Origin of the sequence: Devosia riboflavina, assembly GCF_000743575.1 — a bacterium.
GTDB classification, from domain to species: Bacteria; Pseudomonadota; Alphaproteobacteria; order Rhizobiales; family Devosiaceae; genus Devosia; species Devosia riboflavina.
Genome location: NZ_JQGC01000006.1, coordinates 1 through 106,812, shown reverse-complemented (window position 1 = coordinate 106,812; position 106,812 = coordinate 1). Strand labels below are relative to the sequence as shown.

Genomic DNA, 106,812 nt, shown 5'->3' with positions numbered 1-106,812 from the left:
AGCATTTCACCGATAATGGCATGAGGCTCGGCGTCCACGCTGACTTCCATGCCGAAGCGGAACCGCTTCTCGGTCGTGCCGTCGCGCAGCGTGTCGCACTTGTCCATCTGGCCTTCTAGGTTAGCCGCGATGAAGTTGGCGTCGGTGATGTTCTGCGGGCCATAGACCCACTGGCCGCCGAAGTAGAGCCCCTTGGCGAGTGTGTAGATGCCGACCATTGGATTGTCGTGCTGGCTATCCCCGCGAGGATCGCTGAGCGGGATGCCATGAACCTCAGCTAAATACTCCGGGAAGCCCGAAAAAAGCTCGCGGTTCACCAATGCCGTCGCGACGAAGTAAGCCACGCCACGACCCACCATATCTGACGTGTAGGGCCGGTTCGGATCGGCGCCGAACTGCGCCAGCATCAGCGGGTCGGCGGCAGTCTGATTGCCGTTGTAGAAATTGACCCATAGGTGATCGACGCCATTCACTCGATATTCGAGAACGGCATATCCGAGACTTCCCGTCGGCATCCCGGCCAAAGTGACGCGCTCGCCGTTGACGAAGAAGCCCGATAGTCCACGAACAGGCAGGTCCGAAACCGACACGACCTTGGAGAAATAGGCATTCGGAGTCTCCCCAGAATTGCCCCAAGTGCCGGCGTATTTCAGATGCCCACCAGTGGCGTAGAAGCCCATGATGAAGGAAAGCGGGATATCGCCGCCGGTCTGGATCGACCCACGGACGCCAGGGACTTTCTGCTTCTGGTCCTGCTGGAACATCGACTGGATAAGCGTCGATGCGAGGCTGAGAACCAGCCCAATGATGATCTGAAAAATGAAGCCCATGGCTTAAGTCGTGCCCTTCACTTCACCCCACCAAAGCTCCCAATTCCCGGCGGTTCCGGCGTATTGGCCGAACCGATCGCCGGAGCGGAGCCGGTAGGTTTCGTCGCTCTTCTTCGCCGAGTTCGTTCGGGTCATCTCTTGGGTGTGCGAGCGCACGTTGATCGTACGAATGCTTTCGCCTCCCGGACCCGCGACCGTCTCCGGCGCAGTGTTGACCTGGCCGACGAAGCGGCTCCGAGGGTTGGCAACCAGCAGCATGGAATCTGGATCGAGATAGCCGCGGAAGATCTGCACCCGAGCAACCCGAAGCGCAGTCTCATCGGCGCGCGCTAAAAGCTTCACAATTGGATGGATCGGATTCAGCCGAACCTGAATGGTATCGACCTCAAGACCGACCTTCAGCGGGATAGCGTCGATGGCCTGGATCGGCGCGTTGTCGCCATAGAAAGTGTAGTTTTCGACCGTTCCCGCGCCGTTGGTGACAACGTTGACCGCGACGTCTTCGCCGACGTTGGTGAAACCGTAGCGGGTGACAGTCTCGCCCGCTGTCAGGGTGAAAAGCACGAAGTCGCGCGGAACTATAGCCGAGCGATTTCGCACAGCGCCCTGTGTCGCGGCGTCCAAAACTCTGACCATGAAGTGCTATCCTGCTGCCAGGGTTTGACGGACACGGAAGCTGATGCGGGTCCGGTTCGCTGAGTGAAACTGCTGGGTCAGTGTGTTGGGGATGAGCTTCACCTTGGCCGCTGGTCTTTTGAAGCTGGCGGCGAGGCCCTCAACGATGCCCGACCGAAGGTGCGGCCTCACTTCCACCAGGCCAGTGGTACCCGAACCGTTGGCAGTGATGTCCCCAACCAGGCGATGCAGCGCGCGACGTGCCGGCGTTCCATATTCCACCATGAACATGTCACCGGCGGAGAGGACATAGTTGGGCGGCAAGTCGGTGAACGACAGTTCCTTCCTGTTCGTGGCGATGAAGCCGATTTCAGGATTGGACGCCCCATAGATGACGCCGCCAGGATCAGTCGCCGGCCACCAGCCAAGCGGGTTAGCCAGGAAGAATGTTTGGATTGCTCCATCAAGAGCGTCAAACTTTGCGACCAGCCCGCGCGCCTTCGTGTGAAGCAAAGGTCGAAGGGAAACGTCGCCCTCCCAAAGAGCCGGGGCAAGGTCTGCTGCCAGCCCCTCCCCCGATCCCAAGCCGCTAAATTCCTGCTGTCGGACAAGCTCCCATGTGACGGACTGAACCGGCAGAAGGTCGCCAAGGTCTGCCTGAGGAATCGGGAAGGTGATTGCCGTCATCCGTTGACCACCATCGTGTTGTTCTTCAGCTCGTTGACGCGGCGCGGCAAGGTCTTCCGGTCATAGCGCTCTAGCGCATCAGAGATGGCCGTTGTCATTTGGGCTTGGTTTAGGCCGCTACCGTCGATTTGGATGGCACCTGCCATCAACGTGATGCTGCTCGTTGCGGTCGTGGGCGGAGCGGAGATGCCCGCGACATCGGGAATGCGGGGCACGATCGTGCCGCTCTGGCCGGGAACGAAGAGTTCCGGGCGCTTCTCACCCACAACATAGGCTTTGCCAGCCTGAACAGGGCCGCCGCCTGCGCGGAAACCACCGAAGAGTGCCGCCAGCGGATTTCCACCGCCGCCAAAGCCACTGAAGAGGCCATTCAAACCCATATTCAGCAGATTGCGCCCGAGATCTTTCAGCACGTTCCCGAAGATTTCCCCGGCGTCTTTTCCTTCGAGGAAGCCGTCGATGATGGTGTCGAGGGCCTCTCGTCCGGCATTGGCAAGGTCTTCTGCCGACTGGCGGGCCTTATCCTGAGCTTCGGCAAGACGGGCAGCTTCGGCAGTTGCTCGAGCATATCCGGATGAAAGCTCTTCGATCTGCTGGCGCCGCGGCTCATCGAGAGCCAAGCCTTGCTCTTTTGCCGCGTTCTCAAGCTCGATCTGAGCCCGCAACTTTTCGACCGCGAAGCCATAGTCGTTCACAAGCGGGTTGAGTTGGGCCTGCAGAGCGGTCTCGCGGGTCAGGGCGTCAATGCGTTCCTGCTGAGCTGCGACTGCCGCAGCATACTGATCGCGCTTCGATCCGCCGCCGCCACCTACACCGGCTGGCGCCTTATAGTCGCTCAGGCTCACCGGCTGGACAGTAGGGCTGGCACCAAAAGATTGAAGCTCGGAGAATTTTGGCGCCGCGCCAATTTCGTCCATCCGGGTAGCGGAAATAGCCGCCGCTCGCAGGGCGTAGATTTGCTGGATCGTCGCGCCGATCTTCGACAGCAAGGGAGCGAAGTCCGGATTGGCATCACCGAGGGCCTCAATGGCTTCGGCGGCGAGCCGGGCAGACCCCTTCCCCTCCAACACCTGCTGGAAGAGATCTTGCGCTGCCGCATCGATCTCACCCATTTTGCCGACGGTGTTGTCAGCGAAACTCGCCAAGGTCTGCTCCGCCTCCCCCAAGGCGATATCTGTATCGGAAACGGTCGGACCGAACTTGTCGAAGCTCGCGGTCAACTCGTCTATGATGGCGCGGGCTTCCGAGCCCTCGCGCGTCAGCGCACGAAGCGCCTCAACACCGCGCCTGATGTCCGCAAAAATCGGCAGGTTCTGTGCCGAGATGCCAACCTGATCAATGAAACTGCTAACGCTGTCCTTGTTATCAACGGCAGTGTTTCCGAGGGCATCTATAATGTTGGCAAGGTCCGTCAGGCCCGCACCAATGCGCACCGACGCCCCAGTAGCCTCATCAAGCTTTCCTGCCGTGTCGATCAGCACGTTCTGCAGGCGAACGAAGCCTTGGGAGATCGTAACTTCAGCCCCGGCCACCTGCTCCTGCAGAATGACGGAACCAGCTTGGAAGGCGCGGAAGAATGCCTCGCTGCTGACTTTGCCATCGATGACCAACTTGCGCAGCGCGGCGACAGAGCCGTTGGCTTCCTTCAGGCCGGCGGCAGCGGCGCGAAGGATGGACGGCGCACCTTCCACGACAGAGTTGAATTCTTCAGCCCGGACAATGCCGGAACCCATGGCCTGACTAAGCTGGATCAGCGCGCCTCGGGCTTCATCGGAAGTCGTGCCCTGCACGCGGAGCGCAAGAGCCACATTATCCGTGAAGCTCAACAGCTCGTCGGTCGTGACGCCGAGTTCCTTCTGGGCGAGACCGAGGCGGCTGAATAGCGTTGTCAGCGTCTCCACTGGCGCCATGTTTCGCTGCGCCGACTGGAACAGCGACTGATAGACGCGATCGAGTTCTTCGCCAGCGAGGCCAACGACCTTCAGCGAGTTTTCGATGCGCGTGCTCGCATCAACAAGCTGCTGTGCGCCGCGCAGGGCAGCCGCCGTAGCGAACGCTGAAGCGACACCTCGTTGCAGTCCCGACCAGCCGGCATTGAGCTTCTGAATCGCAGTTGCCTGCCGCTGCTCGATCTTGCGCATCGTGTTGTTGGTGATGCCCAAGGCCTTCTGCATCGTGCGATCGAACTTGGTGATCGAAGCCTCGAGGCTCACGACCAAGCGCTCTATTTCAGTCGCCATGCTAGTGAACCTCGAACGTCACAATGCCAGCCGGCACCAGGTGCAGACCGGCCAGCAGATAGGTTTGGGTCGACAGGACGCCGCCTCGCGAGAAACCGTAGGCCTCGATATCGGCGATAAGCTCCGCCTTTTCCTCAGGCGTCAGCTTGCCCTTTTGGGCAGGAGTATTGGCCTGAACATAGCCATCCCATGCGGAGAAAAATTCCCACAGGGAGGCGCGCTTAACCGCTTCGGCGGTCCACCCCATGGCCGCTCCCAAACCGAGGATCAGGCCCCAGCGGAATCGTCCGTTGGGGAGACCGTCGAGCCGCTGCCCGTCGCCTCCCCCACCGTTTTTTTTGGATCGTCCGGCGCCCCCTGCACGCCGGCAGCGAGGACAGCAAATGCCAGCGGCACGCTTTCCATTGGGGGACGGCTCTCGACATAGTCGCGCACAAGGCTCAGGGCCTTAGCCGGCTCAATGCCGCCACCGATCAGACCGAGCCTGATGATGTGCGATATTTCTTGAACTTTCCAATGCTTGCCGCCGAGCTTGTCGAGCAGGAAAAATGGACCGCAATCCGTGGCATCCTGAAGCATGATCAGTTCGCCATTGGCCAGGCGAAACGTGTATGCCCCATCGGCCCAATCCAACGGGCCGATCGTCTGCGAGACACCCATCAGGCAGTCGGCGCCGATGTGCGGGTCATCTTGCCGTCCGACTGCATCGAGACGTTGTTCGTCACGGTGCGGCCGTCAGGAGCGCCGATTTCCAGCGTTTCGACCTGCATGTAGCCGGTATAGGTGTAGGTGGTGCTGGGAAATTCCAGCTCGACCTTGACGGGAACGCTGTCAACGCTTTCCCAAGCATCAAGCCATTGCTCGACGCTTTCAGCGGCAAGCACGCCCTCGCCGGAGACCGCCATGCTGAGCGAGACCGCATCGCGGCCAAGCCAGTTGACGGCATCAGGCTCGTCGCAATCGCCAAGGTTGATTTCTTCGAGACCCTTGGTGAGGGTCAGCGACTTGGAAGTGAAACCGCAAAGGGCCGCGTAGACGATGGGATCGGCGCTATTGCCGAGCATCACACGAACCTTGCCGCCTTTGATCCTGCTGGGCGGGGCCATGGCATTCTCCGATGTTGAGGGGTTATTTGACTTCGACCAGGGCCGTGAACTGGATCACGGCATGGTTGGTGATACCGTCGCTGTCGCGAAGGATGCGGGTAAGCTCGTGACGGATGGACACGAGCGCGTTGACCGACAGATTAAGCTCGACGCCGTGCAGCGCCTTGCGAACTTCCCCTGCAATCTGGCTTGCTTGGACTGAGCTATACGCAAGGCCGGAGCCCCAAGACCAACCATCGATCTGGAATGTGACTTCCAAGCCTTCGATGCAGTCCGCATCGTCGCTGATCGCTGTTGCGAGCCCAAGGCTGATGTACGGGCTGGTGACGTCGGCCACCAGTTGCCCGCCGACCTGCCTCTCGGGAACGCGATCATAAATCTTGGTCCCGACGATTGCTGTAAGTGCCGGCACCTGACGAAGCTTATTCAGCGCCGCCAGCCGGAGTTCATAGATTGGTTCCACACTCAGCCCCCGGTTGCGATCCGCTTAGCGGCCTTATTGACGGACCGCGTAATCCTGCCGCGAGCTCGCCGCCGATTGGCGCGATAAGAGACAAAAAAGAAGGGCCTTGCGGCCGTGCCTGGGTGCTGCGTTCCCGCGAAGCGACCGCCATTGATATGCGGAGCGGTACCAAACTCTTCCCAGCGCGCCATAAACGCGTCATCGCCGCCGGCGTAAATCGTGATCCTCAGGTTTCCCTCAGGGCCAGTCACGGCACCGATCGCCATCGTGCCGCCTGGCGCATCGCCCCAAGCCCAGCCTATGGATTCCCTTACCCGATCACTTTGGGTCAGCGATTTTGCGAGCGTTACGATCTCGTTCGCGCCGACCTCCATGGCCGCACGAATTTCCTGCTCGACCACCGAGGGGAAACGTTGAAGCTTCTTCCGGAGGCTATCGAGGCCTTGCACCTTGGCCATCTCAGGATGGCGCTCCTTCGGTGGCCAGGAATTCCAGCCACTGATTTTTGCCGTCGGGGTCAGCCGGCGGCGAAACCACGGCAAAGATGCGGGCTTCATTGCGAGCGTCGACGAGTTGCCACGCCACGGTGATCTCTCGCGTGTTGGTTGTGTTGCGCACCGTGACGACGAACGGCTGAGTGCCACCGAGGCGGGCCGCATCGACGCCTTCCCCACCGGTGCGCGGCTTCATCCCGGCCGCAGCCGTGAAGACGGTTTCGAACTCGCCGGCACCCGGCATACCGGGGCCGCCCATGCCGTCGTCACCATCACCGCGCTGCTGGAAATGCAGGCGCTCGCGCAAGCCGCCAGCTCGACGGAAACTCTCAGCCATATGTCTTGGCCTTTCGCTTGGTGATTCTGACTGCCTTGGATGCGCCCACGGCGGCATTTGCGCAGACAGTCGTCACGAGCTTCTCGTCGCCATCGCGGTATGCGATCGTGGTTTGGCGCGTCGGCTTAAAGTCGAAGTCAGCAGTGAAGCGGACCCAAGGCATCGCTACAGCGTGACGTTGGGGTCAGCGAAATCCAGCTGCAGGTTCGACGTGGTGAGCGCGATACCGATACGGATTGGATCATCGCCGGTCGTGACATCGGCGCGCGGGCAGATCGCGCCGGGCGTCCCGGAAAGGTAATAATCTGTGCCGGCGGTCAGCACGGCGCCGACGTTGACGACAGCGCCGTTGAGCGCCAGCACCACCGGCTGATCGGCAGCGGCACCGTTGAGCGCCAGGCCGCCGATGGAGCGGATCTCAGCCGTAGCGCTGTCGTTATCGGCGAGCCCTGCCTTCTTCGTGACAGAAGCCTGATAGCAAGCCTGCCCAGCCGTCAGAACGGCAGCGGCAATAAGGCTCTTAGTCGGTCCAGAGACCAGTTTCACATTGGCAGCGGAAATGGAAATGTCGGCCATGCTGGCCTCCCTTGGTTTTCGAGGTTTGGCTAAAGGACCATCCGCCGGAAGGGCGAGATGAGCGCATTCACGGCAAACGGCAGTTCGGCGACCGAACCAGGTACCGACGCCTCACGGTTGTTGAACCATTCGGCCACGAGCAGGAGGATGGCGACCTTAAGAGCGCCAGGGACTGTGCTGTTATCGTCCTCGTCGGCGGGATAGCCCGCGACAAAAGTGACGGAGATTGCGTCCCGCTCATAAAGACTGGAGGGAAATACATAGGCATTGCGGAAGCGCGCAAACGAGTTGCCGGCGCTGTCCACCTCGAGCAGATATTCGTCATCATCAATGGTCGCGGTCTGCCCGTCGGCATTCCGCCAAGTGATGCTCGCGATCGAGGTCACCGGCGCCAAGGGCAGCGGCAACTCGCGGCAGAACTTGCTGAAATCCATGCGCCAGGTCTGCTCGACCAAGCACCGACCGAGGATGCCACTCCAGCCGTCCAGATAGGACACAGCAGCCGCGATGAAGGCACTGATAATCCCGTCCTCGTCATCCCAGTCAACCCTGAGGTGCGCCTTGGCCTCTTCGAGGGTAACGGGAAAGCTTTCCGGCGCTTGGATGAGGACAGGCCTATTCATTTTCATGAGCCCTGCACCTTCACCAGAACCGGGTAGAGGTCGCATTCAATCTTGGAGCCGTCAGCATTTACTAGTGCCAGCAAACCCTGGTCATCCACGGACATCGAGCGGATCGCCGGGCCGGGATCGCCCTTCACGGACGGGCCGGGATCGCCCTTGATGCTCTGCCCCGGCTTGCCTTCCTTGCCGCGCATCGCAATGACCTGCCAGCCGTCGCCAGGGCACGGGCCCGGATCTGCCTTGCGGGAGATGAATGCGCTGCCGTTGAGCGCGACAATGTTGAGGCGGCCATATTCCGCGTCAGGACTGAAGGTGCCGCGGACCTCAATCTGCTCGGCGGGCTTGCCGTCTTCGCCTCGTGCCGCAAGGCAAATCCAGTCCGCATGGGGCGGCGCTTTGCCGGTGTCTCGATTGGCCTGATAGGTCACGCCCTCATGCGTGACGACATCGCCTTCGCGGTGAACCGTATCGATCCAAGCCTTGACGATGGGCAGCTTACCGTCACGCCCATCCTTGCCATTCGCGCCATCGCGGCCAGGAGCTCCATCAATGCCATCCCGGCCCGGAAGTCCGTCGGCGCCTCGTTCACCTGGCGCGCCATCGGCGCCATCACGACCGTTGGCCCCATCAGCGCCAGGTTCACCCTTTTCGCCACGCTCGCCATCCTTGCCATCGCGAGGACGAGGAATCGCGTCGATTGCCCGCTGCACAAGATCGGCGATCGACGCCTTTTCGACCTCAGACTTCACCATTTCAGCCAGTTCGTCCGCGTCGACGCTCTTACCATCGACGCCATCACGCCCCGACTGGCCGACCTCACCATCTCGGCCGGGCGCGCCATCGGCGCCCCGTTCACCTTGCGCACCATCAGCGCCATCTCGGCCATCTTTGCCGTCCGCCCCCTTTTCGCCAGGCGCACCATCCTTGCCGTCGGCGCCATCACGACCGACAACCACGCCGACATCATCTGTCGTGCCGTCCGTGAATGTTGCGACGAGGTGCCCATCCGACTTGATGATCAGCTTGGCAATGCCGCGGCCCTGGGCACCAGGCATACCGTCGGCGCCCCGTTCGCCAGCGATGCCGTCGACGCCATCACGACCCGGAGCACCATCGGCGCCGTTCTGCGGCAGAGGGATATCGGCCACAGCCTTGGCGACCATGTTGGCGATCGTCGCCTCAGCCGCTTCTGCTCGCTGCTCGGCATCTGCCAAGCGCTCCATGAGCGGCGCCATTGCCTTGTCGATGTACTGACGCGCACCGTCGACTAATGCCGCGGCGAGCTTTTCGTGATCAAGCGGCTTCAATGGCGGTCTCCCAGCCTCGTTTGATCGCCGCAATGGCGTCTTCGGTATCATCGCGCTCAAGGGGCGCCGGCAAAGCCTCAAGAACGCGGTCGGGAATGGCTGCGATGGCCTCGCGCTGTGCAACCTCGACAGCCTCAACACGCTCCACGATCGGCTCGACGGCCGTGCGCGTTGCTTCGCCAAACAACCTGGCTTGCTCTTCAACAGTCGGTGCAGGCTCAGCATTCAGTGTCTGCTGCTGCAGCTCCGCAGCCATGGCCAGCGGGATATCCTGCATCTGGACATAGAGGTCGTCGCCACCTTCCTTCTTGCCCAGTCCAATCTTCGCGCGCGCCTCGTTGCGGGTCATAACCTTGCCGGCGCCAGTCGTGAGCGCGTCGATCATTTCCTTGAATGAGGAGCGCAGCAGCGCATCGGTATCAAATTCCAGATACTCGTCGGGCATGCCCTTGAGCTTGAAAAGCAGGCCGAAGGCTTCCTCGATATGGTTGAGCGCGAAACCAAGGCCGGTCGACTTCCATGCCGACATCAAAGACTCGGTCGATGCAAATGGTGTCCCGCCGATGCCGAGGATCTGAAGCGGCATCCGAAAAGCCAGGGCGATGTTCTGATCGCTGAGCTTGAGCATATCGGCCAGCTTGGAATCGTTGGCGCTCTGCCCGATCGCCTTGGCCTTGAGGCCGTTGGTCAAGATCGGCGTGCCGCCAGCCTTCTCGCCCTTGGTCTGCAAGTCCCATAGCTCGCGCAGCTCAATGGTCTGCTCTTTCGTGAGCTTCGCGTCGGTCTCGAGCATGATCGAGGGACGCGCCTGGTTGAGATAAAACGCAACCTGTTGGCTCATTGCCGCGCCGGCCAATGCCTGATCGACGGCAACAGCCAGAATGGGACTTACGCCCTTCAGTGGGTGCTTAGGCGTCCGAAGCCTGACATGCAGAACGTCGCGGGCCGGGACCGGATAGGAAAGATCAAACCGCGCGTCGACAACCTCATTGCCGGACAAGCCATAATAGATAGATCCATCGTCGCCGACATATGGCCGGCCGAAACGCATCCGATGAATTTCAGCGACTTCCTGACGATCGTTCCGGGGCGCATAGGCAAAAGCCTCGCCATCCCGGTAGAGACGATCTGTCAGGTTCATCAGGAAGTCCGACATCGATTCGTAATCGTTCGGGCGCTTCAGGATGCGTGCAAGTGCGGACGTGGTAACGAGCTCTCGGCCGCCATCCGGCAACATCTTCCAATGGCCACCGGGGCACATGGCGACCGTCTGCGAATAAGCCGAGACACAAGCCTCAACCATGGCGCCGGATTCGCCGTATGGGCCGGGAGAATGCCCAGCCTGCCACCAGTTCATCAGCCGGCCAGCGGACGCGGAAAGCCAGCCGTTATCGGCCTGATACGGGCCAGGACGGTATTCGCCCTCGGCTGCTTTCTGCTTGCCGCCGAAAATCCGGCTGATCCAGTTGGCCATTACCGGCGACCCTTGCCCTGACGGGTCTGGTAACCAGGATTTCGAGCAGGAGCTGGCCGCTGGGCAGGCTGCATATCTTCCGTGACCACTGCAGACGTTTCCGTCGCGGCAGGCGTTGAAGGCTTCGGCTCGTCGGTCGGCTTTGCGCCACCAGCAGCGCCATTGCCGTCATGGTCGCCTTTGCCGCCAAAGAGCTGCTTGCCGCTCTCATCGAGGTCAACGCCGCGAGACCGCGGCACGCCCGGAGAGCGCATCGCGACCTTCACACCGGACGAATGGGTCAGAACGCCATCCTGATCGGCACATTCTGCGGGATCGGCGGCATTGCCGTCTTCGAGGACAAACCAGGTTGCGCGCATGTGCTCGCCTCCGAATTGAGGGGAAGGGTGAGGCGGCCAGAAGCCGCCCCGCTATGATCAGCGGCCGTCGTCGACAGTGATGATGAACTTGCCGGACTTGCCGTTGCCACCCTGGGCAATGGCGACCTTCACGCGATCGCGGCTGAGCGCGATGCGATCGTTCACGGCAGTGCCGCCCGAAGCATAGACGGCGGCCACGCCGGCAACAGAGTGGGTGGCGGCGCGCGGACGCTTCACGACGGAAGCATTCTGATCCGTCAGCGCCAGAATGGATTCCCCGGTTGCTTCGGACGTGATGGTAAAGTCGACGCCATCGGCATAGGGGATGGAGCCGTCCTTCACGTATTCGATGCTCTCGATATAGCCCGAGAGATAGGGGCTGTATGCCGTTGCGGTCGCGGTGCCGGTGACAGCAGTCACCTCAAACTTACGAATGGCCATGGGATAGTCCTTTCTGGTCCGAAGACCCTAGCCGTCGATGGTGATGTGGAAGGTGCCGGAGGTCTCGTCTCCGCCGGCAGCGACAACGAATTTCACGCGGTCCTGAGACAGCGTGATCTTTCCGTTCACGGCTTCGCCAAGTGCCGCATAAAGGGAGGCGGCTCCGGCAGTTGAATGGAGTGCTCCGCGCGGGTAGCGCGTGGCGGAGGCGTTGACGTTTTCCTCGGCCCAAAGTGTCTCGCCGCTGGCTTCGGCGGTAACCGTGAAGTCGACGCCGTCAGTGAAGTCGTCCTTCACATACCGGAAGGAAATGAGCTTGCCGGATAGAACCGGGCTGAAGACTTCCGCGTCACCATCGCCATCGACGGTCACGGGAACAACGAAGCGGCGAAGTGCCATGGTGTTTCTCCCGCAGACTTATCTGCACATGTGGAAAAGGCGCCGGGCCCGAACGGTCCAGCGCCTCGATTTGTCAGCCCGGCGGGCTCAGTAGCTGGTGCCGTCGATCCAGCTCACCATGCCGTCGCGAGCCATCTTCCAAGACACGTCCATGATCATGCGCAGAGCCGAGGAATCGGTCTGCCAGAGCGAACGCACCGGAGCGGCAGCGGTCGGGCCAGTGGCCACGATTTCAGCAGGCGACGTGTCTTCCATATGGATTGTGGCCTGGTTGCTGATCTCGAACTCCGGCATATCGCCAAGCGCAGTGGCGAAGTCGGTGTTGCGGATGGCGATCAGGCGACCGTCGGGCACGTTGGTCGATTCCAGGATCGTTACGCGGCTGGCCAGGTTCGAGAACCATTCCGGGTTGTTTTCCGGGCCGTCCATCATGGAGATGTTCAGACCCTGCTTCGGGTTCATCATCACGGTAATGCCGCTGGCAGCATTGGCGTTGATGAACGGCGTGAGCAGCGCCTTGAAGTCTTCCTTTACGGCGGTGTGATCGCCGCCGCCGTAACCGGAAGCAGTCGCCGACACGCCATAGAGAAGACCTGCGGGACGCACGGTGTCGCCGGCAGTTGCGTCGAGCAGGATCGAGTCCAGGGTGACGGCCGTGTCTTCCACGATTGCGCGGCGTAGAACGCCCTCAAGCTGCGGCGTCGATCGCTTGGCAGCTTCCCGGGTGAACGGGATGATCACGCCCATCTTGCGAGCGGTGAACGTCGGGGCAGCGACAGTGATACGGCCGACGCGGATCGGAGAACCTTCAGCGAAGAAGGAGCCGTTGGCGCCGGAACCGGTGCGCTGCGGCAGGTAGGCAGTGCCGGCGGCGTCGAACGAGACACCATAACCGCGATCGCGAAGCGCTGGGTAAACCGACGGGCCGCGAAGGGCTTCGAGGAAATCGGCCCAGGTGCTTTCGACCAACTGCGAAACAAAGCCGGAAGTGGTGGTCGTGGCGATCGGAGCTGCGGCGCGGGTGACGATGGCATGGGTGGCTTCGTCGTGGCCGGGATAACGCTCTTCGAGCACCTTCTCGACCTGCGCTCCAGTGTGGAGAGCAACGCCATGCACGACTGCACGCCGGACCATCAGGTCCAGACCGTTCAGCTTCTCGGCCTTGAAGCCCAGGGGCTGACGGTTGACGTTGGTTTTGACGACTGCCTTGGCAGCAGTGCCTTCGGAGCGCTTCAGGACGGTAAGATCCTTTTCCAGCGTTTCAATGCTGTCATTGGCAGCATCGATCGCGTCATGATCGAGATCGTCGGCGCCGAGCAGCGTGTCGAGTTCCTTACGTTTGGCGGCGAGAGCATCGGTCTTTTCATCGATGCGCTGAGCGAGAGTTTTCATGGTCGTTGACCTTTCGGTTGAGGGAGGAGGAACGACGGTCTGCGACCGGTTCCGGGAGGAGGTTTCGGCGTGCTTGCCGGTTGCAGACACATCCCGCCGCCTCGTTTCGGCTTGCTCGCCAAAGGCCAGGGACATGGTTTCGCTCGACAGCCCCATCGACTTGGCCAAAGCCAAGGCCGAAGGATTTGCCGGGACGGATACGAGTGAACATTCGAGCAACTGCTGGCGGATGAACCGCGAGCCGCCCCAAGGATCTTTCGGGTCGATGGCTTCCCATTCGATCGGAGCGAAGCCGACCGAGACGGCGCGCAGAACGCCCTGCTCGACCAAGCCGATCAACTCATCGATGCGGGCACTGGTGCCGCGCGCAGCGAGCTTCAGCCGTCCGACGAGCTTCTTACCCTCGACGCGAACATTCTCCCACGTCCCGATAGGGAAGCTGGAAGCGTGGCCGAAGAGTGCAATCGGGTTACCCTTGAAGTTCTGGAGATCCCAACCATCGGGCTCGACGATATCGCCGTAGCGGTCGACCGTGGCATCAGACAGAACGAATTCGAGGCCCTCGCCCTTACTGGCGAGAACCTTATGAATGACCTTGGTCATGTGGATTGCTCCTGTTCAGCCGAGCATGGCGGCAATATCTGTGACCGGCGTCTCGCCGAGCTCATTGTCGGCGGCGCCTGCGGCCATAGCGCTGGTCACAAGGCCGTCAATGCGCCCCCTGCTCCGGTCCTTATCGAAGGCTCTGTTCGCCTGACCGTCGCTGACAACATGCGCGTTTGCCGCGCAGGACGTCGTTACCGGGGAGTCCTCAATCGTGATCGTCTTGTTCAGGATGCGGTCTTCGAACCGCTCGATGCTCCGAGGCATCGTCAGTTGTTTTTCCTCGAACCGAACCAACTTGCCTTGAGCATGGCTGACTAGTTTCAGCCCCTCGCCTTCTGGCTTGTCAGGCCCTTCGAACCTCCAGACCGGGAAACCGATCTGCTCGCAGGCTGCGATGAAGTCCGCGATGTGTGCCGGGTCGAATGCCAGAAAATCGACTTCGTGCTCGGCGCAAATCGCCGCAACTTGTTGTGCGATGAAGGTCTTGTCGATCACTGCGCCGTCCACGGCTGTGATGAGCTTGGCTTCCACCCATTCTACATACGGCGCCTGATCAGCGAGCGAGCGCTCTTTCAAGCGATCTCGCACCGTCCAGTACCAAGTCTTCTCCCAGAGATGGCCCTTGGGATCGAGCCACGCGCCTGTCAGCGCGGTCAAATCGTTCTTCTTCGACAAGTCCAGCGATAGCCAGCACTTGCAGCCCTTCAGCCTGTCGGGATCGACCTCTCCGAGCACCGCCATCCAGGCATCTTCGGCGATCCAGAATTCACTGGCGCCAACCGGGATGCCGAAATACAGCCTCTTGGTCGACAGCGCGGTCGAGAGCATTTGCTTGGCCGTATTGACCATGCCGTCGACGTTCTCTCGAGGGAACGTGATGCCCAGTGCTGGCAGCGACTTCGTCCAGACCTCCGGCGTCTCAAAGATGTTTTCGTGGTCCTTGGCATCGACCCGCGCGATGAACGCAAAGGCCTCATCGTCGTAGAATTTGCCGGTGACCACCTTCTGGTAGAAAGCCGAATAGTTCGAGCCGACGATCTGGTCGACCGCAGGCGTATTCGTGCCCAGCAGCATCAGTGCATCGCCTGGCATCTTGGCGATTGCGGCCTTCCAAAGCTCAATCGACGAATTCGATTTGAACTCGTGGATTTCGTCGGCAGCGACCAATACTGGTTTAGGACCAGAGACCGCCTCGCCGTTTGCCAGGGCCTGAAACAGTGCACCCGTCTCCGGAAATTCGATCTTCCACGCGTTGTCGCCTTCGCCGCGAATGACCACGTCGCCATTGTTGGCCAACGTGTCGCTTTCGTCGACTTCATCACCAGGTGCCGGAGGAATCGGGCCACGGCACATAGCGACGGCGTCCTTGAACAGGACGTTTGCCGTGTTCTTGTCCTGGCCAATTGCGAACGCCTTGGCACGAGGGATGCCATAGAACCCGGTCATATACAGGCCCATGGCCGCCATAAATGGCGACTTTGCCTGTCCCTTCCCGGTTTCTAGCCAGGCCGATCGGAAACGCATTCTCCCAGAAGACTTGCGCCAGCCGAAAAGAGAACCGGCGACAAACACATGCCAAGGCAAAAGCTCAAAGGGCTGACCGACCTTGGCGCCCTCGCTGATCGTCAACATCGCCGGGAAGAAATCGATCGCGTGCTGCGCTCGATCTGGCTCCCATCGAAGCCCGCGATCAGGCCCATGTTTCAGGTCGTCGAGATGCCGCTTGCATGCAGCGATCTCAAACTCGCCCGGCAAGCTGCCATCAGGCCGCCGACCTTTCGCGACTGCCTCAGCATAGGCAGTGGTAGGATCAGGCTTGCTTCGGCGTCCGGTACTTGTCGGCTGCCCTTGGCGCTTTCTTGCCATGCTGCACCTTGGTCGCTGCCGCGCGCCTACGTGGCGAAAGACCGAATTCCTGTTCGAGCACCGCGGCGTCGGACGCGGCCTCGCGCATCACAGTGAAATGCGGCGACGTCCGCGCGATCGCTTTGCTGTTCCCGCGCCTTGGCTTCGTGACAGCACCATGCTCGGCAACCTCGCGAACCGCGCGGTCGTAGAGCACGTATGCGATGACCAGGCGCTGAAGCGCATGGGCGTTGCCGGCGGCCATCAACTGGCGCTCGCGAAGCTCAGTGGTGATGATGCGCCAGTGCTCGCGAGCCCCGGCCACTTCCAGCACATCCGAGAAGAGCGATTCCCAATCTGGTTCCGGTGCGATTTCGCCGGTGCCGTCGATGCTCACAACGTTCATGACACATCACCCCCTACGGGGGTGGCCCCAACTTTTATGTTTCAAACTGCTCGCAGTGCGTACGAAGGGTGTCCACCGGTCCGTGGCCGAAGGCCTCCAGACTTTCCATCCACCCCCCCGGTGTCCGGTCAGGCCCGGTTCCAGGGGTGTGATGCGTCGAGGGGGCGACCGTCGGCCGCCACGCCTTTGACGAATCCTGACTTCTCGATGCTCTGCTTCACGCTCGAATGGCAGCGCCAGCGTGGATCGTCGCATAGGCTTTGAAATGGTCCAGTGAAGAACGTCGCGGGGTTGAGCTTCGTCTTCGGGTCTACGTGGTCGCAGACCGTGGCCGCTGTCACCCTGCCATGTCGTTGACAGTTCTCGCAGAGCGGCTGTTCCGAAAGCTGAAGTGCACGCACTCGTCGCCATCTCGCCGTCTTGTAGAGCTTTCGGTACTGCTCGGCCTCTGGGCTGCGAGCATCCCACTTGCTTTGCCGGGGCTTGAGGATGGTAAGCTTGGTCATTCAGTTCGCTGGCGTAGAGCGGATCACCAGCAACGGCAGGCCATCTGGATATTCCCGCTGCATCTCCGCCATGCCGAAGCACAACACGACGAGCATCCCGACCAAGACGACCACTCCGAGGGCGCCGCGAGCGATGCGCTTCACCTGATCCATCATGCTCTCCGATGTCTGTATTGGGGCGCCTGCTTGTCGAGATGGCCATGGCTATCTGGAGAAACAGGCCGAGCGCCGCAGCGCCCGACCGAGGGGACTCTTCTAAATGGTTAGACCGAGCAGCGGCCCGGATCTTCATGGCGATAGGCCAGCGAGATCGGAGCGAAAGAAGCAATGCTGCACAGGGCCGGAGCGGCTTCGCCCTGGTCGCCGCCAAGACTGGTCGGATCGAGGCGAACATCGGCAACGACGACCGGGCAATCTTCGCCGTCGGGAATGCCGATGGCATAGTCAACAGTGGCGGGCTGGGAGAGATCGAGGACACAGACGTCATCAAACGGCGCCGCAGTGGCAGGAACCATAGAAGCCATGGAGCCGACCAGACAGAGCGCCGCGATCGCAATGAACTTGCGGATCATGGGCAGGCCTTTCGATGGAGGGGTATCTGCGAGCAACAAAAAAGCCGCCTCGTTTCCGGGCGGCTCATTCTTCAGACGGTAGTCTGAAAATCGCATTACGTGCATTTAGGGTGATTTGTGCAGGCCCGTCAATAGCCCACGTCAACGTGTAGTGACTGAGCTCACAGCCGGTGCCGCACCAACCAGCCTCGCGATGTTCCCTTGGAAGATAACGAGGGCACCAATCACCGTCAGTGACAGCAGCAGCGCACCGACAATAAAGCCTTTACTGGGCAGGTGATTGACACGCTCAACCAACTTGGCCATGTCAACTTCCACCGCGTGGGTCGACTTGTTCGCCGCACTTAATCCAGTCTTCACCTCGGAAGTTAGGGCGCCGATATCGCTAATGGCCCGTTCTGTTTTGGTTTCTAGCCCTCGAACATCCATTCGTAGGTCGATGACCTGAGCAACAATCTGCATCTGGTCGTAAGCACCAGCAGAAGGCCGTCCCTCACGGCTGGGATTTGCTTCCTGACCACCGCCGGAGCGGCTGCGAGATTCAGCCATTCGAACTGCTCTTCAAAACAATCCAGTCCCAAATATTGCGCTCATGCCAACCGTAATAGCTGGTCACGAGACTAATCATAACGCGCCCATAAGCACCACCGCTTGCGCCCAAGTAATCACTCGCGCCTTGTGGTGTGAAGTTGCCGGCCACAAGCCATTGGCCTGGAGCAACCTTGAGCGACTGCCCATTTGCAAATCTCGTGCTCACAGCGGATTCTAAATCGGGGCGGCTTTCCCCAAGCACCAAGAAGACGGCCATATCGCTCAGCGGTTCACTTTTGATCGGATACTACTCACAACGCACAATATGGGAAGCGTGTTCATAATTTCCTATGAAACCTGGCTAAGCTGCATTGGCATTAGGATGCTTCTTCACTGGTCTTGCGATCATCCCCAGATGATGCCCCACAGCGTTTAGCGCCAAGCGCAGATCGCCGATCATATGCGGCATCCCCTGATCCCTGCATAGCAGATAGTCCAGCGCGGCCCACATGTTGGCGCCGCGGTTCTCATGGAAGCCTTGCTCGGTTTGGATCGCCGCTTCTATTCCTTCCCACTTCGCAACTGCTCGTTGGCACCAAGTATCGTACCCTGCCCCATCCGGGCCGCTGGCGCCGCCGCTGCCGGTCGAAAGCGCATCCGGCGATTTCACAGCCCGCTTGAAGTTCTGCTGGGCTTCCAGATAGGCCACAGCCGCATCGTATTGGGCCTCGCTGATGCCGTCGGTTGATTTGCGAATACCGGCCAGGCAGAGGCGTCCGACATACGTCGATGCCTTCTGATCGCGGGCTTCAATCTCGGTAAGGCCGAAGACGCGCATGCGCAGCGCTATAGCCTCGGCGTTTTCATGGTAGGCACTGGCGGCGCGGCTAATCGCTCCGGACTTGGTACGACGGACATTCGATTTACGGGGACGGCCCTTAGCCATTCTGCTGCCTCTTGTTGGATGGGATGATGGGTTCAAGGCCTTCTGCGATCCGCAGTTGGTCGACGAAGGCCAGAAAGTCGGGACGGGAGAGAACGACGCCTTTGACCCGCTTGCTGGTGATGGGCTTCAGCTTGAACTGGTTCTTACCGAGGAGGAGCTCGTATCCTCGCTTTTGGAGCCAGGGTTGAAGACTGAATGGATCGGCCGTGTCGCCTTGTCGGAAGCGGCGCGGGCCACCGTTGGCATCAAGCCATTCTTGGGGGCTCATGCGGCGCCCTTCTCTGCTGGTTCTGGCCAGCGGCTGCGAGTGAGCAGCTTGCCCTGCCTTACGACCCGCTCAACGCCCTTCTCCCCGGCAGTCCGGCGTGCCCATCCAAGCCACTCGTTCCATTCAGGCGTTCCAGGGCGGATGACGAAATAGCCGTCGGTATCGATCTCTGGAGCATCGATGTATTCCGCCCAAAGCTGCTTGCGCAGATAGACCACCAATGCTGGTACCCGGCGTTTGCGGCGAACGAGGCCGATGAGAACCGCTTCGGCTAGTGTCGTCGCTGCTGTGCGGTCGGTTTTGGAAAGCTTGCTCCATGCGCCCTCGGCGTTGTCACGTCGACCACGATGTTCCTTCGGCCAGACATTCAAAATATCGGCGAAGCCATGCCCCCCGTTTTCGGGGGGTTGGGGGGAATTACCGGTTCCATTACTGGTTCTATTACTGGTTAGTGTCTCAGAGCTGTGAGACATGGAAACTGCCGAATTTGAGACATGGATCTCATCATTTTTGAGACATGGATCGGCGTTTTCATCCATGTCCAATCCTGCGACATGGACCGCAACATCTAGTGGTTCGAACCCCTTTTCGAACGCAAGTCGATAGCGGGTCGCCAGTCGGCGCTTCGTCTCAGGATCAATGCGTAGCTCACGCCGGATGATGCCGGCCTGCTCAAGCTCAGACAGGATGCGATTGACCGAGGCTCTGCTCACCTCTGCCATTTCGGCCAAATAGTCTTGCGTCGGAAAACACCCCTGAATGGGGTTATGGCAGTCGCTCAGGTGCCAAAGCACGATCTTTGCGATCGGCCTCAGCCCTTTCAGCTTCACGGCCCAGTTGGTCGCCTCATGGCTCATGAGCGCGATCCAACGATCTCGAGAGCAGCAGCGCTGCTATATCGGCCAACCTCAACCAGAACGCGATGATCTTCGCGCTGTTGCGGCGTCAGATGGCGCAGGTGAGGTTTGGTTTTGCTGGTGAGTTCCATATGATGCGCAATGACGCGGACGCTACCTGGCGTCGACCCGCAACGGGCTGCAATCGACATTGCCGTTTCACCCGCGGCATAGCCTTCCCTGATCGCTTCACGAATCGCTTCAGCTCTCTTGGCGCGCTCTGACTTCGGAGGCTCGCTCCCCTTGACCAAGAAGCGCCCGTCTGGGCCTCTGAGGCTATGTCGATAGTTAGGCCTGCCAGACACAGCTTTCTGCGGCCTAGGCGGCATTTCCAGCAGTCTGTCCTCGACATCAAACTTCCGAAGGACATGAAGCACAGTCGTATGGTCGCGACCGAACCGACGGCCGATTGCAGCGCGCGAAAGCTTGGTGTGACGGAAGATCAGCAGGACAGCCTCATGACGCGCCGCGACGATATGGCGAAAACGGCAAGACCCGAGGATATCGCGCTGCATTACGCCGTGCTTCATCGCCACAAGAGCGAGAATGCTTCGCCAAGACGGATAGGTTTGAAGGTCAACAGCCCTGTGCATCGGCAGGAACAGTTCTTCAGGGAGCCAGCGCATATTCATGGCCGCACCTCGGCATAGTGCTCGTGCTGGGATTGGAGGACGGAGGTCATGCTGCTACCTCATCGAACTTGGTCGATTCATTGCCCCACGACGTCCAGCCGGGGCGAGTTTCGCGCGAGAAGAGATCAGCACGCCTGCCTGGGCCGAATAGCTTTTCAGCCATGGCATAGGCTTCGTCTGGCTTGCGGGAGTGTTCGCGGCGCGGCGCCTCGAGGACGTTGCGAACATCTCGGGCATGGGTCTTTGGCTCGCCGTTCTTCCCGATGAGGAAGATCTCGGAGCACGAGCGCAGCACATAGCCGGTGCCCATCGCGAGCTTGCCGGAAGTGCCGCGTTTAACCCAAGGGCCAGCGGTCACATACCTGAACCCCCAAGCGTCCATCACCTCGATCGCGTCGGGGAGCATGGGATAGGTGGCCCAGAGCCACAGCCAGCAGTCGCCTGCCGCCAGATGCCCAACGGGCAAACGCTTGATGTCAGGCGTCGGCATGCAGTCATACTGTGCCTTGGCGTTTTTGGCGTTTCCGCCCTCCGACCAGTTGTCGAAGGACCACGGCGGATCGGCCATCACGACATCGAAAGAGAACATCGGCATTGCGCCGAAAGGCCAGGCAGTCATTCCCCTGCCCTCTTCTTCCCAGTGGATAGGAATGGATGGGTCATGCTGCTGCCTCTTGAGATTGAGCCAGGGCGTCCACCATCGCGATACGAGTGCCGAGCACACGCATGACATTGACGGCCATGGAATTGCCGAGGGCTTTGTATCGAGGACCATCCGCAGCCGGCTTGCCGCGATAAGGGATGGCAGTGAAATCGTCGGGGAAGCCTTGGAGGCGTTCGCACTCGCGGGGCGTTAGGCGGCGCACGCGCCAAGCCTCTGCAACGCATGGCTGGCCTTGGCCCGGCTTCCCGCCGCCTGTGGTCAGTTGTGGCGCGACAGCGCCGTCGCCGCCCTGCAAGCGAAGCTCTCCACGGCTGTTTTCCGCAAAGGCAACAGCTTGCACTTCGGCCCGCGCTTCGACCGTGTAGGCAATGTCGGACTGAACGCCTACGCCATCAGGGCCGCTTGACGGGTTATCGCGTAGAGCGCCGGCCTGAATGCCATAGGCAACCGCGCCAACTCCCAAGCCACCACGTCCGCCGTTAGGCGTCAGGATCGCATTAGCCGTCCCATCCTGGCGAGTTTCCAAGTTTGGACCATCGCCGCGGCCGCGCTCCATGAGGACGATGGGTTCGGCAAATGCAGCCGCGGGTAGTGGGTGCCCGCCACCTGTCGAACTACCTTTTAAGAGCGGACCGGTAGCGTCATCTGGGCCGTGGCCGTTGCCCTCGTAGTCTATGCCCCCGATAAGGCGACTGTTTCCAACGCCCTCTGAAGTTGTGGCGGAAGCTGCTTGCCCCGCTTCTCGGCGCGGCGAAGGATCCCCCCGCATGCTTTGGCCGTCAAATAGTACCGCTGCGGCACGTCGCCAGTCTCCAAGATATCCGATAACGAACACACGGCGTCGACGCTGGGGGACGGCGAAATCGTAGCCATGTGCTCGACAGAACTGAGCGTCCAGCACTCGGTAGGCGAACCCATACCCGAGTTCCCCCAGCCCCCTGAGGAGGGCAGCGAAATCCCGTCCTCCGTTGCTGGACAAAACACCGGGGACATTCTCCCAGACCAGCCAGCGGGGCTGATATCGTGCAGCAATGGCAAGATAGGTGAGCATGAGGTTGCCGCGGGGGTCAGCCAATCCGGCTCGGAGGCCTGCGACCGAGAACGACTGGCAGGGGGTTCCTCCGACAAGAAGGTCAATTGCATGGTCGGACCACTCCTGGAACTTGGTCATGTCGCCGTGATTGGGGACGTGCGGATAGTGGTGAGCCAGCGCGGCACACGGAAACTTCTCGATCTCGGAGAAGAAGGCCGGTTCCCAGCCGAGCACATGCCAGGCCATCGTTGCCGCTTCGATCCCGCTGCACACGCTGCCGTACCGGATGGTCATGCCTGCCCCGCGATAGTATCGAGAGCCTTTTGGATTTCACGGTTGCGGCGCCATTTGGCCAACTCCGCTCGGGCTATCTGGGGCAGATTGGCAGGCCTCGACGATGCCGCCTTCCGCATGAGCTTTTCACGCTGGGAATGACGGGTGACGCCGTGAGCGCGAAGTCCTGATTTCAAGGCTTCTTCGATAGCCAGTTCCTTGCGAAACTGCTGACGGGACTTGGGCATAGAACGGTTCATGTCAGCCTCCGAAGAAGCCGCCGGCGGTCAGGACGAATATGCCCAGAGCCGACATCGTGATCGAAACGGGGAAGCTATGTTCGCCAGTCCGTCGATGACCGTGCAGGAAAGCCGCCATCACGACGCTGATCACGTAGATGGACATGAACGTCCACTGCGGCCATGACCAAACCGACATGTCGAAGTCGAGGTACATCGATCAGAACTCCAGTTCGATCGCCGGCGGAGGAGGCTTAGGACGCCCCAATCCCTTCGGCTTGTTTCCGAGATGGAACTGTCCGCAGTGCGGGCAGCGGTATGCTTGGAGGCCGTGCATCTTCAGGCGGTGCGCTGTTGCCTCGTGATAGGTCGCGTAGGCTTTCTTGCCTTCGCACTGGGTCAGTTGGGGCTTGAGCGCGGTCTTCATTCGAGCGGCCCCTTGGGTTTCTCACGCGGCTCGGTCGGAAGCCGCTCGTGCTTCCGGCTGATGCGGCGAAGCCAGAAAAGCCTCAGCCTGTGCAACAGCAGCACTGCCAGACGGCGTAAGCTGCCGGGCTCGGGTGATTGCGATGTCGTGCTCAAGTGCCCTCTCCTGACGGGCGATTTCGCTTTCGACCGCCTCTTGAAGTTTCACGTAAAGGTCAGCCCAGATCCGCTTGGGCTTGCGATAGCGGAGCGCCCAAAGCAGACGCTCGGGCAGCTTGTATTTCCGGGCGGCGCGCTGCCTTGCGGCTTCGACCGTATCGCCGGGACCGCGATGTTCGCGGCGAACCAGCCAGTCAGCCCAATGGGCGGCCTCATCGACGACGGTGTAGTCAGTCATCGGGGTTTGCTCCGGAAGCAAAGAATGTTTGCGCAAAGGTCAATCCGTTCTCGTTAGCGTCAAAGCCAACGAGAGAGATGGACGACGAAAGGCGTGAACGACGATGGATGAGCGCAGCAGCGAAGAGCTTCACTGGCAGCTGATGCGCGAAGGTATGAGGCCGGCAGCCGTTGGCGCGGCTAAGGCCTCGAATGATTTGGCGAGTGCCCCGGTTTACGGGGAGGAGGATCGCAAGCGGCGACACTCGCCTTCGGGCCGGAGGGACAGCCCGAAACTGAAACCCAGAGTGCGCCCCATCTGGGGGCTGCCTGGCTGGTTCATAATTGATGGCGGGAAAAGCTGACATCAGGTCAGGCCCCCAACAACGCCGAGCACGAAGGCAAATGCAAAGACGAGTGCGAACCCAGCAGAGCAGTTGCGAACAAAGCTATTGGTGTGGCGCGACCTCATATCGCCAGCTCCGCCATCGCTTTGAGGATTTCAGCCTTACGCTTGGGCTCGATGGCGATAAGACGCTGAGCAACCGTCTGCTTGTCCTTCGGGGACAGCACGCGGCCGGCGATGTTCATGCGGATGCAGTCGAGCAGCGGATCGGTGCCCGCGTACTGCATGACCGGATATTCCGTAGACATGCCGCTTCCGCCGATCATGCCGCGGGCGACGTTGTACCTGGCCCAGCCGTCGAGGATTTCATTCCCGATGCGGACGATCGGGTCCGACTTCGCGCCAGCGATGTCGTCATCGATCACAACCAGGTCTTGGCCGAGAACCCCGAAAGCTTCGCTGTATCGATGGCGGCGCACTGGCTCGGGCGGAGTGTGTTCCCACACTACGACGCCGGGCTCGGAGTATTTGGATGCCGGAGCGACAGAGGCCGAAACCTCCGCCGGCTTACCAGGCGCGTCAGCCTCAGCTGCGCGGTCATGTTCATGGGTCGCGGGTACGTCAGGAGCATCTACATTTTCGCCTCCTGGGTTGTGCTGGGTGGCAGCATTGCCGGTTCCATCCAAGCTGTGGTCAGCAGCGTCCAGGGCGACGTGACCAACTTCGTCGCCTGCCTCGTTCGCCGTTTCCGGCTGAATTGGTGCGACCTGACCCTCATGTGGGGCAAGGGAGGTCAGGTCGCTGCCAGCCGCTTTGGTCGGCTGGGGTTTCGGTGTGATGGCCGCGGCCTCGACGATGGCGAGGGCCGGATCAGCGCGCAGAGCGGCCAGAGGATCAGCCTTTGGCTTGGTCGGCGCGGCGCGCAGCTGAGCAGCGATCGAATTCAGGCGCTCGCGCTCACCGTCGTAAACTTCCTCATCCGGCGCAGGGACCATGCCCAGGGCGGACATGTAGAGCTCAAGGATAGCCTCCTGCTCCATGCGCTCGTTAGCGTCCTGTTTGCGGATGCCAACGACACGGCGGAGGATCTTGACGTCGAACCCGTTTCCGCGGGCTTCGCTGTAGATCGATTTTATATCTTCGGCGATTGCCTTCTTCTCTTCCTCGAGACGCTCAATGCGTTCGACGAAGGCGCGGATTTGATCCTGCGCTACGCTGTCCTCGACGGCCATTTACGCCACCTCAGAATTTTTGTGAGCAGTGCTTACATCGCCGTTTTTCACGATGACGATGGTCTGCGCGCGCCCTGCCATGCGACGGACAGCGCCGCGCTCAATGAGCTGCTGCACGACACGATGTGCGCCGCTGCGGCTACTCAGGCCGAGGCCGTGAGAGATTTCCTCGAAGGTCGGCGAATAGCCGCGATCGTCGATAAAGCCTTCGATAAAGGCCAGCGCGTTCGCCTGCTTCTTGCTCAGACCAACGGGGCCAGACGCTTCCACCGCCATGATGATCCTAGCCGTGTATTCGAGATCGTCTTCGATGTGCCGAAGCTCATCCATGAGGATGGCAGCACGATCGGCGATGTCTTCGGGGATATCGGATGGAAGGGTCATGCTGCGGCTCCCTCAATTTTGGATCGAACTGCTCGTCAAAAAGGGCGGGGTTGATTGGGCGCCCGACCCCATCTGGCCACGGCTCGCCATCGGGCCAGTTTTCTGAAAACCACCTCATCGCCCGCTCAAGCACCTCGACAGTTGGGCTGCGCAGGCCACTTGCGAATTCGTCCAGCCGATTGCCCTGCTTGAGGGCCATGGTGGAGACACGCTTGCGTCCGCGACCCGTGAGAAGGCCGTATGCATCTGCGACGGTGACGAGTTGAGTTCTCAGGTCCATGCCCGAATTGTATGCGGCAGTTGTGCCGCATCGTCAAGCACAAAATGCGGCACACGTGCCGCTAGTTTTCATAGAGGGGAGCGGCAAGAATGCCGCACATGACGACAGCCTATGAGCGCATCCGCGCCCGCATTGACGAACTGCACCCCGGAACTAGTGATCGCGCCGCATCTCTGGCTGCCACTGGAGGAAAGAACCCTGACCTCTTGCGAGCCATAAAGCAGGGGCGATCAGCATTCCCTCGAGGAGCAAACCTGCAGGGACTTGCCGACTATCTTCAGCAACCTGTGGAGTGGCTGACGTCAGACGCGGATGAAGTGGCCCAGCAACCAACCGAGCCTTCTGAGATCGTGCCGGCGCATCATCGTCCGCTGCTGCCAATCAAGGTCAACGGCAAGGTCGCAGCCGGCGTATTCAGGGAAGCCAACGAATTCGACCAGTCGGCACCAGAACGCGTCTGGGAGCCGCCTGACGAGAAATTCCCGAACGCCCGCCGTATGGCGTGGGACGTTGATGGAATCTCTATGAATGAGCTTCATCCCCGCCCCATCCTCCCCGGCGACCGCATCATCGGCGTTGCCTATGAGGATGTCGCTCACCAGGTGAGGATCAAGGATGGCTTGGTCGTTGTCGTCGAGCGCACCCGCGATGGAGGCCACACCCGCGAATGGTCAGTGAAGCAGATCGAACTCTATGAGGACAGGATCGAGTTTCACCCGCGCTCGTCGGACAAAAGCCTCATGCCTATCGTAGTGAAGCGCGACACCCAGGCCGACGATGGCGTGAGCGTCGAGATTATTGCTTTGGTAAGATCGGTGAGAAACGACTTACCGCTGTAGGGGGAAGCATGAGGGCACTGGCAACCGGTCTGATCGTAGTGATGGCCTCAGCGGCACCAGCCACCGCGTGGCAAACGCACAAGAGCACGTCTCTCTACACCTCGGACATTGGCGGCTTGGGTAAAGTGACTTTCAGGGCTGACAGCAACCCAGCGTTCGCGGTTCAGATGATTGCTTCCAACGACAGAACGTCTCTAATGATCCCGAGCGGGCAGGCTATTCGATCGATCAAACAGTTCATCGGGGCGAATTCCCTATTCGCTCAGACGCTGACGGTGAGCGAACCGGCCATCGAAGTTACGTTCAACCTTGCCGGATTGGAGACAGCGCTTGCGCCAGTTCGAGAAACGTGCGGCTGGTAGTCGGGACGGCTGATGAACTGGCGAAGATCGCAGCGCTGAGTTGACGACTTTGGACCTGAAATCCGCTTGGTTAAATTAACCGGCCTAGCGTAAATATCGGCAATGGCGATTCAGTATCATCCGGGCCAAGGTGCCGTCGTTATTGTTGACTTCGATCAGGGCTTCCGCACCCCGGAAATGATAAAACGCCGTCCAGCGTTGGTTATCTGTCCGCAGATTGCGACGAGGCCAGGTCTTTGCACGGTAGTTGCCCTCAGCACCACCGCCCCGAACGTGGTCATGCCATATCATGCAGAGATCGCGCTCCCGTTTGCACTGCCCGAGCCGTACGATTCCCCAACCATGTGGATCAAAGGCGATATGGTGAATACCGTCGGCTTTCACCGCATAGACTTGATCCGGCTAGGGAAAGACCGTTCCGGTAATCGGCAGTACCTAAAAGCACCCGTCGGCAAGGAACTTCTGCTGACCGCGCATCATTGTCTGCTCAATAGCCTTGGGCTTTCTTCCTTGACGAAAACCCCATGAAACATTATGTTTCACGCGTCAGCCGCTCTCCGAAAGGATCGGCATTAAGACCCCACCAGGGGCCACCATACACCGGAGTGAAAGCAAACTCTCGTATGGTGCTGTAAAAGGCCTCGCCTCGGCGGGGCCTTTGCTTTTCCGCCCCTTCGATATGGCTGAAGCATCGCGTGCCGGAGCCATACAGGGCCTGTAGAAGCGTCAGGACATTTCAGGCACTTCGCCGTGGGTGGCAAGGATCACCGGATCGTCGAAGTCGCCCGTATCGGCATCGCCGGTTCGTGAGAAGGCGATAACGCCATGGCGGCGCGGCGCGGCGGCCTCTGCCATCCGCAAGCAGTGCCGCTCGTCGGTCGCGATCTTCGGTTCGTCGGCGACGATCTTCTTCCCCATCTTCCGATAGGCCTGCACCACGTAGTGGGTAACTCGGCTGTTGTGGTCTATACGCGCGGTCTGCATCAGTGGCTCCTGGTCTTGTCTGGATCGAATGAACGCAGAGCCTGCTGAATCTGCGGAATGGCTTCGGGGTGGAGCTGGCACATGTGCAACTCGTCAGGATCACGATCTTCGCCAGGCACAGGCGGCCGGTTCATGATCGGGATCACTGTGAATTCTTCGTCGTCTGCGAATGGCCCGAAAGGCTCGATGCGGAAGCGATAGCTCGGGAACTGATCGCCTAAGAATTCGAGCAGCCGCGGCTCCGCCCATTCGACGGCTTTCCCCAGCATCGCCGGCGCTACGACGATGAACTCGCTCACATCATGCTGCGACATGGTCGTTCTCTATAGTCACCCCCACCAGCTCACCGATCAGGCTCTCGCAATGCCCGCAGGCAAAGGGCACCGGGTTGTGCTCTAGCCCCTCAATGAATTCGTCCACTGTCGTCGGCGCCCCTTCCATCCGCGGGATCTGGACGCGCCTTGTCGTGGGCCGCTGACAGTTGGCGCAGAGGCAATGGAGGACGAAAATGCGGGCCGGACGCGTTCCTTCAAACATCGTTTTGTTCCTGTTATGTTCTGGTTTGTATTGATTGCGCAGAGCAGGCGGCGAGTCGAGTCGGAATTTTAAGAGAATTTTCAGATACGGCACACGTGCCGCATTTTCCTGTTGACGCGGCACAAGTGCCGCATCATACTTCTACCCATCAGATCACCGAGGCGAGCGCCTCTAGGGAGATGGAAATGCAGGATTTGGCTGACCACCCGTTCAGTGCCGAGAATGTCGCGAGCGAGAGCGGTGCCCCTGATCGCTCCGAGCGGTCGTGGCTGAAGTTCGCCGACGAGTGCGAGCGCCTGTTCGGCCACTCCCTGGATGGAAACGACCCTGACGGCAAGGGTGATGGTTACTCGATCGACGAGGCGCATGAGCATTGGGAGCGCGGCACGAGCGCGCAGGGCTATGTCACCATGGCAGCCAGCCGCGAGCGCTATCGCATCCCCGCCTAACCCCCTTCCCCAACCTTAGGGACGGCGGGATGAGGACAATGCACCCGCCGATTTATTTCAATGACCACGAACGACTTGAATTTGGGCGACATCATCAGCGCCACCGTTGCCAAGCAGCTCGATGCGTCCTTCGTTGAGAAGGAAGTTGAGACGCGAGTTTCCAAACTCGTGGTCGAAGCCGTCGACCGGGCGCTACGCGGCTATTCCGAAACTGCCAAGCTGATCGAGAAGGCGGTTGAAGAGGCCCTGCGAGTGGAGCGGCTCGATCTTCCCTCGTACGGCACCGTCGTGGCTCACATGGTCAAGGCGCAGATTGAGGCCAATGTCAGCGAGCTTGTGGCAGGACGACTTGCCGAGGACGTCACAGAGCTTCTGAAGCTCGCGCCAAAGGAGATCAAGCTCTCAGAAATTGCCGAGGAGATGCTGAAGCCTCATCGCGATGACGGAAGCTACGGGTCGGTCATCACGGTTATTGTCGAGCAAAACGAATATGGTTCGACCTGGCTTTCGCTTGATGAAGAAACTCATCACGAAGGCGCGCGGGCCGAATACCAGTGCCAACACCGCATCCTGATCAGCAAGGACGGCACGATCAGTGGCGGCACCATCGATAACCGCGATCTCAAGAGCACCAAGCATATCGGCCGCACCTACGGGCTTGGTCAGAAGCTTCGGGCGTATTTCGCATGCGGAACCAAGATCATCCTCGATGAGGACGATGTGGTCACCAGCGTGGGTGACTACTGATGGCCGGCACTCCTGGACTTCGCACCCGCAGCGGCAATCGCCCCGGCTACACGCTCTATGGAAGCAGGAAGAAGCGGGTTGCTCCTCCTTTGACTGCTGAGCAGCAGGCCAGGTTCAACGCCAAGATGGATGCTGCTTGCGCGGCCCTCGAATCCGGCAAAGCAGAAGAGTTCTTCGCGGCTATCCGTGAGGGCAATGCCGCTCTTGATCGCAACGATGATCGCGAAGCCCGTAAAGCCGTCGAAGGCGATACCGACCTCAACCATGACAATCTGGAGGGATGAGATGGCTACGACCGTAGTTTTCGAAGGCCACCCATCAAAGATCGATGGCAATCCGTTCGATGTGGTGACGCCATTCGGAAAGGTGCAGACGATCTCGGTGGGCGACAGCTGCGAGGCTGAAGAGCTCTTCCGGGAGGCCTTGGGCGAAATCCTTGATGGGCCCCTTGATGCCCGACTGATGCAGTCCGTCGCACAAAAAGCGATCGATGCATACGACGCGCTCACGTCTGCCGCCTTCAAAGAGGCGAAGGCAGCTCAGGCTGGTGCAGCATGAACGCCGCAGCCAAGCCCCAGTCCCTCGCCCATGACGCTCTGGCCGTGATTACAGGCTTGGCGATGCTGGCGTTCTTCTATGGCCTGTTGGCTTGTGCTTTCTGGCTTCGCCATGGCTATCCCATCTGGGAGGCCTTCTGATGGGCAAGCGATATATCCAGCACTCCGACATGTGCGGCTGTGAGCGCTGCGCGCTCCAATACGAGCGCGAGCATCCCCAGCCTGTCTATGACGTCGTCGATGATCCTGATGTTCTCGATTGCGGGTGCGATGCCTTCCGTGGCTGCTCCTGCTGGGATTACGACCCCGCCGATGACGAACAGTATGGGGCGGACGAATGAGCACCCATCCCGTCCTAAGGCTCGTCGATTTCCTTGTGAACCGCCCCGGATGGATCTTTTGCGGCATGTACGTCGATCCGCCCCAACCTCCTCCTGGCTTCACCCTTGAAACCAGGCAAGACGGCTTCTTGGGCTTCGTTACCCACTATCGGTTTGTTCCGGAGGTGAAGGCAAATGGCTGAAACCAGCGCTATCGAATGGACGGATTCCACGTTCAACCCGTGGATCGGCTGCACCAAGATTAGCCCGGCTTGCGACCATTGCTATGCCGAGGCGCTGATGGATACGCGCCACCATCGTGTGAAGTGGGGCGGCGATCGTTCGCGGACCAGCGAAAGCAATTGGCAGCAGCCGCGCCGCTGGCAAAAGCAGGCTGAGGCGTTCTTTGCCGAGCACGGTCGGCGCCAGCGCGTGTTCTGCTCCAGCCTCGCCGATGTGTTCGATAATCAGGTGCCTACCGAGTGGCGTGATGACCTTTGGGCGCTTATCCGCGGAACGCCGGCGCTCGACTGGCTGCTGCTCACTAAGCGTCCGCAGAACATCGGCAAGATGCTTCCCAGCTTTTGGGACGACATAAAGTCTTCGGTCTGGCTTGGCACGACAGTCGAGGACCAGCAGCGAGCTGACTACAACATTAAGCACCTTACCCAGCACGATAGTGCCGTTCGGTTCCTTTCGATTGAGCCGATGCTTGGCCCTGTCGAGATGACAAAGCCGAACACGCTTGAAGGGCTGATGAACTGGGGCATGGGAATTGATTGGGTGATTGCTGGCGGCGAAAGCGGCCCGCAGGCACGCCCATCGCATCCCGACTGGTTCCGCAGCCTCCGCGACCAGTGCGCAGCCGCCGGCGTGCCGTTCCTGTTCAAGCAATGGGGCGAATGGGCGCCATCCTCACAGGTGCCCTCCGCTTGGTCGTCAGAAGAGCGCCGGCTAACAGAGGACGGTGACTGGACTGGAACAATGTCTCCAGTTCAGGCTTCGGAACCCAACACGATGAACCGGGTGGGGAAGAAGGCCGCCGGCCGCCGCCTCGATGGTGTCGAACACAATGGCTTTCCGCAGGTGAAGCCATGAAAGCCACCTACCCCATTGGCTCTGGTCGCCCTCTGTTCGATCTCCCTGTCGGAAAAGCCTTCGACATGTTCACTCAGCGTCTTGTCCCTATTCAACCTCCCACGCCTTCTGCTGGGGCTGATCGGAAGGAAGCAGCATGACCGACATCGAGCAGATGAAGGCGGCATCTATCCGCCGCATCAAGGGGCCGACGATCCTTCTCGGGTCGGGCACCTATTACGACTTCGAGGATCCAGAAAGCTCGCAGATCACCATTGAGGACATTGCCTATGGCTTGGCCTATACCGCGCGCTTTGCGGGGCAGACATTTAGCCCGCATCTCAACCGACGTGTGATGTATGTCGTCGCCGAGCATTGTGTCCGGGGAAGCTGGGCGGCCGAAGCAAGTGGCCGACCGGACCTGGCGCTGCAGTTCCTGATGCACGAGACCGGGGAGCCGGTTTGCGGAGACATGACTGGGCCGCTCAAGTCGCTGTGCCCGGAATATAAGACCATCGAGAAGCGCTGCGAGGCCGCAAACGCCGCCCGCTTCGGTATCGTGTTCACCGATCCGACGGAACTGAAGCTCATTGACCTTCGCATGCTGGCCACCGAGCGCCGCGACTTGATGCGCTGGGGCGGCGAGGAATGGGATTGGGTCAAGGGCGCGGAGCCCTACGATTTCAAGATCATCCCTTGGGGTCCAGACGAGGCGGCAGAGCGATTTCTGACGCGCTACTGGGAGTTGACCGCCAATGCGTAAACTGGCCGACCAAGAGCGCCAGCTATTGCGCTTCGTCTCTGAAGCCGGCGGATCATTCTGCCCAGGCTCCGATACCACCGCCCGCATTCCAAGGGACGGCCACAAGTCGCTCAAGCGTATGGCGAAGGACGGCTTCCTCACGATCGAGGACACCGACGACGGCCCTCGCTTTACCCTCACGTCTCAAGGGCAGGAGGAAGCAAATGGCTGACCGTCCGATGCTGTTCTCAGGCCCGATGGTCCGCGCGCTGCTGGCAGGGACGAAAACGCAGACGCGGCGCATCCTGAAGCCTCAGCCGGAGCAATTCCCCATCGATGACAAGGGGACGCTCTGCGAGGTCGGCGTGATCCATGTCGAAGGCGATGCCCTGCCCCGCATCCATCATGGTCGAGTGATCACTGCGCAGAAGCTGAAATGCGCCGTCGGTGATCGGCTTTGGGTCCGCGAGGCACATGCAATCCTTCCCCGCACCGCCTACCGCGGCAGCATCGGTGTTGGAACGATCGCCCAAATGGAGCATCCGACCGACGATTATTCGGCCGCGCTCTTCCGCGAAGGCTTTGACCGATCCGGCCGGCCATTGTGGCGCCCTTCGATACATATGCCCAGATGGGCCTCGCGCCTGACGCTCACCGTCACCGATGTGCGGGTCGAGCGGCTGCAGAGCGTCAGCGAGCAAGATGCGTGGGCCGAAGGCTGCGCAAAGGGCGAGCCAGATGACGTGGGCGGTTTCTTCCCTGCCGAGGAAGCGGACCCCAGCGGCATCGGATATCGCGGCTGGGACAACGCCCGCGATTGGTATGCAGACCTTTGGGACCACATCAACGGCGAAGGAGCATGGGAAGCCAACCCATGGGTTGCCGCTTACACCTTCACCGTCCACCAGGGGAACATCGATGCCCCGGCATAACTTCTCCGCCAAGGTCAAACGGCAGGCGCACGAGCGCTCCGGTGGACACTGCGAGGCCGTTGGCGAGGTCTATGGCCTTCCGCCCGGTCAGCGCTGCAATGCCGCTCTGGCGGGCAAGCGCGTCGAGATAGACCACTATCCAATTCCAGCGACGGACGAAGGCAGCGATGTCCTCGAAAATGCCGTTGCCTGCTGCACCAAATGCCATGGCCATAAGACCGCGACCTATGACGTGCCGATGCAGGCCAAGGGCAAGCGGGTCGCAACGCGCCATCTCGGCATTTCCCAGCCCGGCACACTGCCCGGCGCCCGCATCAAGTATTCCCGAGCTCGAGGCGTTTGGGTTGACCGCGCCACCGGCCAAATCGTGGAGGCTCCCCAGCAATGACAGACCTATCAGACCTTTTCGAGAGAGTGAGGAAGGCAGAGGGACCGGATCGAACCATTGACCTGCTGATCCTTGCACTCGTCGCCCAGGCAGGAGAATGGGGCACCGTGGACATCGAATATGCTCTCCGCGACATCGAGGGCACGACTGCTCCGCCTCACTTTACCGCCGCCATCGACGCCATCACTGCCTTGATCGAGAAGAAGCTTCCGGGGTGCATGAAGCGGGTCTTTGACAACCCAGACGATGGATCGGTGCGCGCTCAGATTGTCGCCATTTCTGGTCCGGCCGCGACAGCAGACCATGACACTTGGCCCCTCGCCCTCTGCCTCGCCCTTCTCCTCTCCCTTCAGGAGTCCTCCAAATGACGATATCGGATGAACGGCTGGGCGAACTTCAGCATATGGTAGGAACGCCGGCAGACGGCCTCTATGTCAGCCTGCCATCCAGCGACATTTCCGCCGTCCTCACCGAACTCCAATCCCTCCGCGCTATCCCTCGGGGTGTGGTGAAGGTGAAGGGGCTGGAGTGGGAACAAGGTGAAGCCTCAAGCATTTTGGGCTTGTTTTCCCTCCATCACTATGAGGCTCCGGCCCCTAAATGGTCGGTTCGCCTCAATGGCACAGCGCTTCAAATTTATGGGGACACTGAGAAGTCCGCGCAGTCTCTTGCCCAAGATTATCACGACGACCGCATTCTCTCCACCATCGAGCAGGAACAAGAACCGGTGGCGTGGCGCTGGAAATGGGGGCCGACCGGAGATTGGTGTCTTGGCCTCAAGCGTCCAGATGTTGAACACCCCGCCAGCCCATACTACGGCAAACTGTCCGCCCTTGATCCCCTTTTCCCCTCCCCTTCAGTCTGTGAGGGGAAGGTGACGGAGGAGATGGTGGAGCGAGCGCTTGCGCGAAAAAGAGGCAAAGACCTCAACACTCTGACAAACAGCGCGGCCATGCGGGAAATCCTCATCGCCGCCCTCTCACAGGAGGGCGTGTAATGGCCACGGAAAACACCGAACCACTCTTCGGGCACAACAACCCTATGCACATCCAGAAAGCAGTGTGGGACGGCCACCGGTCGGTGCGCTTCGCTTCCGGCGAGGGACTGGCAACTGTAGCCTATTCCTACAAGCTCTCTCATGAGGAGATGCATCAGGCAGCCGAGCGCATCGCCATAATCTGGAACCTCATGGAAGGGTTAAGCACGGACGCTTTGCGGGCTGCCTTAGCCGAACGGGAGCCCACCCATGGATAAGCCTGTAGCCAATATGGTGCTGGTGCCAGAAAGCGCGTTGAAATGGCTAATGGGGGAAGGCCCCGACGCCAACGGGCATTGGTTTGGCGATGCGCCTGACGATGCCCCGGCCGCGCGAGCTTTCTGGTGGCGCGTAAAGTTCCGCGAACTGATCTCTGCCGCTCAACCCTCCCTGGAAGGGGAAGTGGGGGAGATGGTGAAATTGCTCGCCCGCCGCAACGGCGAAGAGTTCGATGGTGAGATTCACCTTTCGTCGTTCGAGGGCGTCCGTATTGCCGCCCTCCTCACCTCTCTCTCCGCCGATAATGCACGGCTGAGAGAAGAGCTGGACGCGCAGATAGCTGGGAACCGGCTGACGGCAAAGCAATCGACCGAAACCCTGATCCGCGCAAACACGGCCACCGCCGCCCTACAGGAGGGCGCACAATGATCCGCCAATTCCTCGATCTTTCCAGCACTCATGTCGGCAACGCCACTCACAGATGGCTCTCCGACCAGGCGGCACTGAACTTCGATGCCGGGGGCGCGTACTGGCACGTCGCCCAGCACAATCACGGCTGGTGGTGCCGTGTGCCGGTCGACTATGCCCCTTCGGACTTCCCGCCCGACCTTTTGCTGGTGTGCGACCGAGCGCGCACGCTCGGCGCCGAATACATCCTGTTCGACCACGACGCCGAACAGATACCCGATTTGCCGATTTACGGCTCCTAATGCCCGGTGGCAATATACGCGGACCACCAAGCCCAGGCGCTTATGCCAACCACGAAGGAGGGGCCACTTTGACAGACTACCCACGCGCACCGAACCGGATGACCCCCGAGCAATTCTCGGCCGCGCTCAATCAGAACAAGCTGACGCTGCGCGAGTTCTGCCGCCTAACAGGCACGGGCGTTAAGACGGCCGAGCGCTGGCTGGCAGACGAAAAGGACATCCCCAATTGGGTGCCGGTCACCCTGGCGCTCTTCACCCTGCCGGGCGCACTGCCGATGGCAAGCGCGGTGGCGCAGAAGTTTGCGAAGGAGGAAAGCAATGGCTGAAACCGATGGCGAGGATCACCCGTTCCGACACCTCACTGACGCCGAGGCGGGCGCCGTGCTGGCAGGGCTAGCCCTTCTGGCTGAGGCATCTAGTCTGAGCGGGCCGGTGGCTGCCCTTGCAACCAGTAACGGAGCACACCCCGCACTGACTTCAGCACAGGTTCGCGACCTTGCCGACCGTTTGAGCTGCGACCCTTTCGACAACGAAGGTGTGCTATGACTGCGATCTCGATCGGCAAGACCGATGCCGCCACGTCTATCGCCCTTCCCCTCCGCTTCGCCAACCGCCATGGCCTGATCACTGGCGCCACCGGCACCGGCAAGACGGTGACGCTGCAGCGCATGGCCGAGGAGTTCTCGGCGGCCGGCGTGCCGGTGTTCGCAGCGGACGTTAAAGGCGACCTCTCGGGCATCGCCACGGCCGCCCCGGTCACCTTCTGGGACGTGTTCGGCCGCAAAGGCCACCCGATCCGCGCCAGCGTGCAGGAGATGGGCCCGGTTCTCCTCGCCCGAATGCTCAGCCTCAACGATACCCAGGCGGGAACGCTGGCAATCGCGCTGAAGCGCGCCGAGGATCAATCCGATTTCCTCCTGTCGCTGGACGATCTGCGCTGGCAATTGCAGGACATGCAGGACGACCGCGAAACCGTGTGCCAGGTCTACGGGAACATCACCGCGTCCTCCATCGCCACCATCCAGCGCAATATCCTCACGCTTGAGCAACAGGGCGGCGCGCGGCTCTTCGGCGAGCCGCCGTTTAAGATTTCCGACTTCATTCGAGAGGTCGATGGCAAGGGGGTGGTCAACCTCCTACACGCCGACGACCTCATGGAAGCCCCGAAGCTCTACGGCTCGCTCATCTTCTGGCTGCTGACGGAATTGTTCCGGCGGCTGCCGGAGGCCGGTGACCTCGATAAGCCCAAGCTCGTCTTCTTCTTCGACGAAGCCCATCTACTCTTTAAGGACGCGCCCAAGCACCTGCTCGAGTCCATCGAGCGCATTGTTCGCCTGGTGCGATCGCGCGGCGTTGGCGTCTACTTCGTCACCCAGTCGCCGGCCGACGTGCCGGACAATGTCCTTGCCCAGCTCGGTAACCGCGTCCAGCACGCGCTGCGCGCCTACACGCCGAAGGAGCAGCGTTTTGTAAAGGCGGCGGCCCGTGCGTTCCGCCCGAACAAGGCAATCAATGTGGAAGAGGCCGTGCTGTCCATGGGCGTCGGCGAAGCACTGGTGTCCACGCTTGTGGACGACGGCGTGCCGATGCCGGTTGAGCGCATCAAGGTCGCCAAGCCGAGTGGCCAGCTTGGGCCGCTATCCGACCTTGAGCGCGATGAAGCCATAGCCAATTCGCCTTTCCGCGCCAAGTACCCGTCGGTGACCGAAGGAGCGCGCTACATCTGGGAATTCCAGAACCGCCAGCGTGCGGCGCGTGGCCTCAGCCCCCTCCCCGAGACGGAAGTACGCGAGCGCGCGCCCATGTCGATGGACGATGTGTTGGCGCCGTTGACGACGCTTCAAGCTGCCCGCGGTTCGCACCACCTAAGAACCCTGATGACCGGTCTCGCCTTGATTGCAGCAGCGGGCGCCCTATCACTTATGGCAGGTATCCTATGACGACTGAGCTTGGCCCCTGGCTGCCCATCTTCTACGAGAGTTCGTCGCCTGAACTGTGGCTGGGCTTTGCAATATCGGACTGGGTAGCGATCGGCTCTGGTCTGGCCGGTGCAGTTATCGGCGCGGTAGTCGGCGGCGCGATCTCGGCCAAGCTGCAAAACAATGCCGCTAAGGACGCCGCAAAGCAAGCGGAGGCGGATCGAACCGCTATCGCTCGGGCAAATGCGATCAAACTGATGATGCGTGCTTCAATTATGCTCAATGACGTGAAGTCGACAGTCGATGCGATCCACAATCAGCTCGATAAGGCCAATCAGCACCGGCTTACGGGCGCGCCACTTTGGGCAAGAATTGCTGGCGTCGTTGGCGGGTCCCGGTTGCAGCCGTTAGAGATTGACGAGCTACTCCCATTCATCGATGCCAGGAAATATGACCTGGTGTCGAAGTATGTCGAACTGACAATGCAACACGAAGTGCTCAACGACAGCGTTGACCTATACAACAAGTTGCGGGCCAACCTGAAAGACATGCTTTCAGCGACATCGGCCGACGGCACCTTGCTCTACACGCCGGCCACTCCCGAAACAGAGGCTAAAATTCGGCCGCATACTGTGGAGATGGAAAGCCTTATCCAGCAGATTAAGCCTCGCGCTGAGGCAATGCTGAAGGCGGCAATCGACCTAAATTCCCAGATTGGGCCCGCAGGCCGGGAGATGTTCGGTCCAAGCTTCCCTGGGGTCGACGTCAGCGACGTTGCGGCCCACTAAGACTCCCGCTGGTATCGATCAAGCATAGCCTGCCAGAACACCCAGTACGGGTCTTCACCTTGAGCACGAGCGGTTTCTGCCGCCGCACGTGCCTCGTCAAGCTCGCCGGCTGGAGGCTCAGCAGGCACCTCCACCCAGCGTTTATGACGATGGTGGCCCAGGAGTTGAATGGAGCGCGTTCGATTGGGAAGAATGGAAATCGCTCCGCGCTCGACGAGCTGCTGGACTATGCGATGAACAACGCTCTTGCTCGCATAACCTAGACCAGCACCGATCTCTTCGTAGCTCGGCGCGACACCCGTCTCGAAGATAGTCTCTTGGATGAATGCCAGCACGCGCTGCTGGCCCCTCGTCAAACCCGCCATTGCCCCTACCAAACCGCCAACCCGGCCTGATTTAGGGTAGTCGCAATGCGACCAGCCGCAAAGTCTTTGTGACGCTTGAATGTGGCGAGCGGCCAGTTGCACCGCTGGCAGAGCGCCACTTCCGGCACACCATGATGCTTGGCCATCACCCACGCCACCAGGCTTTTGCGGGCTCGCTCGTATTCGGTGACATCTCCATTCAACCAGGCCGGATGCTGGACGCCCGCATGATCCGTCCAGCCAAGCAGAACCGTGTCCGCACGCTGGATGTCGATACCGCTGGGGCGCCGCCGGCGGCGTACGGCATCGCTGCCGCTGGTCTCCGCCTGCTCGATCCAGTCGCCCCATTCCCGATAATAGCTTGGCCAGGCCGCCTTGCTGGCCTTATGGCCAACGCGGCCCATGCTGTAGCGATAGACCTCATAGGCTTCGACCAGCGCAGCCTTGACGAGCTTAGGTGTCCAAAGAGGCTCTTTCCCGCCGGCACGGTCAGGAAGGTCAGTCACGTCCTCTCGTCGGATCAGCAGAGCCGCAGATTTCATGGCGATTCGTATTTCCTCAAAGGACCTTGGAGAACATATTTAGCGCGAAGGATGAATTATTCGAATTGGTCGGCCGGCACAATTTCGTCATACCGATCCCGGGGCATCGACGCGCACAACATGATGCGCCTGCAGTATTCTTCGGGGGACAAGTCGTGCTGCGCGGCGCGGGCCGCGATATGGGCCCTTTCCCGTTCCCTAAACGGCACCTGAAGGCTGACTTCCCTGCTCTTCAAACCACGGCCGCGGAAGCCCCACTTCGTCCACATGCTGCGCACGGTCTCCGAAGTGGTCCCCTCGCCCAGCACTTCGGCTATGGCCACCGACGAGTACCCTCGGCCGGTGAGAAAGCCGAGCATCCCCGCCCAGGCGTTCGTCCGGGTCTCAGTGTAGGCATTGCCGCCACGATTGCGGCTGGTACGACGAATGCTCAGCATCGGCCGCTTATCTCCTCGGTTCTTCAAAATGGGGCATCCATCTGAGAGATCTCGCGCTTAACCGCGGGATCGATGCCGGCCCCCGGAGCGGGGACGGCCTTTGCCTTTCGCTCGGTGCGGTCGGACTTACCGGTCCACCAAATGAGCTTTGCGTCGTTATCGCGCTCGACGTAGCCGTGCAGCACGAGGGCCTTACCGGCTACGCCGACCGCACGGTCGAACTCTTTCTTCCGGTTCTCGGGCTCGTTATCCGGTGTTGTGAATGGCCACTTACGCCAGAGCCTGTCGAAGAAGGCCTTCGCGCCTATTACGCGCTTACCGCGCGGCACGCCCACCACGCTCATGGGGGCATCTATGCCCTCAATGTCGATCGCGTCGCGCAAGACCCGCAAGAAAATCGTCTGGTTTGCGGACAGCTTGCCCTCGGCGACGAGTCCGTTTTCGTCACCATTCGGGCGATCGACGACGCATGTAGTGATCGGCTTGCCATCAGGCTTTTCGCCAACCGGGACCTGGCGAAGGACGAACCGGTGTGGAGGCCCCTTCTCGCCATCCTTGTTCTTGTCGAGCTGGGCTGTTCGGATAATGCGCTGGTTCTGGTCCCGGATTTCGAGCTCGGTGACGTTGAGGACGTTCGCCACGTCTCCCGTTAAGGAGGTGTGGCCGCGCATCTTGCCTTCGGCGCTCTTGTGAATTGGCACCACAACCGCGCAGTCCAGCTCAACCGAAATCCTCTCAAGTCGGGCCAGCACCTTCGTCATGTCCTGCCCCGCATTTTCATTGGCGCCAGTGATTGCCTTGTTGAAGGTGTCGATGACGACCATCCGGATGGGCAAGTCGTAGTATTCGGCCCAGCGGCGGCCCTCCGCTATGAGCTCGTCGGTATCCTTGTCGTCGACGAAGAGGTTGATGCGTCGCGTCAGAACCTCGAATGGGATATTGCTGCGGTCCTCAATTCCGCGGTCCAGCAACCAGCCATCGATGCGCTTAGCAACGCCCTGCTTGCCCTCGCCAGCTTGGTACAGCACGAGACCCGGAAGCGTCTTCATGCCCCAGAAATCCCAGCCCATTGCGATGTTGCCGCACATCTCCAGAATGAGAAACGTCTTGCCGGATCCTGACGAGCCGGGAACCATAACAACGCCCTGACGGTCGAGGAAATCATCGATAAGGAACTCGTGCTGCAGATCTTTGCGGTGCAGGTCATGGACGCCAACGGCCCCGAACTGTGAGACCGGCCGGCGCGGCCGCCAGACCGGCAATGCGGCAGCCAGCTCCAACAGCTTGACCAATGTCCCGCCCTGCTGCACCCATTCCACCAGGTCGCCCTTGAGCGGGATATTCGGCAGCTCCAAGACCTTCACCGAGCGCGCCACACGGCGGAGCATCGCGGCAACCTTCTCGGCATGGTCCTTGCCCTTGATGCGCGGTCGACCGTCGGAATGGAACAGCGGTTCCCCAGTCTTCTTGTCGGTCATCTGTGCGTCGTTGTCGGGGATGATGACGACGTCAGCGCCGCGGAAAACCGCGACCAGCGACTGATCGAAGTTCTCGCCGCCGCCGCTGTTGCTGGTCGGGTCGATACCAAGCTCTACGCCGCAATCGACCGCTTTCTCGCCTTCGAGGATGAAGATCGTCTTGCCAGCCTCAATCGCCAGTTCGACCTGGCGCCGCCGGTAGAGCCCGTGAGGCACATCCTCGTCGAGCGTCAGCAGCTCTGCCTGAGGGTATCGGGCGTGGAGATCCGTGTCGTATTTAAGGAAATCATCGCCCTTGCGAATGCGCATGAACTTGCCGGCCTTCAGGCCCCAAACCCACGAGCCATCAGGCAGACCTGATGGTCGGCGCTGGCGGAAATCCTTGTCTGGCTTGCCGGTCTTCGGATCTAGCTCCCACGAGCCGTCCGGCATTTTGAACTGGATGCGGCAGTTTTGGTAAATCAGCGTGCCGTCGCCATCCTCATAGTCGTAGGTCTTGAACAGCGTCCACTTGCCCTGGCGCTCGCGTTTTGGCTGTGGCGCCTCGGGTTGCTGCTCTTGCCGTGGTTCCGGTCGTGGCGCAGGGGCGCGCGCAGGCCGCGACGAAGGCGACCCCGGATCGTCTGGCAGGCTTTCGCCGGCCATCTCTGCCACGAGCTTCACGGCGTCGACAAACTCCATGCCCATGTGAAGCCGGAGGAATTGGAAGTGGTCGCCGCTATACCCGTCGCCGCAGACGAAGCACTTGAAGAACCCCTCCTTTTCAAGGGCGTGGAAGGACGGATCGGCCTCACTGTGGAACGGGCAGCAAGCCCACATATCGCCCCTGCCCGGCATCGACTTGGTCGGATCCCAGGCTACGTACTGACCGATCAGTTCGGTGATCGGCACCTTGTCCTTAATGCGCTGCAGGAATGCGTCGGAGAAGCGGTCAGTCATAGGCGTCTTCCAGCAGCGACAGTTGCGCGGACTGGCGGTCCAGTTCGGCAGCGCATCTTGGATTGATCCAGAGAACTTCAGTCCGTGGGCGGGCGCCGTCGGCCAGAGCTTCGCGCTCAACCCGGCGCCAGTCCTGCAGCGCATCGTCGTAGAGAGGCGAAGGGTACCCCGACAGCACGACCATGCCCTTCAACGTGGCAAGAAAGCTCAGCAGGTCTTCGTGATCGGTGACCGATAGCTCGTGCCGATACTGGCGCTTTGGGTCGTAAGGGTTAGCTCTGTTCCGCGTCTCGGGCAGATATGGTGGGTCCACGTAATGCAGCGCATCGAGCCCATCATGCGTCTCCATCACCTGTAGTGCCGGGCGCCGTTCCACGATAACCCCGCGCAAACGGTCGGTCATGGCAGCAAGGGCTTCGGGATAGTTGCGCCAATCGTGCGCTGGTGTCGTTCCCGATCGGTTGGAACTCGACCTAAAGCCCGTGGTTTTGTGCCCGCGCCCTTTGTCGGAGTGAGCGTTAGAGCCGAAACCCATGAAGCTTCTGATGATCAGGCGCCGAGCCTGCTCGACGGGATCGGTCGTCTCGTCCCAGCCAATCTCAAATTCCGCTCGCGCAAAAGGAGTGAGCTCGAGCTTACGCTTGAGCGCGCCGGCAAGGGTGTCGTCCTGCAGCACGCGAAATAGGTTCACGGCGTCATCGTCGAGGTCATTGTAGATCTCGGCATATGAGCGCTGCTTGCGCATGAGGACTGACGCGGCCCCACCATAGGGCTCGACATATACCCTGTGCGCAGGGAAATGACCGATGATCCAGGGCGCGAGCAGCCATTTCCCCCCGTGCCAACGAAGCGTAGGACGAGGAACGGTCATGCCGCGCTATCCTCTTCGGTGGGGCTGTCGTCCATGGGTGCGGGCGGCTGCATAGCCAGGTAGCCCTTGCGCAGCAGCGGCCCAACCAGCGGCCAATCTGCCTGCATGCCGCACAGCAGGTTGCCGACCTGATCGAGGTCGTCGGCGAAGGCCCGCTTGTTCCGGACGTGGACTTTGACTTCGCCCGCTACCTTTGGGTCTGCAAGCATCTCGGCGGGCCAGCGGAAGCGGATGCGCTCGGCCTCGGCACGGATCTTGTGCTCGAGGTCGAAGAGTTGGGACACGCCGAGGCTCATGGCGTCACCTCATAGTCGCCGGGCCGCTCAAGCTTGCGCCGGCTGGGCGGGATCCAGGCCAGTTCGGGCCGTCCGTCATGGTCTTTGACCCAGACCACCCACGAATAGGCCGTCGCAGACGACGGACGCCGCCACTTCTGTGCTTCTTCGTCCCAGTAGAGTTCTGCAGGGTTGCGGACCACCCCTTTGAACATCGGAACGCGTTCTACGAACTGTAGAAATGCTCGAGGCGGTGCCGGACGGAAGAGCTTCAGGTAGCGCCCTTCCCCTTCGATGAACGCCGTGCGGACGAGCATCGCCACGCCCACTCTGGCGCGCAGCAGCGCGCGCAAGATGAATTCCTCGGCGAGCGAGAACGGCGGGTTGGTGATGATCCAGTCGAACTCGCTAGTGTCGTCTGGGAAGAGGAAGTCTGCTTGGGTGCCGTATCCGCGATCGACCAAATCCGACGCCGACACCGACTGAAAGAACTCCGCCAGTGCCCGCGCCATATGCCCTTGACCGCACGCGGGCTCCAGACACGTCAAGCCCTCGACCGGGCCGATATTCTCAATGATCCAGCGGATAAGAGCGCGCGTGGCCCAAAGCGGCGTTGGGAAGTAGTTGAGCTTGTCGCCGTGATCCAGACGCTGCTGCATCACGGCGGAAGAGGTATTCTGGGCCATTAAGAGGTCTTCCCGAGCCGAGCTTTGCGGGCTTGCGCGTCGGACCTCATGCGGGCTTCGACCTCGCCTGCCACTCCATTCGGCAGCACCCGGGCCGCCTGCGCCATGCTCTCGTCTGTCACCTCAACGCCGGGCGCGGTGCGAAACTGCACCAGGTAGGTCGACACGCTAGAGACCTTCGCCCCGAGCTGCTTCGCGATGAGCGACGCAGTAAGGTTCGGGTGCTGCTCGTGGATCTTCTGGACGCGGTATTTCAGCGTGAAGCCATCGATCGGCCCTGGCTTCTTGGGCTGGGCCCGCTGCAGTTTCGATATATCGATCGGTGGCTCTGGGACGACGTCGCCCGCTCGACCCGTCATAACGGGCAGCTTCTGCTTGCGCACGGAAGCCGAGGTGTAGTGGACAGACTTTCCAAGCCGAGCGGCAATCTCCCGTCGTGTAAGCTGCGGATCGGCCGTGTGCAGCGCCAGCACGGCCTTGTCGAAGTCGGTGAGCGCGCCGGATCCCACGGCGCTACTGGTCGTCCCGCCAGTTCGGGTGCCGCCGGCCAAGGCGGCGTCCAAGTTTTTCGTACGCCTACTTTTCTTCGGGGCTACATTTTCTCCTCCCGCGGGTTGCGCTCCGGTATCCCCGGCAGCTCGGATGACGGGGCTTTCACCCGCCGCGGAGCCGGTTTCCCGTTCCTCGCCACTCGGTGCCGTTTCTGGCGAATTGGGTGCGGTCTCTCCCGCCGTCACGTCCATACCCTCAGACGTTGCAGACGGTGCCCGGTCACCGCCAACCCTACTCACTGCCTCGGCTTCCTGAGGTCCGCCGGCCGGTGCCGACGGTTCGGACATCGCAGACCCTGAGGTTGCGTCATCAGCAGCTTTCGCTTGGGATTGATCGGCGGAGGACGAGAGGGCGTCGTCCTCCGCCGTGGCGTCCGCTGGAGGAACGGGCGCCGCCGCAGCCGGTGCATGGGAGGTCGGCTGCGTAATCAAGGTGCCGAGGACGTCAGAGACCTCGCACTGGTAAAAATAGGCGATCATCGACAAGGAGGCCGTCGCCAGGTTGCGGATGTCACGCTGCGTATGCTGGGGGAACAGGGTCATGCTGCGGCCCTCTGGGTCGAGGGCGCCGAGAACAGCCACCCTTGATCGTTGTTGACGACAAGGCGGGGCCTTGGGCGGTAATTGTTCCGGAAGAGCACATAGGCCATGTCGGGGCAGACCGAGTTGCCGATCTTGTGCCGCTGGTCGGTTTCGGTGAGGAAGCCGCCATTGAAGGGGGCGGCCAGGATGTAGCTTTCACGGAAACCCTGCGCCCGAGCGAGTTCGCGGGGCGTCAGCATGCGCATGCCGATGTCGATTACGATCCACGGGCCGACGGTTACGAACTCGCGATCATCCCAGCAGCCGTATTTGCGCAGGAAAGCCGCGACCTTGCGCGCACTATCGAGATGAGCGTCAGTAAGCGGCGCGACCTCCACCTCGGCTTCGACATGACCGAAGCGCGGCTTGACGGTGACGGTTCGAACAGGCGCGTCTGGGGCACCACCAACCTCGTCGGAACCGAAATACGCCGTCATGAAAGGCATAACGACGCCGGTATGCTGACCTTGCGCAGTGGTAGCCGGTGCCGGCTCTTCAACAGACGAGGCGCGACGATCGCTGCCCTTCATCGAAATCATATGCGCGGAAACAACCTGCGTCTTTCCCCCGCCACCAGGCATGATCGCGCCGACCGGCTCTTCCATGTCGCTGCCGACCGAGTTTCCGAACTGGCGACCTAGGTGCGCGGCGATTACCGCCTGTTGAGATCCCGTCGTCGCTGCAGTTGACAGCGGATCGGTAACCTCACGACCGATAGGCGCCCTCGGGCCTCCGTTATGCTGGGCCAGGTAGACGGCCGTCGCGCCAAGCGGCGACGCGCCGCCCGGGCGCTTGATGAAGCTATTGGCCGTGACTGTTGGAACCGCTTCGTCGGCCGCAGTCCCTACACCGCCTGACGTGTGCTTGTTCAGGTAAACGGCCACAACCTGGTTGGTGTCCTTGGTCGACGCTTCGATTGTGTGCGCAGGATCCTCAGCCGACCGGCTCCGACCTCCGTGCTGGCCATGAGAAAGGAATGGAGCGAGTTCCGCTTCCACAACACTCAGACCCGCACCGCCGGCGGTCACGGTGTGGGTTGGTTCGTCGGCCCCAGCAAACGGCTTGCCCGAGTTCCGCATCGTCATCAGATGCGGCGCGACCGTCGCACCGATCAAAGCATGGCGCGGGGCCGTATCGATCGTGCGGATCGGCTCGTTCACATCCGACGAGCGGTCGAGGCCGCCAGCACCGGGGCTGTGGTAGGCGCTGAGGTGGGGAACGACGAGCCCGTGGGCGTCACGCGCAGCGGCGACGGTATTGAACGGCCGGTCTAGCCCGCCCTGCCCGCGGAACCAGTCTCCGCCATGATTGAGGGTAACGATGAACGGCTCTTCCCGCTCCAGCACATAGCGCAGAGTGCCCATGGCGATGCGCGCCTCACTGTTGCGCGCCAGGGGACGGATGATGCGGGTTCCCGTCGCCTTGGTGTAGGCCTTGGCCTCTTCCTTCGTCATCAGGATGGACGGGCAAGGCCTATTGAAATCGAGAATATCGGCAGCCACCGGCCAAGCCTGCATCTCACCGCTGGCCACCTGTTCCGACTTGCGGTCCGCATGGGTTTCGGCCGGCCAGATGATCTGCTCGCCGTCGCAGCGCATCATGATGTAGAGGCGTTTCCGGATCGTGGGGGCGCCGAAGAAGTTCGCGCGCAGCACTCGCCATTCGACCGTGTAGCCCATCTTCTTGAAGCGCTTCACCCAGCGCTTGAACTCTTTGCCCTTGAGGTTCTTGTCGGGCCGGCTCGTCATGTCGAGATCGCACCAATCCTGGAACTCCTCGACGTTCTCCATGTAGATTTCGCGCGGCCGCACTTGGTCGGCCCAGTGCGCCACCACCCAAGCGAGCGAACGCACCGACTTGCTGACAGGAGCGCCGCCCTTGGCCTTGGAGAAGCCGCGGCAGTCGGGAGAAGCCCAGAGAGCGCCGACGGCAATGCCGCCCGTCACAGTCAGCGGATCAGCGGTCCAGATATCGGCCGTGAGATGCATAGTCCGCGGGTGATTGGCGGCGTGCATCGCAATGGCCTTGGGATCATGGTTGATGGCTATGTCGACAGCGCAACGGTGGTCGTCAGGAAGAAGCCCAGCCGCGCGCATGTCGCGCATAGCCATCTCCATACCCTCGCTCGCTCCGCCGCCACCTGCGAAGCAGTCGATGATCAGCTCTTGGTTGACGTCGAAGCCATGCGCCTCGGCGAAAGACAGGAAGGAATTGTGGAGGATGGCGTTCATTTTGCACCTGCCGATGGTGCTTCGCCGCCCTTGGGGCGAGCATATGCGACGCAGGGCGGAGAGGCGAAAATGAAAGCGACAGGATCCGACTTTAGGATCTGCGGATCATGCAGCGTCCTCGGCAAGACCTTCACAGGTACCGTGGCTATCTCGCAGTGGAGCACAAGGCTGTAGAGGTTCATGGCGGCCCTCACCGCCATTCCGGAGCGAACGGAATGTCATCGTCCAGCCCACCTGTGTCGAACGCTGGGCGGTTGCCGGACGGCCGTCCGCCACCGGAGTATCCTCCGGTCAAGCTGCCGCCGTGGTCGCGGTCACGCGTGGAGCCATACTGGCTTTCGTCGCGGCTGCCTTTGCCTTCGCCAGCACTGCCGAGCTTGCGCACCTCGCCATTGAAGTCGGAGACGACGATCTCAGTCGAGTAGCGCTTTACGCCGTCCTTTTCCCACGAGCGCGTCTTGATCGCGCCCTCGACGTAGACCTGGTCACCCTTATTCAGGTAGTGCTCGCAGAAGCGTGCCGTCGACTCTCGGAACACAACGATGTTGTGCCACTCGGTGGTCTCCTTCTCATTCCCGTCGCGGTCCTTCCATTTGTCAGACGTTGCGATCGAGAAGCTGGCGACGGGTTTGCCGGCGCCGGTGTTGCGGATTTCTGGGTCTTTGCCCAGGCGGCCAATAAGAGTGCCGCGATTGAGATCTCCAGCCATGACTATGCTTTCATCTGCGGCAGATAGGCCGCGTTGCGGGCGACAACGTCGCGGATTTCTTGGGGAGTGACCGCGAACACGCGGGCGATTTCGACAGGGCTGTTGCCGGCGCGGATTAGGTCCGCAAGGCGATCCATTTGCGCGAGCGACCAGACGAAATTGAAAAGGTCGTGGCGGTATTGCGGGGGAACTGCGACCTTCATCAGAACACCACGTCGGCGTTGCGGACCTGGCGCTGAACGTCGATCCGGAAACGACCGATCAGCGCCGCCTCGGCGCGGCCGGCGTCCATTTTTCGGGCGAAAAGCGACGAGTGCTGCGGCCAAAGGCGGGTGGCCAGCCTGCGGGCTTCATCCTTGTCAGCGGTCAACCTGTGGTGCTTCTTCCACCTGGCGGGGGCCACCGTATCGAGTTGCATCCCCAGCGCGCCAACAGCGCCGTGAAGCGTTCCAGTGCCAAAGCCAAAGGAGAAAGCCTGCACACCGCCGTCGTCAGGGCGCGAATGGACATCTTCGATGACAGCCTGCGCACCGGCATACGGGCGCAGAATGTCGCCGAGGGAGTGCACGTTGATGTGGTTGCGGGTCCGCTCCTTACCCTTCACCATCTTCTTGACGGCGAAGACCGGCATGTCCACGACCGAGAGCAGGTCGCCGTCATCGGTGAGAAAAGCGATGGCGCCAGTGACGCCGGGGTCCATGCCGATCGTAGTCATGGCTACGCCGCCTCGGCTTCGGATTCGACGGGGGCGAACATGCAGAACTGGCCGGAGGCGTCGGCCCAAATATCCGCGAAGTCCTCGTCGATGCCCTCGTCGATCTTTTCGATCTCACGCTCGAGCTTGCGGCGCTTGAGGAGCGGGTTCAGCACCTTCAGCGGAATGCTGAGGTCGTCCTTCGCTTCCTTCTTGGCGGTCTTGATCTTCTCGGAGATCTTGCCGCACTCGGCCATTGCCGTGGCCATAATGGAGGCCTTCTGCGCTACCAGTGCTTCGATCTCTTCGAGCTTGGCGGCGAGATCGTCGTCGTCATAGGTATTTGGGCGCTGTTCTGACATCGCGCTGCTCCTCAGTAGCCGTGCTGCAGGAAACGGCGCATTGTGGCCGTGTCGGCGGTGCCACCGTCGAAGATGTGCGCCATCAAATACTGGGCGCGGCCACGACGAACGCTGAGGCCCCGAAAGCCCTTTGTCGGGTGGAGCTGACGATCTTCCTGGTGCTCGTTAAAAGACTCGAGGGTCTTTCGGCTCGGCTTGGTGCCGCCTTCAAGAAATTGCCGCTGAAGGGCATTGCGGGGAATGCGGATCAACCCACGCTGGGAAAGCGATTTAAGGGGCATTGGTCACTCCAATAAAAATCCCCGCCGGCGCCATTGCCGACGGGGTCGTCATGCGGCCGCAGCCGCGGGAAAATTCAGAGGGCATGGAAGGCGGTAGCCGTTGTCGTTCGCGGCAACCTGGCGGTCGCGCTGACGCGCCCAGTCCATGTGGCGGCTGTCGACGGCACGGTCGTCATCGTCGAGCGCGTACCACCAGTCCTTGACGGTCCCTGCCCCGACTTCCTTGCCCGACTGGGTGGAGATGAGGTTGGCAAGGATGGCGAGCTGACGGGACAGCTTGAGGCCGGGGGCAACGCGGGCAGCGATTTTCTGGATACGACCGCGGAGTTCGGCGCGGGGCAGTTCTGAGCTGGCTTTGATCTTTTCTGACACTTCAGAACATCCTTCAGGCAAAGAGGAGCCGTCAGCGCACCACGGGGTGCTGCTCGGAGGGCTCGGAGATGATGGAAAGCGTGGTAGTTAGCCGGTCGCCTGAAGCGCCGGCTCTGGTGGTGGACCAAAGATGTCCGGCCGCAATTCATGCCTGGACATGCCGGTCGATGCTTCCACCTTGAGCGCGTCTTCAGCGGATAGACCTTTGCCGGACTGCACCCGGTACGAGACCACCTGCTGAGAGACCTTCAGGATCGCGGCGAGTGCTCGCTGGCTTCCAGCGGCTTCAATCGCTTTTTCGAGTGCTGTTTTTGGTTCCATGCACAAATCAATAACAAATGAATTGGTTGGTTTCAACCATTTTCTTTGTGGGGACGATTTGTGAGCGACAGCCTAGGTTTGCCGCATGAAAAAGTCTCAGAGATCGATAAATCCGAAACGTGTAATCCAGGCCAGAGAAGCAATGGGGCTATCTCAGCAAGAGCTGGCCAAACGTGTAGGAAAGACACAGCAGGCAATTGCCGCGGTTGAGATGGGTGTAACGAAGAACCCCACCTACACGGACGTTCTGGCTAGATCCTTGCAGGTCGATGTTCTCTATCTTTACGACGAACAGGAGATGCCCCGGGCCCCGCGACCTAGAGTCTTTGAGAGCTTCGACCCGGATGCAGTCGATGCAGCCCTGCCCGAGGGAATGACAGTCGGCTCTGAAACGGGCCGCCAAGGCATACCCGAAGGCACTGTCCCTCAGATCGATGTCATTGCTGGAATGGGCGGGGGCGGCCTAACGCTGGTCCACGAAGGAGTGCCCGGCCGCAATGGAATGACCTTCTCAGCCGAAGCGGTAAGCGACTTTTGGCGCTTTCCCCTTGCACTACTCCGGGCCGCAGGCGTTAGCCCTGAGGACTTAGCGATACTTCCGTCTTCGGGCGACAGCATGTCGCCCACCGTTCTGGATGGGGAGTTCGTTGTGGTGAACACGAAGCATCGCCTTCCCTCGCCGGACGGGATCTATGCTCTCACAGACGCCTTTGGCGGGATTGTCATCAAGCGCCTCGAGCTTACGAGCAAGCCTAACGACGAAATCCAGACCGTTCGGATTATTTCGGACAACCCCAAACACGCTCCCCGCGAGTGGAATTTGGACGAGGTCCAAATTATTGGAGCGGTGCTCTGGAGATTTGGAAGAATCAATTGAGCCCTTTGCCAACGAAACTCATCGTTTATGTAGCGTTTGCTCGTGACGAAGAGGGCGAACTTCGGCCCGCATTTGAAGCCCGGGAAGCTCAGTCCGAATCTGGAGCGAAGCAACAGGCAAGGCTACTTTGGGCGAGCGGAAAATATGAAGGCGTGATCGCTTGGTCCCGCGAGGCTGACCTGATCAACGGTGAATTCGGGGAGCCGGTCACGCTATTTTCTGAAGGCGAGATACCGGAGATCGAATGATGCGAGCACATTGGCTGGTATGCTTGGTTATTTTCGCAACCCCGGCCGTTGCAAGTGATGCCGGCTTGTCTTGCCAAGCATTGGTCGATGAGTTCGAAGATCTCCGATCCACGCGCTCGACGGTCCCGGCCTTATTCGACAAGCCGTTTCACTTTGATGAACTGCGCCACGCGACAGTCGGCGAGGCGGTCCTGGAAGACCGGATGGAGCAACCTCAAATAGCGATCAAGAACCACACTGGCTATCTCGACTGCAGGCCAGACGGCTCCTTTGCACTTCTGGATATCTGCGCCAACCTGGTCCCGGAAAGTGACGATAAGTACCTGGTGAGTAGATTTGAGCAGGTCATTGCGACCCTGCTGAACGCTGTTGAGAACAAGCTGAACATCCCAGATGTCGAAGCCGAGCCCTTGTTTGCACAAGCTGCCGCAGACCTGCAGAATGCCCTGGTACGAGGAGACAACATTCCTCACGGCACCTCCGACGACCTCGTTCTTGCCCAAGGCTGGTTCGCCAGGGCCTATACGACGCCGGAATGGGGCGGCATCACTCCACCCCAGTTTTGTTTTCAGCTAGAGTTTTTCGAGGAATAAAGCGCGGCGTAAGCCTCGCGCGGTATATCTACTAGGTATGTACATAGGGGGCCTTACGGCCCCTAAACTATCTCCAGATCCTCAGTGTGACTCGATTTCACCCAGAACTCCCAAGGGGGTTATAGGGGGATTTGCCATGCCTCTGTCAATGGCAAAAAACCAAAAGATTTGTCGCATAACCATCTTTTTTGTTGCTGATCACAAATTGATTGGTTATGCATTGGTTGTCCCGAACCGGAGCAACCGATGCAGCCCCTACCACCATCCTCGGCGGCCCAAGCGTCTTTCCTCAAGGCATTTGAGGAGTGGCACGGCCGCGCCCCTACCGACTTTCCGCTGGCAGCGCCGCCATGTGATGGCGTAGGCGCAGTCGATGAAGATGCGATCTTGGCAAAGCTCTTTTCCGCTGTCGCGTCTCCCGCCCCCTACTTCCCACCAACACATTCGATGGCGGTGCTCACCGCCGCCATCATCGTCCACCAGCGGCGGCTCGACACTGCTTGGAATGCCGCCCGCTCGTCCGCCCCCGGGGTCGTCGCTGATCGCTCGGCGTGGACAGAGCTTCGCCCCTACGAGGCGATGATTGCTGTCATGCACGGCTGGCTCGACGCCCTCTGGACCCGTTTTGTGGGAGAGGTGGCGTGAGCGCTGCTGTCAACCATCACTCGTTCCCTTGCTTGGCTGATTCCGCGTGGACCGGCTTGGGGAGGGGAACCTCTACGACGCGTCTCTCCGCGCAGCTCTGCCGCTCTACGCGGCGCATCTCGCCGCATCACCACTCACCAGCCCCAACCTTCAGGTCGCCAGCACCCGCGTGGTGCTGGTCTCCGGACGGTTGTTCGAAAACGGCGCAACACGCCGCTGCTCGGCGCGACGCTACGCAACGCCTCGCTACGCTCATCTCTGCCACTCACCAGCCACAGCTTGTCTCGTTCCAGACGCTTGACCGCGTCAGGCGCCGGGCAAGCCCCGATCGCCGAGCCGCATCACATCATGGCGCAGCGCCACGCTTCGTAACGCAGCTCTACGCTCCGCTCCGCATCGCAACAGCCAAATAGGAGGTCATCGTGAAAATCTGTCTCGTCACCATTAAGTCCGCCACTCCCTACAGCCAATCGAAGGCGGTCGACCCGGATCAGTTTCCGAAGCTCGAGAAAGAAAGCGCGGACGGTTGGGACAAGCGTCTTTGGCGCGAGAAAGCCACCTACGATAGCAGTGGCATCGTGTGCATCCCCGCGATGGCACTCAAGATGTCCGTGGACGAAGCGGTGAAGCGCCTCAACATCGGCATCCCGGGTCGCGGCAAGTCCACTTACACCAAGTTCTTCACAGCCGGCCAGATATGCGAGGCCGACGTCTCGCTCGGCATCCATAAAGACGATCTTGAACAGATTGATATTTGGGCGAATGCCGACGGCGTTCGCGGGTCGGGAAAGCGCGTCCGTCGCCGCTTCCCGATCATCAAGGAATACGAGGCGGTCGCTCGCTTTGCGATCCTCGACGACATCATCCCCGAAGCGATTTTCGAACAGGCGATCACTGAGGCTGGACGCCTCGTCGGTATTGGCCGCTTCCGCCCGGAGAAGGGCGGCTTCCTCGGCCGCTTCCACGTCACCGGCTTCCAGTGGTCCACGGTCTAGTCCCCGCACCTCGTCGATCCGCCACGCACCACCCCTCAGTGCTGCGCATAGCAACAGCCACCAAAAGGAGACCCCATGACCAGCCCAACCTTCCAGATGTCCGCTGATGCGCGCTTGCTGATGCAGCACATGTCATCGGCGACTGTCGGCCAGACGTTCACCTACAAAGAACTGGGTGCCGTGATTTCTCGTGACGTCGACGGGTCATCAGGCCCCCTGCGAACAGCCCTGCGCCGGCTTCTTCGCGACGAAGGAATGGTGTTCGGCACCCTCATCGGCGAAGGCGTGAAGCGTCTCAACGACGAAGAGATCGTTGCCGAAGGCGGTAATGCCGCTGAGGCAATCCGGCGCAAGGCGAACCGGTCGTTTGAGCGGCAGATGAAGGCGGACTTCTCCCGCTTGCCGCGTCAGACACAGGCGAAGTTTACCGCCCAGGTGTCGGTGATGGCTTCCATAGCGATGATGACGACGGGGAAAGCCCTTGAGCGGGTGGCGGCTGCTGCAAGCCCTGCATTGAAGGAAATGCCAGTCGCCGCGACGCTCGCCATGTTCGTCGGAGCGCCGAAATGAGCACCCTAACCCCGAACCAGAACCGCATCCTCGAAATTCTCGCGCACTCCGCCGATTCCAAGCCGGGCTCGACGACACTGGGCGACCTCCAAATGGACAGCCTCGACATTCTCGATGTGCTTATGGAGATCGAGGTCGAGTTTCAAATCCAGATCCCTGATGACGGCTGGACGGTCGACACCACCATTGAAGCTGTCGTCGAGGACGTCGAGCGCTTGATCGGCGGCAAGTCATGAACCGCCCAATGACGATTATCGCTTGGGGCGCAAGTGCCGGTCTCGCGGCCTTCTTCGTCTACGCCCTTTGGGTGCTGTCGGCTGACGCTCCTCCCTACTACTGGGCGGTGCTGGCTTTCCTCGTCGCCCTCTTTGTCCTCGTTTTGGTGGTTCAGCCATGACGGACGCCACCCCAAGCATCGGAGAGAGCGCCATGTCGAGCGCCACCACCAGCATCGCCGTGCTGGTAGAGACTACCCCTGCCCTGGTGTTCAACGATCCCGCCAAGGCAGACGAGCTGTTTGCTCACATCGAGCAGGAAATCACGACGGCCCCAGTTGACCTGGCAAGTGATAAGGGCCGCAAGGCCGTGGCCTCGCTCGCCTACAAAATCAGCCGGACCAAGACCGCAATCGACGACGCCGGCGCCGAACTGATCCAGGAAGCGAACAAGAAGGTCCAGTCGGTCAATGCTGAACGCCGGAAGTTGCGCAACCGGCTTGATGCCCTTCGGGACAAGGCTCGCAAGCCCCTCGACGACTGGGAGGCCGAGCAAGCCAAGCGGAAGACCCAGTGTCAGGCCATCGTCGACGGCCTGAAGCAAGCCGGCAAGGTAACGATCGAGGACACGACCGAGACCCTGCGGGCCCGCATCAAGCAGGTTCAGAACACCGAGCTCCATCTGGACTACCTCGGCGATTTCTTCGACGTCGCCTCCGACGCACGCGACACCAGCCTTGCCATCCTGAACTCTGCCCTCCAGCGCCAGATCCATCTCGACGAAGAGCGCATCGAACTTGCGCGTCTTAGGGAGGAGGCGGAGCGCCGCAACGCGGCGGAGGCGGCCGAGAGGAAGGCGCGCGAGGACGCGGAACGCAAGGCAGCCTATGTCGATGCCCAGATCAAACACATCGTCAATTGCGGCCTCGGCCTGATAGACGGCCGCCCCTACCCCATAATCATCCTTCGGCGGGAGCTGCAGGAGAAGGTCGTCATCGACGAATCCTTTGGCGATCGCCGCGAGGAAGCCGAGGCCGCTAAGCTGGCCGCCCTGAAATCACTCGATGATGTCGAAGAAAGGCAGCGCGTAGAACAGGTCGCCGCGGAAGAAGCGCGTGCCGCCGAAGCGGAGGCAGACGCCCAGCGGCGTGAGCGCGAAGCCGCTCAGCGCGTCTTGGACGAGGCGGAAGCCCAACGTCTTCGCGAGGAAGAAGAGGCCGATGCTCGCGCGGCCGATCAGCGGCACCGCACCACAATCATGCTCGATGCCGAGGAAGCTGTCATGCGGGCGGCCGGTATCGGCAAGGACAAGGCGTGGAAGATCATCACCGCGATCGCCGCCGGCAGCATCCCCCACACCACCATCAAATTTTGAGGCACCCATGACCGAACTTCGTAAAGTCGAAGACGGCGAGATCATCACGTCGCTAGGCTATTATGACATGTCGAACGACTGGTATCACCGCCAGTGTACCGAAGGCCCATCGCTCTCCAGTACCGGCATCCGTCGGCTGCTCCGCAGCCCGGCAGAATTCTGGAAGCACTCCGAACTCAACCCTAACCGTGCGGAAGAGCCGGAGAAGGAGGCTTATGTTCTCGGCCGCGCTGCGCACCACCTTGCGCTCGGCGAAGCCGACTTCGGCAAGCACTTTGTCGCGCGCCCCGAAACGTTGGGAGGCGAGAAGTGGCACGGCAACCGCACCGTTTGTAAGGACTGGCTGAAAGCTCGCGCCGAGGAAGGCCGCGCCGTCCTCTCACCCACTCAGGTCGAGCAAATCAGGGGGATGGCTGGCGTTCTCGATTGGCAGAAGGGCATGACCAATTGCGGCCTGGCCAATACGCCGCTGGTCGCGCAAGGCGGCGCGCTCTCGGGCGAAATCGAACGCTCGCTGATCTGGGAATATGACGGGGTCTGGCTGAAGGCCCGCCCCGACGCAATCCCCGGCGACAGCAACGACTTTGCCGACCTCAAGACCACCAGCTCCGGCGTCGAAGACCGGGATCTGAGCTGGACCGTGATGGACCGCGGATACTTCGTGCAGGCCGCCCTTGTCGGGATGGGCTCTGCCGCCGTGCTTGGCCGTCACATGGAAGGCTTCCATCTCGTCTTCGTCGATACCGGCAACACGCACGCAGTGTCGATCCGCACCCTGCTCGACGAAGACATCATTCGGGGTGAGCGCGCTGTGTTCACCGCCATTCAGATTTTCAAGCACTGCATGAAGAGCGGCTATTGGCCGGGCCCCACGGCCAGCCAGGCGGATGCCCAGCCCCTCTCCCTTCCCGACACCGGCCGTCAGAACTTCGACAAGCGTCTCGACATGCTCGAAAGGCAGTTTGCATGACCATCGACCTTACCGAGCACCCCACCACCGACCAGGCCGCATTGCCGGCGCCAGCGCAGGCACGCAACACCCTGACGCGCCTTTCATCTGAAGGTGGCGGCATCGTCTTCCACACCGTCGCTGAAGCGCGCGATATCGCCTATCTCATGGCCGGATCGGACAAGGCGGTCCGCAAGCACCTGCGCAACAACCCTGGCGCATGCTTCGGCATCGTTATCCAAGCCGTCGAGTGGGGCATGTCGCCCTATGCCGTGGCCAACAAGAGCTATGAGGTCAACGACCAGCTCGCCTATGAAAGCCAGTTGATTCAAGCCGTCATCCTCCGCCGTGCGCCGATCAAGGGGCGCATCCGGTACCGGTTTGAAGGCGAAGGCAACGACCGCCTCTGCATCGCATCGGCGACCACCCTGGAAGGTGAAGAGGTCGAATACAAGTCGCCGAAGTTTTCGGTCATCACGCCGAAGAACTCGCCGCTGTGGAAGAACGATCCGGACCAGCAGTTTTGCTATTACTCCGGTCGGGCCCTTTGCCGCCGGCATTTCCCGGACGTCCTCCTCGGCATCTACGACATCGACGAGATGGAGGGGGCGCAGCAGATGCGCGACGTCACGCCTCCCGCTGGATCCGGCCTGGCCGCACGCCTTGCGGCATCCCAGTCATCGACGGGCTTCAATGCTGACACCGTTGCCGCAGAGCTGGCGCCGCAGGCCCAGGAACGAAAGCCAGAGGTTTCCGAGACGGTGGCCTCACCGATCACGGATCCCAGCGCAGTGGACTGGCTTAACCGCGAGTATGCCATTCGTGCCATCAAGTCTGGGATCCTGCCCACTGGCTACTCCCGCGGCGGCGCGGGCGAGCTGATCGTTCCCGCTGACGCGGGGCAGCACGTGAATGGCCATACCGCCATCACGGCGCTCTTCAGCGAAATCCGCTCCTCCTCCGGTGCCGTCTTGAAGACCAAGAACCCACCAAGCGACGAGCAGGCAGACCCAGAAGTGCTGCGGGATGCGACCTCAACGGCGCTGTCCGGCGCCGAGCGTGAAGCGCCCGAAGGCCTCAATGAGGCTCAGACCGGGTTCTGGCTTGCCAGGTACGACGAAGTGCTCGCTGACGCGGAGACGAATGGGTGATGGCCGGCGTTCAAATCAACCTTTCCCCCGAGGCCGCTCGCCATATCCAAGACGGTCTTTCCGACCTCGCCTGTTGGGCGCGCGGTTACACCTGCGGAATGCCGGCGGACGATCGCCCATTCTACGCGCCGATGGGTATCTCCCAGCTCCAGGACATCAACATTGCTTTGAAGGGAGCGATTTCGGACTTCGACACCAACATCCTTACTGAGAGCGACCGGGAGATCGCACGTTTGCGTCGCTGGTTGCACCAGATCGACGAGTACTGTGCCGCTAGGCCGGGCCATAGCTCAACCGACTTCGTTCGGGAGGCAGCCTTGGCCGCGCTTAGACAGCAGCCGTCCCCTGAGGGCAAAGGGTTGCAGGGTTTCGTGGCATGACCGAACTCGACCTCAGCCACTCCCCCGCCATCGCTCGAGTCCTCGACTTCGAGACGACTGGCTACCCCGAAGATGAAAGCTCCGAGATCATCGAAGCCGGCACCATCGACGTCGACCTCCTCGCCGAGGGCTTCCCCATCGTTATGGAAAGCTGCTGGACTTCGCTGTTCAAGCCTTCCGGCTTTATCCCGGCGGCCACTATGGCAATCCACCACATCATGGACGCCGACGTCGCCGACGCGCCGCCGAGCATGACGGTGTTCCCGCACCTGCTTCGCGGCATGACCGAGGCCGATGTCTACGCGGCCCACAACGCCAAGTTCGAACAGCATTTCTTCAACGGCCGGGGCCGCAGTTACATTTGCACCTACAAGTGCGCCCTGCGCGCCTGGCCGGATGCGCCGAACCACACCAATCAGGGCCTGCGGTATCATCTGCAACTTCCGTGCGACCGCAAGCTCTCAGACCCGCCGCACCGGGCCTTGCCCGACGCCTACGTGACCGCGCACATCCTGCAAGCGTTGCTGCGCCTGCGGCCGCTCGGCCGCTTGGTGGAGATCTCCAAGGAGCCCGCCTTCCTGACGAACATCACGTTCGGCAAGCACCGCGGCAAGTCCTTCAAAGAGGTCGCCCAGAGCGACCGCGGTTACCTCTCGTGGATCATCGACAAATCCGACATGGACGAGGACGTCAAGTTCTCGGCGCAGTGGTGGCTGGAGAAGTCCAATGGCTGACAAACCCTTCCTCTTCTCTGGCCCCATGGTCCGCGCGTTGCTCGCCGGCACCAAGACGCAGACGCGGCGCGTCGGTGGCCTTGGCGAGATAAACAAGAACCCAGGTCGGTATCGCTTTCTTGGCATCGTCTCCGGGCCGGGCGCTCCCCACTTTGCGTTCCATGACCAGACCCTCAACTTGCAGGTGCTGGTGAAGTGCAGCATCCAGCCTGGCGACCGGCTCTATGTCCGTGAAGCTTGGAAGGTGCAGCGCGTATTCGACGATTGGGCGCCGGCGAACTCGAAACGCGGCGGTCCGGTCCTTCGACAAAAGGAATGTGCCCTCCGCTACCTGGCGGACGAACCGACAGACCTTTGGTTGGGCAAGCATCGGCAGGCCATGCACATGCCCCGCTGGGCCTCTCGCATGACACTCACCGTCACCGATGTGCGGGTCGAGCGGCTGCAGGATATCAGCGAGGCCGATGCCTTGGCTGAGGGCATCGCCAAGACCGATTTCACCGATCGCAACGAGCAGTTTGGCGTCAAAGTCAAAGACGACGAGTGGTGTGTCGGCTCATCGGCGAGGACCGCCTACAGCGTTCTTTGGGCCTACGTAAACGGTGAAATGGATGCGACCACACAGGACGGCTCCTGGTACGGAAACCCTTGGGTCGCCGCCTACACCTTCACCGTCGAGCACGGCAACATCGACCAGTTGGCGAGGACTGCCTAATGCAGTGGTCTCCCCAGCAAGACGGCGCCCTGAAGCAGGTGTCGACCTGGCTACGTGACCCGCAGGGACAGCAGGTATTCCGGCTGTTCGGCTGGGCTGGTACCGGCAAGTCAACGCTCGCGGTGCACCTGGCCGAAGAGGTGAACACGGTCGTATTCGCCGCCTTCACAGGCAAGGCCGCCTTGGTGATGCGCAAGCGTGGCTGTTTCGGCGCCAGCACGATCCACAGCCTTATCTACACAATGGTCAACGAAATCGGCGGGGAGCCGAAGTTCGTCCTCAACCCCGATAGTGAAATAGTCGACGCGGATCTCGTGGTCATCGACGAGGTGTCGATGGTCGGCGCCGAGCTGGCGCGCGACCTCCTCTCATTCGGGAAAAAGGTTCTGGTGCTGGGCGATCCGTTCCAGCTACCGCCAGTCAAGGACGCCGGCTATTTCACCGACGTCCGGCCAGACATCATGCTCACCGAGATCCACCGTCAGGCCGCCGACAATCCGATCATCCGCATGTCGATGGACATTCGAGAGGGCAACGGGCTCGATTTCGGCACCTATGGCGAGAGCAAGGTGATCCGCGCAGCCAATGTCGACCGCGATGACGTTCTGACTGCCGACCAGGTGCTATGCGGCAAGAACGCCACCCGCATCATCTACAATGATCGCATCCGTCAACTGAAGGGGATGCCGCACCGCGAGCCTGTGCCGGGCGACCGCCTCGTTTGCCTGCGGAACAATCACCAGAAGAACCTCCTCAACGGCCAGTTATGGCTCGTAAAGCAGACCTTCCCCAAAGGTCGCGGCAATATGGAGCTTTTGCTTCGCCCAGACGACGCTGGCGCACGCGCCGGTGACGCCTTGGTCTTCACTCACGAAAAGTGGTTCCAGGGCCGGGAAGAGGAGTTCGATTGGAAGGATCGACGCCGGTACGACGAGTTCTACTTCGGCTACGCGCTGACGGTCCACAAGGCCCAGGGGAGCCAATGGGAAAACGTCTATCTCTTCGACGAGAGCACCGTCTTCCGCGATGACCGCGATCGTCACCTCTACACGGCGGTGACTCGAGCGGCCGAGAAAATCACGGTGGTAGCGTGATGCCCAGGTGTCCCGTTCCCTTCTTCCTCCGGTGGACCTATGGCCGGAGCAACACCTTCCTATGGTCGGTTCGCGGCCGGGTGACGTTCAGATGAAGCAGCGCTTGAACTGCAGCGTGCCAGGCTGCACGCGGACCCGTGGCGATCGCAAAGGTGACGTCCTCGGTCCGTACATCGAATGGATCTGCGCTGACCATTGGAAGCTGGTCCCGCGATGGATGAAGGCCGCCCGCAACCGCGCTAGACGCCGCCTGCGCCGCGCGGAATCGATACTGGCGACTGTTGCCATGGTTGAGGCATGGACGACCGTCCACGAAACGGCGCGGCGAGCCGACGCTGCTCAGTGGCGCCTATGGAAGCGCCTTAAGCGAGCGGCGATCGAGCGGAGTGTGGGGCTATGACTGCTTCCCGTGTCAACCGTCCGGACACCGCCTTCTCGCTGGACGGGCTGCGCCAGAAGCAACCCAGGCGGCACGATAAGCAGCACATGGCTTGGCTGCATGAACTGCCGTCCGTCGTGCCCGGCCACGAGCCAGTGCAGGTCGCCCACATCCGCTATGCCGACGACCGGTATGGCAAGCGATCGGCCGGCACGGGGCTGAAGCCCTCGGACTGCTGGACGGTGCCGCTGGCAGCGGACCAGCACCGCCGGCAGCACAGCATGAACGAGCGCCAATATTGGGAGGCAGTCGGGATCGATCCGATCTTGATTGCGGCCCTGCTCTACGCGGTTTCCGGCGACACAAGCGCCGGCACCCAAATCATTCGCAACGCACGTCAAATCAGCAGGAGGGCCGCATGACGCTTCCGATTGAAGTGCTGGTTATCCTCTTCGAGGGGGCGCCAGTCCGTTTCGCCTACGAGGTCGTCGATGCCCGCGACTTCCTTGCCGACATCCTCGAGGAGCACGGTGAGAGCTTTCAGGTTTACCGGGTTTTCGCCGAAGAGCAGGACGCCAAGGACATCACCACCGACTTCGCCAATGAGTGGGCCGGCGACCTTGGGTATGGCGACGGCGACGATCCGGACGAGTTCCTGCGGCCCTTTACCGGGTTCGTCCTAGGCCACATCCGCGATGACCTGATCCGCGAATACCGCGCATCCCAAGACCATGCCGATAGCGACGCATTCGAGCGTTCGAAGATACGGAGCCTGTGATGACCCCATACCCCCTCGCCTGGCCCGAAACCATGCCTCGGTACAAGGCCGCCCGCCAGGCCGGCCAGTTTAAGACCACCCTCGCCGGTGCCATCAAGAACGTGCAGGACAGCCTGCGCCGGTTTGCTGCCGACAGCGGAAAGCCGCTGGGCGACATCGTCATCAGCAGCAACGTGACGCTGGGCATCAACAACCCGCAGGATCCGGGCGTGTCGGTCTGGTTCACCTGGGATGGCCTGTCGGTCTGCATTCCCGTGGATCGCTACTCGAAGGTGGAGGCCAACCTGCAGGCCATCCACCACATCATCGAGGCTCGGCGCACCGAACTGCGCCACGGCACGCTGGCGCTGGTGCGGGCAACCTTCACGGGGTTCGCCGCACTCCCGTCGCCAAGCACCACGCGGACGTGGCGCGAAGAGCTTGGCTTCGGCCCCAACGACAAGCCGACATCCAACCTGGTGGAATCGCATTTCCGCGACAAGGCGAAGACAGCGCACCCTGACCGCGGCGGGAGCAATGAACTGATGGCCGCGCTGAACCGTGCTCGCGACGAAGCGCTCGCCGAAGTTGGGAGAAGCTGATGGCAACGATCGACGAGATGAAGCAGACGTCCATTCGTAGGATCAAAGGACCGACGATCTTGCTCGGATCCGGCACCTATTACGATTTCGAGGCTCCCGAGACGTCCGAGATTACTATTGAGGATGTAGCCTACGGCCTTGCCTATGCTTGTCGCTTTGCAGGCCAATGTTGGAGCCCGATCCTTCAGCGACGCGTCTTCTATAGCGTGGCCGAACACTGCGTTCGTGGGAGCTATCAGGCGGAAGACGATGACCGTCTTGATCTGGCACACGACTTCCTGATGCATGAGCTTGGCGAACCGGTGTGTGGCGACATGACGGGCCCCCTGAAGTCGCTTTGCCCTGAGTATAAGACTGTCGAGAAGCGCTGCGAGGCTGCGAATGCAGCACGCTTCGGTGTTGCTATCGCAGACCCAGACGCAATCAAGCTGATGGATCTTCGCATGCTCGCAACTGAGCGGCGCGATCTGATGCGATGGGGTGGTGAAGAATGGGAATGGTCTAGAGGCGCGCAGCCCTATTCGTTCAAGATCATCCCATGGGCGCCTGATGTTGCAGCAGAGGCTTTCCTTCAGCGGTACGAAGAACTGGGTGGCAAGCTATGAGTGCCGCTCCGATGGTGCCAGCAGTGCTCGTCCGGATCGACCAGAACAGTTGTCTCAGCATCCTGCAGGACGAGCACGTTCAGGTGGTCCTGCTCGATGAGCGCGTGGTCCCCGAGTTCGTGACGCTGCTCCCGCGCCGCAACCAGGCGGAAGAACTTCTGTTGGTGCTGGGCGACAAATACCCGGTGTCGCTCGCCGAGGACCAGGAAGGGACGGCTGCAAATGCGCTGGCCCAGCTTTACCGCAGGCGGATACTGGTTGGCTCTCTTGAGCCATCCGCACTGCTCTCTGGCGATTGCTTGGGGGAGGCGAATAAATGCGATTAAGCGCACCGCCCAAGCGAATGTTGAGCAAAGATGAGGCCGCGAGCTACTGCGGCTTCACATCGACAGCCCGCTTCGAATCCGCCGCGCGACCGCACGTCCAGCCTGTGAATTATGGCAACTGCGTCCGCTATGATCGCGTCCGCCTCGACGAATGGCTGGACACGATGACCCAATCACCGGCATCTGATGACAGTGACATCATCGGAGCCGCCTTCCGTGCTGGTAAAGATCGTGGGCATAAAGCAATACACCGACCGGCACGGTAAGCTCAGGCGCTACTACCGTCGCAAGGGCTGTCCGCAGGTGGCTATTGATCCCAGCCTGACCGGTGCGCAGTTGGCCGCCGAAGTCGCCCGCCTCGATGCCCTCTACAAGCCCCACGCCATGCGCGCCGGCACGCTGCGCGTCCTGATCGCAGAATACCAGGAGAAGTCGGCCCATTGGAAAGGCCTGAGGGAGAGAACCCAGAAGGACTATCAGCGGATATTCGACTCGCTAGGTGACGTGCAAAACCACATGCTTGATCGCTTCAAGCCTAAGGTGATTACGGAGTTGCGAGACATTGCGAGCGAGCTAAGCGGTTTCAAGCATGCCAATCAGCTACTGATCACGCTCAGCAAAGTTTTCGCCTACGGCGTGGAGTATGGGCACTGTCAGAGCAATCCGGTTTCCGACATCTCTTCCGTCGCAAGACCTACGGACCTACCCGATGCGAACCGTCCGTGGATGCCAGAGGAAGCCGTCACCATTCTTGCCGCGCCTATCCATCTGGCAGCACCAATAGCAATGGCCGCCTATCTGGGATTGCGCGAGGGCGACATCATCAAAATGTCAAAGGGCGCGATCACTGAGCGGCTTTTGAGCCTCACGACGAGCAAGACCCGCCGGGCGCTCGAATTGCCCGTCTGTGACGATCTCTGGGCAATCCTGAAGCGCTACAACGCATGGCGGGAGGCGCTATGGGAGGAGCGGCGCCGGAAGGCGGCCGCGAAGAACTCTCGCGAGGATATCCAAGACCTGGTGATGACGATGTTCGTCAACACACGGGGCAAGGCATGGACCTCGGATGGGTTCAGGACTTCATGGGGGAAATGGCGCGACGAAGTTGAGGAGGCCAAGAAGGTCGCCCCCGGCATCACGTTCCATGGCGCGCGGCATGGCGTGGCAACTGTTCTCGCTGAATGCGGATATGAGCCGCAGCAGGTGAAGCACCTTCTGGGCCATGGCAGCGAGACCATGACCGAGCATTATCAGCGCCGGGCGAAGCGCCGCGGCATGCTCAAGGATATGACCGACGCCGTGCAAATGGCCTATCGAAATGCTGGCCAAAGCACTGTTGTCGGGTTAGACACCTTCCCGGTTCGTTCCGCCGAAAACGGGCAAGGTTAGACGCTCCGGATTTTGGCAGACCCCAACAAAACCGGGATTTGCCCTACTCCTCCAAAACCGAGGGTCGTGGGTTCGAGTCCCCCAGCCCCTGCCAGGCAATAATTTTCCGACATTTTTATTCCTTTGACCGCCGTCTGGCGGTTTTCGTCGTTTGTTGGCGCGCCCGCGAAAATGCGTCGCACTTGTGCGTTGGGCGCCGGGCGGCGACAATCCCGGTATGTTTATTTCCTCTGCTTCGCTCCGAACCGCAGCCGTTTCGCTGCTCTTCGGCGCCTTTGTCATCCTTCCCGTCACCCCTGCCCTCGCCGCCGCGCCAAGTTGCGCGAAGGAGGAGTTCGAGGGCGCGCGCTACACTGTTTGTGAAGTCGGCGATGCCGGGGATATTCGCTTGTTCTGGGATGGCGAGGATGGGCCCTATCGGTCATTTTCCGCTCTCTCGGAGGCGTTGAAGTCGGGTGGCGAAGAGCTGCGCTTCGCCATGAATGCCGGCATGTACGATACGAATTTCAGGCCGCTGGGGCTTTATGTCGAAGAGGGCAGCGAGAGGGTTGGGATCAGTACCGCGGAGGCGACTGCGGGCTCTCAGCCGGTGCCGAACTTTCTGAAGAAGCCCAATGGCGTTTTCTATGTCGGCCAGGACGGCAAAGCCGGCATCCTGACGACAGAGGAGTTTGTCGCGGCGGACTTGGAGCCGCGGATTGCCACCCAGTCAGGGCCGATGCTGGTGATCGATGGGGCATTGCATCCCATGCTGATCCCCAATTCGACCGACAAGACTGCGCGCAGTGGCGTGGGCGTTTGCGAGAATGGCGTGGTGCGCTTTGCAGTCAGCGATGGGCGCGTGAATTTTCATGAGTTTGCGCGACTGTTCCGGGACCAGCTTGGCTGCGCCAACGCTCTATTCCTTGATGGTGGGCGCGGCGTGGGCCTTTATTCGCCCGAGCTACGGCGCAATGACTTTTCCTGGCATGGCGGCTATGGGCCGATGTTCGGGATTGCCGATTAGCGCCGGCCCTGTGTGACGGAGCTTGCCGCGACGGCGAGCAGGATCAGTGCGCCGACAAGGACCTGGCGGACATAGCTGTCGACGCTCATCTGCGTCAGGCCATTGTCGAGGACGCCTAGGACAATGACGCCGACGACAGTTGCGAGGATGCGCGGTTCGCCATGGCGGCTCATGGTTGTGCCGAGGAAGACGGCGGCTATGGCGTTGAGCATGAGGCCGCTGCCCTGCACCGGATTGGCCGAGGCAACGCGGCTGGCATACATCAGACCGCCCGCCGCGGCGGCGAGGCCGGTGAGCGAGAAGGCGATGAGGCGCAGGCGCTTTACGGCGATACCGCTAAGATGGGCCGCTTCCATATTGCCGCCGATGGCATAGAGGCGGCGGCCGTAGGTGGTCTGTTCGAGGAGAACCCAGACGGCCAGAACGACGACTATGGCGATGATGGAGAGGTTGGGCAGGCTGATGGCTACCCCGCCCCATTCGCCGAGTGGGATGCCGCCGCGGGCGAAATTGCCGAAATCTTCGGGGATGGCGCGGCCGGAAATGGTCTTGCCGCCGCTGACGACGAAGGCGAGGCCGGAAAACATGGTCATGGTCGCGAGCGTGGCTATGAAAGGCAAAATGCCGACGAGGCTGACCATGGCGCCATTGAAGGCGCCGCCCAGGAGGCCGACGAGGAGCGCGACGGCGACTGCGGCCCAGATGGGTTGACCGGCGGCCATCATCAGGGCGGCGACGATGCCGGCAAGGCTGGCGGCTGAGCCGACCGAGAGATCAAAATCGCCCATGACCATGACGATGGTCATGCCCGCGGCAACCACCATCAGCATGGAGACCTGCTGGGTGATGTTGAGCCAGTTGCGGGCCGTCGGGAATGTTCCGGGCAGCACGGCGGAGAAGAAGACCAGAATGGCGACGAAGCCGATCAGCGTGCCGTAGCGTCTGACGAAGAGCTGCATGTTCAGGCAACCATGCCGGTAGCCCGGCCGTAACAGAGATTGATGAGATCGTCTTCGCGCAGACCCGCAGCGTCGACAATGGTGGTGATTTCGCCCTGGCGCATGACCGCGATGCGGTCGCTGATGCCGATCAACTCGGGGAGATCGGAGGAGACCAGGATGACGGCGGCGCCCTTGGCGGTGAGCTCGCGGACAATGGAATAGATGTCGTACTTGGCGCCAACGTCGACGCCGCGGGTGGGTTCTTCGAGGAGGAGCAGGCGCGGATTGCCGGCAACTGCCTTGGCGAAAACGACCTTCTGCTGATTGCCGCCGCTGAGTTCGAGCACGTCTTGCGCGGGGCCGACAGCCTTGAGGCGCATATTGGCGCCGAGTTCGGCGGCGAAGCGTTTTTCTCGGTTGGGCGTGAGCCAGGTGCCGGCGCGGCTCTGCCGCTTCAAATGGGCCAGCGTGATGTTTTCAAAGATCGGCCTGCGCATGACGAGGCCTTCGGCGCGGCGCTCGCGGGGGACGTAGGCCACCCTGCTCTGCCAGGCGGCGGCGGGGGTTGATGGTGTGTATGGCGCGCCGGAGAGCGTCATGGTGCCGGCAGTCACTTTGGCGTCGCCGAAGATGGACCGGATGAGTTCGGCTTGGCCCGAGCCGGAGAGGCCGGCAATGCCCAGAACTTCGCCTTCGCGTAACGAGAAGCTGACTGGATTGAGGCCGACGGTTGCGAGGCGGGAGGCGGCAAAGACGGTGGTTTCGCGTGGTTTCGCCGTGGCCTTGGGGTAGGCCTCTTCGACCTTGCGTCCGATCATCAGCGCGACGAGGTCATCGTGAGTGATATTGGTCAGGGCGCCGCTGTCGATGGAGCGACCATCGCGCAGGACCGTCGCCTTGTCGCAAAGGGCCATGATCTCGTCGAGACGGTGCGAAACGTAGAGGACGGAGCTGCCGGAGGCGCGGATTTCGCGCAGGACGCGGAACAGGCGTTCGCTTTCGTCGCGGGTAAGTGCAGCAGTTGGCTCGTCCATGACGTAGAGTTTGGCGTCGTCGAGGAGCGCGGCAGAGATGCGGACGAGCATCTGGTCGCCGAGGCTGAGTGCGCCGAGATTTTGGCTGGGGTCGATATGGTCGATGCCGAGGCGATCGAGGGCACGCTGGGCTTCTCGGTTGAGCTCTGCCCAATCGACGAGGAGACCGGCGCGGCGCGGATAGCGGCGGCCCATGAAGATGTTTTCGGCCACCGAAAGGGTCGGGACGACGTTGAATTCCTGATGGATGAAGCGAAGGCCGAGACGGTATGCGGCTTTGGTCGAGTCGATGCTGACGCGTTCGCCGTTAACGGTGATTTCGGCAGTATCGGCGGCCACAACACCGGCCAGAATCTTGATGAGCGTCGATTTGCCCGCGCCGTTCTCGCCCATCAGGGCGTGAATTTCACCTGGGGCAACGACGAGGCTGGCCCCGGACAATGCCGGGACACCAGCATACGCCTTGGTGACAGAGGTGGCGGACAGCAGAGGGACAGAAGGGGCCATGGTTGGCCCCTTCCCTATTGGATTTTCTGGCAAGACGGCAAGTTATTCTGCTGCGTTTGCCGCAGTCACCAGCTTGGTCGGCACGTAGGTGACCGACTGGAGGATTTCTTCGCCAGCGAGGACACGGGCGACAGCTTCGGCCGTTGTGGCACCGATGCCGGCAAAATCCTGGGCGACTGAGGCTTCGAAATTGCCACCGGCAGCGATGGCTTCGCGGGCCTGGGGATTGGCGTCGATGCCGGTGATGACGATGCCTTCGCCGGAGCGGCCAGCGTCTTCAATGGCCTGCAGGGCGCCGAGGGCCGGCTGGTCCCAGGCCGCCCAGACAGCCTTGATGCTGCCCGGCTCGGGATTGGCGGCAAGGATGGCCTCCATCTTGGCGCGGCTATCGGCAATGCCGCCGTCGGAGACGTCTGGCGTCACGCGGTCGAGCACCTTGATGTCAGGGAAATTGCCGAACACGGCATCTGCGACGACGCCGCGCACCTGCACGGGCGGAAAAGCGTCGAAGACGAACATCACCACATTGCCTTCGCCCTTGATGCGATCGGCGACATAAGTGGAAGTTTCGGCGGCCATGGCATAGCCGTTGGAGGTGACATTGGTGACCAGCAGCGGATCGGCACCGGCATCCATGCCGAAGACGGGAATGCCGGCATCCTTGGCGGATTGCAAGCCCGCGGTCACCTGGGTCGGATCGACATTGATGACGATGGCATCGACGTTCTGGACCACGAGGTCTTCGATGCGGCTGATGACGGCGGCGACGTCGCCGGCGGTGTCGATGACGTTGACTTCCCAATCGTTCTCGGCGGCGACGGCTTCAAAAGCTTCGACGTAGAACTGAGTGCCCGGCTGCGCCATGTAGGGGGTGACGATGGCAACCTTGGCCTGAGCCAGCGCGGCGCCGGTGCCCAGAACGGTGGTTGCGAGAAGAATGCCGGCAAACGCCAGGGCAGATTTATTGAGCGACACGAAACAGCCCTCCTGCTATCCCCGCCGGCGGGGATAGCCGACGGTTGTTTTCCTTGTGCTTCAAGGCACTATAAGGGGCGCCTGCCGGACAGCAAGCGGGATTTGGGGGAGAATGGGCGTGGATTTTTGCCTGATCGGAATCGATGTCGGGACGACGGCGACCAAGGCGACGCTGATCGATGGCACGGGCGCGCAATTGGCAAGTTTTGTGCGTCCGCATCCGACGGTTCGCACCTCTCCCGGCATGGCTGACCAGGACCCGCAGGACTGGATGAATGGCGTGCTGGACGCGCTCACGCAGTTTTCGCAGGCGGTCGATCCCAGGCGGGTGATCGGGATCGGGCTGACTTCGCAAGTCAATTCGCATGTGTTCGTCGATGCGCGCGGCGAGGCGGTGCGTCCGGGGATCATCTGGCAGGATACGCGGGCGGCGGGAGACGCTGCAAAGCTCGATCAACAGGTGACCGTCGAGCAGAAGACGGCCTGGTTTGGCGGGCCGGTGCCCATCGATGCCAGCCATGCCCTGTCGCGCATGGCTTTTGTGGCGCGGACGGAGCCCGCAAACTGGGCGGCGACGCGGCATGTGCTATTGCCCAAGGATTTCGTGGCGCTGAAACTGACGGGCGCGGTGTCGAGCGACCCGGTCGCGGCTGTTGGGCTCGTGAGCGCTTCGGGCGCCTATGTGAGCGAGCTACTCGATCTGCTGCCGGGCAGCGCCGGGAGGTTGCCCCCGCTCTTTCCATTCCACCACATTGCCGGCCGTGTTCGGGCGGGGCTGCCTTTTGCCGGACTGCCGGTGACGGTGGGGGCGATGGATGCCTGGGCGGGCATGTTCGGCTGCGGCGTGGTTGCGGATGGCGATGCCATGTATCAGTCGGGAACGAGCGAAATTCCAGGTGTGGTCTCGAGTGCGGTCGTGCCGACGCCCGGTGTGATCCTCTTTCCGCCCTATGAGGGTATTCGCATGCATGCGGCTCCAACCCAGTCGGGTGGCGCGGCGCTGACCTGGCTGTCGACGCTTTTGGGGCGCAGCCCCGCTGAGCTTTCCGCGCTGGCAGGAACTTGCGAACCGAGCGCGGGCCTGCCGCTATTCCTGCCGCATCTGGCAGGGGAGCGCGCGCCGATCTGGGACAGCGCTTCGCGGGGCACTTTTGCCCGGCTCGATGCCAATGCCGGACCGGCACAAATTTCGCGTTCGGTGATGGAAGGCGTCGCCTTCTCGGTGCGCTGGGCTTTCGAGGCGTTGAGCCGGTCGGCGGGGACAAAAATTGACGTCGCCAATATCGGTGGCGGCGGCTCGCGTTCGGATGTCTGGTGCCAGATCAGGGCCGATGTGCTGGGAATGACGCTAAAGCGCACCGTGGTGCCGGACGCTGCGGCGCTCGGCGCCGCGATTCTTGCAGGTGCGGGCAGCGGAGCCTTCGAAGCCCTCGCGCCGGCAGTGCGACAGTTGGTGCGGTTCGAACGGACTTTTGAGCCGGATGTGCGGTTGGCAGGGCCTTATGCCGAACGGTTCGAGTTGTTCCAGTCGCTTTATGAAACGCTAAAACCGTTCAACGCGCGGTTTTAGACCAGCCGTGTCGAAGCTGATCTCCCTCATTCGTTGCGTAAGCGAGGGCTTTGCCCCCTGAGAGCAACAAGAGAGGAGAACCAGAATGATCGATCGTTTGAACAGTCTTGCGCCGGCCGTACTTGGCATTTTGCGGATCGTGACCGGCCTATTGTTCGTGCATTTTGGACTGCAGAAGCTTTTCAACTTCCCGGTGCCCTTCCCCGTGCCGCTCGATGCGCTGACGACTACGGCAGGGGTGCTGGAACTTGTCGGCGGGGCGCTGGTGACGGTTGGCTTTCTCACGCGCCCCGCGGCCTTCATCCTCTCGGGCATGATGGCAGTGGGCTATTGGATCGGGCATTTTCCCATGGGCTTCTTTCCAGCCGAAAACATGGGCACAGGCGCGATCCTGTTCTGCTTTATCTATCTCTACCTGGTATTTGCGGGTCCCGGCGCCTGGAGCGTCGATGGACAGCGGAACCTGGCCTGGCGCTGAACGCGGGACTCCGCGGGCGCCCGCCGCGCGATGGTGGTGATCGAGAGATTGCCCGATATCGCGTATGGGTCGGTCACGTTATCGTTCCCCAATTATCGTTGGGGGACGCCTATGCAATTTCGATTCATTACTCGACCGCATGAACCCGAACACCTGCCGCAACTCGATGCGCTTTTTCGCGCACGGCATGTTGTCTATGCGGAGGAGCTCGGCTGGGTTCCGCGCTCTGAAGATGGTCTTGAGCGCGATGCTTTTGACACGTGCGCAGCCGCCTATCTGGTCGTTACCGATGGAGAAGAAGTGGTCGCTGGATCGCGATTGATACAGACCAACCTTCCGCATCTGCTTAGCGAGGTCTTTCCGACAATCTGCAACCGTAAATCCATGCCTCGCGATCCTCATGTAGCGGAATGGACGCGAGGATTTATCGTCAGGCATCGTCGAGATGAGCGCAGCAAGATACTCATGGCCCAGTGCTGCGCTGCCGTGCTGGAATACTGGATGCTTATGGGCCACCGGCAGGTCGGCGGTATCCAGGACCGAAAATGGCTCGCCCTATGGCGCCTGATGGGCTGGAAAGTTCATATCCATGGCGACGCCATCGACATCGATGGCGCACCTTGGCTGCCCGCATACTTCGATGTGACAGAATCTGCGTTGGAGGGTGCGCGAAGGATCGGCCAGGTATCGGGCCCGATCTTGAGCCAATGAGGCAGGGGGAGCGATGGTGACGCCCACCTTGGGGCGGCCAACGACCTAGACCTGTTCTTTGGGGGCGGCGGCCCGCCGGGGCCGGGTGGTGGAGGGGACTGGATTCGAACCAGTGTACGCTAAGCGGTCAGATTTACAGTCTGATGGATTTAACCACTCTCCCACCCCTCCACATTCTCGGGTGAGACAACGAAGCGCTAGGCGTTTCGTCGGGGCGGTTTATGGTTGGCTGTCGCAAAGGTGTCAACACCCTTCCGCCACCCTTGTGCAGAAATCTTGTGATAGGTGAAAAAACTGGCGCTATCCCCAAGCCCCACTTGCCTTGCTGTCCGCGTTCGGGATAAGCCAATTTCGGCTTTAGCCTCGTAAGGGCGGGTATAGCTCAATGGTAGAGCAGCAGCCTTCCAAGCTGAATACGCGGGTTCGATTCCCGCTACCCGCTCCAATTTCCCCTCATTCAGTTGCGGAAAGGTGCTTTTTATGAGCCGCAACAAGTTTCCGCCCAAGCCCAAATATGACCCCGATACCGGGCCGGTCTATCTCTACGGCATCCACACCGTTCGCGCCGCGCTGGACAATCCGCTGCGGCAGAAGAAGGAATTGCTGGTCACGCCCAATGCCCTCAATCGGTTGAAGGAAAGTGGCGATATCGGCAAGGTTTCGGTGAAGGAAACGACGCCGAAGGAACTCGACCGGTTGCTTGGCGGCGAAGCCGTGCACCAGGGCGCAGCGCTGGAAGTCGATCCGGTGAGCCGCTTTGGGCTGGCCGATATCAAGCAGTTGCGCCTGGTCGTGGTGCTCGATCAGTTGACCGATCCGCATAATGTCGGAGCGATCCTGCGCACCGCCTGCGCCTTTGGCGCCGATGCCGTCATCACCACGGCACGCCACTCGCCTCGGGAAACGGGGGTCATGGCCAAGGCCGCCTCCGGCGCGCTCGATCTCGTGCCGATGATCGAGGTGCGCAATCTGGGCGATGCGATCGAGACGCTCAAGGAGCGCGGGCTGACCGTGCTCGGCTTTGATTCCGATGCCCCTGCCCCGCTGCGCCCCCGCACGGACGACCGGCCATTGGCCGTTGTGCTTGGCGCCGAAGGCAAGGGTTTGCGGCAGCGCACGCGCGAACTCTGCGACGAAATGGTCCGTCTCGACATGCCGGGGCCGATCAAGTCGCTCAACGTGTCCAACGCCGCCGCCATTGCGCTGTTTGCTGCCACGGCTGGTAGGCAGGGATGAGTACGTTCGAGCCCTTCGCCATTGCCCTGAGGCTGTCTGGTCTCACCCTGCCCCAGTTCGAGGCCGAAAAGGCGCTCAAGCAGCTTTTGGTGCGCTATGAGCCCGAAGATGCCGAAGGCAGCTTTTACGGGCAAGTCGATGTGCCGGTCGAAAATGCCATTCGCGCGATGCTGGAGCTGGCGGATCGCACCGGGCCAGTGATCGAAGCGATGCTGGCGGATCGCCGGCTGGGTCGCGCCGTGCTCGATCTGGCCTTCGACTATCCGCAGGAAGGCGAAGCCATGTCGGCGCGGCTGCCCGCTCACGCGGCGGCAGCGATTGCCAAGCATGGCATCGACATCGAGTTTTCGGTCTACCTGACCGATGTCGAGGATGACGAGGACTACTAGCTCGCCGTGTCGCGCTGGCGATGACTCTGCGATGCCGGGCGAAGCTGGGGCTCAGTAGCAACCAGCTAGAAATTGCCGCGTTCTCCTTTCAGACGAGAAGGAGGACGCGATGTACGAGCACGACAAGACTGGTCTGGAATTCATGGAGGGCTTTTCGCTGCTGGCGATTGCGCTCTGGGTCGGCGGCGCAGCATTTCTGCTTACGCTGGTCGTTCTGGGCAATGCGGGGAGCTGAAAATGACCCAGCATGTGCCACCCACCATGCGAGAGCCGAAAGGCGATCATAACCGCCGGCTGCCCCTTGGCATGGATCCCGAAGCCTTTGCCGCAGCGGCGGGAATTACCCCCGAGCAATTGCGGGCCTATGAGCTGACTTCGCCCGATCAGGACTTCGATCTGGACGTCGCCGACCGTGTCGGATGGGCGCTTGAACGCCTCGAAGCCAACCCGCCGAGCAGCCAGAAGGTGCAAAACTGATCTTGCGCGGGTCGCGTCAAAGTTAAATGCGCCGTGCCCTCTCATGCGCCTAAGGTGCATGCAGGAGGATCACAGATGGAAATGCAATCTCAGGTCTTCGACGTAGAGGTCGAGTTCGACGGGCGGATGCACAAAGCGGCGTATTTTGTCGAAAATGACATCATCCATGCCCAGATCGAGGGAAAACTGATCGTCAGCCCGCTGGGCACGGTCCCGGCAGCAAAGACGGTAAAGGCCCTCATTACGGGCCAATTGTTGCAGATGAAGCGGAGACAGAAGCAGCGGATCACCTGGGCCCAATGAAACCGGGGTTTTGCCAAACACGTTTTGCCATTGTCTGATCGTGCCCCAGCTCGCCGCTGGGGCTTCTTTTTGCCAGCAGCCGAAGGAGAAGCCTTGCCTCTGTTCCGCGTGATCGACCTGCGCTCGGGGACTATCGAACCAGAAAGTGTGGTGGATGCCCGCTCTCCAGAGGATGCGGCGCTGCAGGCTTTGGGTGAGAAAGGCGTGCGGGGCGGCCAGAACCGCAACCGGCTGATCTGCCGGGTCTATTGGAGCCAGGACGGGCAAACGAACATGGTCAGGCTCTATCGGGCGCTGTGAACTGCTGAGTGGCTCAAAGCCCCGGATCGACAAGGGCGATGCCGTTGGCGGGATCAAAGCGTTTTCGCAGGTGGCCGGGGGATTCGGTCAGGATGATCTCGAGTGTCGGCCGCACCGTCGCGGCCTGCAGGTGGCCGGCGACGGCGGCTCCACTCGATTTTCCGAGTACGGCGTGAGCATGGACAGCCGGCTTTCCATCCGGACCCATGGCAATATCACCAATCAGGGAGGCGACTTCCACCTGTTCGTGCACGGGAATGGGCAGGTATTCCTTCTGGTCCCAATCGAAGAATGCGAGGGTCGCTCGGGAGAGCGCGCCGATGGCCCTGAAGTTGGCGGCGTTGAGATTGTTCTCGATTGCGAAGGCATTGAGCGAGGCCATCACCTCGTCGCCTGTTTCAAGGATGACGGCAAAAGTCCTTTCGCCATTCGCTTCGTGAATTATCTTCGAGCGCACGCTGACCTCCACCAAACATCAAGGTGTGAATGCAGGAGCGTTCGGTCTGGTTCCTCGGGGCGGCTTGGAGGATAGGCTCAGGAGGCGGTCTCGGCGACCAGTGCCTCGGCCAGTCGACGAGCTATGCCTTCGGCCAACCGGCTGGCTTCTGCGACCCCGCCTTCTTCGGTGCGGGCCTCCTGCAATAAGCGCAGGCGGGCTGGCTGATTTCCGAGGGAGCGATAGATCGGGATGGTCGTGAGGCGGTGACCCGGCATGTCCGAGCGATACCATGGCGCCGCCCAGAGACCGATGGTGACGAAATGCACGCCATCATTGGCGTCGAGCGCGACAGTGGCGCCGGTTTCGTCGCGCAGCCAGGGCAACATGGCCTGGGCCGTGTTGAAGAGGCGCCCGAGACCATAATAGGCATAGCCGAAGGCACCGGCGCGCAGGCCCAGCGCCAGCCGCCCATCCGGGACGCGCGCGACGAAGCCGCGCTCTTCCATGCGCTTGACGACATCGAAGGTTGTCGAACGCGGCAGGTCTTCGGCCTTGATGAGGTCCGAGACCGACATGGGCTCGCCCGCGGAAAGCTGCGCCAGAATGCGGCAGAGAACGGCCATGCCGGCGGCTTCCTGGCTCGTGCTCATCGCACCGCCCCGAGGGTAGCGGCCGAGCGATTGCGGACATTGCCGGGATAATTGACCCGAAAAGCCTCGGGGCTATAGGAGGGGCCGAGGCCGGTGCCGAAGACGAGATCGTCCGGCATGTCCCAGCGCACGCGCTGTTCGGCCGAAATGGCAGCAATGCCGGGCGGGCGAGCCACGCCGCGCGTGGTGACGAGCTTGCCCCAGACATCGAGATATTGCGGCACGGGATTGCCGCGCAGGGCTTCGAGCAGCACGGAAAAGGCACGCATGCCCATGGCCGGGGGGTAGTCTACCGAAGCGAGCGAGACGCGCCGCTCCACTGCCAGCTTGTAGCTGAGATTGATATCGACCCCGGTATGGGGCGGCACCTTGCCGGCGTCGAATTTGGCATCGATGAAGGCAGCGATGGATCCAGCGCTGTTGAGACCGCTATCGCACCAGACCCCGGCGATGTCGCTGCCATAGCGATTGATCGAAGCGAGCGTGGCCGCGTAGGCATTGTCGCGCTGGAAACTGGTGGGCTCGGCCGTGACCACGCTGATGTCGGGATAGCGCGCGAAAACTTCTCTTGCGGCCCGGTCGCGGCTTTGGCTCGCCTCGGCATCGGCATGGCCCCAGAGCATCAGCACGATGCCGCGGTGATTGATGCGATTGGCCAGCCACTGGGCCGTGGTCTGGCCGATGGCGAAATTATTGCTGGTGACGAAACTGGTATAGGCCATGTCGGCAAAGCCGCCGCGCTCGACCAGCACCACCGGCACGCCATGGGAGAGAAGATCGGCCGACAGGGGCGCTAGCTTCCGTGGGGAAACCGCGCTCACCAATATGCCATCGGCGCCATCGGCGATCATCTGGCGGATCTGCTCGTTCTGCAGGTCCGCGTCGCCGCCCGCATTCATCACCGTCACCGATTCAAGGCTCTCGAACTGGCGCGAGGCGGCGAATTCGACGCTGTGGACCAGCGCCACCTGCCAGGCATTGGTCAGGTCGCCATTGGCAAAGCCGATGCGGAAGCGCCGCCGCGCAACGATACGGGCCGGGCGGGCCAGGGGCGGCGGCTCGGCCGGCAAAGCACCGGGCAAGGCTGGCGCGATTTCGCCCAGCACCATGCGGCGCCGGGATTCCTCGGCCTCGGAACGGGCCTTGTGGCCTTCGAGCAGGTTCAAGGCCAGCGTGCCGGGCTCGACCGTGCCGCGCCCGCATTGCACGAGGCCATGCCGCTCGAGCTGCCGGGTGAGGCGGAAGAAACTGGCGCGCGGAATGCCCAGCCCCTTTGCAAGAGCCGAGCCCGACCCCGCGCCGGATTGCGACAGCGCCTCGAGAATATCCATGGCGGCTTCAACGCCGTTTTTCTGACTGCCCACCCGCTCCTCCCAGAACCATGAGCAGAGGGAGTGTCGGACCGGCGAAGAAGAGAGTCAACGTCGATGTCTCATATTTTGGACTGGCGCCTTCAGTCGCCTTCGGCGATCCGCCGCCCCTCGGTATCGAACAGATGGATTTGCCCGGCCGCGAGGCGAAGGCCGATACTCTGATCGAGGGCAATGCCCGCCGCATTGCCGACGATGCGGATGGTGAGCGTGCCCAGCTCGGGCACGATGACATAGGCAAAGGTGTCCGAGCCAAGGCGCTCGACCACGTCAACCTTACCCTCAATATGACCCTCGCCGGAGGAAACCACTTCGAGGCCCTCGGGACGGATGCCGATATGGGCGATCGGCCGGGACGTGGCGAAAGGCAGGGGGACAGCGCCCGAGCCAACGCGGATCAACTCGCCTTCGCGGCGGGCGGCAAGGACATTCATCTTGGGCGAGCCGATGAACTGGGCGACGAAGAGATTGACCGGACGCTCATAGAGTTCGAGCGGTGCGCCCACCTGCTGGATGACACCGCCGTCGAGAACCACGATCTTGTCAGCCAGGGTCATGGCCTCGACCTGGTCATGCGTCACATAGATCATCGTGGCCTTGAGGCGCTGATGGAGCTTGGCGATCTCGACGCGCATATCGACGCGGAGGGCCGCATCGAGATTGGACAGGGGCTCGTCGAAGAGGAAGGCGACCGGCTCGCGCACGATGGCGCGGCCAATGGCGACGCGCTGGCGCTGACCGCCCGAAAGGGCGGCAGGCTTGCGGTCCATATATGCTTCGAGTTTCAGGGCAGCGGCAGCCGCATTGACGCGGCGGTCGATTTCAGCGCGCGGCAGACGGGCCACTTCGAGGCCAAAGCTCATGTTCTGCCGAACGGTCTTGGTGGGATAGAGCGCATAGGACTGGAAGACCATGGAAAGGGCGCGCTCGGCCGGGCCCCGATCGGTCACATCGGTGCCATCGATGAGAATGCGGCCGCCCGTGGTTTCCTCGAGCCCGGCGATGAGCCGCAGCAGGGTCGATTTGCCACTGCCCGAGGGTCCGACGAAGATGACGAATTCGCCATCGCCGATGGTGAGGTCGACGCCGCGGATGATGTGGACGGTGCCGAAGGATTTGGTGATGCCCGAAAGGGTGATGACAGCCATGAAGGATCTCCTAGGCCTTGACGGCGCCGGCGCTGAGCCCGCCCTGCCAGAAACGTTGCATGATGAGGAAGGCGAGGATGACGGGCAGGATCGAGACCAGGGCCCCGGTCATCACCACGGTGAAGAGCAGGTTGCCGCCGCTACCCAGCGTTGCCGAGGCGTACCAGATGGAAAGCCCCACGGTGACGGGGAAGTTTTCCGAGGTACTGAGCACGACGAGCGGCAGGAAGTAATTGTTCCAGGCGGCGACGAAGGCGAGGATGAAGACCGTGGCAAAACCGGGCATCAGCAGGCGGAAGGTGAGGCTCGAGAGAATGTGCAATTCCCCTGCCCCGTCGACGCGCCCGGCATCGATGATTTCGTTGGAAACGGCCTCGTCGACATAGACGCGCATGAGGAAGACGCCAGGCGGGAAGACCAGCGAGGGGAGGATGACGGCGAGCGGGGTGTTGAGCAGGCCGATCTTGCTCAGCATGAGATAGAGCGGAATGACGAGTGCGGTCTGCGGGATCATCACTGCCCCCAGCACCAAAGCGAAAAGCAGCTTCTTGCCCCTGAACTCGTATTTAGCGAAGGCATAGCCGGCCAATAGCGCGAAGATGGCCGCGCCCACCGCCGAGGTGAGGGAATAAAAGAAGGTATTACCTAGCCAGCGCGAAAACACGCCGTTCTGGTGGGTAAAGAGGTCGACGAGGTTCTGCCAGAGGTTGAATTCGCCGGCGAACCAGAGGCCGAAGGTGCCGAAGAGATCGGCATTGGTCTTGGTCGAGGCGGTGACCACGTAAAACAGCGGCACCAGCGTATAAACGAGGTAGATGCAGAGCACTGCGGTGAGCAGGATGCGGTTGCGCCGAAAATTCGGCGAGCGGGTGGTATTGCCCACGATACCCATCAGCGGCCTCCCCGATTGGCGAGCAGCATGAAGGCGTAGGAAAAGACCGCCACCACTGCGCCGAGGAGGAAGGAAATGGCCGCCGAGTAATTGTATTGCTGGGCGACGAAGGCAAGCGTGTAGGCGTAGTAGTTGGGCGTGAAGTTGGAGTTGATGACGCTGCGCGCCAGATTGGTGATGAGATAGGGCTCGCTGAAGAGCTGCAGGGTGCCGATGATGGAGAAGATCACCGTGACCACGATCATGGGAACGATCATGGGCAGCTTGACCCGCAGCGCATAGGTGAGCGCGCTGGCGCCATCCATCTTGGCTGCTTCTTCGAGGTCGCCCGGTATGGCCTGCAGCGCCGCGAAATAGATGATCATATTATAGCCTGTATATTCCCATATGGTTATGTTTGCTAACGACCCGAGAATGGCGCCGGGCGAGAAGAAATCTGGCTTGGGCAGGGAGAGGGCCGTGGCTAACTGTGCCACCGGGCCATAGGAGGGCCCATAGAGATAGCCCCAGAGCAAGGTGGCGATCACTGCCGGCACGGCATAGGGCAGGAAGAAGCTGACGCGGAAGAAGCTGCGGGCATAGACCATGCCGCTATCGAGAATGAGGGCGAAGATCAGCGCCAGGGACAGCATGATCGGCATCTGGATGAGCCCGAAGCGCACCAGCAGCCAGACGCCATCCCAGAATTTGGGATCGACCACGGCGCGGGCATAGTTTTCGAGCCCGACAAAGCGGGTGCCGCCGACCAGGGCCGTCTTGAAGAGGCTAAGCCCAAAGGCATAGCCCATGGGCACGATCAGAAAGCCTACGAAGACGAGCAGGAATGGCAGCAGCAGCACATAGGGCGCTACTTTCTTGCTGACGATCACGCGAGGCTTTTGCCCCGAAAGCGTGTTTGACACGGCGTTGAACTCCACGAGAGGGACAGGCCCGAATGCGTCAAGCATCCGGGCCGCTCAGGTTCAGGTAACGGTATAGCCCTGGTCGCGGGCATAGATGACAACGGCGTCCTGCACGCGGTCAAAGGCGTCGGCCAGGGTGCCATTGCCGGCCACGGCCATGGCGAAATTGTCCTCGATCTGGGAATTCACATAGTCCTGGAAGGGCGCGAATTCGAAGCTCGGGTCCACCTGCGCTTCCGCCTCGGCGAAGATGGTATTGACCGCCTGGCCGCCATAGAACTCGTAGGGATGCCCCATCAGGGTCTCGTCCTCGATCAATTCGTCGAGCACGGGGAAGAGGAAGACATCGGTGAGCCAGAAGCGGGCGGCTTCGGGATCGGTGGACATGAAGGTGGCGAACTCGGCCGCTTCCTTGAGTTGGGGCGAGGTGGAGAAGGCGGAAAAGACCGTGCCACCCCAATTGGAGGCCACCTTGCCGCCAGGCTGCCATTGCGGCATGGGCGCGGCGCGCCATTTGCCAAAGCTCTTGGTCATGGACTGTTCCATCAGCACCGGTGCCCAGGCCGCAGTGACCCAGGAGGAATAGGTGCCATCATCGAGCGCAGCGAACCATTCCGTGGTCCAGCCGGGCTTGGTGTCCACCGCCTTCGCATCGATCAGCCGTTGCCAGTAATTTGCCCAGCTTTTGGCGATCTCGTCATTGATGCGGATCTGGATATTGGTGCCTTCGGTCTTGAAGGGACGCCAGCCGGCCTGCCAGAGCACGGCGGCCGTCCAGCCTGAGTCCACCGCGAAATCGGCGAGATATTTGCCGGGAGCGGCCTGGGCCAGCTTGATGGCCTGTTCGGCATAGTCGTCCCAGGTTTCGGGGACGGTGAGGCCATATTGCTCGAAGATGTCGGCGCGATAGAGCAAGGCCATCGGCCCGGTATTCCAGGGCAGCCCATAGACCTTGTCGCCCTCGGTGACGGAGGTCCAGGTCCAGTCGATGAACTTTTCGGCAATGGCGGGATCGATATGGGGTCCGAGATCTGCCAGGGCATTGAGCGCCTTGAAACTCGAAATCGAATTGAACTCGATCAGTGCCACATCGGGGAGGCCAGTGCCCGCGGTGACGGCATTGCGCAATTTGACATAGTGGGGCGCGCCCTGCCCGACATTTTCGACGGTGACGGAAATGTGCGGGTATTTCTGCATGAACAGGTTGGCCATATCCTGCGTCTTGGGCGTCCAGGCCCAGACGGTCAGGTTGACCTTGTCCTGGGCCATGGCACGGCCCATGGGCCCGCCAAGGGCAAGGGCAGCGCCGGCAGCGACCCCGCCCTGCAGCAGGCGGCGACGGTTCAGCAGCACGCGGCCGAGGGCCGACGGCAAAGTGGTCTTCATCATCTGCTCCATGAATTGTGACGGGACGGCCCCCATGCCTTGGGAGGAACTATCCATGGGGAGCCGCCCGCCCGGCGCGGCGGCCATGACGACCTGGGAGGGTTTCGCCATGACCGGTCGCGGTGTCAGGTTACGGTGTAGCCCTGGTCATTGGCATAGGCGACGACAGCGTCCTGGATGCGGTCGAAAGCATCGGCCAGAGTGCCGTTGCCGCCGATGGCCATGGCGAAATTGTCCTCGATCTGGGAATTCACGTAGTCCTGGAAGGGTGCGAATTCGAAGCTCGGATCGACCTGTCCCTCGGCTTCGGCGAAGATGGTGTTGACCGCCTGGCCGCCATAGAACTCGTATTCATTGCCCATCAGCGTGGGATCGTTGATGAGTTCCTTGAGCACCGGGAAAAGATAGGCATCGGTGTTCCAGAACCTGGCGACTTCCGGATCGGTCGCCATGAAGACGGCAAAGTCTGTGGCTTCCTGAAGGTGCGGCGTGGTGTTGAAAGTGGCGAAGGTCGAGCCACCCCAGTTGGAGGCGATCTTGCCGCCCTTTTCCCATTGCGGCATGGGCGAGGCACGCCACTGGCCAAAGCTCTTCTTCATCGATTGCTGCATGAGCACCGGAGCCCAGCCCGCCGTGACCCAGGAGGCATAGGTGCCATCATCGAACGCGGCGAACCATTCGCTGGTCCAGGCGGGCTTGGTATCGACCGCCTTGGCGTCGATCAGCTTCTGCCAGTAGTTGGCCCAGTTCTTGGCAATGTCGTCATTGATGCGGATCTGGATATTGGTGCCCTCGGTCTTGAACGGGCGCCAGCCCGCCTGCCAGAGCACCGCCGCCGTCCAGCCGGAATCGACGCCGAAATTGGTGAGATAGGTGCCGGGGGCAGCCTGGGAGAGCTTTATGGCCTGTTCGGCGAAATCGTCCCAGGTCTCGGGCACGGTAAGGCCGTGCTTTTCAAAAATGTCGGCGCGGTACAGTAGGGCCATGGGGCCGCTGTCCCAGGGCATGCCATAGACCTGTTCGCCATCGCTGACGGCCGACCAGGTCCAGTCGATGAAGGCGTCCTTGACGGCATTGCCGCCCAAGGGACCGATATCGGCCAGGGCATTGAGGGCGCGGAAGCTGGGGATGGAGTTGAATTCCATCTGCGCGAGATCCGGCAGGCCGGTGCCGGCGGTGACGGCATTGCGCAGCTTGACGTAGTGCGGGGCGCCCTGCCCGACATTTTCCACCGTCACCGTGACATGGGGATATTTTTCCATGAAGCGGTTGGCCATGTCCTGCGTCTTGGGCGTCCAGGCCCAGACGGTCAGGTTGACCGGTTCCTGGGCCAGGGCCCGACCCATGGGCAGGGCGGTCATGGCGCCGAGCGCCGCCCCGGCCTTGAGAAACTGGCGGCGGTCCAAGCCGCGCCCGTTATTCGATTGCATTGCCATAGTCTCCTCCTCGGCATCGGCGCGGGCTGGACTGTTTTCGTCCTCTGCCGCCCTTGAGCCATGCCTAATAGGAACATGACCGGCCGCCCGGCCAAGGCCCCGGCCAGACCAATCGGGCCCATCTGATCCACATTCTGGACTCCTGCCCCCAATGCGCCCCGGCCCCCTCGCCGACGAGCCCATAGAGTGCCCGCCATGCGAAGAACGAGGCGGCATGAAAGCCTCGACGAGGAGAGCACACATGACCAAGCAATGGTCCGTCGGCATTATCGGCTGCGGACATATCTTCGACGCCTATGCCAGGCTTTCGCAGGTTTTCGCGCCGCTGCGCATCGTCGCCTGCGCCGATATCGACCCGGCCACGGCCGAGCGACGGGCCCAGCAATATGGCCTGCGCGCCATGAGCGTGAGCGACCTGCTGGCCGATCCGGCCATCGATGCGGTGATCAACCTCACTAATCCGGCGAGCCATGTCGAGATCAGCGCCGCCGCGCTTAAGGCCGGCAAGCACACCTATACCGAAAAGCCGCTGGCGCTCAGTCTTGCCGATGGACGGCTTCTGGTGGAACTGGCGAACCGGCATGGTCTCGGTCTCGCAGGAGCGCCCGATACCTTCCTTGGTGGGGCGCACCAAAGTGCGCGAACGGTGATCGACGAAGGCGCGATCGGCACGGCAAAGAGCGGTTCCGCCCATTTCATGAATCACGGCATGGAAGCCTGGCATCCCAATCCCCACCCCTATTTCCAGGTTGGGGCCGGACCGGTGCTCGACATGGGGCCCTATTACGTCACGGTTCTCGTGAGCCTTCTGGGGCCTATCAAGCGTGTTGTGGCGCTGGCGCAGCAATTCTTCGACGAGCGGCTGGTGACTGCGCCCGGGCCGAACCAGAATACGCTCGTGCCGGTCAATACCCCGACCACCAGCCAGTCGCTGCTCGAATTCCATTCGGGTGCGCAGGTGCATGTCTCGGTCAGCTATGACACCTGGGGGCATGGCCACACCAACCCCATCGAAATCCACGGCACCAAGGCGTCGCTAATGGTGCCCGATCCCAATTATTTCGGCGGGCCGCTCGAACTGATCGACGGCACTGGCCGCCGCCGCATCGAAACCGATGGCCGCCCCTTCGGCCGGCTCAACTGGCGCGAGCCGGCGGGCGCCTATATCGGCAATTATCGCGGCCTGGGGCTGGCGGACATGCTGGCCGGGGTTGCCGAGGGCCGCAAGGCGCGTGCTTCGGGCGAACTGGCGTTGCATGTGCTCGAAGTGCTGCTCGCCATCGTGCAATCGGCCGCCGAAGCACGCTTCGTCGATATTGCGAGCACGGTGGAGCGGCCCGCGCCGCTGCCGGCCGATGAGGCCAGCCGGCTCATCGCAGCCAATGCACCGCTCGAATTTGCTTCCTGATTTCAGCCAAGGATTTTTTCATGTCCCGCTATTCCGTTTCGTTCCAGCTCTATTCGGCGCGCTTCTTCCTGCCGGTCGAGCCGCAACTGGCCTATCTCAAGGAGGTCGGCTATGACGCGGTCGAGCTTTGGCCGCCCAATTACGAGGAAGACGCAAAAACCTTCCGCCGCCAGGTCGATGCTGCAGGACTTGAAGTTTCCGGCATGCACATGCCGCTGGCGGGGCTTGTTGCCGAACCCAGGCGCTATTTCGACTATGCGCATGAAGTGGGCACGAAGACGCTCATTCCGCCCTATGTGCCACAGGCCGAGCGCGTGCCCACCGCCGACTTCTGGCGCAGCGTGGGCGACAGGTTGCGTGTCGGTGCCGAGCTCGCCAAGGCCGAGGGGCTTAAGGTTGCCTGGCACAATCACGATTTCGAATATGTGCGGCTCGAAGACTATAGCCGGCCTATCGACCACATCATGGATGCGGCCGGACCGGACGTCGAATTCGAGATCGATATCGGCTGGGTAACGCGGGGCTGGGCCGACCCGGCCAAGGAACTCACCCGCTATGCCGACCGGATCACCGCCATCCAACTCAAGGACACGGCGCTGGCCGGCACCGATTTCGACCAGGGCTGGACACCCACGGGCGATGGCATCATCGACTGGCCGAGCCTGCGACCGCTATTTGACGGCACGCGGGCCAATCTGCTGGTGGTCGAGCACGACCGGCCCAGCGATTGGAAGGCACTGGCCAAGCGTTCGGTCGACTATATCAAGGCGCTGGTGGGCTAAGCTTTTTCGGGCCCGCGCTGCGGGCCCGATAGCCCCTTATGATCCGACTATCAGCGCGGTTAGTGCCGCAGCGGCAGGCGTGCCGGGTTGGCCTAATGCCCGCACGATGCTCATGTGATTGAGCCCCGCCAACGTAGCGAGGCTCGCGCCGTGCTGCGCGGCTAGAGCCTTGGCCTGTTCGTGGAAAGGCGCAGTTTCGAGCGCTCCGACCACGGCGCTGAGATTTGTATCCGCGCGAACCGTTGCGCCGAGTGGAGACCATTGCGCTATTTCGTCTGGCGTCAGGCCGATCTCGGCCTGCAAAAAACTCCGGCTGATTGGAGCGAGATCATAGAGACCGCTGACCAGCAGAACGCTGGACACTACATTTGGCGCAAAGTCCGGCTCATGCGGCCCCTTGCCGACGAGATAGAAGGCGAGATGCGCGCCGGCTGAGTGGCCGCTGGCGCTGATCCGGGCGGGATCGCCGCCGAAGGTCTCCGCGTTTTCCTGCAACCAGACGGCGGCCCGGCGCACTTGGTCGACAAGCCTCGCCATGCGCACCTTGGGCATGAGGCTGTAGTCCACGATGGCGGCAATAGCACCCGCCGATGTCACCACATCGGCGATGAAATTATAGTCGTCCTTGCGGTTCGCCCGCCAATAGCCGCCATGCACGAAAAGATGGATAGGCGCGGCCTTGGCCCCCTCGCCCGGCAAGAAAATATCCAGCCGTTCATCAGGCTCCGCGCCATAGGCGAGGTCGAGCCGATGAGAAATCTGGGCGCGAGTGGCCGCGCTGGCGACCCGGTAGTCGGCTGAGATGGCGTCGAAGTCGGGAACGTGATCCCGCGTGCGGAAAAGATCGGTCACGGCATCTGCTCCCCTGCCCTATACCAGAGCTTCCATGCCTTGCTGCTGAGGGCAAGGGCGGCCGGAGACGAAACGCTGCTGCTACCCGTTCTGGCTCACATGCTGGACTGGGCGGCCCACTTGAAGATTTCGTAGGCGGAACAGCGTCCTATCTTCGCTCGATAAAATGGAGAGGAGACAAAATGCCCAAAATAGAGCCCGAACTCTATTGGTCGAAGCCCAATGGGATGCTGCCAAACAGCCGCTTTCCGCTGCTGGTCTATCGCAATGGTGTCGAAGGCGGCGGCGTCGATGCCGTCCGGGCGCGCCTCAAGCGCAATGGCTGGCATAATAACTGGCAATATCCCGGCGTTTATACCTATCCCCATTTCCACTCGACCACCCATGAATGTCTTGGCGTGGCCGTGGGCTGGCTGGAGCTTGACGTCTTCGGTCGCGGTGGCATCCGCATTCGCGCTTCGGCAGGCGATTTCGTCGTCATGCCGGCCGGCGTGTCCCATGTCATGGTCGCGAACTCAGACGACGTCATGCTGGTCGGCGGCTATCCCGATGGGCGCGACTGGGACAATATTCAGGAAGATCACCTCACCGAAGAAGGGCGAAGGGCCGCTGCCAAGCGCATCATGATGCTGCCTATTCCCACGCTCGATCCGGTCAATGGCGAGCCGGTTCATCCCTGGATCGACACGCCATCTTCAGTCGATGCCGACCTCAATGATTTCCGCGATGGGTTGGACCCGGTTTAGTTTCTGAGCGCGCGGCCCCTATTGGGTCGCGCGCCTCAAGCATGCCCAGTTATTATTCCCGAAGACCAAACCGCTCATAGAAGCGGCGCAGGGGTCCTGGCGCCCACCAATTGAGTTCGCCGGCCAACCGCATAAACACGGGGACAAGCACGGCCCGGATAAGCGTCGCGTCGACGATGATGGCCAGCGCCAGACCTAGGCCCAGCATTTTCAGGAAGACCACGCCGGAACTCAAATAAGCGAGGAAGGAGAAGGCGAGGATCAAGGCGGCGGCCGTGATCAGCGGGCCGCTACGCTCGAGGCCGATGGCGACCGAGCTGGCATTGTCGCGGCCGTGATCGTGCTCTTCCTTGATGCGGGAGAGCATGAAAACCTCGTAGTCCATCGACAGCCCATAGGCGATGCAGAACATCAGGATGGGGATCGAGCTTTCGAGCGTGCCGGTGGGCGTAAAGCCCAGTAGATCGGCGAAATGTCCCTGCTGGAAGACAAAAACCAGGGCGCCGAACAGGGCCGAGAGGCTGACGAGATTGAGCACCGTCGCCTTGAGCGGAAGCAAGACACTGCCGGTCATCAGGAACAGGATGACGATGGTCGCCCCGAAGATGATCGTCGCGGCTAGCGGCAGCCAATCCATCACCATCAGCCGGAAATCGGCCAGATCGGCCGGATAGCCGCCAACCAGCGTATCGAAAGATGCCGGGACCGCCCGCATGTCCTGAACAAAGGCCAGCGGGTCGCCCTCAAGGCGCTCCGAGAGCGGCGTGGCGGCAAGCCAGGTCTTTTCGCCCCTGAGCCAGCCGTCGGCGTCGGCCGGAGCCGGGCGTACTTGTTCGCCCGCAGCAAAAGTTCCGACGGCCGACTCCACTTCGGCTATGCCCGGAACCAGGGACAAGGCAGCGGCATAGGCTGCGATCGCGGCGGCATGGGGAGCGGCGCCATTGTCGCCGGAGCCGAGGATCATGAAGGAGTCCGTTACTTCGGCAGCAAAATTCTGCCGGATGACCTCATGCACTGACCGGCTCGATACGCCTTCGGGCAGAACCCGGTCATCGGGCAAGCCGAAGGCGATGTCTCGAACGGGCGAACCAAGCAGCAAGAGGATAGCGATTGCGCCGGTGCCGAAGACCAGCGGACGCCGCATGACGGCAAGCGCAGTTCGGTGCCAGAGGCCGGCGGCGGTGCTCTGCTTGGCGGGGGAGATCCAGCGGCCCACGACTGCCAATAGGGCCGGCAGAAGCACGGTTGCGCCGATCACGCCGAAGAGCACGACGGTGACACCGGCATAAGCGAAGGAGCGCAGGAACGATGATGGAAAAACCAGCAGGGCTGCGAGGGACACAGCGACCGTGATGCCGCTGAACAGCACGGTGCGCCCCGCCGTGGCGACGCTTTCGGCGACGGCATCGGGCACCGGCTTTCCGCGCCCCAATGCCTCGCGAAAACGCGCCAGGATGAAGAGGCCATAGTCGACGCCGAGACCGAGGCCGAGAACCAGGGTCAGGTTGAGTGCAAAGGTCGAAACCTCGGTGACGCCGGCCAGCAGGCGAAGAACGGCCAGGGTCGAGACCATGGCAAAAAGCCCGACCGCGACTGGCAGTATCGCCGCTGCCACATTGCGGAAGAACAGCAGGAGCAGCGCGAAAACGCCGGGAAAGATGATCAATTCGGCGCGCACGAAATCCTCGGCGGCCTCGTGGCCGACCTGGCGGAACACTTCGTCGCCACCGCCTACACCAACGGTGAGGCGCTCGGTCTCCATCGTATAGCGCGGAGAAAGCTCGCCCATCAGGGAGCGGGTTTCCGTGGCGCTTCCGGGCAGGCGCGCCAGAATGAGCGCATGTTTTCGATCTGCGGAAACAAGGCCGAGCTTGCCCGGGGAGGTCCAGGGCGTTTCGACCGCCGCAACGGCGGGCTCTGCGGCAAGGCGCCCGGCGATGGCCTGCGCCTCGGCGCTGGTGGCCGGATCGTCAATCGTCCCCTCGCGGGCAGTGACCAGCAGAAGCATATTGGCCGCGCCGACATCAAAAGTTTCGAGCAATTCGGCGGCGGCAAGGCGAGACTCCGATCCCGGCGCCTCGAAACGCGACAGGGAAAGCGCCCTTAGCGCGCCGGAGGCCAGAAGGCCGGCAACTATCAGCAAGACAATGCCGGCAGCGATGACGAGCCAGCGATACCGCACGAGTGCAGCACCCAGACGGGGCGAAGGTGGAAGGGGCAGAGCAATGGAACTGGACATGACGACCTCGTGGCTGATCCGCCGACCTGGGGCACAAAGGAAAGGTTCGTTTCCAAGTTGACAGATTCGTATATTCTGTCAACATTCGCTTATGAGCGCCAAATCACGCATTCTCGACACCGCCCTCGGCGTTTTCAGCCATCACGGATTCCGCCAGACCAGCATGGAACTGGTGGCGGAAACGGTCGGCGTTACGCGCCAGGCGCTGTACCGGCACTATGCGAGCAAGGACGCGCTCTTTGCTGCCGTGGCGGAGATGCTGCATGCCGGGGCGCTGGACACGGCAATCGCCGCGATGGACGGAGCGGCGGAAGAGAACGAGGGCTTGACCAGCATCGCAGTTGCGGGATTGCAGGCGCGGTTCGGCCATATCCTGGGCAAGCTGGCGGTCTCGCCCTATGCGGTGGAGCTGCTCGAAGAGCATGATCGCCATTGCGGCGCGGTCACCGCGGAATATGGGCGCCGCTTCGAAGCGGCGCTGGCTGAGCGCATCGGCGAGGAGATGGGCCGCCATGGCCAGGTACTTGCCAATGGAATGACGCCCGAAACCCTCGCGCGCTATCTGTTTCTCGGCGCCAAAAGCCTCAAAAACACACTCCCCCCTCCGCCGCCGGACGTGTTTGCACCTGATCTCGAGCGGTTCGTTGCCGTGCTGGTTGCGGGGGCACGCGGCGTGGACCGTCGCTCGTGAGAATTCGGGACCTAGCTAGTGCTGATCAGCTTGCTATGGCCGAGGACACGAACTGAGCCAGCGAAACCCCGCCGCGTCGGGGCGCTTGCGGCGTGGCGAAGCCGTCGTCGAGACTTGCGGCCGTCATCCTTGTATAGGAGCGCGCCGCCGCATCGGAGAAGCCAAAACTCTTGAATATGCCCTCCCACTCGTCGCGCGCCGCGACGCTGAGGGCGACTTCCTGGCCAAGTGCAGCGGCGAAGGCATCAGCCACCTCCTGCGGCGTGTAGCGATGAGGACCCTCGACATAGGCGATGCCGACATCGTCAAGAGGGCTGACCAGCCGTGCCGCGGCCGCCTCTCCCAGGTCGCGGGGCGATACCATCGGCATCAGCGTATCAGCCGGAAACATGCTCAAAAGCGTGCCGGACTGTCGGACGCTTTCAACAAGGCCGGTCCAATTGGTCATGTAGTAGGCGCCACGGTTGATCGCGGCAGGGATGGGCTGGTTCTTGAGCCCCTGTTCCAATGTCCACAGCGTTGACAGATCGCCGATATTCTCGCCGGGCTGCGCGCCATAGGTGGAGGCCGCGACGACCTTTTCCAGTCCCGATCCATCGATCGCGGCCAGGATATTCGCGATTGTCCGTCGCTCCGTCTTATCCGTGTCGCCTGTGGGATCAGCGGGAGGATTGAGCAGGAAGGCTCGTCTGCCCGTCCGGAAGGCCGCCCTGAGCGATGCAACGTCCTCGGCATCCGCCTGCAACACTAAAGCACCCTTGTCGCGCCAGATGTTTGCACTTTCAGGCTTGCGGGTGAGGACGGTTACCGGCTCGCCTCTCGCCAAGAGCGCATCCGCCACCGCGCCACCAACGTTCCCGCTTGCTCCCATGACAATGTGCATCTGCTATCCTCCGATCGGTCCGACAAATTCGGTAAGGCTTGCGTCTGACAATTTGCGTCAGCATCAGCCCTAACGCGCCGGCAGTTGCGACGATCCGACCCGGTGCTGCATCGCCAAAAGGCTAGATTGACCTCGCGTATGCGAACGCCTTTGGTGACACCATTCGAAGGAAAGACCGGTAGCGACAAGTTGCTCGAAGTCGTCATACGGCGGGCGCATATTGCCCTGCGAATACAAGATCCCCTCAGAAGGGGATTCGAGGAGAAACGTTGTGAATTTCAAGCAGTTGGAGGCGTTCTACTGGTTGGCCAAGCTAGGCAGCTATCAAAGGGTTGCCAAGCAGATCAACCTGACGCAGCCGGCCGTATCGATCCGTGTAGGCAGTCTCGAATCCGAACTCGGCGCGCCCCTGCTGCAACGCGACCAACCCGGTGTCGTGCTCACCGAAAGAGGTTATGAAGTTGCCGAATTCGCGGACGAATTCATGCAGCTCTATGAGCGGATGCAGAAGTCGCTGGTCAAGCGCGAGCGCGGCGCGTTCGTCATCGGTATCATCGAACCCGTGCTCTATAGCTGGGGCCAGGAATTCGTCCGTCAGGTCAAGACTGCCTATCCCAATGTGGAGTTTCGGGTAACGGGTAATGCGGCCATGCGCAATCTCGTCGCCGAGCAGACCATCGACCTGGTTTTTGCCACCGCGACCGTCAGCAGCGACCCCGTGCCGCAAAGCTTTGCCATGCGGGCCGTCATGGGCTGGGTAGCCAGTACAAAACTCGATATCGACGACAGCGAACCGCTCGATGCGCAGGCACTGGCCCGTCTGCCCCTGGTCTTTTACCCGCGCGACGCCTCGCAAGCGGCCCCAAGGCTCGAAGCCGTAGCCGAAGTTCGAGCACTGGACCACCTGGAGGATACGGCGGCCACCCTCTCCACGGCTGCGCAGATGGTCTATCGCGGCTTTGGTGTGGCGCCGCTGGTGCTTGCACCATTCACCCGGGCGATTGCCGAGGGCGATGTCCGCCCCCTGAACACGTCCGTGCCGCTGCCGCTGATGGAAATCCGTTGCTACTACATGAACGCCTCGCGCCGCAAAATGGCGCGCGAGATCTATGGCATCGCAGCGGATGTGGCGCAGGACTGGTGCGAACAGCACCCGACCTACGCCACATTCCTACCAGCCTAAAACGCGCCTGCCTCAGGCAATGGCGCGGCGGTGCCTGGCAACCGGGAGGTTTTGCCGGACACGGCTCTGATAGGCCTGGTCGATCGAGGCCGAAGCCCAGCCTTCGACGTCGCTGCAGCGGGCAAGCACCTTGCCCCAGGGATCGACAATCTGAGAGTTGCCGAAATTGGCACGATCGCCACCCGGTGCAGGGAAGCTGCCCACCTGGCCGGCTGCCGCGACATAGCATTGCGTCTCGATGGCGCGTGCGCGAACCAGCGTATCCCAGTGTGCCGCGCCAGTCTCGAAGGTGAAGGCAGCCGGAATGGTGATCACTTGGGCGCCGCGCGCGGCCAGCGCGAGATAGAGCGCGCCGAAGCGCACATCGTAGCAGACGGACATGCCTACGCTGATGCCGTTGTGATCGTAGGTCACGGCGGCGTCACCGGCATCGTTGGTGTCGGATTCCCGATATGACAGACCGCTTGGCAGATCGACGTCATAGCGGTGCATCTTGTCGTAGCTGGCCAACTGATTGCCATCGGGACCGATCACCACCGAAGTATTGTAGTAGCGACCATCGCGCTTGGTGAGGATGCTGCCGATGTGGATCGTGGTGTTCAGTTCGCGCGCCAGGTCCGCCATGCGGCGCAATCCTTCGCCGTCTTCCAGAGTCTCGGCGGCAGCGTGCATGGTCGCCTTGTCGGCGGTCATGCAGAAGCTGTGTTCGGGGGTGAGGATATAGTCGGCGTGATCGGCCTGGTGCGCTGCGCGGATCAGGGTTTCGAGCTTGGCAAGGTTTGCTGCCTTGTCATCGCGCGAATTGATCTGGATTACGGTGATCTTCTTCATTTTCTATCCTTGGCGTCACGCCGATCAGGCGGCAAAGTTCGTGCTGACATGTTCGCGGATATAGCCGGCGCCCAGTGCGGTAAGGCGGTCGACCAGCATCTTGCCGCGTTCGGGCGAGCTGTACTTGGGATCGCCGCCCCAAATGCCGTCCGGTCCGCATTCGGCCGCCTCGATGGGCGCCTGCACCGGCGAGCCCTCATATTCGAGATAGCCATATTGCTGGATCTTGAGGCCCTTCAGCATGGGGTTGGTCGGCGGCCCCTTGGCGAGGTCCATGCGCAGGATTTCGGGATAGAGGTAGAGCCCGACAGAGGTTAGCGGGTCGGCGCCATGGCCACTGGCCCGCCCGGCTTCGGCATCCCCCAGTTCCTTGCGCAGGATGCCATAGGCCATCTGCCAGAGATAAAGCGAGGTGATGAACATGCCCTCGTCGCGCCGCCACTTCAGCGCCAGTTCGGTGATGACTGGAACATTGCCGCCATGGCCGTTGATGAGCACGATGCGCTTGAGGCCGCGGCGATGCAGGGAGCCGATCATGTCGTCCATCAGCGCGCGCAGGGTGCTGGAGCGCAGGGCGATGCCGCCATGGGTCAGACCGAAATAGTCCTCGGCACCAAAGGGAATGACCGGCGCGGTAAAGGTCGGCGTGCCCTCGGCCGTCGCTGCTGCGGCAATCCGGTCGGCAATCAGCTTGGCAGCAAGATAGTCACCCATCGGCGCATGGACGCCCTGATCCTCGAGCGACCCCATGGGAATGAGGATCACCGCATCGTCGGTGAGGAGCTGGCGGCCTTCCTGGCTGGTGAGTTGAGCGAGTTCGGTCTTCATGAGGCAGTTTCCATATCAATATCGTCCCTGATGCAGGCTTTGCTCCGTCCCGGAGCGACTTCCCGCAGTTCCGGCACTCGTTCGGCACAGGCCGGAAGAGCGAAGGGACAGCGCGTGCGGAAGACGCATCCGGACGGCGGCCTGAGAGGAGAGGGAATGTCCCCCCTCAGACGTATCCGTGAGGATTTCTGGTCAAGGCGCGGCTCAGCAGAGACGAGCGCCTTGGAATAGGGGTGGAGCGGGGCATGGTGGACCAGATCGGCCGGCCCAACTTCCATGATCTTGCCGAGGTAGAGCACGATGATGCGGTCGGAAATGAACCGCACGACCGACAGGTCATGGCTGATGAACAGCACCGAAACACCGGTCTGTTCGCGTAGGCGCGCAATGAGGTTGATAACCTGGGCCTGGATTGAAACGTCGAGCGCCGACACGGCCTCGTCGGCTACGATCAGGCGCGGTTCGACCGACATGGCGCGGGCAATGCCGATGCGCTGGCGCTGGCCGCCGGAAAACTCGTGCGGATAGCGGTCGAGGAATTCCCGGCGCAGGCCGACCATGTCGAGCAGCTCCACCAGCCGCGCCTCGCGGGACGAACCCATATGCAGATGGTGGATGTCGAGCGCATCTGAGAGGATGTTCCGCACCGTCTGGCGAGGATCGAGGCTCGAATAGGGGTCCTGGAAGATGATCTGCATTTCGCGCCGCAGCGGACGCATCTGGCGCTCGCTGAGATCACTGATATCCATGCCGTCGAACCGAACCCGGCCTTCCTGCGCCTTGAGCAGCTTGAGCACCGCCTTGCCGATCGTGCTCTTGCCCGATCCGCTTTCGCCGACGAGCCCGACGATTTCGCCCTGCCCGATGGTGAAGTTGACGTCGCGCAGAACCATGGCCGGCTTGGTGCGGAAAAGACCGTTGCTGCCGCCGAAGCCCAGGCTGAGTTTTTCGACTTCGAGAAGATTATGTTGCTCGATCATGCGGCACGTCCCGTAGCGAGGTGGCAGGCTGCCAGGTGAGCGGGGCCATCGACGGCGGTCAGGTCCGGCCGTTCATCCGCGCAGACGGGCACGGCGTGGGGACAGCGATCGCGGAAGGCGCAGCCCGCCGGGCGCTCATGAGGCAGGGGCGGCGTGCCACCGATGGAGGGCAGCGTGTCGCTGCGGCTGGCATGCAGCTCCTCATGCGCGGCCGGCATGCTCTGCAACAAGGCGCGCGTATAGGGATGGCGGGCATTGCCCAGCACCGTTGCCGCCGGTCCCTGCTCAACGACGCGGCCGGCATACATGACGGCGATCTCGTCGGCGAGTTGGGCAACAACGCCCAGATCGTGGCTGATAAAAAGTATCCCTGGCGCCCCGGCAGAAGCCTTTAGTGCGATGAGCAGGTCGATAATTTCTGCCTGTACCGTCACATCAAGTGCCGTCGTAGGCTCGTCGGCAAGCAGCAGACCGGGCTCCATCGACAGGGCCATGGCGATCATGACGCGCTGCCGCAGACCGCCCGAAAGCATATGGGGGAAGCTGTCGAAGCGGCGCTCGGGATCGTTGACGCCCACGCGCTTGAGGAAGGCTATGCCCTCATCGCGGGCCTGGTTCGCAGATACCGGACGATGCACCTTTGCCGCCTCGATCAACTGGTCGCCGACCTTGTAGACTGGATTGAGTGCGGTCATTGGTTCCTGGAAGATCATCGCTGCATCGCGGCCGCGGATGGCTTCTAGACCTTCACCGGAGAGCGTCGTGACCTGGATGGCTTGCCCATGCTGTCCCCGCAGCATGATGTCTCCGGAAGTGACGGTCACGCCGCGTGGCAGCAACCCCATGACCGAGGAGGCCGTGAGCGACTTGCCCGAGCCGCTCTCGCCCACGAGGGCGGTGCAGCGGCCACGACGGACCCGCAGGTTGACGTCCTCGATCAGCTTGATGGCGACGCCATTGCGATTGGTCGTCACATCGAGATTATCGATACGCAACACGGTATCGGCCTCGAGCGTAGCGGGGACGGTAGCGGCCGGTGTCTTGCGGCGGCGCGGCGAGAGGATCGGAATGCCGCCGCTCAGGCCCTTGGGGTCGAGAACATCGCGCAGGCGGTCGGTCAAGAGGTTGACGCCATAGATCGTGAGCGAGATGGCCACGCAGGGAATGACGATCCCGAGCGGATCCTGCTCCATATAGGCGCGAGCGCCGCGGATCATCTGGCCCCAGGACGGATCGGGCGGCACGACACCGAGCCCGAGATAGGAGAGGCCGCTTTCGGTGATGATGGCGGCCGCCGTGGTCAACGAGAACTGCACGATGATCGGGCCCGAAATATTGGGCAGGATCGTGCGGAACATCACGCGACGCGGCCGTGCGCCGAGCGCTTCGGCGGCAATGACATAGTCGAGCTGGCTGACGCGGGATGCTTCGAGATAGACGATGCGCGCAAAGGCCGGGAAATAGATGATCGAGAGCACCCAGATCAGCGTTTTGGTACCCGGTCCCATGAGGGTGACCACCAAAAGCGCCAGCAGGATGGGCGGAAAACAGAGGACGACATCGGCCGTCTTGGTCGAGAGAAACCCGGCGAAGCCGCGGAAATAAGCGCCGAAGAGGCCAATCAGGCTGCCGATGGTGCACGAAATCAGAGCGGAGATGACTGCGACGCGCAACGATGCCTGGGCGCCGATGAGAACGCGCGCCAGGCGGTCGCGGCCGAATTCGTCGAGCCCGAGAGGATGGTTCAGCGAGGGGCCGGCAAAACGCTCCATGACCGACATGGCATTGGGGTCGATGCCCAGCAGTGGCGGCACCGCGAACGGCGCGACGAGAACCACGGCCACCAGGATCAGCGGCAGGCGCAACCTTGGATGAATGCGCGGCAGTTGCAGGCGCGAAGATGAAGCAGGGCTGACGGAGGCAGAGGTCATGGTCATAGCTGCACCCTGGGATCGAGCTTCATCTGCAGGAGTTCGATGAGCAGGTTGATGAAGATGAAGAGCGCGGCCACGACGAGAATAATGGCTCGAACGGTGGGGTAGTCGCGCTGCTCGACGGCGGTGACGAGATAGCCGCTCAATCCCGGCCAGTTGAAAACGAACTCGACCAGCACGGTGGAGCCCAGCAGAATGCCCAATTGCAGGCCGATGACGGTGACGACGGGGCCTAGCGCATTGCGCAGGACATGCCGACGGACCACAGCCCGCCGTGGCAGGCCCTTGGCCAGCGCGGTGCGCACCCATTCATTGGAAAGGCTGTCGAGTACCGACGAGCGCGTCATGCGGAAGATGATCGGGAAAATGCTCATGGCGACCGTGACTGCGGGGAGGATGAGATTTGTCAGGTGCTGCATGGGCGCAGTGACAAAATCGGCGTAGCCGCCAGCAGGCGTGAGCTTGAGCGTCTGCGCGAAGAGAAGGATCAGCAATGTGCCGATGACGAAGACCGGGACGGCCGCAAATATCGCCGACACCCCGGACCCTGCCGTATCGAGACGCCCGCCGACGCGCAATGCGGCCTGGGTGCCGAATGGCACTGCCACGGCGACAGCGATGGTCATCGCTACGGCGATCAGTTCGAGGGTGCGCGGGAGTCTGGCCGCAATGGTTTGGCCAATCGACGAATTGTCGATAAGCGAAGAACCGAAATCGAGGCGAACCGCGCCCCACAGGAACTCGGCATATTGCTGGGCGAGCGGTCGATCGAGGCCCATCTCGACGCGCAGGGCCTCGATATTCTCTCGTGTCGGGGTACTCCCAGCCGAGCTCAGCAAGAGCTCGGCTGGGTCGCCCGGGATGACGACCTGGATGGCAAAGACCAACGTCGCGACCACGAAAAGCATGGTCAGGGCCGACGCCAGCCGGGAGATCACGGACCGGGCCATGGGTCAGACGAACCTGGCCTGATCGAGCAGGATGGCCGTGCTCGTTACCCCGAGGAAGCCGGGCAGACACTGGAAGCCTTCAACATTGCTGCCAAGGCCGAAGGACTGAACCCGCCAGACCAGCGGGGCTTGCGGCACTTCCTCAAAATAGGCCTGGGCCAGTTGCTTGTAGATTTCCTCGCGCTTGGTGGGATCAAGTTCGCCCCGGCCCTGTTCGAGAAGGCTATCGATGCGCTCGCTGGCAAAACCGAACGAGTTCTGAAACGTCTTCACCGACGAGTGGAGAAGGGAATAGAGCGAGTCCGGATCGTTGTATTCGCCCACCGTGCCGTGGATGGCCATGTCATATTGGCCTTCATTGCCGGCAGTGATGCGGCTCGCCCATTCTGGAAGTTTGAGCTCGGCATTGATGCCGACGGCCTGGAGATAGGCTGCTACCACCACCGCCGTATCCTGGAGCATGCCATAGGTGGAGGTGGCGAGCAGCGTGCAGCTAAAGCCGTTGGGATAGCCGGCCTCGGCGAGCAGCGCCTTGGCCTTCTCGGGATCGTAGGTATAGCTGTTTTCGGGCGTGGATGCCTCGTAGGCCGAGCCGGGAGGATTGGGGAAGCCATAGAGCGGCTGGCCCTGGCCGGCGAAGGCGGCTGCGACGATGTCTTCGCGCTTGATGGCATAACCGATGGCCTGCCGCACCAGCGGATTGTCGAACGGCGCCTTGGTCGTGTTGAACAGGACGACGTGGAAGGGCCCGAGGGAACCCGACAGCTTCATGCGGTCGCTGTTTTCGAAGCGGGAATAGGCCGACCAGGGCACATATTCGATGATGTCGACATCGCCCGATTCCAAAGCCGCCATGCGCAGGTTCTCGTCGGCATAGGCAGTCAGCCGGATCTTTTCGACATGCGGCGAGCCGTCCTTGTAGTAGTCGGGATTGCGCTCGACTTCGATGAAAACACCGCGCTCCTGCTGGGCCAGGCGGAAGGGACCGCAGGCGATCGGTGCGTCTTCGGTGCTGCCTTCGGCTAGAATGGCCGCGTTCGGGCTGGCGAGAGCGAAGGGCAGTGCAGCATTGGGCTTGGTCAGGGTCAGACGAACCGTGTGGTCATCGATCGCCTCCATGCTGTCGACCTGGTTCAGGGTGGTACGCAGATAAGCAGTCGATTCAGCGGCCCGGATTTGGTCGATGGTCCAGATGACATCCTGGGCACGCACCGGGCTGCCGTTGCTGAACACGGCATTGCCGCGGAGCTTGAATTCATAGGTGACCGGATCGACCGAGCTCCAGCTTTCGGCGATCTCGCCGATCAGTTGGCCGTCGGTGTCGTAGCCGAGCAGGCCACGCATGATCAGCGTCTTCACCGTCGACGCGGCAGCGCCGCTATTCAGCCAGGGGCTGAGGCTCGGCGGGAAGGCGGAAAGCGCATAGCGCAGAACGCCGGAATCGGCCTGGGCAAGGACCGAGCCCGGCAGTTGCGTCGCCACGATGCCGGCGCCCGCTGCTGCCAAAAAGGCACGACGGGACAGTGTGAGGGCGTGAAGCCTCGACATGAGTATCTCCTCCGAATTGCAGGCTTTTTTGCCTTGCTTGTTCGTAGGTGATTGTCGGACGCGAGGGCCGGAGCGGCAAATTTAAAATACTTTGGCGGGCATTAGGGACTTTGAATTCGCCCCGTTGGAAGGGCCAATTCCGGCCTTTCCAGGGATGCCGACTTAGCGGTTTCGCTCTCCCGAAACAGTGTCGGAGACGCGAAGAAAATCATCGCGATAAAGCCCCAGCAGCGCAACTAGCTCAGAGGACGGCGCCGTCTTCCGCAAAGCCGGCGGTGATGAGGTCGCGGCCGAAGATCGAGTTGTCGCGCGGCACGAGGCGGACGACGCTGTAGCCGCGGCGGGCGAGTTGGTCGAGGAAGATCGGCAGCATGTCGACCGTGCGCTGATGGATGTCGTGGAAGAGGATGATGCCGCTGCCGCGGGCTTCGAGGCGGCTCAGCGTGCGGGTGGCCACCGCGGCCGGGGTGTCCTTGAAATAGTCCTTGCTGTCGATATCGACATCGAGCACCACCGCACCGCTCTGGATGAGGCCGGTGCGCAGGAAGCCGGTCTGGGAAAGATAGGGAAAGCGGAAGAAGGGCGAGAGTTTTTGGCCGCCGCCGGCCAGTGCCGCCGAAACAGCCTCCTCACCTTTCACGATTTCCTCGATCGCCTCTTGGCGCGTCAGATCGGCTAGATTGACGTGGCCATAGGTGTGGCTGCCCACGGTATGGCCGGCAATGGCGACGCGTTGCGCCAGACGCGGATTGGCAGCGGCGGAAGAGCCGAGCATGAGGAAGGTGGCTTTCACGCCATAGTCGGACAAAGTGGAGAGAATGGCCTCGGTCTTGCCGGCGCGCGGGCCGTCATCGAAGGTGAGGACAACTTCGCCGGGCTTCAGAATGATATCGGCCGTGGTCGAGACGGCGAGCGTGCGGCCCCCGATATTGCGCGGCGCAAACACTTCGTCCGGCAGCGGCTGCTCCATCTTGAGCACTGCCGGAACAGCGATGGCGGAGGTCTTCATCGTGTCGATGGCCGGGGTCGCCGTGAGACGCGCTTGCGGGTTTACCGGCTTGGCACAGCCGCCCAGCATGATGCCGGACACCAGAAGGCAGAGCAGAAGGCGGGAGGGCAACACGATGAGCACTCAACATCACATGAATCTGAGCGCGAGAATTTGCGATTATGGTTAATTTTCCCCTCGCGAAAACTTAAGAAGAGCTTACCGATCAGAGGGTTAGTCTCGCCATGCCCCTCCAGACAAAGGGGAAACGGGTAGACCCGACCCGAAAAAACGTTAGCGTGCCTCTGTCTTTCTGAGGGGAATCGCCATGCATGGGGGCATCGAGGCCGCCGCGCCGACCGGGCGCAGGGAATTCTTGCAGCCCATCATGGCGGGCACGCTCGCGGCCATAGTCGGCTATGCCAGCACTTTTACGCTTGTCCTCGCGGCGCTGACTGCGGCGGGCGCTTCGCCGCAGCAGGCCGGTTCGGGCCTCTTTTCGGTCTGCCTTGCGCTCGGCGTGCTCAATATCGTCGTGGCGTTCCGCGCAAAAGTGCCGATCAGCTTTGCCTGGACCACGCCGGGCGTCGCCTTTCTGCTCACGGTTGGCGAGCCGGTTGGTGGCTTTCCGGCCGTGGCCGGCGCTTTTCTCGTGACGGCCGCGCTGGTCGTCTTGACCGGATTGTTCAAGCCGTTGGCACGGCTGATCGCTGCCATTCCCGCCGCCATTGCCAATGCCATGCTGGCCGGCATGCTGCTGACGCTGTGCCTTGCGCCGGTTACGGCATTGGCCGAGGCGCCTTTGCTCGCCGCGCCAATTCTCTTCGCCTGGATGCTCGGATTGCGCTTTGCGCGGCGCTATGCGGTGCCGATCGCCGTGGTGGTGACGGGGATCGTGCTGGCACTGACAACGCACCTGCCCGAAGGCGCGCTCGATGGCACCTGGCCTACCCTGCTGCCGGTGATGCCGGTATTCACCTGGGACGCCATCGTGCGGATCGGCCTGCCGCTCTATGTGGTCACCATGGCCTCGCAGAATCTGCCGGGGATCGCGGTGATGAAGGCGAATGGCTATACGCTTTCCCCTGCCCCGATTTTCGTGATGACCGGCATAGCCAGCGGTCTGACGGCGCTGTTTGGCGGACATACGATAAATCTCGCTGCCATCACCGCCGCGATCTGCGCCGGACCCGAGGCACATCCAGATCCGAAGAAGCGCTGGCCGGCGCCCGTCGCGGCCGGCGGCGTCTATATAATGCTCGGTCTTGCGGCGAGCCTTGCGGCCGCCTTCATCGCTGCCTCCCCGCCCATCCTCATTCAGGCGGTCGCTGGCCTTGCTTTGCTCTCCAGTCTCGCTTCGGCCCTTTCCGGCGCGCTAGCTCAGGAGGAAGCGCGATTGCCGGCGATTCTCACCTTTGTGGCCACGGCATCGGGAATCACCATTTTCGGCATTGGCGCGCCGTTCTGGGGGCTTGTTGGCGGCATCGTGCTCTTGCTGCTGCTGCGCCAGCCTGCGGGAAAATGAGAGAGGTCTTCGGCCTGATATTGGCCGGTGGCGAAGGCTCGCGCCTTGGCGGGGTGAGAAAAGCCGATCTCAGAATCGGCGGTGTGCCATTGCTGGAGCGAGTAGCCAGGGCCATTGCGCCCGACGTATCCGAGTTACTGATCGCCTCGGGCCAGGACGACACACTTGGGTCGTACACCTGCATTCGCGACGAAAGCACGACGCGACTGGGGCCGCTGGCCGGCATCAGGACCGCCGTTCGCTATCTCGAAATGCGAGCAGAGCCCGAAGATGTGCTCGTCTCGGTGGCCGTCGATACGCCCTTTTTACCGCGGAACTATGTGGCGCGACTGAAACACGCCGTGGCGGAGGCCGGGGCGGCCTATGCCGCCTGGGGCGAAAATATCTATCCCACGAACAGCGCATGGCGACTCAACGCGCTGCGCGATGCCCTTGAAGATGCAGGCGAATCCGACGGACCAAAGGCGATTCTGCGCAAATTGGGAGCGACACCAGTGGATTGGACCGCAGAGTCGACGATCGACCCTTTTTCTAACATCAATAGGCTCGACGACCTGATCGCCCTGCAACGCCGGGCGCTTCACGGGGATAGATGACACATTTATTCACAGGCTCCGCAATAAGGGCTTGGCAAACCAGATCGGTTTGGGTACACGGACCTCGCCTTCGACGCCGAGGGCCATACCGAAGTGTTCCGCGATAGCTCAGTTGGTAGAGCGTTCGACTGTTAATCGAATGGTCGCTGGTTCGAGTCCAGCTCGCGGAGCCATTCGGGTCTTTTGAGACCCGCATCCTCCATACATCGTGATTTTCTCCGGGCATCCTTCGGGATGGCAGAGTTATTCACTTTATCCCCGCCATAAAAACCTGCGCTATTCTCTCGCCGTCCAACCTCGCACGGACGGTCTGCAGACGACAGTAGCGAGGGGGCCCGGCAGGGGATCGTCTCCCATGCACGTTCGGGGCTGGCCGCCTGCGACGAGCGATCAAAGGTCGCCGATAGTTCCCGCCCGAAAAGAGGGCACTCCGGAGCGGTATCCGCTTCACTAAACTAAAACTTCGAGGCGAATGCCGCTCCGGGGTCCGTCCAATCCGGTGGCACCTGTGCCGACCGGGATTTTGCCATGGCCAAATTTCGGAGGAGACATGACATGCACAAATTTTGCGCAATTTGGCTCGCAAAGGTTGCTGCCCTCGGTTTGGAGGAGTAGGACGGGCTTCCCTCCTGGATTGCCTCTCATGACTACGCAAACGAGCAGCCCTGCCGCAACGGCGGGCCACCAAACCGCCCTGACCATCATCTTTGCCGTTAGCGGGGCGCATCTCCTCAATGACCTGTTGCAGTTTCTGCTACCGGCGCTCTATCCGCTGCTCAAGGACAATTACGGGCTCAATTATCTGCAGATCGGCCTGCTTACCCTCGGCCAGCAGATCACCGCCTGCTTCCTGCAGCCGATCTTCGGGCTGCGCGGTGATCTCCGGCCCAATCCCTATAGCCTCGCCCTCTCGCTCACCATCGTTACCATCGGCGTGTTGGGCCTCGCCTTTGCCAATGGCTTTACCTGGCTCTTTGTCGCCGCTGTGGTGATGGGCACGGGTTCGGCGCTGTTCCATCCGGAAGCGTCGCGCGTGGCGCGCATGGCTTCGGGCGGCAAGCTTGGCTTTGCCCAATCGCTATTCCAGGTCGGGGGCAATCTCGGCACCGCTTTTGGCCCGTTGGCCGCGGCGCTCATCCTCATTCCCATGGGCCAGCAGACCACCGCATGGTTCCTGATAGCCGGCTTTGCCGGTATTGCGCTGCTCACCTATGTCGGCCGGTGGTTCGTGGAGCACCAGCGGCAGGCGGCAACGCGCCCCGCCGTGATGCACAAGAAGCCGGCGCTGTCGCGCAATCGGCTTATCGTCGCCTTCGTTGTCATCGGTGCGCTGCTGCTTAGCAAGTTCATCTATATCGAAGGCCTTAAAAGCTATTACGCCTTTTTCCTCATGGAAAAGTTCAGTTTGTCGGCGCCGGAAGCGCAGCTCTATCTCTTCCTGTTCCTCGGCTCGGTGGCTGCGGGCACGTTTATCGGTGGGCCGATCGGCGACCGTTATGGCCGTCTCTCGGTGATCTGGGTTTCGATCCTCGGCGCCCTGCCCTTTACGCTGCTGCTGCCCTATCTCGATCTCTACGGCACTGCCGCCATGAGCGTCATGACGGGCCTCGTTCTCTCGTCGGCCTTCTCGGCCATGGTGGTTTATGCTCAGGAACTGGTGCCGGGTAAGGTCGGCATGATTGCCGGCTTCGTCTTCGGCTTTGCCTTTGGTATCGGCGCCCTTGGTGCGGCCGCCATGGGGGCGCTGGCCGACTGGATTGGCATTATTCCAGTGTTCCAGATTTGCGCCTTCCTGCCTGTTCTTGGTATTCTTACTATCTTCCTGCCGAGAACTGCCGAACTGCACCCCGAAGCGAAGGAGAAGCTGGCATGAGCGACAACATCGATCTCGACAACGAAAGCCAGATCACGCTCACGCGAAAAATCGGCGCCAATGTGAGCGATGTCTTCTCCGCCTGGACCGATCCGGCCCTGATCGAACAATGGCAGGTCGATGAGGCAGAATTCGACGCCGTCAAGGGTGGCGAATACCGCTTCGTCACCTATGCCGATGAAGACGATGATGCCGACCATGAGGTAACCGGCGAAATCCTCGAATATGTCGAGGACCAGAAGCTGGTAATGTCCTGGATCCATCGGGACGAGGAGAATGACGAAGAACTGCTCTTCGTGCTCGATATCTCCTTCCGCGCCATCGACGACGACAATACCGAAATCACGCTGATTGAGCGCGGCCTGCCGCATGCCGATCCGCAGACGCGCATTTTCTCCATGGAGGCCTGGAGCTCGGCGCTCGAGCAACTGGCCGAGGTGATGGAAGAGGTTCTGGACTGAACCGATCGCCGCTGCCGCTCGTAGTGGCGGAAAGCATCGGAGCAGACCCGTGGACCAACCGACAAGTCTTGTCTGGCTGCGCAATGATTTGCGCCTCAGCGACAACCCTGCCCTGCTGGCCGCCGCTGCGGATGGCGGCAGGATTGTCGCTCTCTATATCCACGAGACCGACGAAGGCGTGCGCGCGCCCGGTGGCGCGGCGCGCTGGTGGCTGAACCAGAGTCTGGAATCGCTGGGTCAGGCGCTTGGACAAAAATGCATTTTGCTGATCGTGCGCTGCGGCACGGCGGCAGAAGTGCTCGACAAGGCCATTGCCGAGGAAGGCGTGCAGTCGGTTCATTGGAACAGGCGCTATGCCCCCGGCGAACGGGACGTCGACCAGCAGATCAAGAGCGACCTGCGCGAGCGCGGGCTCAGCGTTGCATCTCATATCGGGAACATGCTGGCCGAGCCCTGGACGATCGCCACCGGCCAAGGCAAACCCTACTCGGTCTTTTCGCCCTTCTGGAAGACGCTGAGGGATTTTCGGATCGAGCAACCGCTTCCGGCGCCACGCAAACTCGGCGAGGCTCTCACCGCCAGGGGCTACGACCGCGACTATGGCGCACCAAAGTGGTCGCGGAAGTTCGAAGGGCAATGGGCGATCGGCGAAGCGGCAGCTCAAAAGGCGCTGCATGACTTTCTTGATGAGCGGCTCGAAGATTATCCCGAGGGGCGTGACTTTCCGGGGCGCGATATGACATCGCGGCTTTCGCCGCATCTGCGCTTTGGCGAGATCACGGCGCGGCAGGTTTGGTACGCCACTCAGGCGCGGATGGAAGCAGAGCCGGAAGTCAGGCCCCACGCCGAAAAATTCCTCTCCGAATTGGCCTGGCGCGACTTCAGCTACCACCAGCTCTATCATCGCCGGGACATAGCCACAGTCCCGATGCAGGAGAAATATGAGGGGATGCGCTGGCATAGCGACGCCGAGGCCGAGGCGGCGTGGCAGCAGGGCCGGACGGGCATTCCGATCGTTGACGCCGGCATGCGCGAACTGTGGCAGACCGGCTATATGCACAATCGCGTCCGTATGTTGGCCGCATCTCTTCTCACGAAGAATCTGCTTATCGACTGGCGCCATGGCGAGCGCTGGTTCTGGGATTGCCTCGTCGATGGGGACGTCGCCAACAATCCGGCGAGCTGGCAATGGGTGGCCGGCTGCGGGCTCGATGCGGCGCCCTATTTTCGGATTTTCAATCCCATTACCCAGGGCGAACGCTTCGATGCGGCCGGCGACTATGTCCGCAAATGGGTGCCGGAACTGAAAGACCTGCCGGACAAATGGGTGCACGACCCGTCCAGCGCCCCGGATTCCGTGTTGCAGGAGGCCGGCGTCTCCATCGGCAAGACTTATCCGCGCCCCCTGGTCGATCTCAAGACATCCCGGCAGCGCGCGCTGGATCGGCAAGGAGAGCTTTAGAAAAAGAAACCGCCTTTTTCGGCTCTGCCAGCCGGGGGTTTCGTTGCATGGCCGCAGACCGGAAAGTCGTGCCATTGCCGGTGTTTGACACTTGTTCGTGACGGGTGGGGCCCATACCTTGATGGCTTAGCAACAAGAGTCCCGGACGATCATGGCCAAGCACGAAGACCTCATTTCCGCCATCGGCAATACGCCGCTTATCCGCCTCAACCGGGTATCGGCGCTGACGGGATGCGAAATCTGGGGCAAGGCCGAATTTCTCAATCCGGGCCAGTCGGTAAAAGACCGTGCGGCGCTGTTCATCATCCATGATCTGGTGAAATCGGGCGCGCTGAAGCCGGGCGGGACGATTGTCGAGGGCACCGCCGGCAATACGGGCATCGGCCTGACGCTGGTGGCAAACTCGCTGGGCTTCAAGTCGGTGATCGTCATTCCCGAGACGCAGAGCCAGGAAAAGAAGGACGCCCTTCGGCTCTATGGGGCACAACTGATCGAAGTGCCGGCAAAGCCCTACAAGAACCCCAATAATTACATCAAGATTTCGGGGCGCCTGGCGGAAAAGCTCAATCGCGAACTGCCCGAGGGTGCAGTCTGGGCCAACCAGTTCGACAATGTCTCGAACAAGCGCGCCCATATCGAAACCACGGGCCCTGAAATCTGGCACCAGACCAATGGCCGGATCGACGGCTTTATTACTGCCGTCGGCTCGGGCGGCACTCTGGCGGGTGTGGCTGAAGCGCTGCGCTCGCGCAATCCCGATATCAAGATCGGCCTTGCCGATCCCGAAGGCGCCGCGCTTTACGAATATTACGCCAATGGCACGTTGAAATCCGAAGGCAATTCGATCACCGAAGGCATCGGCCAGGGGCGCATCACGGCCAATCTCGAAGGGCTCAAGGTCGACCTGCCCTATCGCATCTCCGACGCCGAGGCCCTGCCCTATATTTTCGACCTGCTCGAATATGAAGGCCTGTGCCTCGGTGGCTCTAGCGCGATCAACATTGCCGGCGCGGTACGCATGGCGCGCGATCTCGGGCCGGGCAAGACCATCGTCACCGTGCTCTGCGACTACGGCAACCGCTACGCCAGCAAGATCTTCAATCCCGAATTCCTGCGCTCCAAGGACCTGCCGGTCCCCGCCTGGATGGAAGACCGCGCGCCGATCGACATTTCGGACATCATCGAGGCAGAGCCGGCC

The 106,812-nt window shown here is 61.5% G+C and carries 141 protein-coding genes, 3 tRNA genes and 1 pseudogene (1 of these 145 only partly in view); 68 read left to right on the top strand and 77 right to left on the bottom strand.

Going from position 1 to position 106,812, the window contains the following annotated elements:
- From JP75_RS07830 to JP75_RS26980, 13 genes are all read right to left on the bottom strand, one after another.
- Positions 1-830 carry the start of a phage tail protein gene (locus JP75_RS07830; RefSeq protein ID WP_035081300.1) on the bottom strand. 2,068 nt of this gene lie to the left of the window's left edge, so 830 of the gene's 2,898 nt are visible here — the first part of the coding sequence; its start codon is at positions 828-830; its stop codon lies beyond the left edge, outside the window.
- A gap of 3 nt (positions 831-833) precedes the next feature.
- Positions 834-1,394, bottom strand: a complete 561-nt coding sequence (locus JP75_RS07825) for a hypothetical protein (RefSeq protein WP_152565765.1) — start codon at positions 1,392-1,394, stop codon at positions 834-836.
- A 78-nt stretch (positions 1,395-1,472) separates the two neighbouring features.
- Positions 1,473-2,132, bottom strand: coding sequence for a hypothetical protein (locus tag JP75_RS07820; RefSeq protein WP_035081297.1), 660 nt, complete (start codon positions 2,130-2,132; stop codon positions 1,473-1,475).
- On the bottom strand, positions 2,129-4,294 hold the full coding sequence (locus JP75_RS07815) for a tape measure protein (protein WP_160194660.1): 2,166 nt from the start codon (positions 4,292-4,294) through the stop codon (positions 2,129-2,131). The genes JP75_RS07820 and JP75_RS07815 overlap by 4 nt, the downstream gene beginning before the upstream one ends.
- A gap of 79 nt (positions 4,295-4,373) precedes the next feature.
- Entirely contained in the window at positions 4,374-4,619 is a 246-nt protein-coding gene (locus JP75_RS07810; RefSeq protein ID WP_035081292.1) for a hypothetical protein, read from the bottom strand.
- A 20-nt stretch (positions 4,620-4,639) separates the two neighbouring features.
- The gene (locus JP75_RS07805; RefSeq protein ID WP_035081289.1) at positions 4,640-5,032 is read right to left on the bottom strand and encodes a gene transfer agent family protein; all 393 of its coding nucleotides are present in this window, start codon (positions 5,030-5,032) and stop codon (positions 4,640-4,642) included.
- Complete coding sequence (locus JP75_RS07800; protein WP_035081286.1) at positions 5,032-5,478, bottom strand: phage tail tube protein; 447 nt, start codon at positions 5,476-5,478, stop codon at positions 5,032-5,034. The genes JP75_RS07805 and JP75_RS07800 overlap by 1 nt, the downstream gene beginning before the upstream one ends.
- Before the next feature lie 22 nt (positions 5,479-5,500).
- Entirely contained in the window at positions 5,501-5,941 is a 441-nt protein-coding gene (locus JP75_RS07795; RefSeq protein WP_035081284.1) for a DUF3168 domain-containing protein, read from the bottom strand.
- A gap of 2 nt (positions 5,942-5,943) precedes the next feature.
- Positions 5,944-6,399, bottom strand: a complete 456-nt coding sequence (locus JP75_RS07790; protein WP_035081282.1) for an HK97 gp10 family phage protein — start codon at positions 6,397-6,399, stop codon at positions 5,944-5,946.
- Position 6,400: 1 nt separating this feature from the next.
- The gene (locus tag JP75_RS07785) at positions 6,401-6,772 is read right to left on the bottom strand and encodes a head-tail adaptor protein (protein WP_035081279.1); all 372 of its coding nucleotides are present in this window, start codon (positions 6,770-6,772) and stop codon (positions 6,401-6,403) included.
- Positions 6,773-6,937: 165 nt separating this feature from the next.
- The gene (locus tag JP75_RS07780; protein ID WP_035081277.1) at positions 6,938-7,348 is read right to left on the bottom strand and encodes a hypothetical protein; all 411 of its coding nucleotides are present in this window, start codon (positions 7,346-7,348) and stop codon (positions 6,938-6,940) included.
- A 29-nt stretch (positions 7,349-7,377) separates the two neighbouring features.
- Positions 7,378-7,971 carry a head-tail connector protein gene (locus JP75_RS07775; protein ID WP_051960485.1) on the bottom strand — a complete coding sequence of 198 codons (594 nt, stop codon included), beginning with the start codon at positions 7,969-7,971 and terminating at the stop codon, positions 7,378-7,380.
- A gap of 2 nt (positions 7,972-7,973) precedes the next feature.
- Entirely contained in the window at positions 7,974-8,399 is a 426-nt protein-coding gene (locus JP75_RS26980) for a hypothetical protein (RefSeq protein WP_051960484.1), read from the bottom strand.
- A gap of 6 nt (positions 8,400-8,405) precedes the next feature.
- Here JP75_RS26980 and JP75_RS26975 point away from each other — a divergent pair, with 6 nt between their 5' ends.
- Positions 8,406-9,242, top strand: a complete 837-nt coding sequence (locus JP75_RS26975; protein WP_244446274.1) for a hypothetical protein — start codon at positions 8,406-8,408, stop codon at positions 9,240-9,242.
- 22 nt (positions 9,243-9,264) lie between these two features.
- On the opposite strand, the gene JP75_RS07765 is transcribed toward JP75_RS26975, so the two are convergent.
- The 23 genes and pseudogenes from JP75_RS07765 to JP75_RS07655 all read right to left on the bottom strand — a co-directional run bounded on the left by JP75_RS07765 (position 9,265) and on the right by JP75_RS07655 (position 25,523).
- Positions 9,265-10,752 (bottom strand): phage portal protein, encoded by a 1,488-nt coding sequence (locus tag JP75_RS07765; RefSeq protein ID WP_051960482.1) that lies wholly within the window; start codon positions 10,750-10,752, stop codon positions 9,265-9,267.
- On the bottom strand, positions 10,752-11,111 hold the full coding sequence (locus JP75_RS07760; protein ID WP_035081271.1) for a hypothetical protein: 360 nt from the start codon (positions 11,109-11,111) through the stop codon (positions 10,752-10,754). Before JP75_RS07760 ends, JP75_RS07765 begins: the two co-directional genes overlap by 1 nt.
- Before the next feature lie 57 nt (positions 11,112-11,168).
- Positions 11,169-11,552: a hypothetical protein gene (locus tag JP75_RS07755; RefSeq protein WP_244446273.1), complete on the bottom strand. Its 384-nt coding sequence runs from the start codon at positions 11,550-11,552 to the stop codon at positions 11,169-11,171.
- A gap of 27 nt (positions 11,553-11,579) precedes the next feature.
- Positions 11,580-11,951: a hypothetical protein gene (locus JP75_RS07750; RefSeq protein WP_035081268.1), complete on the bottom strand. Its 372-nt coding sequence runs from the start codon at positions 11,949-11,951 to the stop codon at positions 11,580-11,582.
- Between the two features lie 87 nt (positions 11,952-12,038).
- Positions 12,039-13,946, bottom strand: a complete 1,908-nt coding sequence (locus JP75_RS07745) for a phage major capsid protein (RefSeq protein ID WP_035081265.1) — start codon at positions 13,944-13,946, stop codon at positions 12,039-12,041.
- A gap of 15 nt (positions 13,947-13,961) precedes the next feature.
- Positions 13,962-15,704 carry a terminase large subunit gene (locus JP75_RS07740; protein ID WP_051960481.1) on the bottom strand — a complete coding sequence of 581 codons (1,743 nt, stop codon included), beginning with the start codon at positions 15,702-15,704 and terminating at the stop codon, positions 13,962-13,964.
- A gap of 55 nt (positions 15,705-15,759) precedes the next feature.
- Entirely contained in the window at positions 15,760-16,200 is a 441-nt protein-coding gene (locus JP75_RS07735) for a P27 family phage terminase small subunit (protein WP_035081262.1), read from the bottom strand.
- Positions 16,201-16,328: 128 nt separating this feature from the next.
- Positions 16,329-16,706 carry a hypothetical protein gene (locus JP75_RS07730; RefSeq protein WP_051960480.1) on the bottom strand — a complete coding sequence of 126 codons (378 nt, stop codon included), beginning with the start codon at positions 16,704-16,706 and terminating at the stop codon, positions 16,329-16,331.
- Positions 16,707-16,859 (bottom strand): hypothetical protein, encoded by a 153-nt coding sequence (locus JP75_RS26510; protein WP_160194659.1) that lies wholly within the window; start codon positions 16,857-16,859, stop codon positions 16,707-16,709. It lies immediately after the preceding gene.
- A 110-nt stretch (positions 16,860-16,969) separates the two neighbouring features.
- A complete protein-coding gene (locus tag JP75_RS07725; RefSeq protein ID WP_035081261.1) occupies positions 16,970-17,278 on the bottom strand; it encodes a hypothetical protein in 309 nt (102 codons plus the stop codon).
- A 141-nt stretch (positions 17,279-17,419) separates the two neighbouring features.
- Positions 17,420-17,827, bottom strand: a complete 408-nt coding sequence (locus JP75_RS07720; protein ID WP_152565764.1) for a hypothetical protein — start codon at positions 17,825-17,827, stop codon at positions 17,420-17,422.
- A gap of 343 nt (positions 17,828-18,170) precedes the next feature.
- Positions 18,171-18,755 (bottom strand): hypothetical protein, encoded by a 585-nt coding sequence (locus JP75_RS07715; RefSeq protein WP_051960479.1) that lies wholly within the window; start codon positions 18,753-18,755, stop codon positions 18,171-18,173.
- Complete coding sequence (locus JP75_RS07710; protein WP_035081255.1) at positions 18,748-19,023, bottom strand: hypothetical protein; 276 nt, start codon at positions 19,021-19,023, stop codon at positions 18,748-18,750. The genes JP75_RS07715 and JP75_RS07710 overlap by 8 nt, the downstream gene beginning before the upstream one ends.
- Positions 19,020-19,880, bottom strand: a complete 861-nt coding sequence (locus tag JP75_RS25200; RefSeq protein ID WP_051960478.1) for a helix-turn-helix domain-containing protein — start codon at positions 19,878-19,880, stop codon at positions 19,020-19,022. Before JP75_RS25200 ends, JP75_RS07710 begins: the two co-directional genes overlap by 4 nt.
- Entirely contained in the window at positions 19,877-20,551 is a 675-nt protein-coding gene (locus JP75_RS25795) for a helix-turn-helix domain-containing protein (RefSeq protein ID WP_084587536.1), read from the bottom strand. Before JP75_RS25795 ends, JP75_RS25200 begins: the two co-directional genes overlap by 4 nt.
- A 46-nt stretch (positions 20,552-20,597) precedes the next feature.
- The gene (locus JP75_RS07695) at positions 20,598-21,170 is read right to left on the bottom strand and encodes an MT-A70 family methyltransferase (protein WP_035081249.1); all 573 of its coding nucleotides are present in this window, start codon (positions 21,168-21,170) and stop codon (positions 20,598-20,600) included.
- 40 nt (positions 21,171-21,210) lie between these two features.
- Positions 21,211-22,542, bottom strand: a complete 1,332-nt coding sequence (locus JP75_RS07690) for a DNA cytosine methyltransferase (RefSeq protein ID WP_035081247.1) — start codon at positions 22,540-22,542, stop codon at positions 21,211-21,213.
- Positions 22,539-22,781 carry a hypothetical protein gene (locus tag JP75_RS07685; protein WP_035081244.1) on the bottom strand — a complete coding sequence of 81 codons (243 nt, stop codon included), beginning with the start codon at positions 22,779-22,781 and terminating at the stop codon, positions 22,539-22,541. Before JP75_RS07685 ends, JP75_RS07690 begins: the two co-directional genes overlap by 4 nt.
- A 1-nt stretch (position 22,782) precedes the next feature.
- On the bottom strand, positions 22,783-22,977 hold the full coding sequence (locus JP75_RS07680) for a hypothetical protein (RefSeq protein ID WP_035081241.1): 195 nt from the start codon (positions 22,975-22,977) through the stop codon (positions 22,783-22,785).
- A gap of 3 nt (positions 22,978-22,980) precedes the next feature.
- Positions 22,981-23,187, bottom strand: a complete 207-nt coding sequence (locus tag JP75_RS07675) for a hypothetical protein (RefSeq protein ID WP_035081239.1) — start codon at positions 23,185-23,187, stop codon at positions 22,981-22,983.
- A gap of 21 nt (positions 23,188-23,208) precedes the next feature.
- A complete protein-coding gene (locus JP75_RS25195) occupies positions 23,209-23,583 on the bottom strand; it encodes a hypothetical protein (protein WP_051960477.1) in 375 nt (124 codons plus the stop codon).
- Between the two features lie 1,295 nt (positions 23,584-24,878).
- A pseudogene (locus tag JP75_RS26970) lies at positions 24,879-25,139 on the bottom strand (DUF2312 domain-containing protein); the annotation flags it as partial.
- Positions 25,140-25,523 (bottom strand): LexA family protein, encoded by a 384-nt coding sequence (locus JP75_RS07655; RefSeq protein WP_051960476.1) that lies wholly within the window; start codon positions 25,521-25,523, stop codon positions 25,140-25,142.
- Between the two features lie 378 nt (positions 25,524-25,901).
- On the opposite strand from JP75_RS07655, the gene JP75_RS07645 reads away from it, so the two are divergent.
- The 3 genes from JP75_RS07645 to JP75_RS07635 all read left to right on the top strand — a co-directional run bounded on the left by JP75_RS07645 (position 25,902) and on the right by JP75_RS07635 (position 27,532).
- The gene (locus JP75_RS07645; RefSeq protein ID WP_035081885.1) at positions 25,902-26,642 is read left to right on the top strand and encodes a LexA family transcriptional regulator; all 741 of its coding nucleotides are present in this window, start codon (positions 25,902-25,904) and stop codon (positions 26,640-26,642) included.
- A gap of 8 nt (positions 26,643-26,650) precedes the next feature.
- On the top strand, positions 26,651-27,004 hold the full coding sequence (locus JP75_RS07640; protein ID WP_035081232.1) for a type VI secretion system-associated protein TagO: 354 nt from the start codon (positions 26,651-26,653) through the stop codon (positions 27,002-27,004).
- A gap of 102 nt (positions 27,005-27,106) precedes the next feature.
- Positions 27,107-27,532, top strand: coding sequence for a type II toxin-antitoxin system PemK/MazF family toxin (locus JP75_RS07635; RefSeq protein ID WP_035081229.1), 426 nt, complete (start codon positions 27,107-27,109; stop codon positions 27,530-27,532).
- Between the two features lie 198 nt (positions 27,533-27,730).
- On the opposite strand, the gene JP75_RS07630 is transcribed toward JP75_RS07635, so the two are convergent.
- Genes JP75_RS07630 through JP75_RS07620 form a run of 3 tightly spaced genes read right to left on the bottom strand, consistent with a single transcriptional unit; the run spans position 27,731 to position 28,648 of the window.
- On the bottom strand, positions 27,731-27,988 hold the full coding sequence (locus JP75_RS07630) for a hypothetical protein (protein ID WP_035081224.1): 258 nt from the start codon (positions 27,986-27,988) through the stop codon (positions 27,731-27,733).
- Positions 27,988-28,302 (bottom strand): hypothetical protein, encoded by a 315-nt coding sequence (locus JP75_RS07625; RefSeq protein ID WP_051960475.1) that lies wholly within the window; start codon positions 28,300-28,302, stop codon positions 27,988-27,990. Before JP75_RS07625 ends, JP75_RS07630 begins: the two co-directional genes overlap by 1 nt.
- The gene (locus JP75_RS07620) at positions 28,289-28,648 is read right to left on the bottom strand and encodes a hypothetical protein (protein ID WP_152565763.1); all 360 of its coding nucleotides are present in this window, start codon (positions 28,646-28,648) and stop codon (positions 28,289-28,291) included. The genes JP75_RS07625 and JP75_RS07620 overlap by 14 nt, the downstream gene beginning before the upstream one ends.
- Before the next feature lie 62 nt (positions 28,649-28,710).
- Between JP75_RS07620 and JP75_RS07615 the strand changes: the two genes are divergently transcribed.
- The 20 genes from JP75_RS07615 to JP75_RS07520 all read left to right on the top strand — a co-directional run bounded on the left by JP75_RS07615 (position 28,711) and on the right by JP75_RS07520 (position 38,409).
- Positions 28,711-28,974, top strand: coding sequence for a hypothetical protein (locus JP75_RS07615; RefSeq protein WP_035081219.1), 264 nt, complete (start codon positions 28,711-28,713; stop codon positions 28,972-28,974).
- An 81-nt stretch (positions 28,975-29,055) separates the two neighbouring features.
- Positions 29,056-29,721, top strand: coding sequence for a hypothetical protein (locus tag JP75_RS07610; RefSeq protein WP_152565762.1), 666 nt, complete (start codon positions 29,056-29,058; stop codon positions 29,719-29,721).
- Positions 29,721-30,005 (top strand): hypothetical protein, encoded by a 285-nt coding sequence (locus JP75_RS07605; RefSeq protein ID WP_035081214.1) that lies wholly within the window; start codon positions 29,721-29,723, stop codon positions 30,003-30,005. Before JP75_RS07610 ends, JP75_RS07605 begins: the two co-directional genes overlap by 1 nt.
- Position 30,006: 1 nt before the next feature.
- Complete coding sequence (locus JP75_RS07600) at positions 30,007-30,279, top strand: hypothetical protein (RefSeq protein WP_035081209.1); 273 nt, start codon at positions 30,007-30,009, stop codon at positions 30,277-30,279.
- The gene (locus JP75_RS26505) at positions 30,276-30,419 is read left to right on the top strand and encodes a hypothetical protein (RefSeq protein ID WP_160194658.1); all 144 of its coding nucleotides are present in this window, start codon (positions 30,276-30,278) and stop codon (positions 30,417-30,419) included. The genes JP75_RS07600 and JP75_RS26505 overlap by 4 nt, the downstream gene beginning before the upstream one ends.
- Entirely contained in the window at positions 30,419-30,619 is a 201-nt protein-coding gene (locus JP75_RS07595; protein ID WP_035081206.1) for a hypothetical protein, read from the top strand. The genes JP75_RS26505 and JP75_RS07595 overlap by 1 nt, the downstream gene beginning before the upstream one ends.
- A gap of 174 nt (positions 30,620-30,793) precedes the next feature.
- Positions 30,794-31,696, top strand: coding sequence for a phage Gp37/Gp68 family protein (locus tag JP75_RS07585; protein WP_035081200.1), 903 nt, complete (start codon positions 30,794-30,796; stop codon positions 31,694-31,696).
- A 136-nt stretch (positions 31,697-31,832) separates the two neighbouring features.
- On the top strand, positions 31,833-32,438 hold the full coding sequence (locus JP75_RS07580) for a hypothetical protein (RefSeq protein ID WP_051960474.1): 606 nt from the start codon (positions 31,833-31,835) through the stop codon (positions 32,436-32,438).
- Positions 32,431-32,649, top strand: a complete 219-nt coding sequence (locus JP75_RS07575) for a hypothetical protein (protein WP_035081198.1) — start codon at positions 32,431-32,433, stop codon at positions 32,647-32,649. Before JP75_RS07580 ends, JP75_RS07575 begins: the two co-directional genes overlap by 8 nt.
- A complete protein-coding gene (locus JP75_RS07570) occupies positions 32,642-33,349 on the top strand; it encodes a hypothetical protein (protein WP_035081196.1) in 708 nt (235 codons plus the stop codon). The genes JP75_RS07575 and JP75_RS07570 overlap by 8 nt, the downstream gene beginning before the upstream one ends.
- A complete protein-coding gene (locus tag JP75_RS07565; RefSeq protein ID WP_051960473.1) occupies positions 33,336-33,737 on the top strand; it encodes an HNH endonuclease in 402 nt (133 codons plus the stop codon). Before JP75_RS07570 ends, JP75_RS07565 begins: the two co-directional genes overlap by 14 nt.
- Positions 33,734-34,105: a hypothetical protein gene (locus JP75_RS07560; protein ID WP_035081193.1), complete on the top strand. Its 372-nt coding sequence runs from the start codon at positions 33,734-33,736 to the stop codon at positions 34,103-34,105. Before JP75_RS07565 ends, JP75_RS07560 begins: the two co-directional genes overlap by 4 nt.
- Positions 34,102-34,734, top strand: coding sequence for a hypothetical protein (locus JP75_RS07555; protein WP_035081191.1), 633 nt, complete (start codon positions 34,102-34,104; stop codon positions 34,732-34,734). Before JP75_RS07560 ends, JP75_RS07555 begins: the two co-directional genes overlap by 4 nt.
- Positions 34,734-34,991, top strand: a complete 258-nt coding sequence (locus JP75_RS07550) for a hypothetical protein (protein ID WP_035081188.1) — start codon at positions 34,734-34,736, stop codon at positions 34,989-34,991. Before JP75_RS07555 ends, JP75_RS07550 begins: the two co-directional genes overlap by 1 nt.
- Complete coding sequence (locus tag JP75_RS07545) at positions 34,984-35,421, top strand: hypothetical protein (protein ID WP_152565760.1); 438 nt, start codon at positions 34,984-34,986, stop codon at positions 35,419-35,421. The genes JP75_RS07550 and JP75_RS07545 overlap by 8 nt, the downstream gene beginning before the upstream one ends.
- Positions 35,418-35,702: a DUF5983 family protein gene (locus JP75_RS07540; RefSeq protein WP_035081182.1), complete on the top strand. Its 285-nt coding sequence runs from the start codon at positions 35,418-35,420 to the stop codon at positions 35,700-35,702. Before JP75_RS07545 ends, JP75_RS07540 begins: the two co-directional genes overlap by 4 nt.
- A gap of 68 nt (positions 35,703-35,770) precedes the next feature.
- A complete protein-coding gene (locus JP75_RS07535) occupies positions 35,771-36,028 on the top strand; it encodes a hypothetical protein (protein WP_152565759.1) in 258 nt (85 codons plus the stop codon).
- Positions 36,021-36,248 carry a hypothetical protein gene (locus tag JP75_RS07530; RefSeq protein ID WP_035081176.1) on the top strand — a complete coding sequence of 76 codons (228 nt, stop codon included), beginning with the start codon at positions 36,021-36,023 and terminating at the stop codon, positions 36,246-36,248. The genes JP75_RS07535 and JP75_RS07530 overlap by 8 nt, the downstream gene beginning before the upstream one ends.
- Positions 36,245-37,642, top strand: a complete 1,398-nt coding sequence (locus JP75_RS07525) for a helicase HerA-like domain-containing protein (RefSeq protein ID WP_051960472.1) — start codon at positions 36,245-36,247, stop codon at positions 37,640-37,642. The genes JP75_RS07530 and JP75_RS07525 overlap by 4 nt, the downstream gene beginning before the upstream one ends.
- A complete protein-coding gene (locus JP75_RS07520) occupies positions 37,639-38,409 on the top strand; it encodes a hypothetical protein (RefSeq protein ID WP_035081173.1) in 771 nt (256 codons plus the stop codon). The genes JP75_RS07525 and JP75_RS07520 overlap by 4 nt, the downstream gene beginning before the upstream one ends.
- Here the strand turns inward: JP75_RS07520 and JP75_RS26500 are convergent.
- The 16 genes from JP75_RS26500 to JP75_RS07435 form a co-directional block, all read right to left on the bottom strand.
- Positions 38,406-38,774, bottom strand: a complete 369-nt coding sequence (locus tag JP75_RS26500; protein WP_051960471.1) for a LexA family protein — start codon at positions 38,772-38,774, stop codon at positions 38,406-38,408. The two genes, JP75_RS07520 and JP75_RS26500, sit on opposite strands and share 4 nt — an antisense overlap.
- 5 nt (positions 38,775-38,779) lie before the next feature.
- Positions 38,780-39,316, bottom strand: coding sequence for a hypothetical protein (locus JP75_RS26495; protein WP_035081171.1), 537 nt, complete (start codon positions 39,314-39,316; stop codon positions 38,780-38,782).
- A 56-nt stretch (positions 39,317-39,372) separates the two neighbouring features.
- Positions 39,373-39,753 (bottom strand): hypothetical protein, encoded by a 381-nt coding sequence (locus JP75_RS07505; protein WP_035081168.1) that lies wholly within the window; start codon positions 39,751-39,753, stop codon positions 39,373-39,375.
- 23 nt (positions 39,754-39,776) lie between these two features.
- Positions 39,777-42,170 (bottom strand): AAA family ATPase, encoded by a 2,394-nt coding sequence (locus JP75_RS07500; RefSeq protein WP_035081166.1) that lies wholly within the window; start codon positions 42,168-42,170, stop codon positions 39,777-39,779.
- Positions 42,163-43,041, bottom strand: coding sequence for a DNA adenine methylase (locus tag JP75_RS07495; protein ID WP_035081164.1), 879 nt, complete (start codon positions 43,039-43,041; stop codon positions 42,163-42,165). Before JP75_RS07495 ends, JP75_RS07500 begins: the two co-directional genes overlap by 8 nt.
- A complete protein-coding gene (locus tag JP75_RS07490; protein ID WP_035081161.1) occupies positions 43,038-43,337 on the bottom strand; it encodes a hypothetical protein in 300 nt (99 codons plus the stop codon). Before JP75_RS07490 ends, JP75_RS07495 begins: the two co-directional genes overlap by 4 nt.
- A complete protein-coding gene (locus tag JP75_RS07485; protein ID WP_035081159.1) occupies positions 43,334-44,002 on the bottom strand; it encodes a class I SAM-dependent methyltransferase in 669 nt (222 codons plus the stop codon). Before JP75_RS07485 ends, JP75_RS07490 begins: the two co-directional genes overlap by 4 nt.
- Positions 44,002-45,096 (bottom strand): hypothetical protein, encoded by a 1,095-nt coding sequence (locus JP75_RS07480; RefSeq protein ID WP_035081156.1) that lies wholly within the window; start codon positions 45,094-45,096, stop codon positions 44,002-44,004. The genes JP75_RS07485 and JP75_RS07480 overlap by 1 nt, the downstream gene beginning before the upstream one ends.
- Positions 45,093-47,366, bottom strand: coding sequence for a DNA cytosine methyltransferase (locus tag JP75_RS07475; protein WP_051960470.1), 2,274 nt, complete (start codon positions 47,364-47,366; stop codon positions 45,093-45,095). Before JP75_RS07475 ends, JP75_RS07480 begins: the two co-directional genes overlap by 4 nt.
- Before the next feature lie 190 nt (positions 47,367-47,556).
- A complete protein-coding gene (locus JP75_RS07465) occupies positions 47,557-48,075 on the bottom strand; it encodes a single-stranded DNA-binding protein (RefSeq protein ID WP_035081152.1) in 519 nt (172 codons plus the stop codon).
- 2 nt (positions 48,076-48,077) lie between these two features.
- Entirely contained in the window at positions 48,078-48,278 is a 201-nt protein-coding gene (locus tag JP75_RS07460; RefSeq protein WP_035081149.1) for a hypothetical protein, read from the bottom strand.
- Positions 48,278-48,790, bottom strand: a complete 513-nt coding sequence (locus tag JP75_RS07455) for a RuvC family protein (protein ID WP_051960469.1) — start codon at positions 48,788-48,790, stop codon at positions 48,278-48,280. Before JP75_RS07455 ends, JP75_RS07460 begins: the two co-directional genes overlap by 1 nt.
- Before the next feature lie 2 nt (positions 48,791-48,792).
- Complete coding sequence (locus JP75_RS07450; RefSeq protein WP_035081147.1) at positions 48,793-49,131, bottom strand: hypothetical protein; 339 nt, start codon at positions 49,129-49,131, stop codon at positions 48,793-48,795.
- Between the two features lie 11 nt (positions 49,132-49,142).
- Complete coding sequence (locus JP75_RS07445; protein WP_035081144.1) at positions 49,143-49,412, bottom strand: hypothetical protein; 270 nt, start codon at positions 49,410-49,412, stop codon at positions 49,143-49,145.
- A gap of 48 nt (positions 49,413-49,460) precedes the next feature.
- Positions 49,461-49,784, bottom strand: coding sequence for a hypothetical protein (locus JP75_RS07440; RefSeq protein ID WP_035081141.1), 324 nt, complete (start codon positions 49,782-49,784; stop codon positions 49,461-49,463).
- A gap of 87 nt (positions 49,785-49,871) precedes the next feature.
- Positions 49,872-50,141 carry a transcriptional regulator gene (locus JP75_RS07435; protein ID WP_244446272.1) on the bottom strand — a complete coding sequence of 90 codons (270 nt, stop codon included), beginning with the start codon at positions 50,139-50,141 and terminating at the stop codon, positions 49,872-49,874.
- Between the two features lie 49 nt (positions 50,142-50,190).
- Here JP75_RS07435 and JP75_RS25190 point away from each other — a divergent pair, with 49 nt between their 5' ends.
- The 22 genes from JP75_RS25190 (at position 50,191) to JP75_RS07320 (ending at position 65,710) form a co-directional block, all read left to right on the top strand.
- Entirely contained in the window at positions 50,191-50,982 is a 792-nt protein-coding gene (locus tag JP75_RS25190) for a LexA family transcriptional regulator (RefSeq protein WP_084587533.1), read from the top strand.
- A complete protein-coding gene (locus tag JP75_RS07420; RefSeq protein WP_051960467.1) occupies positions 50,979-51,230 on the top strand; it encodes a hypothetical protein in 252 nt (83 codons plus the stop codon). The genes JP75_RS25190 and JP75_RS07420 overlap by 4 nt, the downstream gene beginning before the upstream one ends.
- Positions 51,227-51,823 carry a hypothetical protein gene (locus JP75_RS07415; RefSeq protein ID WP_035081136.1) on the top strand — a complete coding sequence of 199 codons (597 nt, stop codon included), beginning with the start codon at positions 51,227-51,229 and terminating at the stop codon, positions 51,821-51,823. Before JP75_RS07420 ends, JP75_RS07415 begins: the two co-directional genes overlap by 4 nt.
- Before the next feature lie 387 nt (positions 51,824-52,210).
- On the top strand, positions 52,211-52,468 hold the full coding sequence (locus tag JP75_RS26155) for a hypothetical protein (protein ID WP_152565758.1): 258 nt from the start codon (positions 52,211-52,213) through the stop codon (positions 52,466-52,468).
- A gap of 422 nt (positions 52,469-52,890) precedes the next feature.
- Positions 52,891-53,463 carry a hypothetical protein gene (locus tag JP75_RS07405; RefSeq protein ID WP_035081132.1) on the top strand — a complete coding sequence of 191 codons (573 nt, stop codon included), beginning with the start codon at positions 52,891-52,893 and terminating at the stop codon, positions 53,461-53,463.
- Between the two features lie 75 nt (positions 53,464-53,538).
- Positions 53,539-54,033 carry a hypothetical protein gene (locus JP75_RS07400; protein WP_035081129.1) on the top strand — a complete coding sequence of 165 codons (495 nt, stop codon included), beginning with the start codon at positions 53,539-53,541 and terminating at the stop codon, positions 54,031-54,033.
- Positions 54,030-54,269 (top strand): phosphopantetheine-binding protein, encoded by a 240-nt coding sequence (locus JP75_RS07395; protein WP_035081127.1) that lies wholly within the window; start codon positions 54,030-54,032, stop codon positions 54,267-54,269. Before JP75_RS07400 ends, JP75_RS07395 begins: the two co-directional genes overlap by 4 nt.
- An 8-nt stretch (positions 54,270-54,277) precedes the next feature.
- Positions 54,278-54,430: a hypothetical protein gene (locus tag JP75_RS26490; RefSeq protein ID WP_160194656.1), complete on the top strand. Its 153-nt coding sequence runs from the start codon at positions 54,278-54,280 to the stop codon at positions 54,428-54,430.
- Positions 54,427-55,623 (top strand): hypothetical protein, encoded by a 1,197-nt coding sequence (locus JP75_RS26485; protein ID WP_160194655.1) that lies wholly within the window; start codon positions 54,427-54,429, stop codon positions 55,621-55,623. The genes JP75_RS26490 and JP75_RS26485 overlap by 4 nt, the downstream gene beginning before the upstream one ends.
- 7 nt (positions 55,624-55,630) lie before the next feature.
- The gene (locus JP75_RS25185; RefSeq protein ID WP_051960466.1) at positions 55,631-56,593 is read left to right on the top strand and encodes a PD-(D/E)XK nuclease-like domain-containing protein; all 963 of its coding nucleotides are present in this window, start codon (positions 55,631-55,633) and stop codon (positions 56,591-56,593) included.
- Positions 56,590-57,723 (top strand): recombinase RecT, encoded by a 1,134-nt coding sequence (locus JP75_RS25180; protein WP_051960465.1) that lies wholly within the window; start codon positions 56,590-56,592, stop codon positions 57,721-57,723. The genes JP75_RS25185 and JP75_RS25180 overlap by 4 nt, the downstream gene beginning before the upstream one ends.
- Entirely contained in the window at positions 57,723-58,103 is a 381-nt protein-coding gene (locus tag JP75_RS07375; RefSeq protein ID WP_035081124.1) for a hypothetical protein, read from the top strand. The genes JP75_RS25180 and JP75_RS07375 overlap by 1 nt, the downstream gene beginning before the upstream one ends.
- Entirely contained in the window at positions 58,100-58,837 is a 738-nt protein-coding gene (locus tag JP75_RS07370) for an exonuclease domain-containing protein (RefSeq protein ID WP_051960464.1), read from the top strand. The genes JP75_RS07375 and JP75_RS07370 overlap by 4 nt, the downstream gene beginning before the upstream one ends.
- Positions 58,830-59,552, top strand: a complete 723-nt coding sequence (locus JP75_RS07365) for a hypothetical protein (protein ID WP_035081121.1) — start codon at positions 58,830-58,832, stop codon at positions 59,550-59,552. Before JP75_RS07370 ends, JP75_RS07365 begins: the two co-directional genes overlap by 8 nt.
- Positions 59,552-60,646, top strand: coding sequence for an ATP-dependent DNA helicase (locus JP75_RS07360; protein WP_035081119.1), 1,095 nt, complete (start codon positions 59,552-59,554; stop codon positions 60,644-60,646). Before JP75_RS07365 ends, JP75_RS07360 begins: the two co-directional genes overlap by 1 nt.
- Positions 60,647-61,042: 396 nt before the next feature.
- Positions 61,043-61,447: a hypothetical protein gene (locus tag JP75_RS07350; RefSeq protein WP_035081113.1), complete on the top strand. Its 405-nt coding sequence runs from the start codon at positions 61,043-61,045 to the stop codon at positions 61,445-61,447.
- Positions 61,444-61,803 carry a hypothetical protein gene (locus JP75_RS07345; protein ID WP_035081111.1) on the top strand — a complete coding sequence of 120 codons (360 nt, stop codon included), beginning with the start codon at positions 61,444-61,446 and terminating at the stop codon, positions 61,801-61,803. Before JP75_RS07350 ends, JP75_RS07345 begins: the two co-directional genes overlap by 4 nt.
- Positions 61,803-62,384: a hypothetical protein gene (locus tag JP75_RS07340; RefSeq protein ID WP_035081108.1), complete on the top strand. Its 582-nt coding sequence runs from the start codon at positions 61,803-61,805 to the stop codon at positions 62,382-62,384. Before JP75_RS07345 ends, JP75_RS07340 begins: the two co-directional genes overlap by 1 nt.
- Complete coding sequence (locus JP75_RS07335) at positions 62,384-62,989, top strand: hypothetical protein (RefSeq protein WP_051960463.1); 606 nt, start codon at positions 62,384-62,386, stop codon at positions 62,987-62,989. The genes JP75_RS07340 and JP75_RS07335 overlap by 1 nt, the downstream gene beginning before the upstream one ends.
- The gene (locus tag JP75_RS07330; RefSeq protein WP_035081106.1) at positions 62,986-63,315 is read left to right on the top strand and encodes a hypothetical protein; all 330 of its coding nucleotides are present in this window, start codon (positions 62,986-62,988) and stop codon (positions 63,313-63,315) included. The genes JP75_RS07335 and JP75_RS07330 overlap by 4 nt, the downstream gene beginning before the upstream one ends.
- A gap of 216 nt (positions 63,316-63,531) precedes the next feature.
- Positions 63,532-64,704 (top strand): tyrosine-type recombinase/integrase, encoded by a 1,173-nt coding sequence (locus JP75_RS07325; RefSeq protein ID WP_035081105.1) that lies wholly within the window; start codon positions 63,532-63,534, stop codon positions 64,702-64,704.
- A gap of 217 nt (positions 64,705-64,921) precedes the next feature.
- Positions 64,922-65,710 carry a phosphodiester glycosidase family protein gene (locus JP75_RS07320; RefSeq protein ID WP_051960462.1) on the top strand — a complete coding sequence of 263 codons (789 nt, stop codon included), beginning with the start codon at positions 64,922-64,924 and terminating at the stop codon, positions 65,708-65,710.
- Here JP75_RS07320 and JP75_RS07315 read toward each other — a convergent pair.
- Genes JP75_RS07315 through JP75_RS07305 form a run of 3 tightly spaced genes read right to left on the bottom strand, consistent with a single transcriptional unit; the run spans position 65,707 to position 69,167 of the window.
- Positions 65,707-66,669, bottom strand: coding sequence for an ABC transporter permease (locus JP75_RS07315; RefSeq protein WP_035081102.1), 963 nt, complete (start codon positions 66,667-66,669; stop codon positions 65,707-65,709). The genes JP75_RS07320 and JP75_RS07315 overlap by 4 nt on opposite strands.
- A gap of 2 nt (positions 66,670-66,671) precedes the next feature.
- Entirely contained in the window at positions 66,672-68,192 is a 1,521-nt protein-coding gene (locus JP75_RS07310) for a sugar ABC transporter ATP-binding protein (protein ID WP_035081099.1), read from the bottom strand.
- 42 nt (positions 68,193-68,234) lie between these two features.
- A complete protein-coding gene (locus JP75_RS07305) occupies positions 68,235-69,167 on the bottom strand; it encodes a substrate-binding domain-containing protein (RefSeq protein ID WP_035081097.1) in 933 nt (310 codons plus the stop codon).
- 118 nt (positions 69,168-69,285) lie between these two features.
- Here JP75_RS07305 and JP75_RS07300 point away from each other — a divergent pair, with 118 nt between their 5' ends.
- The 3 genes from JP75_RS07300 to JP75_RS25775 all read left to right on the top strand — a co-directional run bounded on the left by JP75_RS07300 (position 69,286) and on the right by JP75_RS25775 (position 71,926).
- Entirely contained in the window at positions 69,286-70,737 is a 1,452-nt protein-coding gene (locus tag JP75_RS07300; protein ID WP_201772913.1) for a xylulokinase, read from the top strand.
- 85 nt (positions 70,738-70,822) lie between these two features.
- Entirely contained in the window at positions 70,823-71,215 is a 393-nt protein-coding gene (locus JP75_RS07295; RefSeq protein ID WP_035081092.1) for a DoxX family protein, read from the top strand.
- 111 nt (positions 71,216-71,326) lie between these two features.
- Entirely contained in the window at positions 71,327-71,926 is a 600-nt protein-coding gene (locus JP75_RS25775) for an acyl-homoserine-lactone synthase (protein WP_160194654.1), read from the top strand.
- An 86-nt stretch (positions 71,927-72,012) separates the two neighbouring features.
- On the opposite strand, the gene JP75_RS07280 is transcribed toward JP75_RS25775, so the two are convergent.
- Positions 72,013-72,097, bottom strand: a tRNA-Tyr gene (locus JP75_RS07280).
- A gap of 200 nt (positions 72,098-72,297) precedes the next feature.
- Between JP75_RS07280 and JP75_RS07275 the strand changes: the two genes are divergently transcribed.
- The 7 genes from JP75_RS07275 (at position 72,298) to JP75_RS07250 (ending at position 74,631) form a co-directional block, all read left to right on the top strand.
- Positions 72,298-72,371: transfer RNA gene (locus tag JP75_RS07275), tRNA-Gly, on the top strand.
- Positions 72,372-72,406: 35 nt separating this feature from the next.
- Positions 72,407-73,162, top strand: coding sequence for a 23S rRNA (guanosine(2251)-2'-O)-methyltransferase RlmB (gene rlmB, locus JP75_RS07270; RefSeq protein ID WP_035081086.1), 756 nt, complete (start codon positions 72,407-72,409; stop codon positions 73,160-73,162).
- Positions 73,159-73,551 (top strand): hypothetical protein, encoded by a 393-nt coding sequence (locus tag JP75_RS07265; protein WP_035081083.1) that lies wholly within the window; start codon positions 73,159-73,161, stop codon positions 73,549-73,551. Before rlmB ends, JP75_RS07265 begins: the two co-directional genes overlap by 4 nt.
- 109 nt (positions 73,552-73,660) lie before the next feature.
- Positions 73,661-73,786: a hypothetical protein gene (locus JP75_RS27195; protein ID WP_280113987.1), complete on the top strand. Its 126-nt coding sequence runs from the start codon at positions 73,661-73,663 to the stop codon at positions 73,784-73,786.
- 2 nt (positions 73,787-73,788) lie between these two features.
- Positions 73,789-74,028, top strand: a complete 240-nt coding sequence (locus JP75_RS07260; RefSeq protein ID WP_035081081.1) for a helix-turn-helix transcriptional regulator — start codon at positions 73,789-73,791, stop codon at positions 74,026-74,028.
- 75 nt (positions 74,029-74,103) lie between these two features.
- Positions 74,104-74,331, top strand: coding sequence for a hypothetical protein (locus JP75_RS07255; RefSeq protein ID WP_035081080.1), 228 nt, complete (start codon positions 74,104-74,106; stop codon positions 74,329-74,331).
- Between the two features lie 93 nt (positions 74,332-74,424).
- On the top strand, positions 74,425-74,631 hold the full coding sequence (locus JP75_RS07250) for a hypothetical protein (RefSeq protein WP_035081079.1): 207 nt from the start codon (positions 74,425-74,427) through the stop codon (positions 74,629-74,631).
- A 13-nt stretch (positions 74,632-74,644) separates the two neighbouring features.
- Here JP75_RS07250 and JP75_RS07245 read toward each other — a convergent pair whose 3' ends face one another.
- From JP75_RS07245 to JP75_RS07210, 8 genes are all read right to left on the bottom strand, one after another.
- Entirely contained in the window at positions 74,645-75,088 is a 444-nt protein-coding gene (locus JP75_RS07245; RefSeq protein ID WP_035081846.1) for a PPC domain-containing DNA-binding protein, read from the bottom strand.
- A 77-nt stretch (positions 75,089-75,165) separates the two neighbouring features.
- Complete coding sequence (locus JP75_RS07240; protein WP_035081077.1) at positions 75,166-75,720, bottom strand: MarR family transcriptional regulator; 555 nt, start codon at positions 75,718-75,720, stop codon at positions 75,166-75,168.
- Positions 75,717-77,084: a substrate-binding domain-containing protein gene (locus JP75_RS07235; protein WP_152565757.1), complete on the bottom strand. Its 1,368-nt coding sequence runs from the start codon at positions 77,082-77,084 to the stop codon at positions 75,717-75,719. Before JP75_RS07235 ends, JP75_RS07240 begins: the two co-directional genes overlap by 4 nt.
- An 89-nt stretch (positions 77,085-77,173) precedes the next feature.
- Positions 77,174-78,238: an ABC transporter ATP-binding protein gene (locus JP75_RS07230; RefSeq protein ID WP_035081072.1), complete on the bottom strand. Its 1,065-nt coding sequence runs from the start codon at positions 78,236-78,238 to the stop codon at positions 77,174-77,176.
- Positions 78,239-78,248: 10 nt separating this feature from the next.
- A complete protein-coding gene (locus JP75_RS07225) occupies positions 78,249-79,130 on the bottom strand; it encodes a carbohydrate ABC transporter permease (protein ID WP_051960461.1) in 882 nt (293 codons plus the stop codon).
- The gene (locus tag JP75_RS07220) at positions 79,130-80,032 is read right to left on the bottom strand and encodes a carbohydrate ABC transporter permease (protein WP_201772912.1); all 903 of its coding nucleotides are present in this window, start codon (positions 80,030-80,032) and stop codon (positions 79,130-79,132) included. Before JP75_RS07220 ends, JP75_RS07225 begins: the two co-directional genes overlap by 1 nt.
- 60 nt (positions 80,033-80,092) lie before the next feature.
- The gene (locus JP75_RS07215) at positions 80,093-81,529 is read right to left on the bottom strand and encodes an ABC transporter substrate-binding protein (RefSeq protein WP_084587528.1); all 1,437 of its coding nucleotides are present in this window, start codon (positions 81,527-81,529) and stop codon (positions 80,093-80,095) included.
- Positions 81,530-81,543: 14 nt separating this feature from the next.
- Positions 81,544-82,854 carry an ABC transporter substrate-binding protein gene (locus JP75_RS07210; RefSeq protein ID WP_160194664.1) on the bottom strand — a complete coding sequence of 437 codons (1,311 nt, stop codon included), beginning with the start codon at positions 82,852-82,854 and terminating at the stop codon, positions 81,544-81,546.
- Between the two features lie 241 nt (positions 82,855-83,095).
- On the opposite strand from JP75_RS07210, the gene JP75_RS07205 reads away from it, so the two are divergent.
- Positions 83,096-84,262, top strand: a complete 1,167-nt coding sequence (locus JP75_RS07205) for a Gfo/Idh/MocA family protein (protein ID WP_035081068.1) — start codon at positions 83,096-83,098, stop codon at positions 84,260-84,262.
- Between the two features lie 20 nt (positions 84,263-84,282).
- Positions 84,283-85,044 carry a sugar phosphate isomerase/epimerase family protein gene (locus JP75_RS07200; RefSeq protein ID WP_035081067.1) on the top strand — a complete coding sequence of 254 codons (762 nt, stop codon included), beginning with the start codon at positions 84,283-84,285 and terminating at the stop codon, positions 85,042-85,044.
- A 36-nt stretch (positions 85,045-85,080) separates the two neighbouring features.
- Here the strand turns inward: JP75_RS07200 and JP75_RS07195 are convergent, their stop codons facing one another.
- Entirely contained in the window at positions 85,081-85,896 is an 816-nt protein-coding gene (locus tag JP75_RS07195) for an alpha/beta hydrolase (RefSeq protein WP_035081064.1), read from the bottom strand.
- 182 nt (positions 85,897-86,078) lie between these two features.
- Between JP75_RS07195 and JP75_RS07190 the strand changes: the two genes are divergently transcribed.
- Positions 86,079-86,642 carry a cupin domain-containing protein gene (locus tag JP75_RS07190; protein ID WP_035081061.1) on the top strand — a complete coding sequence of 188 codons (564 nt, stop codon included), beginning with the start codon at positions 86,079-86,081 and terminating at the stop codon, positions 86,640-86,642.
- A gap of 52 nt (positions 86,643-86,694) precedes the next feature.
- Here JP75_RS07190 and JP75_RS07185 read toward each other — a convergent pair whose 3' ends face one another.
- Positions 86,695-88,881 (bottom strand): MMPL family transporter, encoded by a 2,187-nt coding sequence (locus JP75_RS07185; protein ID WP_035081059.1) that lies wholly within the window; start codon positions 88,879-88,881, stop codon positions 86,695-86,697.
- A gap of 91 nt (positions 88,882-88,972) precedes the next feature.
- Between JP75_RS07185 and JP75_RS25175 the strand changes: the two genes are divergently transcribed.
- Positions 88,973-89,572, top strand: a complete 600-nt coding sequence (locus JP75_RS25175) for a TetR/AcrR family transcriptional regulator (protein WP_051960459.1) — start codon at positions 88,973-88,975, stop codon at positions 89,570-89,572.
- A gap of 25 nt (positions 89,573-89,597) precedes the next feature.
- Here JP75_RS25175 and JP75_RS07175 read toward each other — a convergent pair whose 3' ends face one another.
- Positions 89,598-90,455, bottom strand: coding sequence for an NmrA family NAD(P)-binding protein (locus tag JP75_RS07175; protein WP_035081056.1), 858 nt, complete (start codon positions 90,453-90,455; stop codon positions 89,598-89,600).
- A gap of 271 nt (positions 90,456-90,726) precedes the next feature.
- Between JP75_RS07175 and JP75_RS07170 the strand changes: the two genes are divergently transcribed.
- Complete coding sequence (locus tag JP75_RS07170; RefSeq protein ID WP_035081054.1) at positions 90,727-91,638, top strand: LysR family transcriptional regulator; 912 nt, start codon at positions 90,727-90,729, stop codon at positions 91,636-91,638.
- Positions 91,639-91,650: 12 nt separating this feature from the next.
- Here JP75_RS07170 and JP75_RS07165 read toward each other — a convergent pair whose 3' ends face one another.
- The 7 genes from JP75_RS07165 to JP75_RS07135 all read right to left on the bottom strand — a co-directional run bounded on the left by JP75_RS07165 (position 91,651) and on the right by JP75_RS07135 (position 99,832).
- Positions 91,651-92,469 (bottom strand): carbon-nitrogen hydrolase family protein, encoded by an 819-nt coding sequence (locus JP75_RS07165; protein ID WP_051960458.1) that lies wholly within the window; start codon positions 92,467-92,469, stop codon positions 91,651-91,653.
- A 24-nt stretch (positions 92,470-92,493) separates the two neighbouring features.
- A complete protein-coding gene (locus JP75_RS07160; RefSeq protein WP_035081052.1) occupies positions 92,494-93,297 on the bottom strand; it encodes a creatininase family protein in 804 nt (267 codons plus the stop codon).
- A complete protein-coding gene (locus tag JP75_RS07155) occupies positions 93,294-94,277 on the bottom strand; it encodes an ABC transporter ATP-binding protein (RefSeq protein ID WP_035081050.1) in 984 nt (327 codons plus the stop codon). Before JP75_RS07155 ends, JP75_RS07160 begins: the two co-directional genes overlap by 4 nt.
- A complete protein-coding gene (locus tag JP75_RS07150) occupies positions 94,274-96,214 on the bottom strand; it encodes a dipeptide/oligopeptide/nickel ABC transporter permease/ATP-binding protein (protein WP_051960457.1) in 1,941 nt (646 codons plus the stop codon). The genes JP75_RS07155 and JP75_RS07150 overlap by 4 nt, the downstream gene beginning before the upstream one ends.
- Positions 96,211-97,161, bottom strand: a complete 951-nt coding sequence (locus JP75_RS07145) for an ABC transporter permease (protein WP_035081047.1) — start codon at positions 97,159-97,161, stop codon at positions 96,211-96,213. Before JP75_RS07145 ends, JP75_RS07150 begins: the two co-directional genes overlap by 4 nt.
- Before the next feature lie 3 nt (positions 97,162-97,164).
- A complete protein-coding gene (locus tag JP75_RS07140) occupies positions 97,165-98,709 on the bottom strand; it encodes an ABC transporter substrate-binding protein (RefSeq protein WP_035081046.1) in 1,545 nt (514 codons plus the stop codon).
- 241 nt (positions 98,710-98,950) lie between these two features.
- Positions 98,951-99,832 (bottom strand): polysaccharide deacetylase family protein, encoded by an 882-nt coding sequence (locus JP75_RS07135; RefSeq protein WP_051960456.1) that lies wholly within the window; start codon positions 99,830-99,832, stop codon positions 98,951-98,953.
- Between the two features lie 193 nt (positions 99,833-100,025).
- Between JP75_RS07135 and JP75_RS07130 the strand changes: the two genes are divergently transcribed.
- From JP75_RS07130 to JP75_RS07100, 7 genes are all read left to right on the top strand, one after another.
- Positions 100,026-101,222, top strand: coding sequence for a benzoate/H(+) symporter BenE family transporter (locus JP75_RS07130; RefSeq protein WP_201772911.1), 1,197 nt, complete (start codon positions 100,026-100,028; stop codon positions 101,220-101,222).
- On the top strand, positions 101,219-101,818 hold the full coding sequence (mobA, locus tag JP75_RS07125) for a molybdenum cofactor guanylyltransferase (RefSeq protein ID WP_035081044.1): 600 nt from the start codon (positions 101,219-101,221) through the stop codon (positions 101,816-101,818). Before JP75_RS07130 ends, mobA begins: the two co-directional genes overlap by 4 nt.
- A 97-nt stretch (positions 101,819-101,915) precedes the next feature.
- Positions 101,916-101,991, top strand: a tRNA-Asn gene (locus JP75_RS07120).
- Positions 101,992-102,461: 470 nt separating this feature from the next.
- Complete coding sequence (locus JP75_RS07115) at positions 102,462-103,691, top strand: MFS transporter (protein WP_051960455.1); 1,230 nt, start codon at positions 102,462-102,464, stop codon at positions 103,689-103,691.
- A complete protein-coding gene (locus JP75_RS07110) occupies positions 103,688-104,152 on the top strand; it encodes an SRPBCC family protein (RefSeq protein WP_035081039.1) in 465 nt (154 codons plus the stop codon). The genes JP75_RS07115 and JP75_RS07110 overlap by 4 nt, the downstream gene beginning before the upstream one ends.
- A 49-nt stretch (positions 104,153-104,201) precedes the next feature.
- Positions 104,202-105,614, top strand: a complete 1,413-nt coding sequence (locus tag JP75_RS07105; protein ID WP_035081037.1) for a cryptochrome/photolyase family protein — start codon at positions 104,202-104,204, stop codon at positions 105,612-105,614.
- 151 nt (positions 105,615-105,765) lie between these two features.
- A partial coding sequence (locus JP75_RS07100) for a cysteine synthase A (protein ID WP_051960454.1) occupies positions 105,766-106,812 on the top strand: 1,047 nt, incomplete at its 3' end.

Bases quoted from the DNA above. Each gene is read 5' to 3' on its own strand.
- JP75_RS07580 (WP_051960474.1), top strand. From the start codon at position 31,833: ATGACCGACATCGAGCAGATGAAGGCGGCATCTATCCGCCGCATCAAG.
- JP75_RS07185 (WP_035081059.1), bottom strand. From the start codon at position 88,881: ATGTCCAGTTCCATTGCTCTGCCCCTTCCACCTTCGCCCCGTCTGGGT.
- JP75_RS07480 (WP_035081156.1), bottom strand. From the start codon at position 45,096: ATGACCCTGTTCCCCCAGCATACGCAGCGTGACATCCGCAACCTGGCG.
- JP75_RS07710 (WP_035081255.1), bottom strand. From the start codon at position 19,023: ATGAGCCCCCAAGAATGGCTTGATGCCAACGGTGGCCCGCGCCGCTTC.
- JP75_RS07600 (WP_035081209.1), top strand. From the start codon at position 30,007: ATGGCTACGACCGTAGTTTTCGAAGGCCACCCATCAAAGATCGATGGC.
- JP75_RS07820 (WP_035081297.1), bottom strand. From the start codon at position 2,132: ATGACGGCAATCACCTTCCCGATTCCTCAGGCAGACCTTGGCGACCTT.
- JP75_RS07790 (WP_035081282.1), bottom strand. From the start codon at position 6,399: ATGGCCAAGGTGCAAGGCCTCGATAGCCTCCGGAAGAAGCTTCAACGT.
- JP75_RS25190 (WP_084587533.1), top strand. From the start codon at position 50,191: ATGAAAAAGTCTCAGAGATCGATAAATCCGAAACGTGTAATCCAGGCC.
- JP75_RS07265 (WP_035081083.1), top strand. From the start codon at position 73,159: ATGAGTACGTTCGAGCCCTTCGCCATTGCCCTGAGGCTGTCTGGTCTC.
- JP75_RS07760 (WP_035081271.1), bottom strand. From the start codon at position 11,111: ATGCGCGCAACCTGGTTTGTCCTCGAAGACGGCAATGCCGCCGATCCC.
- JP75_RS07495 (WP_035081164.1), bottom strand. From the start codon at position 43,041: ATGACCGTTCCTCGTCCTACGCTTCGTTGGCACGGGGGGAAATGGCTG.
- JP75_RS07645 (WP_035081885.1), top strand. From the start codon at position 25,902: ATGACGACAGCCTATGAGCGCATCCGCGCCCGCATTGACGAACTGCAC.
- JP75_RS07775 (WP_051960485.1), bottom strand. From the start codon at position 7,971: ATGAATAGGCCTGTCCTCATCCAAGCGCCGGAAAGCTTTCCCGTTACC.
- JP75_RS07570 (WP_035081196.1), top strand. From the start codon at position 32,642: ATGGCTGACCGTCCGATGCTGTTCTCAGGCCCGATGGTCCGCGCGCTG.
- JP75_RS07140 (WP_035081046.1), bottom strand. From the start codon at position 98,709: ATGTCGAGGCTTCACGCCCTCACACTGTCCCGTCGTGCCTTTTTGGCA.
- JP75_RS07635 (WP_035081229.1), top strand. From the start codon at position 27,107: ATGGCGATTCAGTATCATCCGGGCCAAGGTGCCGTCGTTATTGTTGAC.
- JP75_RS07150 (WP_051960457.1), bottom strand. From the start codon at position 96,214: ATGACCATGACCTCTGCCTCCGTCAGCCCTGCTTCATCTTCGCGCCTG.
- JP75_RS07630 (WP_035081224.1), bottom strand. From the start codon at position 27,988: ATGCAGACCGCGCGTATAGACCACAACAGCCGAGTTACCCACTACGTG.
- JP75_RS07615 (WP_035081219.1), top strand. From the start codon at position 28,711: ATGCAGGATTTGGCTGACCACCCGTTCAGTGCCGAGAATGTCGCGAGC.
- JP75_RS07755 (WP_244446273.1), bottom strand. From the start codon at position 11,552: ATGGCCATTCGTAAGTTTGAGGTGACTGCTGTCACCGGCACCGCGACC.
- JP75_RS07805 (WP_035081289.1), bottom strand. From the start codon at position 5,032: ATGGGTGTCTCGCAGACGATCGGCCCGTTGGATTGGGCCGATGGGGCA.
- JP75_RS07520 (WP_035081173.1), top strand. From the start codon at position 37,639: ATGACGACTGAGCTTGGCCCCTGGCTGCCCATCTTCTACGAGAGTTCG.
- JP75_RS07690 (WP_035081247.1), bottom strand. From the start codon at position 22,542: ATGACCATCCGGTACGGCAGCGTGTGCAGCGGGATCGAAGCGGCAACG.
- JP75_RS07130 (WP_201772911.1), top strand. From the start codon at position 100,026: ATGCATGGGGGCATCGAGGCCGCCGCGCCGACCGGGCGCAGGGAATTC.
- JP75_RS07210 (WP_160194664.1), bottom strand. From the start codon at position 82,854: ATGGCAATGCAATCGAATAACGGGCGCGGCTTGGACCGCCGCCAGTTT.
- JP75_RS26495 (WP_035081171.1), bottom strand. From the start codon at position 39,316: ATGAAATCTGCGGCTCTGCTGATCCGACGAGAGGACGTGACTGACCTT.
- rlmB (WP_035081086.1), top strand. From the start codon at position 72,407: ATGAGCCGCAACAAGTTTCCGCCCAAGCCCAAATATGACCCCGATACC.
- JP75_RS07330 (WP_035081106.1), top strand. From the start codon at position 62,986: ATGAGTGCCGCTCCGATGGTGCCAGCAGTGCTCGTCCGGATCGACCAG.
- JP75_RS07200 (WP_035081067.1), top strand. From the start codon at position 84,283: ATGTCCCGCTATTCCGTTTCGTTCCAGCTCTATTCGGCGCGCTTCTTC.
- JP75_RS07550 (WP_035081188.1), top strand. From the start codon at position 34,734: ATGGCCACGGAAAACACCGAACCACTCTTCGGGCACAACAACCCTATG.
- JP75_RS07340 (WP_035081108.1), top strand. From the start codon at position 61,803: ATGACCCCATACCCCCTCGCCTGGCCCGAAACCATGCCTCGGTACAAG.
- JP75_RS07370 (WP_051960464.1), top strand. From the start codon at position 58,100: ATGACCGAACTCGACCTCAGCCACTCCCCCGCCATCGCTCGAGTCCTC.
- JP75_RS07680 (WP_035081241.1), bottom strand. From the start codon at position 22,977: ATGTACCTCGACTTCGACATGTCGGTTTGGTCATGGCCGCAGTGGACG.
- JP75_RS25775 (WP_160194654.1), top strand. From the start codon at position 71,327: ATGCAATTTCGATTCATTACTCGACCGCATGAACCCGAACACCTGCCG.
- JP75_RS07780 (WP_035081277.1), bottom strand. From the start codon at position 7,348: ATGGCCGACATTTCCATTTCCGCTGCCAATGTGAAACTGGTCTCTGGA.
- JP75_RS07565 (WP_051960473.1), top strand. From the start codon at position 33,336: ATGCCCCGGCATAACTTCTCCGCCAAGGTCAAACGGCAGGCGCACGAG.
- JP75_RS07160 (WP_035081052.1), bottom strand. From the start codon at position 93,297: ATGAAGACCGAACTCGCTCAACTCACCAGCCAGGAAGGCCGCCAGCTC.
- JP75_RS07625 (WP_051960475.1), bottom strand. From the start codon at position 28,302: ATGTCGCAGCATGATGTGAGCGAGTTCATCGTCGTAGCGCCGGCGATG.
- JP75_RS07260 (WP_035081081.1), top strand. From the start codon at position 73,789: ATGACCCAGCATGTGCCACCCACCATGCGAGAGCCGAAAGGCGATCAT.
- JP75_RS27195 (WP_280113987.1), top strand. From the start codon at position 73,661: ATGTACGAGCACGACAAGACTGGTCTGGAATTCATGGAGGGCTTTTCG.
- JP75_RS07555 (WP_035081191.1), top strand. From the start codon at position 34,102: ATGACGATATCGGATGAACGGCTGGGCGAACTTCAGCATATGGTAGGA.
- JP75_RS07745 (WP_035081265.1), bottom strand. From the start codon at position 13,946: ATGACCAAGGTCATTCATAAGGTTCTCGCCAGTAAGGGCGAGGGCCTC.
- JP75_RS07335 (WP_051960463.1), top strand. From the start codon at position 62,384: ATGGCAACGATCGACGAGATGAAGCAGACGTCCATTCGTAGGATCAAA.
- JP75_RS07560 (WP_035081193.1), top strand. From the start codon at position 33,734: ATGACAGACCTATCAGACCTTTTCGAGAGAGTGAGGAAGGCAGAGGGA.
- JP75_RS07685 (WP_035081244.1), bottom strand. From the start codon at position 22,781: ATGAACCGTTCTATGCCCAAGTCCCGTCAGCAGTTTCGCAAGGAACTG.
- JP75_RS07255 (WP_035081080.1), top strand. From the start codon at position 74,104: ATGGAAATGCAATCTCAGGTCTTCGACGTAGAGGTCGAGTTCGACGGG.
- JP75_RS07525 (WP_051960472.1), top strand. From the start codon at position 36,245: ATGACTGCGATCTCGATCGGCAAGACCGATGCCGCCACGTCTATCGCC.
- JP75_RS07575 (WP_035081198.1), top strand. From the start codon at position 32,431: ATGCGTAAACTGGCCGACCAAGAGCGCCAGCTATTGCGCTTCGTCTCT.
- JP75_RS07585 (WP_035081200.1), top strand. From the start codon at position 30,794: ATGGCTGAAACCAGCGCTATCGAATGGACGGATTCCACGTTCAACCCG.
- JP75_RS07605 (WP_035081214.1), top strand. From the start codon at position 29,721: ATGGCCGGCACTCCTGGACTTCGCACCCGCAGCGGCAATCGCCCCGGC.
- JP75_RS26975 (WP_244446274.1), top strand. From the start codon at position 8,406: ATGCGTGACGACATCGCCTTCGCGGTGAACCGTATCGATCCAAGCCTT.
- JP75_RS07310 (WP_035081099.1), bottom strand. From the start codon at position 68,192: ATGGCCCCTTCTGTCCCTCTGCTGTCCGCCACCTCTGTCACCAAGGCG.
- JP75_RS07460 (WP_035081149.1), bottom strand. From the start codon at position 48,278: ATGAAGGTCGCAGTTCCCCCGCAATACCGCCACGACCTTTTCAATTTC.
- JP75_RS07415 (WP_035081136.1), top strand. From the start codon at position 51,227: ATGATGCGAGCACATTGGCTGGTATGCTTGGTTATTTTCGCAACCCCG.
- JP75_RS26485 (WP_160194655.1), top strand. From the start codon at position 54,427: ATGACGGACGCCACCCCAAGCATCGGAGAGAGCGCCATGTCGAGCGCC.
- JP75_RS07675 (WP_035081239.1), bottom strand. From the start codon at position 23,187: ATGAAGACCGCGCTCAAGCCCCAACTGACCCAGTGCGAAGGCAAGAAA.
- JP75_RS07545 (WP_152565760.1), top strand. From the start codon at position 34,984: ATGGATAAGCCTGTAGCCAATATGGTGCTGGTGCCAGAAAGCGCGTTG.
- JP75_RS07165 (WP_051960458.1), bottom strand. From the start codon at position 92,469: ATGAAGAAGATCACCGTAATCCAGATCAATTCGCGCGATGACAAGGCA.
- JP75_RS07500 (WP_035081166.1), bottom strand. From the start codon at position 42,170: ATGACTGACCGCTTCTCCGACGCATTCCTGCAGCGCATTAAGGACAAG.
- JP75_RS07350 (WP_035081113.1), top strand. From the start codon at position 61,043: ATGACTGCTTCCCGTGTCAACCGTCCGGACACCGCCTTCTCGCTGGAC.
- JP75_RS07295 (WP_035081092.1), top strand. From the start codon at position 70,823: ATGATCGATCGTTTGAACAGTCTTGCGCCGGCCGTACTTGGCATTTTG.
- mobA (WP_035081044.1), top strand. From the start codon at position 101,219: ATGAGAGAGGTCTTCGGCCTGATATTGGCCGGTGGCGAAGGCTCGCGC.
- JP75_RS07345 (WP_035081111.1), top strand. From the start codon at position 61,444: ATGACGCTTCCGATTGAAGTGCTGGTTATCCTCTTCGAGGGGGCGCCA.
- JP75_RS07190 (WP_035081061.1), top strand. From the start codon at position 86,079: ATGCCCAAAATAGAGCCCGAACTCTATTGGTCGAAGCCCAATGGGATG.
- JP75_RS26505 (WP_160194658.1), top strand. From the start codon at position 30,276: ATGAACGCCGCAGCCAAGCCCCAGTCCCTCGCCCATGACGCTCTGGCC.
- JP75_RS07810 (WP_035081292.1), bottom strand. From the start codon at position 4,619: ATGGGGTGGACCGCCGAAGCGGTTAAGCGCGCCTCCCTGTGGGAATTT.
- JP75_RS07445 (WP_035081144.1), bottom strand. From the start codon at position 49,412: ATGCCCCTTAAATCGCTTTCCCAGCGTGGGTTGATCCGCATTCCCCGC.
- JP75_RS07155 (WP_035081050.1), bottom strand. From the start codon at position 94,277: ATGATCGAGCAACATAATCTTCTCGAAGTCGAAAAACTCAGCCTGGGC.
- JP75_RS25200 (WP_051960478.1), bottom strand. From the start codon at position 19,880: ATGAGCCATGAGGCGACCAACTGGGCCGTGAAGCTGAAAGGGCTGAGG.
- JP75_RS07115 (WP_051960455.1), top strand. From the start codon at position 102,462: ATGACTACGCAAACGAGCAGCCCTGCCGCAACGGCGGGCCACCAAACC.
- JP75_RS07735 (WP_035081262.1), bottom strand. From the start codon at position 16,200: ATGAACGTTGTGAGCATCGACGGCACCGGCGAAATCGCACCGGAACCA.
- JP75_RS07360 (WP_035081119.1), top strand. From the start codon at position 59,552: ATGCAGTGGTCTCCCCAGCAAGACGGCGCCCTGAAGCAGGTGTCGACC.
- JP75_RS26490 (WP_160194656.1), top strand. From the start codon at position 54,278: ATGACGATTATCGCTTGGGGCGCAAGTGCCGGTCTCGCGGCCTTCTTC.
- JP75_RS07205 (WP_035081068.1), top strand. From the start codon at position 83,096: ATGACCAAGCAATGGTCCGTCGGCATTATCGGCTGCGGACATATCTTC.
- JP75_RS07400 (WP_035081129.1), top strand. From the start codon at position 53,539: ATGACCAGCCCAACCTTCCAGATGTCCGCTGATGCGCGCTTGCTGATG.
- JP75_RS07725 (WP_035081261.1), bottom strand. From the start codon at position 17,278: ATGATCCGCAAGTTCATTGCGATCGCGGCGCTCTGTCTGGTCGGCTCC.
- JP75_RS07785 (WP_035081279.1), bottom strand. From the start codon at position 6,772: ATGGCTGAGAGTTTCCGTCGAGCTGGCGGCTTGCGCGAGCGCCTGCAT.
- JP75_RS07375 (WP_035081124.1), top strand. From the start codon at position 57,723: ATGGCCGGCGTTCAAATCAACCTTTCCCCCGAGGCCGCTCGCCATATC.
- JP75_RS07715 (WP_051960479.1), bottom strand. From the start codon at position 18,755: ATGGCTAAGGGCCGTCCCCGTAAATCGAATGTCCGTCGTACCAAGTCC.
- JP75_RS07450 (WP_035081147.1), bottom strand. From the start codon at position 49,131: ATGTCAGAACAGCGCCCAAATACCTATGACGACGACGATCTCGCCGCC.
- JP75_RS07730 (WP_051960480.1), bottom strand. From the start codon at position 16,706: ATGACCAAGCTTACCATCCTCAAGCCCCGGCAAAGCAAGTGGGATGCT.
- JP75_RS07505 (WP_035081168.1), bottom strand. From the start codon at position 39,753: ATGCTGAGCATTCGTCGTACCAGCCGCAATCGTGGCGGCAATGCCTAC.
- JP75_RS25180 (WP_051960465.1), top strand. From the start codon at position 56,590: ATGACCATCGACCTTACCGAGCACCCCACCACCGACCAGGCCGCATTG.
- JP75_RS07485 (WP_035081159.1), bottom strand. From the start codon at position 44,002: ATGGCCCAGAATACCTCTTCCGCCGTGATGCAGCAGCGTCTGGATCAC.
- JP75_RS07750 (WP_035081268.1), bottom strand. From the start codon at position 11,951: ATGGCACTTCGCCGCTTCGTTGTTCCCGTGACCGTCGATGGCGATGGT.
- JP75_RS07695 (WP_035081249.1), bottom strand. From the start codon at position 21,170: ATGACTGCCTGGCCTTTCGGCGCAATGCCGATGTTCTCTTTCGATGTC.
- JP75_RS07595 (WP_035081206.1), top strand. From the start codon at position 30,419: ATGGGCAAGCGATATATCCAGCACTCCGACATGTGCGGCTGTGAGCGC.
- JP75_RS07765 (WP_051960482.1), bottom strand. From the start codon at position 10,752: ATGGCCAACTGGATCAGCCGGATTTTCGGCGGCAAGCAGAAAGCAGCC.
- JP75_RS07395 (WP_035081127.1), top strand. From the start codon at position 54,030: ATGAGCACCCTAACCCCGAACCAGAACCGCATCCTCGAAATTCTCGCG.
- JP75_RS25185 (WP_051960466.1), top strand. From the start codon at position 55,631: ATGACCGAACTTCGTAAAGTCGAAGACGGCGAGATCATCACGTCGCTA.
- JP75_RS07315 (WP_035081102.1), bottom strand. From the start codon at position 66,669: ATGCAGCTCTTCGTCAGACGCTACGGCACGCTGATCGGCTTCGTCGCC.
- JP75_RS07225 (WP_051960461.1), bottom strand. From the start codon at position 79,130: ATGGGTATCGTGGGCAATACCACCCGCTCGCCGAATTTTCGGCGCAAC.
- JP75_RS07230 (WP_035081072.1), bottom strand. From the start codon at position 78,238: ATGGCTGTCATCACCCTTTCGGGCATCACCAAATCCTTCGGCACCGTC.
- JP75_RS25195 (WP_051960477.1), bottom strand. From the start codon at position 23,583: ATGACTGACTACACCGTCGTCGATGAGGCCGCCCATTGGGCTGACTGG.
- JP75_RS07655 (WP_051960476.1), bottom strand. From the start codon at position 25,523: ATGACCCTTCCATCCGATATCCCCGAAGACATCGCCGATCGTGCTGCC.
- JP75_RS07455 (WP_051960469.1), bottom strand. From the start codon at position 48,790: ATGACTACGATCGGCATGGACCCCGGCGTCACTGGCGCCATCGCTTTT.
- JP75_RS07530 (WP_035081176.1), top strand. From the start codon at position 36,021: ATGGCTGAAACCGATGGCGAGGATCACCCGTTCCGACACCTCACTGAC.
- JP75_RS25795 (WP_084587536.1), bottom strand. From the start codon at position 20,551: ATGAATATGCGCTGGCTCCCTGAAGAACTGTTCCTGCCGATGCACAGG.
- JP75_RS26500 (WP_051960471.1), bottom strand. From the start codon at position 38,774: ATGGCGGGTTTGACGAGGGGCCAGCAGCGCGTGCTGGCATTCATCCAA.
- JP75_RS07465 (WP_035081152.1), bottom strand. From the start codon at position 48,075: ATGGCTGGAGATCTCAATCGCGGCACTCTTATTGGCCGCCTGGGCAAA.
- JP75_RS07800 (WP_035081286.1), bottom strand. From the start codon at position 5,478: ATGGCCCCGCCCAGCAGGATCAAAGGCGGCAAGGTTCGTGTGATGCTC.
- JP75_RS07240 (WP_035081077.1), bottom strand. From the start codon at position 75,720: ATGAGCACGAGCCAGGAAGCCGCCGGCATGGCCGTTCTCTGCCGCATT.
- JP75_RS07365 (WP_035081121.1), top strand. From the start codon at position 58,830: ATGGCTGACAAACCCTTCCTCTTCTCTGGCCCCATGGTCCGCGCGTTG.
- JP75_RS07475 (WP_051960470.1), bottom strand. From the start codon at position 47,366: ATGAACGCCATCCTCCACAATTCCTTCCTGTCTTTCGCCGAGGCGCAT.
- JP75_RS07110 (WP_035081039.1), top strand. From the start codon at position 103,688: ATGAGCGACAACATCGATCTCGACAACGAAAGCCAGATCACGCTCACG.
- JP75_RS26510 (WP_160194659.1), bottom strand. From the start codon at position 16,859: ATGGATCAGGTGAAGCGCATCGCTCGCGGCGCCCTCGGAGTGGTCGTC.
- JP75_RS07175 (WP_035081056.1), bottom strand. From the start codon at position 90,455: ATGCACATTGTCATGGGAGCAAGCGGGAACGTTGGTGGCGCGGTGGCG.
- JP75_RS07540 (WP_035081182.1), top strand. From the start codon at position 35,418: ATGATCCGCCAATTCCTCGATCTTTCCAGCACTCATGTCGGCAACGCC.
- JP75_RS25175 (WP_051960459.1), top strand. From the start codon at position 88,973: ATGAGCGCCAAATCACGCATTCTCGACACCGCCCTCGGCGTTTTCAGC.
- JP75_RS07490 (WP_035081161.1), bottom strand. From the start codon at position 43,337: ATGAGCCTCGGCGTGTCCCAACTCTTCGACCTCGAGCACAAGATCCGT.
- JP75_RS07320 (WP_051960462.1), top strand. From the start codon at position 64,922: ATGTTTATTTCCTCTGCTTCGCTCCGAACCGCAGCCGTTTCGCTGCTC.
- JP75_RS07145 (WP_035081047.1), bottom strand. From the start codon at position 97,161: ATGGCCCGGTCCGTGATCTCCCGGCTGGCGTCGGCCCTGACCATGCTT.
- JP75_RS07215 (WP_084587528.1), bottom strand. From the start codon at position 81,529: ATGGCGAAACCCTCCCAGGTCGTCATGGCCGCCGCGCCGGGCGGGCGG.
- JP75_RS07640 (WP_035081232.1), top strand. From the start codon at position 26,651: ATGAGGGCACTGGCAACCGGTCTGATCGTAGTGATGGCCTCAGCGGCA.
- JP75_RS07720 (WP_152565764.1), bottom strand. From the start codon at position 17,827: ATGGCTGAATCTCGCAGCCGCTCCGGCGGTGGTCAGGAAGCAAATCCC.